Source organism: Acutalibacter sp. JLR.KK004, assembly GCF_036941085.1.
GTDB lineage: Bacteria > Bacillota > Clostridia > Oscillospirales > Acutalibacteraceae > Acutalibacter.
The window spans coordinates 1,066,290-1,181,632 of sequence record NZ_JAYMNQ010000001.1 but is presented as its reverse complement, the minus strand read 5'-3'; the positions used below and the strand labels follow the sequence as shown (position 1 = coordinate 1,181,632).

At 56.6% G+C, this 115,343-nt stretch carries 98 protein-coding genes, 3 tRNA genes, 4 pseudogenes and 1 riboswitch (2 of these 106 cut by a window edge); of the genes and pseudogenes, 37 read left to right on the top strand and 68 right to left on the bottom strand.

Annotated features, from left to right (window positions below; translation table 11 throughout):
• A protein-coding gene (gene gdhA / locus VSQ30_RS06520) for an NADP-specific glutamate dehydrogenase (RefSeq protein WP_334462892.1) crosses the window boundary here: on the top strand, positions 1–1,213 show its 3' portion. 119 nt of this gene lie to the left of the window's left edge; only the last 1,213 of its 1,332 coding nucleotides appear in the window; the start codon falls outside the window, past its left edge; its stop codon occupies positions 1,211–1,213.
• 222 nt (positions 1,214–1,435) lie between these two features.
• Here gdhA and VSQ30_RS06515 read toward each other — a convergent pair whose 3' ends face one another.
• The 3 genes from VSQ30_RS06515 to VSQ30_RS06505 all read right to left on the bottom strand — a co-directional run bounded on the left by VSQ30_RS06515 (position 1,436) and on the right by VSQ30_RS06505 (position 4,554).
• Positions 1,436–1,693, bottom strand: a complete 258-nt coding sequence (locus VSQ30_RS06515) for a hypothetical protein (protein ID WP_160642926.1) — start codon at positions 1,691–1,693, stop codon at positions 1,436–1,438.
• A gap of 36 nt (positions 1,694–1,729) precedes the next feature.
• Positions 1,730–2,569, bottom strand: a complete 840-nt coding sequence (locus tag VSQ30_RS06510) for a protein kinase family protein (RefSeq protein WP_334462890.1) — start codon at positions 2,567–2,569, stop codon at positions 1,730–1,732.
• A gap of 131 nt (positions 2,570–2,700) precedes the next feature.
• Entirely contained in the window at positions 2,701–4,554 is a 1,854-nt protein-coding gene (locus VSQ30_RS06505) for a DUF2238 domain-containing protein (protein WP_334462888.1), read from the bottom strand.
• A gap of 467 nt (positions 4,555–5,021) precedes the next feature.
• Here VSQ30_RS06505 and VSQ30_RS06500 point away from each other — a divergent pair, with 467 nt between their 5' ends.
• The 6 genes from VSQ30_RS06500 (at position 5,022) to VSQ30_RS06475 (ending at position 8,441) form a co-directional block, all read left to right on the top strand.
• The gene (locus tag VSQ30_RS06500) at positions 5,022–5,375 is read left to right on the top strand and encodes a winged helix-turn-helix domain-containing protein (RefSeq protein ID WP_160642929.1); all 354 of its coding nucleotides are present in this window, start codon (positions 5,022–5,024) and stop codon (positions 5,373–5,375) included.
• Between the two features lie 157 nt (positions 5,376–5,532).
• Positions 5,533–6,372, top strand: a complete 840-nt coding sequence (locus VSQ30_RS06495) for an NYN domain-containing protein (RefSeq protein ID WP_334462887.1) — start codon at positions 5,533–5,535, stop codon at positions 6,370–6,372.
• A 147-nt stretch (positions 6,373–6,519) separates the two neighbouring features.
• The gene (locus tag VSQ30_RS06490) at positions 6,520–6,969 is read left to right on the top strand and encodes a hypothetical protein (protein WP_334462885.1); all 450 of its coding nucleotides are present in this window, start codon (positions 6,520–6,522) and stop codon (positions 6,967–6,969) included.
• Positions 6,970–6,981: 12 nt separating this feature from the next.
• Positions 6,982–7,464, top strand: a complete 483-nt coding sequence (locus tag VSQ30_RS06485) for an RNA polymerase sigma factor (protein WP_334462884.1) — start codon at positions 6,982–6,984, stop codon at positions 7,462–7,464.
• A complete protein-coding gene (locus VSQ30_RS06480) occupies positions 7,457–8,182 on the top strand; it encodes an anti-sigma-I factor RsgI family protein (protein WP_334462883.1) in 726 nt (241 codons plus the stop codon). The genes VSQ30_RS06485 and VSQ30_RS06480 overlap by 8 nt, the downstream gene beginning before the upstream one ends.
• Before the next feature lie 182 nt (positions 8,183–8,364).
• Positions 8,365–8,441: transfer RNA gene (locus VSQ30_RS06475), tRNA-Arg, on the top strand.
• A gap of 147 nt (positions 8,442–8,588) precedes the next feature.
• On the opposite strand, the gene VSQ30_RS06470 is transcribed toward VSQ30_RS06475, so the two are convergent.
• The 5 genes from VSQ30_RS06470 to VSQ30_RS06450 form a co-directional block, all read right to left on the bottom strand.
• The gene (locus tag VSQ30_RS06470) at positions 8,589–9,122 is read right to left on the bottom strand and encodes an AAA family ATPase (RefSeq protein ID WP_305117601.1); all 534 of its coding nucleotides are present in this window, start codon (positions 9,120–9,122) and stop codon (positions 8,589–8,591) included.
• Positions 9,123–9,129: 7 nt separating this feature from the next.
• Positions 9,130–10,305 (bottom strand): methionine adenosyltransferase, encoded by a 1,176-nt coding sequence (gene metK, locus VSQ30_RS06465; protein ID WP_502876206.1) that lies wholly within the window; start codon positions 10,303–10,305, stop codon positions 9,130–9,132.
• 88 nt (positions 10,306–10,393) lie between these two features.
• Positions 10,394–10,495, bottom strand: a riboswitch (SAM riboswitch).
• Positions 10,496–10,569: 74 nt separating this feature from the next.
• On the bottom strand, positions 10,570–11,355 hold the full coding sequence (locus VSQ30_RS06460; protein ID WP_334462881.1) for an inositol monophosphatase family protein: 786 nt from the start codon (positions 11,353–11,355) through the stop codon (positions 10,570–10,572).
• Positions 11,355–12,701, bottom strand: coding sequence for a replication-associated recombination protein A (locus VSQ30_RS06455; protein ID WP_502876205.1), 1,347 nt, complete (start codon positions 12,699–12,701; stop codon positions 11,355–11,357). Before VSQ30_RS06455 ends, VSQ30_RS06460 begins: the two co-directional genes overlap by 1 nt.
• On the bottom strand, positions 12,698–13,390 hold the full coding sequence (locus VSQ30_RS06450; RefSeq protein ID WP_334462880.1) for an HAD family hydrolase: 693 nt from the start codon (positions 13,388–13,390) through the stop codon (positions 12,698–12,700). Before VSQ30_RS06450 ends, VSQ30_RS06455 begins: the two co-directional genes overlap by 4 nt.
• A gap of 197 nt (positions 13,391–13,587) precedes the next feature.
• On the opposite strand from VSQ30_RS06450, the gene VSQ30_RS06445 reads away from it, so the two are divergent.
• Positions 13,588–14,082: an SEC-C metal-binding domain-containing protein gene (locus VSQ30_RS06445; RefSeq protein ID WP_502876204.1), complete on the top strand. Its 495-nt coding sequence runs from the start codon at positions 13,588–13,590 to the stop codon at positions 14,080–14,082.
• A 114-nt stretch (positions 14,083–14,196) separates the two neighbouring features.
• Positions 14,197–15,315: a THUMP domain-containing class I SAM-dependent RNA methyltransferase gene (locus tag VSQ30_RS06440; RefSeq protein WP_334462878.1), complete on the top strand. Its 1,119-nt coding sequence runs from the start codon at positions 14,197–14,199 to the stop codon at positions 15,313–15,315.
• 79 nt (positions 15,316–15,394) lie between these two features.
• On the opposite strand, the gene VSQ30_RS06435 is transcribed toward VSQ30_RS06440, so the two are convergent.
• The gene (locus VSQ30_RS06435; protein ID WP_334462877.1) at positions 15,395–16,684 is read right to left on the bottom strand and encodes a peptidoglycan-binding protein; all 1,290 of its coding nucleotides are present in this window, start codon (positions 16,682–16,684) and stop codon (positions 15,395–15,397) included.
• Positions 16,685–17,309: 625 nt separating this feature from the next.
• Here VSQ30_RS06435 and VSQ30_RS06430 point away from each other — a divergent pair.
• Both VSQ30_RS06430 and VSQ30_RS06425 read left to right on the top strand, forming a co-directional pair.
• A tRNA-Ser gene (locus VSQ30_RS06430) sits at positions 17,310–17,398 on the top strand.
• Between the two features lie 153 nt (positions 17,399–17,551).
• Positions 17,552–20,785 (top strand): annotated as a pseudogene (locus VSQ30_RS06425) (GmrSD restriction endonuclease domain-containing protein); the annotation flags it as partial.
• A gap of 51 nt (positions 20,786–20,836) precedes the next feature.
• On the opposite strand, the pseudogene VSQ30_RS06420 reads toward VSQ30_RS06425, so the two are convergent.
• The 3 genes and pseudogenes from VSQ30_RS06420 to VSQ30_RS06410 all read right to left on the bottom strand — a co-directional run.
• Positions 20,837–21,256, bottom strand: a pseudogene (locus tag VSQ30_RS06420) (Y-family DNA polymerase); the annotation flags it as partial.
• Between the two features lie 23 nt (positions 21,257–21,279).
• Complete coding sequence (locus tag VSQ30_RS06415) at positions 21,280–21,804, bottom strand: ImmA/IrrE family metallo-endopeptidase (RefSeq protein WP_334462874.1); 525 nt, start codon at positions 21,802–21,804, stop codon at positions 21,280–21,282.
• Between the two features lie 62 nt (positions 21,805–21,866).
• Positions 21,867–22,283 carry a helix-turn-helix domain-containing protein gene (locus tag VSQ30_RS06410; RefSeq protein ID WP_334462872.1) on the bottom strand — a complete coding sequence of 139 codons (417 nt, stop codon included), beginning with the start codon at positions 22,281–22,283 and terminating at the stop codon, positions 21,867–21,869.
• Positions 22,284–22,476: 193 nt separating this feature from the next.
• Between VSQ30_RS06410 and VSQ30_RS06405 the strand changes: the two genes are divergently transcribed.
• Together VSQ30_RS06405 and VSQ30_RS06400 are read left to right on the top strand one after the other, a co-directional pair.
• Positions 22,477–22,722: a hypothetical protein gene (locus tag VSQ30_RS06405; RefSeq protein ID WP_334462871.1), complete on the top strand. Its 246-nt coding sequence runs from the start codon at positions 22,477–22,479 to the stop codon at positions 22,720–22,722.
• An 11-nt stretch (positions 22,723–22,733) separates the two neighbouring features.
• Complete coding sequence (locus VSQ30_RS06400) at positions 22,734–23,348, top strand: ImmA/IrrE family metallo-endopeptidase (RefSeq protein WP_334462869.1); 615 nt, start codon at positions 22,734–22,736, stop codon at positions 23,346–23,348.
• 103 nt (positions 23,349–23,451) lie between these two features.
• Here the strand turns inward: VSQ30_RS06400 and VSQ30_RS06395 are convergent.
• From VSQ30_RS06395 to greA, 3 genes and pseudogenes are all read right to left on the bottom strand, one after another.
• A pseudogene (locus VSQ30_RS06395) lies at positions 23,452–23,604 on the bottom strand (ParA family protein); the annotation flags it as partial.
• Positions 23,605–24,317: 713 nt separating this feature from the next.
• Positions 24,318–25,823, bottom strand: a complete 1,506-nt coding sequence (gene lysS, locus VSQ30_RS06390; protein ID WP_160641620.1) for a lysine--tRNA ligase — start codon at positions 25,821–25,823, stop codon at positions 24,318–24,320.
• A gap of 28 nt (positions 25,824–25,851) precedes the next feature.
• Complete coding sequence (greA, locus tag VSQ30_RS06385; protein ID WP_160641624.1) at positions 25,852–26,334, bottom strand: transcription elongation factor GreA; 483 nt, start codon at positions 26,332–26,334, stop codon at positions 25,852–25,854.
• Positions 26,335–26,626: 292 nt separating this feature from the next.
• Here greA and VSQ30_RS06380 point away from each other — a divergent pair, with 292 nt between their 5' ends.
• A complete protein-coding gene (locus tag VSQ30_RS06380) occupies positions 26,627–27,730 on the top strand; it encodes an ISAs1 family transposase (RefSeq protein ID WP_334462467.1) in 1,104 nt (367 codons plus the stop codon).
• A gap of 339 nt (positions 27,731–28,069) precedes the next feature.
• On the opposite strand, the gene VSQ30_RS06375 is transcribed toward VSQ30_RS06380, so the two are convergent.
• The 11 genes from VSQ30_RS06375 to aroE form a co-directional block, all read right to left on the bottom strand.
• Complete coding sequence (locus VSQ30_RS06375; RefSeq protein ID WP_334462867.1) at positions 28,070–28,756, bottom strand: cell wall hydrolase; 687 nt, start codon at positions 28,754–28,756, stop codon at positions 28,070–28,072.
• A 269-nt stretch (positions 28,757–29,025) separates the two neighbouring features.
• The gene (locus tag VSQ30_RS06370; protein ID WP_334464807.1) at positions 29,026–29,523 is read right to left on the bottom strand and encodes a GNAT family N-acetyltransferase; all 498 of its coding nucleotides are present in this window, start codon (positions 29,521–29,523) and stop codon (positions 29,026–29,028) included.
• A 140-nt stretch (positions 29,524–29,663) separates the two neighbouring features.
• Positions 29,664–30,851, bottom strand: coding sequence for a bifunctional chorismate mutase/prephenate dehydratase (locus VSQ30_RS06365; RefSeq protein ID WP_334462865.1), 1,188 nt, complete (start codon positions 30,849–30,851; stop codon positions 29,664–29,666).
• A gap of 165 nt (positions 30,852–31,016) precedes the next feature.
• Complete coding sequence (aroC, locus tag VSQ30_RS06360) at positions 31,017–32,108, bottom strand: chorismate synthase (RefSeq protein ID WP_334462863.1); 1,092 nt, start codon at positions 32,106–32,108, stop codon at positions 31,017–31,019.
• Positions 32,089–33,411 carry a 3-phosphoshikimate 1-carboxyvinyltransferase gene (gene aroA / locus VSQ30_RS06355; protein WP_334462861.1) on the bottom strand — a complete coding sequence of 441 codons (1,323 nt, stop codon included), beginning with the start codon at positions 33,409–33,411 and terminating at the stop codon, positions 32,089–32,091. The genes aroC and aroA overlap by 20 nt, the downstream gene beginning before the upstream one ends.
• Positions 33,408–34,454 carry a 3-dehydroquinate synthase gene (aroB, locus tag VSQ30_RS06350; protein WP_334462860.1) on the bottom strand — a complete coding sequence of 349 codons (1,047 nt, stop codon included), beginning with the start codon at positions 34,452–34,454 and terminating at the stop codon, positions 33,408–33,410. Before aroB ends, aroA begins: the two co-directional genes overlap by 4 nt.
• A 144-nt stretch (positions 34,455–34,598) precedes the next feature.
• Positions 34,599–35,438, bottom strand: coding sequence for a prephenate dehydrogenase (locus tag VSQ30_RS06345; protein ID WP_334462859.1), 840 nt, complete (start codon positions 35,436–35,438; stop codon positions 34,599–34,601).
• On the bottom strand, positions 35,435–36,448 hold the full coding sequence (gene aroF, locus VSQ30_RS06340) for a 3-deoxy-7-phosphoheptulonate synthase (RefSeq protein WP_334462857.1): 1,014 nt from the start codon (positions 36,446–36,448) through the stop codon (positions 35,435–35,437). The genes VSQ30_RS06345 and aroF overlap by 4 nt, the downstream gene beginning before the upstream one ends.
• Positions 36,449–36,850: 402 nt before the next feature.
• Positions 36,851–37,681: a hypothetical protein gene (locus VSQ30_RS06335; RefSeq protein WP_334462856.1), complete on the bottom strand. Its 831-nt coding sequence runs from the start codon at positions 37,679–37,681 to the stop codon at positions 36,851–36,853.
• Between the two features lie 22 nt (positions 37,682–37,703).
• A complete protein-coding gene (locus VSQ30_RS06330; protein ID WP_334462855.1) occupies positions 37,704–38,210 on the bottom strand; it encodes a shikimate kinase in 507 nt (168 codons plus the stop codon).
• Positions 38,207–39,091, bottom strand: coding sequence for a shikimate dehydrogenase (aroE, locus tag VSQ30_RS06325; RefSeq protein WP_160641610.1), 885 nt, complete (start codon positions 39,089–39,091; stop codon positions 38,207–38,209). The genes VSQ30_RS06330 and aroE overlap by 4 nt, the downstream gene beginning before the upstream one ends.
• Positions 39,092–39,188: 97 nt before the next feature.
• On the opposite strand from aroE, the gene acpP reads away from it, so the two are divergent.
• The 3 genes from acpP (at position 39,189) to VSQ30_RS06310 (ending at position 41,945) form a co-directional block, all read left to right on the top strand.
• Positions 39,189–39,536: an acyl carrier protein gene (acpP, locus tag VSQ30_RS06320; protein WP_371721870.1), complete on the top strand. Its 348-nt coding sequence runs from the start codon at positions 39,189–39,191 to the stop codon at positions 39,534–39,536.
• Between the two features lie 471 nt (positions 39,537–40,007).
• On the top strand, positions 40,008–41,444 hold the full coding sequence (gene proS / locus VSQ30_RS06315) for a proline--tRNA ligase (protein WP_334462852.1): 1,437 nt from the start codon (positions 40,008–40,010) through the stop codon (positions 41,442–41,444).
• Positions 41,445–41,534: 90 nt separating this feature from the next.
• The gene (locus VSQ30_RS06310) at positions 41,535–41,945 is read left to right on the top strand and encodes a VOC family protein (protein ID WP_334462850.1); all 411 of its coding nucleotides are present in this window, start codon (positions 41,535–41,537) and stop codon (positions 41,943–41,945) included.
• A gap of 333 nt (positions 41,946–42,278) precedes the next feature.
• Here VSQ30_RS06310 and VSQ30_RS06305 read toward each other — a convergent pair whose 3' ends face one another.
• The 5 genes from VSQ30_RS06305 to VSQ30_RS06285 all read right to left on the bottom strand — a co-directional run bounded on the left by VSQ30_RS06305 (position 42,279) and on the right by VSQ30_RS06285 (position 47,438).
• The gene (locus VSQ30_RS06305; protein WP_334462847.1) at positions 42,279–43,613 is read right to left on the bottom strand and encodes an MATE family efflux transporter; all 1,335 of its coding nucleotides are present in this window, start codon (positions 43,611–43,613) and stop codon (positions 42,279–42,281) included.
• A 3-nt stretch (positions 43,614–43,616) separates the two neighbouring features.
• A complete protein-coding gene (locus VSQ30_RS06300) occupies positions 43,617–44,363 on the bottom strand; it encodes a TrmH family RNA methyltransferase (protein ID WP_334462845.1) in 747 nt (248 codons plus the stop codon).
• 196 nt (positions 44,364–44,559) lie between these two features.
• A complete protein-coding gene (locus VSQ30_RS06295) occupies positions 44,560–45,375 on the bottom strand; it encodes a S24 family peptidase (protein ID WP_334462842.1) in 816 nt (271 codons plus the stop codon).
• 2 nt (positions 45,376–45,377) lie between these two features.
• Positions 45,378–46,703: a GNAT family N-acetyltransferase gene (locus VSQ30_RS06290; protein WP_334462840.1), complete on the bottom strand. Its 1,326-nt coding sequence runs from the start codon at positions 46,701–46,703 to the stop codon at positions 45,378–45,380.
• A 99-nt stretch (positions 46,704–46,802) separates the two neighbouring features.
• Positions 46,803–47,438 (bottom strand): HD domain-containing protein, encoded by a 636-nt coding sequence (locus VSQ30_RS06285; RefSeq protein ID WP_334462839.1) that lies wholly within the window; start codon positions 47,436–47,438, stop codon positions 46,803–46,805.
• Between the two features lie 194 nt (positions 47,439–47,632).
• Between VSQ30_RS06285 and VSQ30_RS06280 the strand changes: the two genes are divergently transcribed.
• Positions 47,633–48,496: a TolB family protein gene (locus VSQ30_RS06280; RefSeq protein WP_334462838.1), complete on the top strand. Its 864-nt coding sequence runs from the start codon at positions 47,633–47,635 to the stop codon at positions 48,494–48,496.
• Between the two features lie 152 nt (positions 48,497–48,648).
• Here the strand turns inward: VSQ30_RS06280 and VSQ30_RS06275 are convergent, their stop codons facing one another.
• The 7 genes from VSQ30_RS06275 to VSQ30_RS06245 all read right to left on the bottom strand — a co-directional run bounded on the left by VSQ30_RS06275 (position 48,649) and on the right by VSQ30_RS06245 (position 55,850).
• Positions 48,649–49,197, bottom strand: a complete 549-nt coding sequence (locus VSQ30_RS06275) for an HD domain-containing protein (protein WP_334462837.1) — start codon at positions 49,195–49,197, stop codon at positions 48,649–48,651.
• Between the two features lie 110 nt (positions 49,198–49,307).
• Positions 49,308–50,018 carry an ABC transporter ATP-binding protein gene (locus VSQ30_RS06270; RefSeq protein WP_334462835.1) on the bottom strand — a complete coding sequence of 237 codons (711 nt, stop codon included), beginning with the start codon at positions 50,016–50,018 and terminating at the stop codon, positions 49,308–49,310.
• On the bottom strand, positions 50,019–50,840 hold the full coding sequence (locus VSQ30_RS06265; RefSeq protein WP_237076152.1) for an ABC transporter ATP-binding protein: 822 nt from the start codon (positions 50,838–50,840) through the stop codon (positions 50,019–50,021). It lies immediately after the preceding gene.
• A 22-nt stretch (positions 50,841–50,862) separates the two neighbouring features.
• Complete coding sequence (locus tag VSQ30_RS06260; protein ID WP_160641598.1) at positions 50,863–51,930, bottom strand: branched-chain amino acid ABC transporter permease; 1,068 nt, start codon at positions 51,928–51,930, stop codon at positions 50,863–50,865.
• Positions 51,931–51,937: 7 nt separating this feature from the next.
• Positions 51,938–52,816, bottom strand: coding sequence for a branched-chain amino acid ABC transporter permease (locus VSQ30_RS06255; protein WP_160641597.1), 879 nt, complete (start codon positions 52,814–52,816; stop codon positions 51,938–51,940).
• 306 nt (positions 52,817–53,122) lie between these two features.
• On the bottom strand, positions 53,123–54,358 hold the full coding sequence (locus VSQ30_RS06250; RefSeq protein ID WP_160641593.1) for an ABC transporter substrate-binding protein: 1,236 nt from the start codon (positions 54,356–54,358) through the stop codon (positions 53,123–53,125).
• Between the two features lie 622 nt (positions 54,359–54,980).
• Entirely contained in the window at positions 54,981–55,850 is an 870-nt protein-coding gene (locus VSQ30_RS06245; RefSeq protein ID WP_334462830.1) for a DUF362 domain-containing protein, read from the bottom strand.
• A 332-nt stretch (positions 55,851–56,182) separates the two neighbouring features.
• On the opposite strand from VSQ30_RS06245, the gene VSQ30_RS06240 reads away from it, so the two are divergent.
• Positions 56,183–61,147 carry a M60 family metallopeptidase gene (locus VSQ30_RS06240; protein ID WP_334462827.1) on the top strand — a complete coding sequence of 1,655 codons (4,965 nt, stop codon included), beginning with the start codon at positions 56,183–56,185 and terminating at the stop codon, positions 61,145–61,147.
• Between the two features lie 59 nt (positions 61,148–61,206).
• Positions 61,207–62,520: an S-layer homology domain-containing protein gene (locus tag VSQ30_RS06235; protein ID WP_334462825.1), complete on the top strand. Its 1,314-nt coding sequence runs from the start codon at positions 61,207–61,209 to the stop codon at positions 62,518–62,520.
• A gap of 209 nt (positions 62,521–62,729) precedes the next feature.
• Here the strand turns inward: VSQ30_RS06235 and VSQ30_RS06230 are convergent, their stop codons facing one another.
• From VSQ30_RS06230 to VSQ30_RS06165, 14 genes are all read right to left on the bottom strand, one after another.
• Entirely contained in the window at positions 62,730–63,392 is a 663-nt protein-coding gene (locus VSQ30_RS06230) for a V-type ATP synthase subunit D (protein WP_160641589.1), read from the bottom strand.
• A 6-nt stretch (positions 63,393–63,398) separates the two neighbouring features.
• Positions 63,399–64,772 carry a V-type ATP synthase subunit B gene (locus VSQ30_RS06225; RefSeq protein WP_160641588.1) on the bottom strand — a complete coding sequence of 458 codons (1,374 nt, stop codon included), beginning with the start codon at positions 64,770–64,772 and terminating at the stop codon, positions 63,399–63,401.
• Positions 64,772–66,544 carry a V-type ATP synthase subunit A gene (locus VSQ30_RS06220; RefSeq protein WP_334462823.1) on the bottom strand — a complete coding sequence of 591 codons (1,773 nt, stop codon included), beginning with the start codon at positions 66,542–66,544 and terminating at the stop codon, positions 64,772–64,774. The genes VSQ30_RS06225 and VSQ30_RS06220 overlap by 1 nt, the downstream gene beginning before the upstream one ends.
• 41 nt (positions 66,545–66,585) lie before the next feature.
• Positions 66,586–66,906 carry a V-type ATP synthase subunit F gene (locus tag VSQ30_RS06215; protein ID WP_160641586.1) on the bottom strand — a complete coding sequence of 107 codons (321 nt, stop codon included), beginning with the start codon at positions 66,904–66,906 and terminating at the stop codon, positions 66,586–66,588.
• Entirely contained in the window at positions 66,899–67,858 is a 960-nt protein-coding gene (locus tag VSQ30_RS06210; RefSeq protein WP_334462822.1) for a V-type ATPase subunit, read from the bottom strand. The genes VSQ30_RS06215 and VSQ30_RS06210 overlap by 8 nt, the downstream gene beginning before the upstream one ends.
• Before the next feature lie 28 nt (positions 67,859–67,886).
• A complete protein-coding gene (locus VSQ30_RS06205; RefSeq protein WP_334462819.1) occupies positions 67,887–68,477 on the bottom strand; it encodes a V-type ATP synthase subunit E in 591 nt (196 codons plus the stop codon).
• A 37-nt stretch (positions 68,478–68,514) separates the two neighbouring features.
• Positions 68,515–69,024 carry a V-type ATP synthase subunit K gene (locus VSQ30_RS06200; protein WP_160641583.1) on the bottom strand — a complete coding sequence of 170 codons (510 nt, stop codon included), beginning with the start codon at positions 69,022–69,024 and terminating at the stop codon, positions 68,515–68,517.
• A 1-nt stretch (position 69,025) separates the two neighbouring features.
• On the bottom strand, positions 69,026–71,068 hold the full coding sequence (locus tag VSQ30_RS06195) for a V-type ATP synthase subunit I (protein WP_334462816.1): 2,043 nt from the start codon (positions 71,066–71,068) through the stop codon (positions 69,026–69,028).
• A 15-nt stretch (positions 71,069–71,083) separates the two neighbouring features.
• Positions 71,084–71,401, bottom strand: coding sequence for an SPFH domain-containing protein (locus VSQ30_RS06190; RefSeq protein WP_334462814.1), 318 nt, complete (start codon positions 71,399–71,401; stop codon positions 71,084–71,086).
• Positions 71,402–71,750: 349 nt separating this feature from the next.
• A complete protein-coding gene (locus tag VSQ30_RS06185) occupies positions 71,751–72,869 on the bottom strand; it encodes a peptidylprolyl isomerase (RefSeq protein ID WP_334462812.1) in 1,119 nt (372 codons plus the stop codon).
• Between the two features lie 97 nt (positions 72,870–72,966).
• Positions 72,967–73,521, bottom strand: a complete 555-nt coding sequence (locus VSQ30_RS06180) for a GNAT family N-acetyltransferase (RefSeq protein WP_334462810.1) — start codon at positions 73,519–73,521, stop codon at positions 72,967–72,969.
• Between the two features lie 127 nt (positions 73,522–73,648).
• Positions 73,649–77,140 (bottom strand): transcription-repair coupling factor, encoded by a 3,492-nt coding sequence (gene mfd, locus VSQ30_RS06175; protein WP_334462807.1) that lies wholly within the window; start codon positions 77,138–77,140, stop codon positions 73,649–73,651.
• A gap of 96 nt (positions 77,141–77,236) precedes the next feature.
• Complete coding sequence (pth, locus tag VSQ30_RS06170) at positions 77,237–77,836, bottom strand: aminoacyl-tRNA hydrolase (protein WP_334462804.1); 600 nt, start codon at positions 77,834–77,836, stop codon at positions 77,237–77,239.
• Between the two features lie 135 nt (positions 77,837–77,971).
• A tRNA-Leu gene (locus VSQ30_RS06165) sits at positions 77,972–78,055 on the bottom strand.
• Between the two features lie 307 nt (positions 78,056–78,362).
• Between VSQ30_RS06165 and VSQ30_RS06160 the strand changes: the two genes are divergently transcribed.
• The 11 genes and pseudogenes from VSQ30_RS06160 (at position 78,363) to VSQ30_RS06110 (ending at position 91,286) form a co-directional block, all read left to right on the top strand.
• Positions 78,363–78,557 (top strand): DUF951 domain-containing protein, encoded by a 195-nt coding sequence (locus VSQ30_RS06160; protein ID WP_334462803.1) that lies wholly within the window; start codon positions 78,363–78,365, stop codon positions 78,555–78,557.
• Between the two features lie 169 nt (positions 78,558–78,726).
• Positions 78,727–79,785: a peptide chain release factor 1 gene (prfA, locus tag VSQ30_RS06155; protein ID WP_160642317.1), complete on the top strand. Its 1,059-nt coding sequence runs from the start codon at positions 78,727–78,729 to the stop codon at positions 79,783–79,785.
• A 195-nt stretch (positions 79,786–79,980) separates the two neighbouring features.
• Complete coding sequence (locus tag VSQ30_RS06150; protein ID WP_334462802.1) at positions 79,981–81,603, top strand: L-threonylcarbamoyladenylate synthase; 1,623 nt, start codon at positions 79,981–79,983, stop codon at positions 81,601–81,603.
• Entirely contained in the window at positions 81,600–82,169 is a 570-nt protein-coding gene (locus tag VSQ30_RS06145) for a lytic transglycosylase domain-containing protein (RefSeq protein ID WP_160642319.1), read from the top strand. The genes VSQ30_RS06150 and VSQ30_RS06145 overlap by 4 nt, the downstream gene beginning before the upstream one ends.
• A gap of 169 nt (positions 82,170–82,338) precedes the next feature.
• Positions 82,339–82,728 carry a hypothetical protein gene (locus tag VSQ30_RS06140; RefSeq protein WP_334462800.1) on the top strand — a complete coding sequence of 130 codons (390 nt, stop codon included), beginning with the start codon at positions 82,339–82,341 and terminating at the stop codon, positions 82,726–82,728.
• A 52-nt stretch (positions 82,729–82,780) separates the two neighbouring features.
• On the top strand, positions 82,781–84,193 hold the full coding sequence (locus VSQ30_RS06135) for an aminopeptidase (protein ID WP_334462797.1): 1,413 nt from the start codon (positions 82,781–82,783) through the stop codon (positions 84,191–84,193).
• Between the two features lie 62 nt (positions 84,194–84,255).
• A complete protein-coding gene (locus tag VSQ30_RS06130) occupies positions 84,256–84,555 on the top strand; it encodes a hypothetical protein (protein ID WP_160642322.1) in 300 nt (99 codons plus the stop codon).
• Positions 84,556–84,824: 269 nt separating this feature from the next.
• The gene (locus VSQ30_RS06125) at positions 84,825–86,060 is read left to right on the top strand and encodes a Gfo/Idh/MocA family protein (protein ID WP_160642324.1); all 1,236 of its coding nucleotides are present in this window, start codon (positions 84,825–84,827) and stop codon (positions 86,058–86,060) included.
• 254 nt (positions 86,061–86,314) lie between these two features.
• Positions 86,315–87,874, top strand: a pseudogene (gene malQ / locus VSQ30_RS06120) (4-alpha-glucanotransferase).
• Entirely contained in the window at positions 87,871–90,138 is a 2,268-nt protein-coding gene (locus tag VSQ30_RS06115; protein WP_334462795.1) for a glycogen/starch/alpha-glucan phosphorylase, read from the top strand. The pseudogene malQ and the gene VSQ30_RS06115 overlap by 4 nt, the downstream one beginning before the upstream one ends.
• A gap of 578 nt (positions 90,139–90,716) precedes the next feature.
• Positions 90,717–91,286, top strand: coding sequence for a manganese efflux pump MntP (locus VSQ30_RS06110; RefSeq protein ID WP_502876270.1), 570 nt, complete (start codon positions 90,717–90,719; stop codon positions 91,284–91,286).
• A 163-nt stretch (positions 91,287–91,449) separates the two neighbouring features.
• On the opposite strand, the gene VSQ30_RS06105 is transcribed toward VSQ30_RS06110, so the two are convergent.
• The 9 genes from VSQ30_RS06105 to VSQ30_RS06065 all read right to left on the bottom strand — a co-directional run bounded on the left by VSQ30_RS06105 (position 91,450) and on the right by VSQ30_RS06065 (position 103,808).
• A complete protein-coding gene (locus tag VSQ30_RS06105) occupies positions 91,450–92,229 on the bottom strand; it encodes an ABC transporter permease (RefSeq protein ID WP_334462792.1) in 780 nt (259 codons plus the stop codon).
• 5 nt (positions 92,230–92,234) lie between these two features.
• Positions 92,235–93,038 (bottom strand): ABC transporter permease, encoded by an 804-nt coding sequence (locus VSQ30_RS06100; protein ID WP_334462791.1) that lies wholly within the window; start codon positions 93,036–93,038, stop codon positions 92,235–92,237.
• 10 nt (positions 93,039–93,048) lie between these two features.
• Complete coding sequence (locus VSQ30_RS06095) at positions 93,049–93,837, bottom strand: ABC transporter ATP-binding protein (protein WP_334462790.1); 789 nt, start codon at positions 93,835–93,837, stop codon at positions 93,049–93,051.
• Between the two features lie 239 nt (positions 93,838–94,076).
• On the bottom strand, positions 94,077–98,129 hold the full coding sequence (locus VSQ30_RS06090; RefSeq protein ID WP_334462788.1) for an efflux RND transporter permease subunit: 4,053 nt from the start codon (positions 98,127–98,129) through the stop codon (positions 94,077–94,079).
• Between the two features lie 185 nt (positions 98,130–98,314).
• Complete coding sequence (locus VSQ30_RS06085) at positions 98,315–99,247, bottom strand: nucleotidyltransferase family protein (protein WP_334462785.1); 933 nt, start codon at positions 99,245–99,247, stop codon at positions 98,315–98,317.
• 111 nt (positions 99,248–99,358) lie between these two features.
• Positions 99,359–100,561 carry an LCP family protein gene (locus VSQ30_RS06080; RefSeq protein WP_334462783.1) on the bottom strand — a complete coding sequence of 401 codons (1,203 nt, stop codon included), beginning with the start codon at positions 100,559–100,561 and terminating at the stop codon, positions 99,359–99,361.
• A gap of 75 nt (positions 100,562–100,636) precedes the next feature.
• Positions 100,637–101,884: an LCP family protein gene (locus VSQ30_RS06075; RefSeq protein WP_160642333.1), complete on the bottom strand. Its 1,248-nt coding sequence runs from the start codon at positions 101,882–101,884 to the stop codon at positions 100,637–100,639.
• A 24-nt stretch (positions 101,885–101,908) separates the two neighbouring features.
• Positions 101,909–102,289, bottom strand: coding sequence for a GtrA family protein (locus VSQ30_RS06070; RefSeq protein WP_334462781.1), 381 nt, complete (start codon positions 102,287–102,289; stop codon positions 101,909–101,911).
• Between the two features lie 163 nt (positions 102,290–102,452).
• The gene (locus tag VSQ30_RS06065; protein WP_334462778.1) at positions 102,453–103,808 is read right to left on the bottom strand and encodes an MFS transporter; all 1,356 of its coding nucleotides are present in this window, start codon (positions 103,806–103,808) and stop codon (positions 102,453–102,455) included.
• 790 nt (positions 103,809–104,598) lie between these two features.
• Between VSQ30_RS06065 and ftsZ the strand changes: the two genes are divergently transcribed.
• The 6 genes from ftsZ (at position 104,599) to VSQ30_RS06035 (ending at position 109,237) form a co-directional block, all read left to right on the top strand.
• On the top strand, positions 104,599–105,771 hold the full coding sequence (gene ftsZ / locus VSQ30_RS06060; RefSeq protein ID WP_160642336.1) for a cell division protein FtsZ: 1,173 nt from the start codon (positions 104,599–104,601) through the stop codon (positions 105,769–105,771).
• Positions 105,772–105,862: 91 nt separating this feature from the next.
• A complete protein-coding gene (locus tag VSQ30_RS06055; RefSeq protein ID WP_334462776.1) occupies positions 105,863–106,249 on the top strand; it encodes a VOC family protein in 387 nt (128 codons plus the stop codon).
• Between the two features lie 76 nt (positions 106,250–106,325).
• Positions 106,326–106,931, top strand: coding sequence for an RpiB/LacA/LacB family sugar-phosphate isomerase (locus tag VSQ30_RS06050; protein WP_334462773.1), 606 nt, complete (start codon positions 106,326–106,328; stop codon positions 106,929–106,931).
• A gap of 148 nt (positions 106,932–107,079) precedes the next feature.
• Entirely contained in the window at positions 107,080–107,496 is a 417-nt protein-coding gene (locus tag VSQ30_RS06045) for a YjdF family protein (RefSeq protein WP_334462771.1), read from the top strand.
• Between the two features lie 3 nt (positions 107,497–107,499).
• The gene (locus VSQ30_RS06040; RefSeq protein ID WP_334462769.1) at positions 107,500–108,027 is read left to right on the top strand and encodes a FumA C-terminus/TtdB family hydratase beta subunit; all 528 of its coding nucleotides are present in this window, start codon (positions 107,500–107,502) and stop codon (positions 108,025–108,027) included.
• Between the two features lie 46 nt (positions 108,028–108,073).
• On the top strand, positions 108,074–109,237 hold the full coding sequence (locus VSQ30_RS06035) for a cation diffusion facilitator family transporter (RefSeq protein ID WP_160642340.1): 1,164 nt from the start codon (positions 108,074–108,076) through the stop codon (positions 109,235–109,237).
• Positions 109,238–109,304: 67 nt separating this feature from the next.
• On the opposite strand, the gene VSQ30_RS06030 is transcribed toward VSQ30_RS06035, so the two are convergent.
• The 7 genes from VSQ30_RS06030 to VSQ30_RS06000 form a co-directional block, all read right to left on the bottom strand.
• Complete coding sequence (locus VSQ30_RS06030) at positions 109,305–111,659, bottom strand: endonuclease MutS2 (RefSeq protein ID WP_334462768.1); 2,355 nt, start codon at positions 111,657–111,659, stop codon at positions 109,305–109,307.
• A 24-nt stretch (positions 111,660–111,683) separates the two neighbouring features.
• A complete protein-coding gene (locus VSQ30_RS06025; RefSeq protein ID WP_334462765.1) occupies positions 111,684–112,280 on the bottom strand; it encodes a GNAT family N-acetyltransferase in 597 nt (198 codons plus the stop codon).
• Between the two features lie 157 nt (positions 112,281–112,437).
• On the bottom strand, positions 112,438–113,226 hold the full coding sequence (gene recO, locus VSQ30_RS06020; protein WP_334462763.1) for a DNA repair protein RecO: 789 nt from the start codon (positions 113,224–113,226) through the stop codon (positions 112,438–112,440).
• A 255-nt stretch (positions 113,227–113,481) separates the two neighbouring features.
• Entirely contained in the window at positions 113,482–114,411 is a 930-nt protein-coding gene (gene era / locus VSQ30_RS06015) for a GTPase Era (RefSeq protein ID WP_334462760.1), read from the bottom strand.
• Positions 114,412–114,431: 20 nt separating this feature from the next.
• Entirely contained in the window at positions 114,432–114,818 is a 387-nt protein-coding gene (locus VSQ30_RS06010) for a diacylglycerol kinase family protein (protein WP_334462758.1), read from the bottom strand.
• On the bottom strand, positions 114,811–115,308 hold the full coding sequence (gene ybeY / locus VSQ30_RS06005; RefSeq protein WP_160642345.1) for an rRNA maturation RNase YbeY: 498 nt from the start codon (positions 115,306–115,308) through the stop codon (positions 114,811–114,813). Before ybeY ends, VSQ30_RS06010 begins: the two co-directional genes overlap by 8 nt.
• 18 nt (positions 115,309–115,326) lie before the next feature.
• Positions 115,327–115,343 carry the final stretch of a PhoH family protein gene (locus VSQ30_RS06000; RefSeq protein ID WP_334462755.1) on the bottom strand. 943 nt of this gene lie beyond the right edge of the window, so 17 of the gene's 960 nt are visible here — the last part of the coding sequence; its start codon lies beyond the right edge, outside the window — the gene reads right to left on this strand; it ends in the stop codon at positions 115,327–115,329.

The following is a 115,343-nucleotide window of genomic DNA, read 5'->3' as shown; positions in this document are numbered from 1 at the left end:
GCAGTATGAAGCTGCCGGCATTTTAGAGCGCATCACAGAGCCGGAGCGGCAGATCATGTTCCGGGTGCCCTGGGTGGACGATAACGGCAAGGTGCAAATAAACCGCGGCTTCCGTGTACAGTTTAATTCTGCCATTGGCCCCTACAAGGGCGGCCTTCGGCTGCACCCCTCCGTAAACCTGGGCATTATCAAATTCCTGGGCTTCGAGCAGATTTTCAAAAACTCCCTCACCGGCCTGCCCATTGGCGGCGGCAAGGGCGGCTCTGATTTCGACCCCAAGGGCAAGTCCGACCGGGAAATTATGGCTTTCTGCCAGAGCTTTATGACAGAGCTGTTCCGCCACATTGGCCCTGACACCGATGTGCCTGCCGGGGATATCGGCACAGGTGCCCGGGAAATCGGCTTCATGTTTGGACAGTACAAGCGCCTGAAAAATGCCTTTGAAGGCGTTCTTACTGGCAAGGGCCTGACTTATGGCGGCTCTCTGGCCCGCACCCAGGCTACAGGCTATGGCCTGCTGTATTTCACAAACGCCATGCTGAAAAAGAACGGCCATGATATCGAAGGCAAGACAGTCGCCATTTCCGGCGCTGGCAACGTGGCAATTTATGCCTGCGAGAAGGCCATGGAGCTGGGCGCAAAGGTTGTCACCATGTCTGATTCCACCGGCTGGATTTACGATGCCGAGGGCATTGATCTTGCGGCTATCAAGGAAATCAAGGAAGTAAAACGCCAGCGTCTCACCGAATATAAAAACTACCGCCCGGGTTCCGAATACCATGAAGGCCGGGGTGTGTGGAGCGTAAAGTGCGATATCGCCCTGCCCTGCGCTACCCAAAACGAGCTGCTGGAGGAGGACGCCAAAACCTTGGCAGCAAACGGCTGCATCGCTGTAGCAGAGGGCGCCAACATGCCCACCACCATGGAGGCCACAGAAATCTTGCAGAAGGCAGGCATACTGTTTGCCCCTGGCAAGGCCGCAAACGCAGGCGGCGTGGCTACATCCGCATTGGAGATGAGCCAGAACAGCCAGCGCCTTTCCTGGACTTTCGAGGAAGTGGACGCAAAGCTTAAGGGCATTATGGAGAACATTTTCGCAAATGCCGACGCAGCCGCCGAGAAATATGGCCATCCCAAGAACTATGTGGTGGGCGCCAACATCGCGGGCTTTGTGAAGGTTGCCGACGCCATGCTGGCCCAGGGCGTTATCTGATACCCCCTTCCCCTCTGGGGGATTAAGACCGTGGGACTTTGTCCCACACCCTACGGCCCTTTTTGGAAAAAGGGCCGGCCCAAAAACTGCTGTACCCCGCCTCATGGCCTATAAGGCCATGAGGCGGGGTACAATGGTTTTTTCGTCCACCTTTTTTCTCAAAAAAGGTGGCAGGGTTTGGGGCAGCGCCCCAAGATTTACCCCCAGAGGGGAAGGGGCGGATCAGAGCGCGTCAAACAGGCCCTGCAGCCAGGCGTCTGCCTCTTCCAAGCCCTGCTGGGTCATGGGAAACTCCCGTTCCTCCTTCTCCCCTGCCCGCTCGAAGCACAAATCCTTCCGCCAGGCATATGCTTTTAACTGTTCGTTTTCCTTGTCCGGCTCCACCAGATAGCGCAGCAGCAGGCCCGCCGCCAGATCCTTTGAGGCGCTTCCGGTAAAGGTGTTGCCCTCCGTAAAAAAAGTAAGCTTTTGCAAATCCATATGTTTCCTCCAAAGCAGGGCTTTCCCTGCTTTTTCTCACGTTCCCTGCCGAACCGCCTCTTCCCACCCGGCGGAAAAGGCCGCAATGGAGACAAAGCGCTTTTCGTCATAGCAGCGCTGCCTTTCAGCAGGGGTAAAATTCCCGAAAAAGCTGAAAAGCAATGCTCCCAGGGTGAAAACATTAGTGCGCTCGTCCACTGCCGCACCCAGGATATATTCCTCCGGGGCCTTAAAGCGTTCTGAACCGTAATACCCCTCCCCCGCCGTATTCACCAGCGGGGTCTTCCGGAACAGATCGATGTCGCAGATGGTTGTCCTGCCCCGCTTAAAGTCGTACAGAATGCTGGCGTCATACAAATCCACCGCCACGTATCCCGCCCGGGCCGTCTCCTCCAAAAAGGAAAACAGCGTCCGGCAGGCATCCAGCCGCTTTTCCACAGGCAGTTCCTTAAAGCGCCGGGCAGGCGGAACCACCTCCGGTTGGGCCTCATAATAGTCAAAATTCCAGTGGTCGTGGAGACAGTCCCCTTCCGCCCAGCCGAATTCCGCCACATACAGATTTCCCACTGGATAGTGCCTGCGCAGGCGGATAAGGGCCGGGTGGCGGATGTCCTCATAAACTTCCATAGCAGCTTTCAGGTTTTCCACCGCCTCCTGGGGTGTGCAGACGCTTTCCAGTGTCTCCAGCCCTGCTGCCTTAATGAACAGCTTTTCTTTTCCTGTGTCCACCCCAAAGCTGATGTTCCCGGAGTCGTTCTGGGAAAACGCCTGGAACACCCGGCCTATAGAGCTAAGCCAGGAAAAATCTGCAGGCCGCTTCAGGGAAAAGGCTGCATCGTCCAATTGTACAGTTACGCTTGCTTTGTTCTTGTTCATTTGTACCTCCCGGGTATGGCGGGAGGGCTATGCTTCTTCCCTCCCTGGTGCGTTGGCGGATGACGTTTTCATAGCTGCTATCCCCTTTCTTCCATAAATTTTGGCGTATCCAAATGATTGCTTGTTGTCTTTCATTTTTCCTCCCCTATCATAGTCAGCTTCTTCTGCATGGCTGCCAGATCTGTTTTATGGCTTCCCAGGCTGGGCCAGGTGTTCAGGCCGTCGCCCTTTTTCCGGGGAAGTATGTGGAAATGCAGGTGGGGCACGCTCTGCTGGGCGGCAGTGCCGCTGGCGTTTAAGATGTTCACACCGTCATAGCCGCAGTCCTCCACATAGTGGCGGGAAATCAGGCGCACCGCCTCTATCAGACGGGCAGATGTTTCCGGGCCGCTGGCGAAAAGCTCTCCCTGGTGTTCTTTGGGAATCACCAGTGTATGCCCGGGGGCATCCATGGCAATATCCAGGAAGGCAAGAACAGATTCATCCTCGTAAATTTTATAGCAAGGGGCCTCCCCTGCCACGATTTTACAGAAAACGCAGTCCTCTTTTGCCTGGGGAGAGGAATCCCCGGCGCTTTCCCCAATGCAGGATTCCATATATTGGGACACTATATATTTGTATTCCACAGGGCGGTCAGGCAGTTTCTCTATAAATTGCAGCATCTCTGCTTTTGACAGCCATTTTATCTCCGAAACTTCTTCCTTTTGCAGGGAAATTTCACCGCTGTCCGGCTCTATCCGGGCGAAAAACACATCCGTAAACATCTGCGGCCCTTTTTCCAGCCAGCGATATGCCTTCACCAGGTTTTCCAGGACCAGTTCAAGGCCCAGTTCCTCCCGCACTTCTCGCAAGACGCATTCAATGGCACTTTCCCCAGCCGTCGCATGGCCCATGGTAATATCCCACTGGCCAGGACGGGAACGCTTCGTCTCTGCCCGCTTTTGCACCAGAAACCGTCCCTGAGCGTCATAGAGGAACACATGCACCCCCAGCCGGAAATCGTCCTTATCCAGAGCGGCGCCCCGGGGCGCTGTCCGCCCTGTGGGCCTGCCGTCCCGGGTGTAGATGTCAAAGAGTTCCTGGTTTTCCGCGTCCTCCGGCCCCTCTAAGGGAATAGGCGTAAGCAGGTTAGGCTCCTCCTCTGCCTTAGGAACAGGCAGCTCGTGTTCCTTCAGGCGCGGGATGAAGTTGGGCGCAAACTTTCCCCGGCCCCGGCCCATAATATACAGCATGCCAATGAAGGAAAACACCACCGCGCCGATAAAGTTTACCAGCAGATCCTTCATGGTGTCGTGCAGGCCAATATCAATATAGCCGGGCCAGACTTCCCCATTTATGAGGATGCTTTCCACCGGCACTGTAACAGCGGCGTTACGCCCGTCGGGGTTTAACAGCACTGAGGTGACGGCTGGAATATAAGTATCCTTCTGCATGTCCATGCGGAAGAACACGTCCATGCCATACTCGAAAAATTCCCACAACACGCCGATGGTCATGGAAAAGCAGAAGGCCACCACCGCCACGAACACCGGGGACAGCCGGATGCGGAATTTCCGGGAGCGGTTTAAAATATCCACCATGGCAAGGCCGATAGCCGCCATCAAAAAGCCGTTTAAAGTATGGAGGGCTGTGTCCCAGAAGGGGAAGCGCAGGTAATATTCCGATATTTCCCCTAGGATTTCCGCCGAAAAGATAAACAGCAGGATAATAACCTCCAGGACGTTGGGCACGTCAATGTGCAGGCGGCGCTCCACAAAGCTGGGGATTAAAAACAGGAACAGGGTAAGGCCGCAAAGGAACACGTCATACCATTCCCGGTTAAAGATTTGCAGAACCATCACAGCGATTACCAGCATCCGCAGCACTATATAGGTACCAGCCAGCACCGGATGCTCTTTTACCTCCTGCTTTAACCTGGCGCGCTCCTTTGCAGCCTGCATCTGCCTTTCTTCTTTTGTAAGCTTCAGTTTTTTCTTCTTTGCCATAATGCCATCTCCCCTTTTCCCTTTCATGCCTTATTTTAACACAAACCATAGAAAGTTAAAAGCGGAAAAAGAAATTATTTCCTTTCTGCTGGACTAGGGCTTGTTTGAAAATAGAGAAAGTGCCGAATTTTTGAGACAAAACGGGGTGGTTTCAAGGCGGAAACCGCAAGACAGGCTGTCGCCTGTCGAGGATTTCCAACACAGAAAACGCACGTTTTGGACAAAAAAACGGTGTTTGCGATTTTTCAAACAAGCCCTATTCTAATATGACAAATTATTTCAGCCTTTTTTCTGAATTTTTTATAAATATACTTGACATAAAGCAGACTTTAAGGTTTAGAATTATAATTGTATCTACCATGGGGATGGCGTTTTGGTAAAGCGTAAAAGTGCCGGCATCCCCGCGTTTCTGCGTTCTTATGGCTGCAAAGAAGTAAGAATCCGCATGTTTTGAGGGAGGGGAACATATGCAATCTGTTTGGCTGGAGGGGCTGGAACTCCTCTGTTCTAAAGACCGGGCCACCTTGGGCGGGCGGCAGTTGGAGCTTTCCCATATGGAGCGGCAGCTTCTGCTGTTTTTAGCCCAAAACCCCGGCGAGACGCTGACCCGGGAGCGCCTGCTCCGGGAGGTGTGGGGCTATGCCGCTATGGGCGCTACCCGCACCATAGATTCCCACATAAAAAAGCTTCGCGCCCACATGGGCAGCCAGGGGAAGTACATTGTCACCGTCCGGGGCCAGGGATACCGGCTGGATCCGCCTGCCGGGCAGGTGCTCACCTGCGAGTGCAGCCAGTGCGACGACTGCTGCGCCGCTTCTTGAAAATTGCGTCTTACTTGAAGGAAGGCCGGCTGTCTGCCGGCCTTTTGCTTTTGCCCCTCCCCCATTTTACGCGCTTTGCAGGCACGCGCAAGCTTGCTTTTTCCAACGGGATGGCTTATACTTATATTTAAGAACAATAGAGCGAGGAGATGCTTTCATGCCCCATGACAGCAGGGTAGCCGTGCTGATAGACGCGGACAATGTTTCATCCAAGTACATCAAAATTATTTTAGACGAGATTTCCAAAGAAGATGGCGTTGCCACCTACAAACGCATTTATGGCGACTGGACGAATCCGGCGCTGGTTTCCTGGAAAAACGTGCTGCTTGACAATTCTGTGCTGCCTGTGCAGCAGTACAGCTATACCACCGGGAAAAACTCCACAGATTCCGCCATGATTATTGACGCCATGGACATTCTCTATTCCGGGAAGGTGGACGGCTTCTGCCTGGTTTCCTCTGACAGCGACTTCACCCGGCTGGCTGCCCGGCTGCGGGAGTCTGGCATGACGGTGCTGGGCATGGGGGAAAGCAAAACGCCCAGTTCCTTTATCTCTGCCTGCAACCAGTTCAAATATCTGGACATTTTAGCCGCTAACGAAGAGGAGGAAGGCGAGGAGCCTGTCAAAGCCTCAGAGCCGCCTAAGAAGCAGCCTGCCAAGCGCACTGCGAAAAAAGCGCCCCAGAAATACCGGACTGCTAAAGAGGAGAAAGCACCGGAAAAAGGAGAACCCAAGAGCCCTGAGGAGCCGCGCACCAGCCTGCGCACCCTGCGCCGGGCCTTGCGCACGATTGTCCGGGAAAACTCCGATGAGGACAACTGGATTTTCATCGGAAAGGTGGGCAATATCCTGGGCAAACGCTATCCCGACTTTGACGTGCGGAACTTTGGCTTTTCCAAGCTTACCCCCTTCCTGGACTCCCTGGATATGTTTGAGATAAAGTCGGAGCGCAAGGACAGCAACAGTTCCCCTCAGATGTATATTAAATTGAAATAAGAATCTGTAAGTCCGGGCTTCCCATGCCTCTAAGAAAATAAAAATTTCAAAAAAATTTTTCTGGGATGCATGGATTTCCCTTTTCCAAACGTATTAGAGATGAAACCGCTAAACGGCTAAACGGCAAAAAAGACTGGAGGAATGAACATGAAAAAACTTTTAACAGGATTTGCCGCAGCAGCGCTGGTGCTTACGTTTACCGCCACCAGTGCTCTGGCAGCGTCCCATCACGGCAGGGCTGTGGGCCGGGTATGCAACGGCCTTCAAACGGGGTGGACACGCCCCATCTGCTCCTTTGTGGACAGCAACGGAGACGGTATCTGCGACAACTACGGCAATGGCAACTGCCACCACGAGGGCTGTTTTGTAGACAACAACGGGGATGGCATCTGCGACAACTATGGCGGCGGCAACTGCCACCATGAAGGCAATTTCGTGGACAGCAACGGCGACGGCGTCTGCGATAACTATGGCGGCGGCAACTGCCACCATCAGGGCCAGGGCTGGGGCAACGGAAATGGGAACGGCAGCGGAAACGGCAACGGCTGGGGCGGCGGCCACCATGGCCAGGGACACGGCGGCCATCATCGCTGGTAAGTTCTTCCCTGTATGCGCAGCGAGCAGGAGGCGGCACGGGCAATAGACCTGTATGCCGATATGGTACGCAGGCTTTGCCTGATACATTTGAAAAACCAGGCCGACTCGGAGGATATATTTCAAAATGTGTTTATGAAGTATGTCCTCAGCACTGCTGCGTTTGAAAATGAGGAACATGAAAAGGCATGGTTCATCCGGGTAACCTTAAACGCTTGCAGGGATCTGCTCCGCAGCTTTTTCCGTACACACACAGTACCCTTGGAGGAATTGGTGGATCTGCCTGCCCAAGCCCCGCCAGACACCCGCTGGGTGCTGGAAGCTGTGCTGGGCTTGCCGGAAAAATACCGGGATGTGTTGTACCTGCATTACTTTGAAGGCTATACAGCCCCGGAAATGGGGAAAATTCTACATAAAAACACCAATACAGTGTATTCACTGCTGACCCGCGCTAAAAACCTGCTGCGGGAAAAGCTGGGAGGTGACGGAAATGGTTGACAGGCTGCAAAACGCTTTCGCTGCTGTGAAGGCCGAGGAGTCGCTGAAGGAAAAAACTCTTGCCGCTGTTTCCCGCAGGGCCGGGAAGCGCCGGGCCGCCCCCCTCCTCTGGGCAGCGGCTTGCCTGGCAGTTTTTCTGGGGCTGGGCGGCGGCCTGTTCTTTACGCCGGTTTCCGCCATCAGTGTGGATATAAACCCCTCTCTGGAGCTTTCCATCAACCGTTTTGACAGAGTGATTGGCGTGGAAGGCTACAACGAATATGGGAAGAAAGTGGCCCAAAGCGTCAGTTTGCTTTTTGCCGATTATTCCCAAGCCCTAGACACTTTGCTTGCCAGTGAAGGCATCCGGGACTGCTTGGAGCGCGGAGAGGCTTTGTCCATTTTTGTGGCCTGCGACGATCCCAAACGCAGCGGTGAAATGCTGAAAAAGGTGGAAACCTCTGCTGGCAGCGGGCGCGGTGTCCACTGCCAAACTGGAAACATGGCCGACTCCGCCGCTGCCCACGAAGCCGGGCTTTCCTGCGGCAAATATCTGGCTTTCTTGGAACTGCAGTCCCTGGATTCCTCTGTCACGCCGGAGGACGTGCAAGGACTGACCATGCGGGAAATCCGTCAATGGATAGCAGAGCTTTCCGGCGAACCTGTCTCTGAGCAGGATTATGAAACAGGCCATGGACATGGAAAGGGCTGCCGCCATCACCATGGGCAGGACACGTAATGGGGTTTATCCGCATATTATTGGGAAAAGGAAAGATACCCCCTGTTTCTTGGGTTCTTTCCTTTTTTCTGCGGCAACTTGCGGAATATTACAATCTCAGAAAAAGTGCTTGACAAAGTTCTTTCATTGTCGTATAATATATTACGGTGATTGGAGCGAAATGCTTCTGTCAAAAGTTATATGCGCCAGTAGCTCAGCCGGATAGAGTGTTTGGCTACGAACCAAAAGGTCGGGGGTTCGAATCCCTTCTGGCGTGCCAGGAAAACCTAGGAAACTATTTGTTTCTTAGGTTTTTCTTTTTGTTTCAGCGCAAAGCGATTTCTCCAGTCTAAAACAATATAACGAGGAGCCAGCGCAGCTTTACTGCCACGCCGACCCCTCGTTAAAATGCTTTCTTACGTATCCCCTATTTGAGATACCCTTCTCTAAAAAGTTCTAAGGGTAAATGATACTCCCCTTCTATCAGGGTATAAGGCAGGCCACAAGCCTTGCACCCAGCCTGCCATGCGGCATTCCCCTGGATAGCTGTCTCTATGGAAAAACCTCCGTCCTCCAGACGCTGTTCCACGTCATTTGCGTGGGCCTGCATGGCGGAGAAATTTTTCCGGATAAAACCTTCGCTGAGCACCAGACAGCAAAAACGGATGTGCCGCAGGTATTCTATCGTAAAGCTTTCCTGCCAGTTGAAAGGGATATAACAGCCCTCCACAATCAGGTGCTGTCCGTTTTCTATGGCTGTCTTGACCATTTCCGCCGCTATAGGCCAGAGGTACGCGGTAAGCTTATCATCGTCCTCCGGCGTAAGGCTGGTCTGCCCACTGCGGATAAGCCCCATTTTCAGGAGGTCTAAAGATAAACAGCTATACCCATATTTTTCCACAAGCTTTTGGGCCAACACGGTTTTTCCCGTATGGGAGGCTCCCGCAATTAAAACCACCATAGGATTCTTACTTGACAGCCTCCAGCAAGGCGTCGATGCGGTCGGTGCGCTCCCAGGCCACACCCAAGTCTTCCCGGCCCATATGCCCGTAAGCGGCAAGCTGGCGGTAGATGGGTTTGCGGAGATCCAGCTCCTTGATAATGGCAGTGGGCCGCAGGTCAAACACCTTGCGCACCGCCTCGCTGAGCTTTTCATCGCAGACAGTGCCTGTGCCGAAGGTATCCACCATAATGGAAACCGGGCGGGCCACGCCGATGGCATAGGCCAGCTCTACCTCGCACTTTTTGGCAAGGCCGGCAGCCACAATATTTTTAGCTACCCAGCGGGCTGCGTAAGCAGCAGAGCGATCCACCTTGGTGGGATCCTTGCCGGAGAAAGCGCCGCCGCCATGGCGCCCATAGCCGCCATAGGTATCCACGATAATCTTCCGGCCTGTCAGGCCGCTGTCCCCTACGGGGCCGCCGATAACGAAACGCCCGGTGGGATTAATATAGATGCGGGTCTGCTGATCTACCAGCCCGGCGGGCACGATGGGCTTAATCACATGCTTTATCATGTCTTTTTTCAGTTTCTCCAGCTTCACGTCCGCGTCATGCTGGGTGGAAATGACAATGGCCTCCACCCGCTTGACCTCGTCCCCCTTATATTCCACTGTCACCTGGGTTTTCCCATCAGGCCGGAGATACTTGAGGGTGCCGTCCTTGCGCACCGCCGCCAACTGCTTTGCCAGCTTGTGGGAAAGGGAAATGGCCAAAGGCATATACTCTGGCGTTTCATCGCAGGCATAGCCAAACATCATGCCCTGATCCCCTGCGCCAATAAGGCTGTTCTCATCGGTTTCCCCGTTCTTCGCTTCCAAAGACTCATTAACGCCCATGGCAATGTCCGGAGACTGTGCGTCGATGGAGGTCATCACGCCGCAGGTGTTGCCGTCAAAGCCGCAGGCCGGATCGTCATAGCCGATATCCTTCACCACTTCCCGCACCACAGCGGGGATATCCACATAACAGGAGGTGGCAATCTCCCCCATCACATGGATCATGCCGGTAGTGGCAGTGGTTTCGCAGGCCACATGGGCCTCCGGGTCTTTCTCCATAATGGCGTCCAGCACCGCGTCGGAAATCTGGTCGCACACCTTGTCGGGATGTCCCTCGGTTACAGATTCGGAAGTAAACAGCTTCATGAAAATCATCCTTTCGTTATAATAATCCAAGCCTCAGTAAACCCCGAATCAAGAAAAGGGCACCTCGAAAAACGAGGGCCCTTTTACCGCCTCATCTTTCGGTTTACACCGCAGGAATTGGCACCTTGCAGCTTGCGCCACAGGTTGCCGGGCATCACAGGGCCTGTCCCTCCGCCTCTCTTGATAAGGATTTATTCAGCTTTTATCTTATTATAGCACCCCATATGCCTCTTGTCAATGGAATACAGGGAAATTTGTTGAATCTCACAGTCTGGCAAAATGCCGCCGGGCAATTTCCGCCAGAGTGCCATAAACCGCCGGGCTGCCAGCTATCACCGCCATGCCCTTTTCGTAACCCAGCGGCCCTTCTAAAGAGCCTGCCCTGGCCCCTGCCTCCTCCAGGATGACGGAAGCGGCGCAAAAATCCCAGGGGGACAGGATGGCTTCAAAGAAGCCGTCGCTGCGGCCTGCCGCCACATAGCACAGATCCAGGGCGGCAGAACCGGATCGGCGCACATCCCCGCAGAGGAGAAACACCTCCTGCACCGCCGCAAAGGTCACTTCTGCCCGTTCCCGGTAATAGGGAGAGGATCCAAAAGCGATTAAGGCATTTTCCAGGGGCACTTCCCCGCAGCGGATGGGCTGTCCGTCGCAGAAGGCGCCGCCGCCCTTTACAGCGGAAAACAGCTCTCCTGCCCACAGGTCATACACAAGTCCCATCACCCCTGTGCCGTTCTGCACCAGGCCCACGGAAATGGCGCAGGGCCTGTATCCCCGCATGAAATTGGTGGTGCCGTCGATGGGATCGATAATCCAGTTCAACCCCGGCTCCAGCTTGTTTTGGGCCTGCTCCTCGGCAAAGAAATGGGCCTCTGGCAAAAGCTCCCCCAGCTTTTCCAGCAGAAATTTCTGGGAGGCAATGTCAGCCTCTGTCACAAAATTGGCGTGGCCTTCCTTGGTGTATACCTGCGGGTGCCGCAGGGAACGCACCAAAGCCCCTGCCTCCCTTACAATCCCTGCCGCTTCCTGCATAAGCCTTTGCAAATCCATCAAGTTTTCTCCTCTTTGTGTATTTTTTGCTGTCTTTCCATCTTCCAGGCCCGGATTTTTTCCAGGCGCTCCTTCACCCTGCCCTCCAAGCCCTGGGCGGTAGGCTCATAATACTGCCGGCCCAAAAGGGAATCCGGCAGGCACTGCATGTCCGTCAGCTTTTCCTCTGTGTCATGGGCATATTGATACCCTTCCCCATAGTGCAGCTCTTTCATCAGGCGGGTGGGGGCGTTGCGGATAACCAGGGGCACCGGCTCTGCCAGCATGTGCAAAGCATCCTTTTTGGCGGATTCATAGGCCCTATAGAGGGCGTTGGACTTAGGGGCAACGGAAAGGTACACTACAGCCTGTGTGAGATTTACCGTACACTCCGGCATGCCGATAAAATGGCTGGCCTGATAGGCGGCAGTACACAGTTCTAAGGCCCGGGGATCGGCAAGGCCCACATCCTCGCTGGCAAAGCGGATAAGCCGCCGGGCCACATAGAGAGGGTCTTCCCCCGCCTCCAGCATACGGGCCAGCCAGTACACCGCCGCGTCCGGGTCGCTGTTGCGCATGGATTTGTGCAGGGCGGAAATCAGGTTATAATGCTCCTCCCCGTTTTTGTCATAGAGCAGGGATTTCCGGTTCACGCACTGCTCCAGTATCTCCCGGGTTACCGTCACCCTGTCCCCTTCCCTGCGGGCATTTAATACCACCATCTCCAGGGTGCCCAGGGCTGTGCGGGCGTCGCCATTTGCAAAATTTGCAACGATTTCCAGCATGCCCTCCCCCATTTCCACCTGCTCCCCTCCAAAGCCCCGGGGATCCTCCAAGGCCCTTTTCAGCAGGGAAACCAGATCTTCCGCAGAGAGGGCCTGAAGCACGAACACCCGGCACCGGGACAGCAGAGCGGCGTTTACCTCAAAGGAAGGGTTTTCCGTAGTGGCCCCAATGAGCACAATGCTGCCCCGCTCTACAAAGGGCAGGAAAGCGTCCTGCTGGGCCTTGTTGAAGCGGTGTATCTCATCTACAAAAAGCAAGGTGCGCTCCCCTAATAGGCGGCTGCGCTCCGCGTTTGCCATCACTTCCTTTATCTCCTTGATGCCGCTGGTGACGGCGCTGAAGTTGATAAAATTCGACTGGGTGCGCCCGGCAATGATACGGGCCAGGGTGGTTTTGCCCACCCCTGGAGGCCCCCAGAAAATCATGGAGGACGCCTTATCCTCCTCTATAAGCTGGCGCAGGATTTTCCCTTCCCCTAAAAGGTGCTGCTGGCCGCTGAATTCCGAAAGGGTTTGAGGGCGCATACGGGTGGCTAAAGGCGCGTCCAGCGGGCCGGGCTGGAAAAAGCTTTGCTGTGTCACAGGCTCTCCCCTCCCAAAAGGCTTTCCGCAATGGGCAGAAGCCCAGTTAAATCGGAAACCGTATAGCGCGGAGCAAAAGCACCTGGATGTTCCCCCTTACGGTTCACCCAGCAGGCCGGAATGCCTGCCGCCTGCGGCCCTGCTACGTCATTTGTAAGGGAATCCCCCACAAAAAGGACTTCCAGGGGCCTCAAGCCCAACTGCCGCAGAATCTCTGTATAGAAGCGGGGATCCGGCTTATAGCAGCGAAGGCTTTCCGAGGTGAAAAGCTTTTTCATGGGCAGGCCGCCCCGGCGCAGATCCTGCTGCAAGGGCGCTGTATCCGTAATGGAGCCAATGCACAGCGGCACCTGCTTTTCCAGCGCCTCCAGCACAGCCTTTGCCTCTGGATAAGGCCTGCGGCAGCCTAAAATCCCAAGCATAATTTCCACGTCCTGGTCCGGCTCCCCCTCTATGCCATATTCTTTATAAAGCGCCCGCAAATCTAAATGGTAGATGGCCTCTTCTGTGAGGAAAGGCCCCCCGCTGTCCATGTGCCGCTGGTGCAACTGCTTCCAGCGGGCATAAAAACCAGACGGAGAAATATCCTGCCGCCCGTTTTTTGCCAGTATTTCCCCGGCAGCGTCTACAGAGCCTGTACCCGTACACAGCAGCGTCCCATAGGCGTCAAAAATAATGGCTTTCAGCATCGCAGCCCCTCCCCTGTCGCTTTTTTCCATTATACGCCCAACCTGCCAAAAAAGCAAACGCGGAAAACTGTTTGATAAAATCAATGGAACAGACATCTCTCGACAGGGAAGGAATTGACAGAAAGGAAAAAAGGTGCTAAGATTTCCAGTAAGGATATAAAATCCATTTGAAAAGATGAAGATTAGGAGTGATGAATGTGGCTTTGCTGGCACAATGGCAGCAGTATGCCGAAGAAAAGCAGCAGGAGCAGGGTGCAAAATTCTGGCAGGAGTATTTTAAGCTGGAAACAGAATTTTACAAACGGATCCTGGAAAGCAAACCCCGGCGCAATACGGTGGAGGGGTATGCGAAGAAATACAGCGTGGATTTAATGTCCATGATGGGCTTTCTGGACGGCATCAACGACAGCCTGAAGGAGAAAAACAATTTGGAGGCCCTGGAGGCAGATTCGGAAGTCAATCTGAACTATGACAAGGAACAGCTTTATAAAAACATGGTGGAAGCGAAGGCAGACTGGCTGTATACCCTTCCCCAGTGGGACAAGCACCTGACCGAGGAGCGCCGCCAGGAGCTGTACAAAGAGCAGAAGCGCTCCAAAACCGTGGTGAAAGGCCAAAAGGTGGGCCGCAATGATCCCTGCCCCTGCGGCAGCGGGAAAAAATATAAGAAGTGCTGCGGCCGGGATGCATAAAGCCATACATAAAATTTGGCAGTGCCCGGCTGAAACGGAAAAAGTGCGTTCCTTTGCGGGATAAGCGGGGGAACGCACCTATATTATACAGCATTTTGGTGAAAGGGGAATTGCATGGAAAAAATGAGGCTTTGTGCCCCCTGCTTGTTGGGGCTGGAGGGCTTGGTTGCCCAGGAGCTGCGGGAAATGGGCTGCGAGGACGTGCAGGCGGAAAACGGGCGGGTGCTTTTCTCCGGCGGCTGGAATATTCTTGCTAGGGCAAACCTGCGCCTGCGCTGTGCGGAACGAGTTCTGGTGCTGCTGGGAGAATTTGAAGCCCGCAGTTTTGAGGAGCTTTTCCAAGGCGTGCAGGTGCTTCCCTGGGAGAAGCTTCTGCCTGCAGACGGGGAGTTCCCTGTAACCGGAGCCAGCTTGAACAGCCAGCTCCACAGCGTGCCCGACTGCCAGTCCATCATCAAAAAAGCCATTGTCCGGCGCCTGACTGACGCCTACCATATCTCCTGGTTTGAGGAGACAGGGCCTCTGTACCGGGTGCGGTTCCGCATTTTAAAGGACAAAGTAAGCCTTATGGTGGATACCTCTGGGGCAGGCCTCCACAAGCGGGGATACCGCCCGGCTTCCACCCAGGCCCCTATAAAAGAAACCCTGGCGGCGGCTTTGGTAAAGCTTGTCCGGCTGCGGCCCGACGGCCATTTTCTCGATCCCTTCTGCGGATCCGGCACCCTGCTGATAGAGGCCGCTATGGCAGCCCGCCGTATGGCCCCCGGGCTTGGCAGGCGGTTTATCGCGGAAACCTGGACAGGGGCAGACAAGGCCATCTGGAAAGAGGAGCGGAGCCTTGCAAGGGAAATGGCCCTGCCCAGGGAAGGCTTTTTGGCGGAAGGATTTGATATCGACCCGGAAGCAGTGTCCCTCACCCTGGAAAACGCCCAGCGGGCAGGGGTGGGAAAACATATCAAGGCCCAGATACGGGATATAAAGGACTTTGCCTGCGCCGATCCGTACGGCTGTGTGGTGTGCAATCCGCCTTATGGAGAGCGGCTGCTGGACGTTTCCGCGGCCCGGGATCTGTGCAAAACCATGGGTCGGGTGTTCACCCAACAGCGGGGCTGGAGTTATGGCATTATCACCCCGGAGGAGGACTTTGAAGATCTTTTCGGGCGGAAAGCAGACAAGCGGCGGAAATTATACAACGGCATGATCAAGTGCCAGTTTTACCAGTATTTTAAATGAGCGCTGCGCAAAATGAGACAGGATATAAATATCCCCGCCTCACCCGGCGGGGATATTTTCATACAGTAAAGCAGCGGGCCTAACTTTCTTCCGGGGCCTGGGAGGTTTCCACAGGCGGCTCTGAAGATACAGCGCTGTCTGCCTCCTCCCCCTTCCCCTTTGCGGTGCGGGAGAAAAGCCTCCGCTGGGTGTCGGCATCGGCAACGCCGGTTTCCTCCAGGCCGTTGGCTTTCTGGAATTCAGAGACGCACCGGGCCGTATATTCCCCGAAATGCCCGTCATATTCCCTGTCCAGATATCCAAGCTCTTCTAAACGGGCCTGCAGCTTCTGCACTTCCTCCCCCTGATCCCCCTGGGCCAGGGTTTCATACTTGGTATTATCTTCTGCCTCGGCCTCGCTGGCTAAAGCCGAGCCTACAGCAGAATCTATTTCCTCTGTAGGATCCGTCACCTGCATGGAATTTTCCTCCAGCAGTTCTGGAAACACCAAGGAGCTTATCTCGTAAGCAGTTTCAATAACAGTGCGGCCCTGCCAGGCCATCAGGCTGGGATCCATTTCAAAAACCTTGTTATCCTTCACTGCCTGGGAATCCTGAAAACGGCTGTCCCCTAGAATCTGCTCCTTCAAGCCTGGCGGGCAGAAAATGGCGTTGGGATTGGAGATGCGCAGGGTGTCAAAATCGTACATGCCCCCCTGCAGGCTTTTGAAAACATTGGTCACGCCGGAATACGTCATGATGGTGCTGCCAAACATGTCTCCTGTTACAGCGCTGCTGTCCAGGTCATACAGGTAACAGGCGGTGGTGACCCTGTCGCTGGGCACAATGCGGTTAATAGCGTCCAGCGTGAGAAAAATATCTTGTGCCACCCGGATTCCCTCGTCATGGCCCGCGCCGCCGCCAGCCAAGGCGGAGGACACCTCGGAGTAAAGGCGCTCGAAATCCTCGCGGTCTGTAGCGGGGGCAATGGAAAGCACCGTAATGCCTGCCTCCTCCAGAGCGGAAGCGGAGGCGCCGCTCTCCGCGTCCAGCAGCACCAGATCCGGGCCGGCGTCTATGATAGCCTGGGCATCGTCCCGGGAAAGCTTGTTTAAATCCCGCAGGCTTTCCTGGGTACACTCCTGGGCGCCGGCAGTCAACTGGGTTTCATAGCCTAAAGCCAGCACCACATCAGCCAGACTGGGAGAAAGCACCACCACTTTCTGGGGCCGGGCAGATATGGTTACGCCAGCCACCTCTACCGGGAATTCACCAGCAACGGCCACGCCGGAAACCATGTTCCGCACATCGGAACAGCCTGCCAGCATCCCGCAAATTAACGCAAAGCAGAGCAGCAGGGCCCCGCCTCGTCTGCTGAATCTTTTTATCATATACACTTATCCAACTCGCTTTCTACAAGCAGAATAGACCGGCAGCAGTGAGCCTCCCGGCGCTTAACATGGCACCTTTTTCACAGAAAGCCCCATGTCTTGTGTCTATTCTACAACTTTTTCCCCTCCCCTGTCAACCTTCCACCAAAAATACTTGACTTTTTAAAAATAAAAAGCTAAAATAAGAAAGATTGTTGAGGCCAGTTTGAATGTAGGCTATAGATTTTATGTGAAGGTCTTAAACAAGGTTAACTGCCTATAGGGAGACGTATCGAAGTGGTCATAACGAGCCTGACTCGAAATTCTGTGGGGTGAGTGGAACGGGAGAGGCCGGAAAGCCTTGAAAGCACTGGGAATTTTGGAGTTGGGAGGACAGAGATTTAGCCGAGTTCTAACGAGAATTCTAAGATAATAAACGACACAATTTTATATACGGAGATGTACCCAAGTGGTTGAAGGGTCCGCACTCGAAATTCTGTGGGGTGAGTGGAACGGGAGAGGCCGGAAAGCCTTGAAAGCACTGGGAATTTTGGAGTTGGGTGGACAGAGATTTGACCGAGTTCTAATAGAAATTCTAAGAATAATCAAATAGCTGTTGACCTGTGATATTCAGGTTAATATATTTGGAGACGTATCGAAGTGGTCATAACGGGACTGACTCGAAATCAGTTGTACCTCACGGTACCGTGGGTTCGAATCCCACCGTCTCCGCCAAGGCGGTTCGTACCGCGCAAGAGAGCTGCAAGGGAAACTTTGCGGCTCTTTTCCATAAAGGCCGGAGATGGGGAACGAGTTTGTCTTTTGCACGACAAAAACGTAGAAGGAGGAGTCATTGTGAGAGGTTCAGAGTCCAGGCTGATAGAATATATGGAAGGGGCTAAAAAGCGCTTTGTCATCCCGGTCTACCAGCGGAACTATAACTGGAAAACGGAAAACTGCAAACAGCTTTTTGACGATCTGCTGAAAATAATCCGGAATGGGAGAAAAAGCCACTTCTTTGGAAGCATCGTGTCGGTCTTTAACCCGGATGGCCGCTATACCGAGTTTCTTGTGATCGATGGACAGCAGCGGCTTACTACCGTGTCCCTCCTGCTCCTTGCCATATACAACTTAACAAAGGAAGGCGTGATCATTCCGGCCACACCCTCTTTGACCCAAGAAATCTATGAGGGGTACCTTGTGGACAAGTTCCAGCCGGAGGAGACGCGCATCAAGCTCAAGCCTGTCAAGAATGACCAGCGCGCGCTGGGAAAGCTGTTTGAGGACAAAAAGGAGCACATAAAGGATTCCAACCTGACAGCAAACTACAGCTATTTCTATGACCGCATCCAGAAACAGGAGATTACCATCGATGAGCTTTTTGACGCAATTTGCAGGCTGGAGGTCATTGATATCCGGCTGAACAACGAGGATAACCCCCAGCTCATTTTTGAAAGCCTCAACTCTACTGGCCTTGATTTAAGCGAGGGCGACAAGATTCGCAACTTTGTCCTGATGGGTCTACCTTCAAAGGAACAGGAAGTCTATTATGAAAAGTATTGGAACCGCATTGAGGAGTGCACAGGCTATGATGCCAGCTCTTTCATTCGAGACTATCTCAGCTTAAAGCAGCAGTCCATTCCCTCACAGAAGCGCGTCTATGTGAATTTCAAAGAGTATGTGGAGCTGGGTAAAATGGAAACAGAACCTTTACTCAGAGAGCTCCTCGGGTATGCCCAGCGGTATCAGGTCTTGCTGAAAGGCGGCACCGCAAGCAAGGCTTTGAATGCTTGCATCATCCGTCTGAATCGTTTGGAAACAACGGTCACCCGGCCGTTTTTCTTGGAAGTCCTGCGTCTGCACGATGAGGGTACTCTGAGTATTTCAGAAGTCACGGAGATTTTTCTGATTGCCGAAAATTACCTGTTCCGCCGGAACATCTGCGATTTGCCCACCAACGCCCTGAACAAGATTTTCCTTATGCTGCACCGGGAGATCACCCGCTATGACGGCACGGAAAAGGATTATGTGGATAAATTCAAATACGCGCTTCTCTCAAAAAAGGAAAGGGCGCGTTTCCCGGATGACGAAGAATTCGGCGCAAGCTTTACGGAGCGCCAGGTCTACCAGATGACCAACAAAAACAAGGTTTACATTCTGGAGCGCCTGGAAAACTATGGCACGCTGGAAGACAAGGACATTTATGCCCACTGCGACGATGGAACGTATTCCATCGAACACATCATGCCCCAACATCTCACACCCGCGTGGATCAGGGAGCTTGGCGAGGACTATGAACAGATACACGAGCAGTGGCTGCATAGAATCGCCAACTTGACGCTGACCGCCTATAACTCTGCCTACAGCAACAGCTCCTTCCTTGAAAAGAAGAGCATGAAGAATGGTTTTGATGACAGCGGCCTTCGGATGAATACATATATCAGCAAAAAAGAGAAATGGACCCTGACAGAGTTAGAGGACCGCAGTCAGTATCTGCGCGGGCGGGCCATTGAGATCTGGGCGGCGCCTGTTACCACTTTCAAGCCGCAGGAAAAGCAAATGGACACCTATACTTTGGATGATGACGAGAATTTGAGCGGCCGGACGATTATCCGGTTCCGCTACAAGAACGCCGAACAGCCGGTGACCAGTTGGGTGGAGATGTTCCAGAAGGTGTTTCAGATCTTGTATGCAGAGGACAAGTCCGTCATAACACGGCTGGCAGTATCCTCCGATGAAAACATCGGCTACCACTTTTCCATAGGCCCCCATGAACTGCTTAAATCGGTGGAGATCGGCGATGGGATTTATGTGTTGACAAATACAAGCACACAAAGCAAGCTTTCTGTCCTGAACCGTGTATTCAAGTTATATGACGCCGACCCTTCAGACCTTGTGTTCTATCTCCGGGATGAAAGCGAGGCCCTGGAGGATGAGAATGGCCCACGTTATGCTCTGAGGAGGCAGTATTGGGCATACGCGCTGCCGATTATTAAAGAGGCCCACGGAGAAAACGGCCCTTTCAGCAATGTCAATCTAAATGAGTTGTCCACAGCAACCAGAGAAAATCTTAGATCTCTGGGTTACGGGGATCGGACAATCTACATGGTAAACAGCATTTGGAGAGATTTGGAACAATTTCTTGGAAACAGGAGCAACTCGCCTTTTCTCCCCATATATGGGCTGGAATATCTGCATGAACGAATCGGATACCCGGAATGCTTACAACGGAAACTTACGCCAGATGAGCGCGACTATATCCGGGCAGTTCGGATGCTGACATCATTCCAGGAATCTGGTGAAGTGCCATGTGTACTGAAACGAAACAGAAACGAGTGGTACGAGCCAGTCAAAGATGTCCGCAATCATTACATTCAGCACTGTGAGGAAATATACAAAACTCACGCGACACAGCGGAGCAGGATTGCGGCCGCAGACCGTTTTATGCGAATCGTGATAGTAAACAAGCGGACTGCATGGGAAGATATTTCAGCTAAGACTATTTCTGAATATGCAGCAGGTTTGGCAGAATACGCAAAAGCCACAGTAGAGGTGCATTTAAGAGGGCTGAGATTTTTTCTGCGGTTTCTTTATGAGAAAGGGATTGTTCAGCAGGATCATACGGCCTCAGTCCCCAAAATGTGCTGCAGCACAGGCGAACGGATTCCTCATATGCTATCTGCCGAACAAGTAAACACACTGTTGAACTCTATTGACCGGGGAAATCCCATTGGAAAACGCAACTACGCAATTATCGTGATGGCTGCTTGCCTTGGGATGAGAGACAGCGATATCAGTAATTTGCAATTTGAGAATATTAACTGGGATAGAAGCACGGTTTCATTCTTTCAAAAGAAAACCAACCGATTTCTTGCGCTGCCGCTGCTTCCAGTGGTGGGAGAAGCCATAATAGACTATCTGAAAAATGGCCGTCCCCAAACTGACAGCAAATATGTTTTCGTAAAGCACCGTCCGCCATTCCGCCAGACGGTATCATTTTATTCAGTTATGAGAGCTGTGCTGGAGAACTCAGGCGTAAAATTGACGGGGAATTCTACGAAAGGACTTCACATTTTACGTCACAGTTTAGCGAGCGAACTGATCCGTCAAGGGGAATCGTACAATACGGTATCCACGATTTTAGGCCATGCCAGTATCGGCTCCACAAACGCATATAGAGTAGACCAAGATATCATCGAAGGAGACATAGCGCATATAGATTTCAACTATGCTTTTGCTGTAGTCCATGTAATAAGCCACTCGTGGCGGCGCAATAACAAGGTCAAGTTCCAGCGTCGGGTCTTTTGCCAGCTCCGAGCCATAGATTGATTTGCCCCTGAACCGGTGTTCGGGGGCTTTTCTTTGCCTTTCCCTGTTTACTTCCTTGATACGCTGCTTGGCTTCAAAGAGCCTTGCTCGACCGGATATGCCATGCGCTTTCAGGGCGGGAGAGACGGCAAGGCAGATGGTTTTGTCTGTTCTGCTTTCGTCCGCAACAACAAGGTTGGCGTCAAGGGGATCGAGACCTCTTTCGGCGCACTCCACCGAAGCGTAAAACGATTTTAAGTCGATAGCTATATACTGCTTCTGCATACGCTTCGTTGTCCTCCCATGTTTTATTTATCGAACCGTAAAAAGTCGTTCCGATGTTCCTGCGGTCTGAGCCTGTACCCCTGTGAGATAAGAGTGTCTGCCTTTAGAGCGACAAGGTTCACATCGGAGTGTAAGGCAGCGGCTATCTGCTGCACATCGTAGCCTTGCTCTGCCAAGTCCAAAAAGTCGTCGTCTGGGAGTGCAATCTGCGTGGCAAAGATATTAGCTTCATATTCCATTCTACTGTCCCGAATATCAAAGATATTAAACTCCTCAAAGCCGCCAACTTGGGTGGCTTCCTCTCGGTGCAGAGTGTCATGCCCCAGCTCATGGAGAAGCACAATGTTCTCCATAATAGGGTGCAAATCCTCTTTCACGAACATAAAACGGTTTCGCATGATGACCTTGTAGGCACCACGCTGAGCCTTAAAAGGACAATAGAGAACCTCAATACCGAGTTCGTCTGCTATCTTGTGGGGGTCACGAGTCCCACATTGTCGTACAATATGGTTGGCCTTGCGAACGATCTCGGAAGTGGAGGCATACATTGACCCTCACCTCTTTCCACACTGTGTAAAGTATAAACTGGTCTGTGTACCATAAACGGGACTTAGCCCTGAGTTGTGTCCTGCTCCTTATAACGCTTAGGAGCATACTTCTTGTTCTTCTCCTTGGCAATCCAGTATGCGTCTGTGATGGCTTTCATCATCACATCCATATCCTCCTCAGCCATTTCTCCGCCGGCAAACAGGCCGGTAACCTCTGCCATGAGTTGTTCAGCCTGTTTTGCGCCCCTTGCACCATACCTTTCTCCTGCTTCAGCTATAAGTGTTCCGCTCTCGCCAAGAATATCATAAACCGAGACTTCCAGTGCAGTTGCCAGCTTTTTAGCGTTGTCAAACTGCGGACGGCTATTCTTTTCATAGTTTTGAATCATACGGGTAGAAAGCCCCGAGAGCTTGGCAAGCTGCTCCTGTGTTAATCCCTTTTTTTCTCTGATTTCTTTGAGCCGCTCATTGAATGTCATAATGATTCTCCTTCAACTATGTATGTGTCTATCCAAGGATACGAAACTGGCTTCGTAAAAAAACTATTGACACGAAATCGGCTTCGTGATGTAATCTGCTCAAAACACGAAATCAGATTCGTGAATATATCTTACATCACGAATAGGTTTTCGTCAAGCCTTTTTTATGTTTTCTGCGAAATGAGGTGTTGAGATGGGTAGAAGAAAGGTCTATGTGACTGTAAATGCCGAACATAAACCGGATGGTTCGTGCTGTCCGAAGACTATAAAGATGGCTGATGAGGCTGAGTATGAGATAGACAGAGTTCTTCAGGTATGTCGTGCAGCCTCTATGGTCGGAGGTCGTGGCGTTAGATATACCATCAGGATAGGACATAGCGAGACCCATCTTTTCGACGAGCAGAATGGACGCTGGTTTGTAGAGGCAAAGTTTAACTAAGGAGGACGACATTGAAGCGTTTATCTCGGAATGACCTTGAAGCAATCGGTGAATGGGTGATTCGAGTGTACATGAAGCTGCCAGAGGTTAAGGGACAGCCGGTATATCGGATTTATCCTGAAATCCTTGTCAAGAGCCTGCTGGGTCTGCAAATTGATTATCAGCATCTCTCGATAGATGGGACAATCCTTGGACTGACATCTTTTGAAAGTATAGGTGTTGAACTGCCGGGGAATGAGGAAACTGGAGAGGTCTACTTTTTGGATGGAAAGACGATTCTGATTGAAAGCGATTTGAGAGACGATGTAGAGCAAACAGGGCGGAGGAACTTCACAATAACCCACGAAGCAAGCCACCAAGTCCTGAAAATGCTCTACCCATCAGATTACGGGGTGAAGTCCCATGAAGAACCAATCCATTTTTGCAAGGCGAATACAATGCGGAGAAAACCTATATCAGATTGGGAAGAATGGCAGAGTAATGCCCTGAGTTCGGCCATGCTTCTTCCAAGACATCTCGTTGAACAGGCTATGGGCTTATTCGGCGTACAAGGGAAAATTCGCATACTGAACAAAATCTTCGCCCGAGAAGAGTATGAGTATTTGGAGAAGGCATATTCTATATGAAAGTGCAAGGGTGCGATTTCCACAATCGCATCTTTGCCTTTCAGCAGTGATAAGGTGTATCTTGGTGGCACATCAAAGAACAGGAGGGTGTTATCAAGATGGCAAGGCAGGTGGTAAGATCGCCCTGCGGGTCTGCGTCAACGAGCAATACCTTCTTGCCGTTCATGGCAAGCCCGATGCCCAAGTTGACCGCCGTAGTGGTCTTTCCCACGCCGCCCTTCTGGTTGCAGATGGCGATGGTTTTGCAGTCGCTCATTCGGCTTACCTCCTTTCTCTTAGATACATAGCCGCCCGCTGCGGCTATGTAATGTGCTTTATTTGTCCACGACACCCCAAGCACAATGGGAAGTCATCAGGCGCTCGGCTGCTAACCAAGTCCATAGGAATCTCACCTCTGCCGGGTTCTCCGCCAGCCCCGTAGGGAAGTATCATTAACCCTGATGCGTTTCATCGCCTTATCCGTAGCAATCGGATATTTCAGAATAGTTCGGCATCGCTCTCCCTCCTTGCTTTCCGTCATTACCCTTTCGGGCAGGAGGATCATGGCGCACTTTCATACGGCTGAGGGTTTCCCCTCCGCTCAGGAACGACCTGATGAATGTGTATTCAGTTTTCAAGGAACTCGTGGGGCGTTTTTGCCTCACACCCCTCAACAGCACAAAAAGAGGGTCGAATCTTAACCCCCTTCTCAAAAAAATTTTTGAAATCCTTTTTAGTGCTTTTTTTTGCAACAAAAAAGCGCCTGCCCCACTTGTTTTGAAGTAGGACAGGCGCAAAAGAAAAAAAACCACTGAGTTCGCACTCAGTGGGGTAAATAAGAATTCCTATGAAGTGGCGTGAACTTGCGGGAAATCGCATAAGTTCCGAACACATTTTGGCGTAAGTCCGGCGTGAATCGGCGTAAACTATTGGCGTATGACCTCACGCCTGCTCTTACCTGTTCACGCATACAGACTTATAAAGACTTATTTAATCCAACGGCTTCATGGTCGGGAACAGCAGCACGTCCCTGATAGACTGCGCGCCGGTCAACAGCATCACCAGGCGGTCGATGCCCATGCCCATGCCCCCTGTGGGCGGCATACCATATTCCAGCGCCGTCAGGAAATCCTCGTCCACGTCGCAGGCCTCGTCATCCCCGGCAGCCTTCTGGGCGGCCTGGGCCTCAAAGCGCTCCCGCTGGTCAATGGGATCGTTAAGCTCGCTGAAAGCGTTGGCGTATTCGCCGCCGCAGATGAACAGTTCGAACCGCTGGGTATATTCCGGGTTCTCCGGATCCTTCTTGGCCAAAGGCGAAATATCTACCGGATGGCCAGTCAGGAAGGTGGGCTGCACCAGCTTTTCCTCACAGTATTCCTCAAAGAACAGGTTCAGAATGTCCCCCTTGCGGTGCCGCTGCTCAAAGGCAATGTGGTGCTCTTTTGCAAGCTCCCTTGCCTGCTCCAGGGTTTCCACCTGGGCAAAGTCCACCCCAGCATACTGCTTCACCGCCTCCACCATGCTGATGCGGGTAAAGGGCTTGTCCAGGTCAATTTCCACCCCGTCCCGCTCCACCTTGCCGGTGCCCAGCACTTTGTGGGCCACAGTGCGGATGAGATCCTCCGTAATGTCCATCATGCCGTTAAAGTCGGTGTATGCCTGATACAGCTCCAGCATGGTGAACTCCGGATTGTGCCGGGTGTCCATGCCTTCGTTGCGGAAGTTCCGCCCAATTTCATACACCCTCTCAAAGCCCCCTACAATCAGCCGCTTCAGATGCAGCTCCAGGGCAATGCGCAGATACATGTCCAAGTCTAAGGTATTGTGGTGGGTGATAAAGGGCCTTGCAGCGGCCCCGCCTGCCTGGGTGTGGAGCACAGGGGTTTCCACCTCCAAAAAGGCTTTGCCATCCAGATACTCCCGCACAGCGCTTATAATTTTCGAGCGCTTGGTAAATACATCCCGCACCTCAGGGTTCATAATGAGATCCAAATACCGCTGGCGGTATCTGGCGTCTGTATCCCGCAGGCCGTGATACTTCTCCGGCAAAGGCAGCAGCGCCTTGGAAAGGATGGTAATGCTGTCCGCCTTCACAGAAATCTCCCCGCGCTTGGTGCGGAAAGCCTCTCCCTCCACGCCTACAATGTCTCCGATATCTAGGGAGGCCATAAAGGTTTTGTAAGGCTCCTCCCCCATCACGTCAATTTTCGCGTAAATCTGCACCTGCCCGGACACGTCCCGCAAGTCCATAAAGGAAGCCTTGCCCATGCCCCGGCGGCTCATAATCCGCCCGGCCACAGACACCTTTTTCCCTTCCAGCTCCTCAAAGTTCTCCGCAATCTCCCGGGCCTTCTGCCCCGCGTCAAAGGTGACGTTCTGATAAGGATCCCGGCCCTGCTCCTGCATGGCGAAAAGCTTGTTCCTGCGTATCTGCAAAATTTCCTTTAAGTCCTGGCCGCCCTCTGCCTGCGGCGCCTGGGTGTTCTGTTCTGCCACTCCCTGCACTTCCTTTCCTGTTTTCTGCTCAAGAAATCGTTACCACCGTATAGGTGGAGAAGCCTGCCGGCGTTTCCACCTCCACCGTCTGGCCCACTGCCGCCCCCAGCAAAGCCTTGCCCACAGCGGATTCATCGGAAATCTTGCCGCCCCTGGGATCGGCCTCGTTAGAGCCTACAATTTTATACTCCTTGGTGGCCTTCTTGCCGGTGGCTGTCACCACAGCCACCTCTATTTTAGAGCCGATATGCACTGTCTCGTTGCTCAGCTCGCTTTCGTCAATGACCACCGCGTTTTTCAGCATAACCTCCACGTCGGCAATGCGGGCTTCCATAATGGCCTGGTCATTTTTAGCCTCGTCATATTCGCTGTTTTCCGAAAGGTCGCCAAAGGAAAGGGCCACCTTTATTTTTTCAGCCACTTCCCTGCGCCGCACAGTCTTTAAATATTCCAGCTCTTTTTCCAGGGCCGCCAGGCCCTCCTCTGTCACAAAAAACTGCTTCTCTGCCATGTCAACCGCCACACGGTGCAGAACGCCCGCAAAAAGGGAAACCCGCTTTCTGCGCCCGGCACCGTTCCTTTCTTCATATTTTTCACACTGGCCTGCTTTCCAGCATAGAAACTGCACCGGGTTTTCCGTATATTTTTTCCTCCCCCAGGCGGGGGAGGAAAAAAGCGGGGCCTGCGGTACATCACAATGGTCTATATTATACTGCATTTGGGCCGCCTTTGTCAATGGAAAATGCCCTTCTTGGCAGGGCGACAGCATTTAACTTTTTGTCGGAACATGGTAAAATAGAGGAATGGAAATAGAAAGATTAAAAACAGCACTGGAAAAGGTAGAGGACCCGAGAAGAACGGACCGAGGCCATGTACTGCACAAATTGGAGGACATTTTAATAATCGGATTGTGTACTCTGGTATGCAACGGCAGTGATTTTTCGGATATGGAGGATTTCGGAAGGGAACGGGAGGAATGGCTAAGGAACTTCCTGGAACTGCCAAATGGGATACCAGACAGTGACACATTCCGGCGAATTTTCGAGCGATTGAACCCTAAAATGCTGGCCGAAAGTCTGTATGACTGGCTGGCCAACAACCGAAAAGAAGGCAGTGTAATTGCAGTAGATGGTAAAACGATTTGTGGAAGCGGAAACCATAATCACAAGGCATATCATGTAGTAAGTGCTTTCGTGGCGGAAAATCAGGTCACTTTGGGAGAGATCGTTACCGAAGAAAAGTCCAATGAAATCACTGCTGTACCGGAACTTCTGGAGCTGTTGGAGATAAAAAACAATATCGTGACAGCGGATGCCATGAGTTGCCAGAAGGAGATCGTAAGAACAATTACCAGTAAAAAAGCTGACTATGTGATTGCCCTGAAAAGGAACCAGCCTGGACTACTGGAGAATGTTGTTCTGTATTTTGACAGCTTTCGGGAAGAAATCCCTCTGTTCAGCACAGATGAAAAAGACCATGGCCGAATAGAAAAACGGGAATACCGTTTATTAACAGACCTGTCCTGGCTGCCGGAACAGAAAGACTGGAGTGGCCTAAAGTCAGTGGGAGAGGTTCGCACAACTGTTACAAGGAATAGGGAAACTTCTACTGATACTCGGTATTTCATCTCCTCGCTAACCGAACTGCCACGTTTTGCCCATGCGGTACGATGCCATTGGTCTATTGAAAACCAGCTGCATTGGTGTCTGGATGTTATTTTTGACGAGGATAGCTCCAGAGCAAGGAAAGATATGTCACCGCTCAACCTGAATGTCCTTCGCAAGGTTGCTCTGTCTCTCTGTAAAAATTGTCAGAACCCTAATCTCCGTAAATCAAGCCTACAGAAACGCCGCTTCCGCGCTTCCCTTAATCCTGATACCTTCCTCTCCATTTTGTTGGGAACTTAAATGCTGTCGCCCTGCCCTTCTTGGAGCGCCGAAATCGCGCTTTTTATGCCTCCGGCCTAAAGCCTTGGGGCTTTGCCCCCAACCCCTTAAAAAGGGAACCGCTCCCTGCGGGAAAGGCTGGCCCTAATTTTATTAAATTTTTTTGTACTTTATTGCTTTACGTCCTCCGGTGAAATGCACAATCAAAATTTTTCAATTCACAAAAACTTGGTTTTTAGATCAAACCTTTTTTCAAAAAGGTTTGCAGGGTGTGGGACAGCGTCCCACGGCCTTGCGCCGGAGGCAAAGCCGCTCCAGGCAAAAAGCGCCCCTGCCACAGGGGCATGGGGCGCCGGGAAATCACGTATAACAGAAATAGATGGTGGTGCCTAAAATGCTGTCGTAATAGCTTTTATACACCCCGCCGCCGGTAATGACGCCGTTTTGGCCTGTCACGTTTGCCGGGGTTATGCTGCCGTTCTCCAGCAGGTATTTGGCGTTTGCAATGGTGCGGGCGTCAGGCTTGCGGTTTATCATGCCGTTATAAGCAGGAGGATACTGCCCTGGCTGATAGATAACCCCCCGGATGGTGTTGGGGAAAAGGGGGCTTTTCACCCGGTTAAGCACCACACTGCCTACGCACCTCTGCACCCAGTCGGGAATCCAGGTGCAGCCTGCCTCGGCATTGATAATCCGGGCCAGCAGATCCAAGTCCTCTTCCGTATACTTAGGCTTGCTGTCCGCCTCAATAGCCGCCAGGATTTCCGCCGCTGTGGTGTAGGTGGAGAAATAGCTGGTCTGCTTCTGGGGCAGCTTCAGGCTGGAAATCTTCAGGTTCCGCTGCTGTTCATAGATGGCCCCCACCTGCATGGCATATGTCCCGCCGTCCTTTAAGGCCCGGTTTATAGCCGCCAGGTAGTCCACATTGGGGTCATAGCTTTTCACCGTAATGTGGTCGGTAAGCCCCGCGGCAGAGGCGTGCAGGCCGCCTCCCAGGGGCCAGAGGATCAAGGCCGCCAGCAAAAGGGAAGGAAATAGCTTCTTCAAACGATCGAACCTCCTTTTGGAAAAGTTTGCCCGACCTGGGTATTGGCAGATTCTGCCAGTTCTATACAGCCCCGCCAAATTTTTTTGGCGCGCCGCCCGGCCGGGTCTACCCGCCATTATACCGAAGCGCCGCCCCAAAAAATGTCAAATGTGTAATCTTAAAAGCTATTTCCCGGCCTTTTGCCGTTTATTTCCCGGCAGGAACCGCCCTCCTCCCCTTTCTTCCCGCTGGTTCGCCCAGCAAGCGCCAGCTTTTCCCCAAGCGCCTGCTACAGCGTCTTTACCATGATGAAATCGTCCATCACATAGCCGCCGCCAATGTCTGTTTCCACCTTGTCCACCACCTGGAAGCCGTAGTGGCGGTATACCTCAAAGGCATGGGTATTCTCTTTGTTTACTGTAAGGCGGATAGCGGGCAGCCCTTCCTTCCGGGCCTGCTCCTCCACAAAGGCCAGGGCCTTGCCCACAGCCCCCTGGCCCCGGTATTCCGGCAGCAGGTATACCTTGCTTAAAAACATCTCCTCCCGCCCTTCATACCGGGGGGCAAAGCCGACAAACCCGGCGCTTTCGCCATTGCAGCACATCAGGTAATACTGGTAATTTTGGTGCGCCATCTGCTCCTTCACCGCATGGTCAGACTGGAACTTGTCCAGCATGTAATCCACCTGGCCCTGGGGCAGCAGGGCGTCATAGGTCAGGCGCCACACCCTGTCCGCTATCCGGCACAGGGTATCAATCTGCTCCTGGCTTTCCACTTTTTGCAGCACAATGCTCAAATAAACCATCCCTTTTCATAGTGTGTATGTGCAAATTTTTATGAACAAACTGTGAATACAGGTAAAATTCGGCGAAAAAGCGGGAATTTCTGCCGTTTTCTAACCGTTTTGTTACCACTGAAATATTCCTGTCATGCCTCTCCTGCTGCCTGCCGCTCGTCATAGTTTCCCAGGAAGGAAAACCGGGGCAGCTCGTCGTGCAGGGCGCAGATGAGGGCGAGGGTCTGGGGGTGGTGGAGGCAGCCGGTGAAGTCCAGATAAAAATCATACTCAAAGGCAGAGCCGGGAATGGGCCGGGACTCTATCTTCGTCAGGTTCAGGCCGCACACCGCAAAGCGCTCCAGCACATTGTACAAAGATCCTGTGGTGTGGGGCAGGGAAAAGCACAGGCTGATTTTCGTGGCATCCTCGGGAAGCAGGGGTTCCTTGGAGATGACCACAAAGCGGGTGGTATTGTTTTTCTCGTTCTGGATGCCCCGCTCCAGGATTTTCAGGCCGTATTTCTCCGCCGCTTCCTCCGAGCAGATGGCGGCAGTGCCGGCAGGGCACTCCCGGGCCACAAACTGGGCCGCTGCGGCTGTGTTGGAATATTCCACCGTCTCCAGGCCGTGAGCCTTGATATACTCCCCGCACTGGGAAAGCCCCTGGGGGTGTGACACCACCCGGCGGACAGGGCCTTCCCCGGCGGCGGCCAGGCAGTGCTCCACCTTCACATCCACAGCGCCTACAATATAAAAGCGGTACTGCAAAATCAGGTCGTAGACAGCGGTGACGCTGCCCGCGGCAGAGTTCTCCACCGGCAGCACCCCCAGGGACTCCGGCTCTTCCTCCACCGCCGCGAACACCTGCCGGAAGTCCGGCACAAAGGCGATGGGCGCCTGGGGATACAGCATGTTTGCCGCCTTGTGGGAATAGGCCCCTTCCACCCCCTGGCACACCACCCGGCTGGGAGCGGGCAGGGTGCGGCGGGCTGTTTTCTCCAGCTTGCGCAGTTCCTCCCCGCCTTCCAGAAGCTGGTGCTGCCTGGCGCGGCTGACTGCCATCATGGCGCTGTACAGTGCCTTGGCGCTAGGCCCGTATGCCCCGGCCCTTTCCGCCACCCGGTCTAAAATTTCCTGCTCCCGCTTAGGGGCATATACGGGGATGCCTGCCCCCCGCTTAATTTCCGCCACCCGCTCGGAGCAGTTCATCCGCTGCAAAAACAGGGGGAGGAGTTTTTCGTCTATGGCGTCTATTTCCCCCCGGATTTCTAAAAGCTTTTCCTGATATCCGTCTTTTTCCATATGTATCGTTACGCGGTATAGGCCTGTGACCTGCACCGCTCCTTTCTTTGTGTTTTTAAGAGTTTCCCGCCGGGGCGCAGGATCTTTCCGCCGGGGCGCATCACTTCCCGCCGGGGCGGGGCCTTTCTTCCCGGGAAGAAAGGCCCACGTCCCGAAGGGCGCGAAGCAGCTATGCTGCTTCGGCCCCGGCGGGAGCGCTGGCTACAGCAGGCCGCTTTGGGCTAAAAGCTCCAGGGAGGCAAGGCAGGCCGCCGCTTCCACCACAGGGGCGGCCCGGGGCACAATGCAGGGATCGTGCCGCCCGGTGACCGCCAGCTTTTCGTTTTCGTGGGTTTGCAGGTTTACGGTGTCCTGCTCCTGGGCGATAGAGGGGGTGGGCTTGAAGGCCGCCCGGAAGATGAGGGGCATACCTGTGGTGATGCCGCCTAAAATCCCGCCGGCATTGTTTTGGCTGGTTCTCACCCTGCCGTAGCTGTCATAATAAAAGGGATCGTTATTTTCGCTGCCCCGCAGGGACGCGGCGGAGAAGCCCGCCCCAAACTCCACCCCTTTTACGGCCGGGATGCCGAACAGAATGGAGGAAAACAGGTTTTCCGCCCCGCCGAACATGGGGTTCCCCGCCCCGGCAGGCAGGCCTGTGACGGCGCACTCCACCACGCCCCCCACGCTGTCCTGGCTTAAACGGGCTTCCTCAATTTTTGCCCGCATGGCTTCTTTGGCGGCGGCATCAATGACCGGGAAATAATCCCCATTTAAGCGCTTTAAAAGCTTTCCCGGCACCTCCACCGGGTCAAAGGGCGTGTCCGTAACCCCGGCTATCATCTGCACATGGGAGCCTGCCAGAATGCCCCGCCGGGCCAGAATCTGCCGGGCCACAGCCCCTGCCAGCACCAGGGGCGCTGTGAGCCTGCCGGAAAAATGCCCGCCGCCCCGGATATCGTGAAAGCCCTTATAGCGCACAGAGGCGGTGAAATCCGCGTGGCCGGGACGGGGGCGCAGGCGGAGGTTTTCGTAGTCTTTAGACCGCTGGCTGGTGTTTTGGATGACGGCGCACAGGGGCGCCCCTGTGGTTACGCCGTTTAAGAGGCCGCAGAGGATTTCCGGGGCATCCGGCTCCTTGCGGGTGGTGGCGGTGGGATCCTGCCCCGGCGCCCGGCGGGCCATCTGGGCCAGCAGCCCCTCCAGGCTGATCTCCTCCCCGGCGGGCAGGCCGTCCATATTCACCCCAATGGCCTGGGTATGGCTGCCGCCGAAAATGCTGATTCTGATTCTTTCACCCCAACTGGACGACATGGGCGCTCCCTCCCAATTTTCTGAAATCTTCGTAAAAGTCCGGGTAGGTTTTCCGGACGGCCCAGGCGTCTGTCACCTGCACAGGGGCGCTGCTGCGAAGGCCCGCCCCGGCCAGGGCCATCAGCACCCGGTGGTCGTTATGGCCCTGGGCTATGCCACCTGCAAGGCGCTGGACCCCCTGGATGATAAGCGCGTCCTCCTCTGCCTTGGCGCGGCCCCCCAGGGCGCTGACAGCCTCCTCCATGGCGGCAAGGCGGTCGCTTTCCTTCAGGCGCAGGCGGCCCGCGTTTACCAGCCGGGTTTCCCCGCCGCTTAAGGCGGCGCAGACGGACAGGGCCGGGGCCATGTCTGTAATCTGGGCCATGTCTACCGTTTGGCCTGTAAGGCCCCCGAAGGGCTTTTCCGGGTGGAGGTTCTGGGCAATGAGCCAGCCCTCCTCCCAATGGGTGTGCAGGCCAAAGGATCCAAACACTTCCACGCAGGCCATATCCCCCTGGAGGGAATGGGGGGAAAGGCCCCCTATGCGCACCTGGGCGCCCTGGGGGGACAGGGCCGCCATATTGAGGAAGAAGGCGGCCTGGGACCAGTCCCCCTCCACATGGTAGTCCCGGGGGAGGTATTGCTGCCTGCCGGGGACGCGCCAGCCCTGGGCTGTTTTCTCGGTTTTCACCCCGAAGTCCTGGAGCACTGCCAGGGTCATGTCTACATAGCCTACAGACTCCAGGGGGGAGGTGAGGCGGATTTCGCTGTCCCCGGGAAGCAGGGGCAGGGCAAAGAGCAGGCCTGTGACAAACTGGGAGCTGATATCCCCGGGCAGCTCAAAAAGGCCGGGGGCAAGCTGCCCCTCTATTTCCAGAGGCAGGCCACCCTCTGTGACAAAAGACACCCCGTGGGCGGGGAGCAAATCCCCATATACCCCCAAGGGCCGCTGGGGAAGCCTTCCGCTGCCTGTAAAGCGCCAGCGGCCCCCCAGGGCGGCGGCGATGGGGATGATAAACCGCAAAAGGCCGCCGGACTCCCGGCAATGGATTTCCCCTTCCTTAGGGCAGGGGGATGTTTTTTCCACCAACATGGTTTTTGCGGAAGGGTTGTGCCCTACGGCGCAGCCCAGGGCCTTTAAGGCCTCCATGGTGGCGGCGATATCCTCGCTGACCGCCATATTGGAAAGCAGGCACCGTCCTCCGGAAAGCCCGGCACAGAGCAGCGCCCTGTGGGCAGCGCTCTTGCTGGGGGGCATCACCACGCTGCCCCCGGAAAACCCGGGGCCGTATACAACCTGGTACATGGCTTTTCCCCCTTTCATACCAGCGCCTCCAAAAGCGCCTTGCGGGTGATGGGATAGATGACGCTTTCCCCTATTTCCGTAAGCAGGATGAGCCGCAGGGTGTCCCCGTCGCTTTTTTTGTCCAGGGCTGTGGCCTCCACCACCTGCTCCGCTGTGAAGGCATCCTCAGTGGGCAGGCCATACTGGGCAAGGACTGCCCGCACCTGTTCCGCTGTGCCCGGCTGTGTGACGCCCAGGCTTTCCCCGGCCCGGCAGGCCATCACCATGCCGACACCCACTGCTTCCCCATGGGCCAGGCCTTTAAAGCTGTGGAGCTTTTCCAGGGCGTGGCCGAAGGTGTGGCCGAAATTTAAAATCATGCGCCGGCCTGTGTCCCGGGTGTCGGCCTCCACAAAATCCCGCTTGATGGCAACGGAACGGCCGATAACCTCCTCTAGGCTGTGAAGGGCCGCGCCTGCCTGCAAATCCGCAAAAAGCTGTTTATCCGCAATGCAGCCGTGCTTGATAAGCTCTCCCATGCCGTCCCGGAAAAAATAGTCCGGCAGGGTGCGCAGGGCTTCTGTATCTGCCGCCACAGCCATGGGCTGGTGGAAGGCCCCCACCAGGTTTTTGCCGAAGGGCAGGTCTACCCCGGTTTTGCCCCCCACGCTTGCATCCACCATGGACAAAAGGGAGGTGGGCGCCTGGAAAAAGTCTATGCCCCGCAGGAAGGTGGCGGCGGCAAAGCCGCCCATATCCCCTGTGACGCCGCCGCCCAGGGTAACGATGAAGTCTGTGCGGGTGAAGCCTGCCTCGGACAGGGCCTTGTACATGTCACAGATGGTGCTTATCTGCTTGTGCTCCTCCCCGGCGGGGAACACGAAAGCAGACACCTGAAAGCCCGCCTGCTCCAGGGAGGCCTTCGCCCGCTCCCCGTACAGGGGGAACACGTTTGTTTCGCTGACGATCATGGCCTTTGTACCGGGCTTTTTGTGCCGGGCGGCAATTTCCCCAATCCGGCCCAGGACTCCCGGCTCTATGGTGACCCGGTAGGGCCTGTCTGTCCGCACGTCTATAGTCATGTGGCTTTTCACTCCTTTTGGATTTGTCTCTGGGCAGTTGCCTCACCTTTGCCCGGACGGCAAAACCGGCGCGGCCGGTTTTAGGGGGCTTGCCCCCGCGCTTCTTGCCCCGCAGGGGGAGGAAGCGCGCCGTCCGGGGGACGGTCAGCCGTTCTCCCGCTTTGCGTCCCCGGCTTTGCGCAGGAGGGCCTGCAGAGGCTCCTCCTCCCCTGCCGCGATGGCCTGCCGGAAGCGGCTTAGGTCGCCTATAAGCTGGTCAAGCTCTTCTGTGAGGGGTTCCCGGTTGTCCAGGAAAAGCCTTGCCCACAGGGCGTGGTTAATATCTGCCACCCGGGAAACGTCCCGGTAGCTGCCGGCGGAAAAGCCCCTGTGATCTTTGCACCGGGGGCTGAGCACATAGGCGCAGGCCAGCACGTGGGGCACCTGGGAGGTGTAGGCTATCATCCTGTCGTGGTGCTCCGGGGTGGTGCGGACAATCTGCCCGAAGCCCATGGAGAGGGCTAAAGCCTCCACCTCCCCCACCGCCCATTCCGGGGCGGCGCAGGGGGCGATGAGATAGGAAGCGCCCATAAAGATGCTGGGATCGCTTGCGGCAAAGCCGCTTTTCTCCTTCCCCGCCATGGGGTGCCCGGCTACGAAAACGTATCTGCCCTTATGGGCCAGCTTCTCCATGCCCGCGCACACCGCGGCTTTTATGCCGCAGGCGTCTGTGACAATGCAGTTTTCCTTCAGGGCGCTTCCATGGGCCTCCATAAAGGCCAAGGCCCCCTGGGGGTATACGCACAGGTACACCACATCTGCCCGGGCAAGCTCCGCAGGCCCTGCTTTGCCGTCTATGGCCCCGCAGGAGCAGGCGTCCAGCAAAGCGCCTTCATCCCTGTCTATGCCGTAAACCCGGTGGCTGGTGCGCTGCTTCAGGGCTTTGGCAATGGATCCGCCGATAAGCCCCAGGCCCACCACTACAATGTCCTTGCCAGCGCTCATAAGGTTTCCACCATCTGGGAAACTTTTGTCACCTTCCGGGCAAGCTTTTCAAACTGGGCCGGGGTGATGGACTGGGCGCCGTCGCACAGGGCATGGCTGGGGTCGTTATGCACCTCGATAATCAGGCCGTCGGCCCCGATGGCGGCGGCTGCCACAGCCAAAGGCTCGATGAGCCAGTTAAGCCCTGAGGCATGGCTGGGATCTACCACCACAGGCAGATGGGACAGCCGCTTTAAGACAGGCACGGCGGAGATGTCCAGGGTGTTGCGGGTAATGGTCTCATAGGTGCGGATGCCCCGCTCGCACAGAATGACCTGCTCGTTGCCTTCTGCCATAATGTATTCCGCGCTCATTAAAAGCTCCTCAATGGTGTTTGCAAGGCCCCGCTTCAGGAGGATGGGCTTGTGGAGCTTTCCAAGCTGCTTTAAAAGCTCGAAATTCTGCATGTTCCGCGCCCCCACCTGGATGACGTCCACATCCTCAAACAGGGGCAGGTGCTCGATGCTCATAATCTCTGTGACAATGGGCAGGCCCGTTTCCTTTTTGGCTTCCCGCAGAAGCTCCAGGCCCTGGGCTTTCATGCCCTGGAAAGCATAGGGGCTGGTGCGGGGCTTGAAGGCGCCGCCCCGCAAAAACTGCGCCCCGGACTGCCCCACGCTTTTCGCCACGCTGATAATCTGCTCCCGGCTCTCCACAGAGCAGGGGCCTGCGATAAGCGCCAGGCCGCCCCCGCCGATTTTCCGGCCCCCGGGCAGGGTGACTGCCGTATCGCCCGGGTGGAACTTCCGGTTTGCCTTTTTATAAGGCTCCTGCACCCGGCGGACAGCCTCCACCACGTCCTGGGCGGCGATATATTCGTCGTCAATGGCGGTGGTGTCGCCGATAAGGCCCAGCACAGTGCTGTGGGTGCCCACCCAGGTGTTCACCTGCACGTCATAGTTTTGGGTGAGGCGGCGGATGAAGGACTCCACCAGCTCCTGCCCCTGGTTTGGTTTTAATACGATAATCATGTCATTTTCCCCTTCCTAAGTTTGCAGGCCAAAGCGCGCCGCAAACAAAAAAGCAGGGCCGCTTTGGGCCCTGCCGTAAAATTTCCGCTGTATTCCCCGCGCCGGATTCCTTCCCAGGCCCCGGCAAGTGAAGCCCGGGATTTTTAAGCGCAGGGCGGAAAGCAGCCGCCCAGCTTTGCACACGCGCGAAAAGCCCGCGCGGTAAATCGCAGGCTGTAAGCATAGAGGCTAAATCGTTTTGTGAGCATGGGCTTCATAGCGGTTTTCCTTCCGTTTATAGCGTTTGTTGCTCTTAAATTTTACTACTGCAAAGCGCTGTTGTCAAGAATTTTTTGCAGGGGGCTGTATGGGCAGCGCGGTTCAAAAGAATGAAAAGCGGTACATGCTGATTTTCAAGGGCGTTTAGGGCAGCCTGGAAAGGGCCATGCCAAGGCCGCAGGAAAGGAGGTTTGCCACAAGGGCATACCGGCAGGCCCGGCCAGGGGGCTGGCGCTCCCTGCTGCACCTGCCGATAAGGAGGGAATATACCGCAGCCTCCAGGATGAACACGGCCAGCTCCAGCACCGCGAACCAGAACCAGAAGGCCCAGGGGCCTTTCCAGTAAGTGATGAGGTACAGGGAAATGTACAGCAGCCCCTGGGTGATGAGGTTTGTGCCGGCAAAGAGGAGAAGCTGCTTTTTTTCCCGGTATCCGAACAAGAGGGCCAGCCCCGCTTCCAGCAGGATGGTGAGGGCCGCCCGCAGGGCCGCCCGGGACAGGCCCCGGCTGTAATCGTAGGAAGCCCGCACCTGCATCCCGCCGCCGGAAACAGCGCAGTGGAAATAGCTTTCAAAGGCATAGCGCTCTAAAACGCCGCTTGTGAGGAAGGCACCTGTTTCCGGGAAATAAAGCAATATTTTGAAGACATCCGGGGGATGGTACCCCCAGGTGAAGCCCTGGGCGTCTGTGCAGTACCAGTATTCCTGCAGGAAATAAAAGCCGTCCGGATCTTCATAGCGGGCGAATTTCTGCCAGATTTCATACTCCTCCTCTGTAAGGCGCTCGTTCCTGCTGTACCCGTCCCAGGCCTGGTAAGGCCCCCAGGGGCTTTCGCCGGAGAGCAGGGTGGCATATGCCTTTTCCCCGGAAATGCCGCTGATGGTGACAGTGGTGCTGGGCTTGGGGCCAATGTCCGCCCGGGCGGGAAGGGGCAGGAGCATGGCGAGCAGCAGGCAGCACAGAAAGGCCGGCATCCATTTTTTCCTCATACGCGCTTCACAGCCCCAGGTTTACAATGCGCCTTGCCACCACCACAGGGGGCGCGCCCGCGTCTACGGTAACGTCCGCCGCTGCCCGGTACAAAGGGGCGCGCTGGTAGAAAAGCTCCTCAATGACCTGCCGGCGGTTGGGCTTTTGCAGCAGGGGCCGCCTTTTGTCATTTTTCAGCCGCTCCTGCAGGGCAGGCAGGGGCACGTCTAAAAAGAGGATGACAGCCCCGTTCTGGTGGAAAAGCTCTACATTATGGGGGAACAGCACAGTGCCCCCGCCGCTTGCCACCACCAGCCCCGCCTGCCGGGACACCTCCTCTACGGCCCGGGCCTCCCGCTGCCGGAAGCCCTGCTCTCCGAAACGGGCAAAAATTTCTGTGATGGACATGCCTTCCCGCTGCTCGATGTATTTGTCCAGGTCGCACAGCTCCCGGCCCAGAAGCTTTGCCGCCCGCCTGCCCACGCTGGTTTTGCCGCAGCCCATAAAGCCGCAGAGCACGATGTTGCCGGTCATGCTTCATTCCTCCCAAAGGTTTTTTCCATTTCCGCTGCAGCGTCCCGGCACAAGGCCTCTATATCCTCCGGGCAAAACCGGGTTCCATACCAGATTTCATGGGCCTGCACCGCCTGGTATACCAGCATTTCCATGCCGCCCACAGCCTTGGCCCCCGCCTTTTCCGCAAACCGCAGAAGCTGGGTGCGCCCGGGGTTATACACCGCGTCGAACACAGCCCTGCACCGGGCCGCCACCCCTTCCGGCACAGGGCTTTCCCCGGCGCGGGGAACCATGCCTACGCTGGTGCAGTTTATGAGAAGGTCGAAGCTTTGGGAGGCGTCCAGCCTAAGCTCCTCATAGGTTTCTGTTCTGACAAGGAAGCCTTTATCCCCCCGCCTGCGGGCAAAAGCGGCAAGCTCCCGGGCCAGGGCGTCCGCTTTCTCCCGGGCAGCGGGGCGGTGGGCGATGGTGATAGCAAAATCCTGCACGCTTTGGGCCGCTTCAAAGGCAATGGCCCGAGCCGCGCCCCCGTTTCCCAGCAGCAGCAGGCTGCCGGAAAAGGACAGGCCATGGTTTTCCAGGGCCTTCCGGCACCCGGCCCCGTCGGTAGTGTACCCTATCAGTTTTCCGTCCCTGACCTGCACCGTATTCACAGAGCCAAAGGCTTTGGCTGCCGGATCCACCTCATCCAAAAAAGGCAGGATGGCGCTTTTGTGGGGGATGGTGATATTAAAGCAGTGGAGGCCCCGAAGCCGCGGCAGGGCTTCCGCCAAATCCGGCACGTCCAGCACCTGGTATTCCAGGGGGATGCCCGACAGGGCAAACAGGCGCTTATGGATAAAGGGGGACATGGTATGGCCGATGGGGTGGCCGATGACGGCCGCTTTTTGTACATCCATGGATTTTTCCTCTTTTCTGGGAAATTTTTTTATGGAAAGGCAAAAAATTTTCTCTGTAAGGTTGACAAAGCGGGGCGCAGTCAATACAATGTAGGAGATGGATGCGTGCCCGCGCGTATGGATTGTATCATATTCGGGCCGGTTTTGTCCATATCTGCCGGGCACCCGGCCGGAAACAAATTTTTGTATATCATCAATTTTTCAGGAGGTAAACAGTATGGTACTGGAAAAAATCAAGACGATTCTCAGCGAGCAGTTTGACGTGGAAGAGGACAACATCACCACGGAAACCACTTTGCAGGACGACCTGGGAGCCGATTCCCTGGACGTGGTGGATTTGCTCATGTCCATTGAGGACGAGTTTGAGGTGGAAATCCCGGACGGCGAGGTGGAAAACATCAAGACTGTAGGCAGCCTGGTGGAGTACATCGAGTCCCATTCCTAAAAATACGCATAACCTGCAGCCCGGGCCAGAGCCTGGGCTTTTTTGCATAAGGCTTGCAATACCGCTGTGCCTGTGCTATAATGATTACGGATGAAATCAATATGAGGCATGGCCCTCAAAAAAGAAACCCCGGAGATGGCACTCTCCGGGGTTCTTTTGTGCTCTGTGCTTACTTGCCTTTGCGTTTCCCATCAAGCCACTTGCAGAGGCAGCAGTATATGTAATTTGCTGCTACGCTCGCTGCGATGGAAAGGATGAAATCAATACAAACTGACACGGCCCTCACCCCCTCTCCTTGCCAGTGTGGGGGTAGGCAAGCACCTGTATTATACCATACTTCTGGCGGGGATGGAAGAAAAAGGCCGAAAAATGGCAGGCAGGCGGCCAGGGCGGGGCAAAAACACTTGCAAAACCGCGGCTGTGCCTTTATAATATTTCCTATATGCTGTCAGCGAAAGGATTGTTAAGTTTATGGCGCAGAAAAAAATGGTCAACGACATCACTTCTATGGACGTGGATTTTGCCCAGTGGTATACGGACATTGTGAAGAAGGCCCAGCTTGCCGACTATTCCGGCGTGAAGGGCTGCATTGTATACCAGCCCTACGGCTATGCCATCTGGGAGAACATCCAGCAGGATATGGACAGGCGCTTTAAGGAGGCCGGGGTGCAGAACGTATATATGCCCATGCTTATCCCGGAAAGCCTGCTGCAAAAGGAAAAGGATCACATTGACGGCTTTGCCCCCGAGTGCGCGGCCGTAACCCAGGGGGGCGGGGAAAAGCTTTCCGAGACGCTTTATGTGCGCCCCACCAGCGAGGTGCTTTTCTGCGAGCACTATCAGAAAATCATCCACTCCTACCGGGACTTGCCCAAGCTTTACAACCAGTGGTGCTCTGTTATGCGCTGGGAAAAAACCACCCGGCCTTTCCTGCGGGGCATGGAGTTTTTGTGGCAGGAGGGCCACACCATGCACGAAACCGCCGAGGAGGCACAGGCGTTCACCTTGAAGATGCTGAAAATTTATGAGGACGTGTACCGGGAAACCCTGGCTATCCCGCCGGTGGTGGGCAGAAAAACAGAAAAGGAAAAATTCGCTGGGGCCGAGGCCAGTTATACCCTGGAGCCTATGATGCATAACGGCGTGGCCCTCCAGGGCGGCACCACCCACTATTTCGGGGACGGCTTTGCAAAGGCCTTTGGCATCCAGTTTACCGGCCGGGACAACTCCCTGCAGGCCCCTTACCAGACCTCCTGGGGCATGAGCACCCGCTTAATCGGCGCGGTGATTATGGTGCATGGCGACGACAACGGCCTGGTGCTGCCCCCCAGGGTGGCCCCGGTGCAGGTGGTTATCGTGCCCATTGCCCAGCACAAGCCCGGCGTGCTGGAGAAGGCAAAGGAAATCTGCGACGGGCTGAGCCGGACGTTCCGGGTGAAGCTGGACGACAGCGACAACTCCCCGGGGTGGAAGTTTGCCCAGTATGAGATGCAGGGGGTGCCCCTGCGGCTGGAAATCGGGCCGAAGGATATGGAAAACGACCAGTGCGTGCTGGTGCGCAGGGATACCGGGGAAAAGCAGTTCACATCCCTGGAGGGCCTGGAGGACGTTATAAAGGCCCTGTTGGACACCATCCACGGGGATATGCTGGTTCGCGCCCAGAAAAACATGGAGGAAAAAACCTTCACAGCCCACAACCACGAGGAATTTTTGGATATTGCCCAGAACAAGCCCGGGTTTATCAAGGCCATGTGGTGCGGGGATTCCGCCTGCGAGGACAAGCTGAAGGAGGAGACAGGCGGGGTGAAGTCCCGCTGCATCCCCTTTGAGGAGGAGCATATCTCCGACGTGTGCGCCTGCTGCGGCAAGCCCGCAAAGCACATGGTGTATTGGGGAAGGCAGTATTAGTGAAAATATAGAGGAAAGGGACGGTACCGGGCGCAAAAAGCCGTCGTTTTATAGCTTTTTGTGCGTATCCTGTATCGCATGGCGACTTTTATGTCAACCGCCTATTTTGGCATCGGCATTTATGTGAAGGGCAGCGTGGAAGCGGCAAAGCTTTACTGCGAGGCCTTTGGGCTGGAGCTGGGCTATCACGTTTTGAACGAGGATGGCAGCTACTTCCATTCGGAACTGGTGAAGAATGGCGAGCCTGCCCTTTCTGTGGTGGAGGCCCCGGCTGCCCCTGGGGGGAACCCTGTTGAACTGGGCTATACCTTTAGCTGCCGGGAAGATCTGGAGCGGGCCTTTGCCCTTTTGAAGGCGGGCGGCAAGGTGAAGCTGGAGCCGGGGGAACTGCCCTGGTCCCCCCTGGCGGCTACGGTTACCGACCGCTTTGGCGTGAACTGGTTCCTAAGCCTGCCCCAGCACCTGCCGCCGGAGGATTTTAAGCCTGCGGGCTTCCAGTGACCCTACAGGCCAGTCTGGCCTACGCATCCAAACGCAAAACACAGAATAGGCTTTTACTATAAAGCACCCTGGAGGAAAGCAAATCCCTCCAGGGTGCTTTTGCACGCGTGTTCAGGTTTAGGCTGGCTCTCCCAACAGCAGGCGGCGCTTTTTAGAACCTGTATTCATAATCGAAATTGCCAGATGAGCGAGAATTTTTGAAGCCAATCAAGGCAAATATTTCGCAAACGCATGTATGCGTTCGGCAGGCAAACGTTAGCCGGAGGCTAACGTTTGCGCCTCTGCAAGAAAATTTAACACAGAGTGGCTTCAAAAAGGCCGCTCAGATGGTGGTTACAGGTTGTGAACACAGGTTCTTTGGTACAGGAGCAGGCCGGCGGCATCTGCCAAGGCCCAGCCGATGGGGATTGACCACCAGATGCCTATGACGCCTAAAGCGGGGATGGCGGAAAGGACATAGGAGAGGGCCACCCGGGTGCCCAGGGAGATAATTGTGAGCACCACAGAGACGGCGGGTCGGCCCAAGGCCCGGTACAGCCCATAGAGCAGGAACAGGCAGCCAATGCCGCAATAAAACGGCCCGATAATGCGGAGGTACTGGACACCCTGGGCGATGATGGCGGTTTGGGAGGCGTCCACGAAAATGAGCATCAGGGGCTTTGCCAGGAACCACAGGGCCAGGGAAACCAGCAGGCAATAGGACACAGAGGTGAGCACGCCCCAGCGCACCCCTTTTTTGATGCGCCCTGTCTCCCCTGCCCCCCGGTTTTGGGCGATGAAGGTGGAAAAGGCGTTGCCAAATTCCTGGGCGGGCATGTAGGCAAAGGAATCTATCTTCACCCCGGCGGCAAAGGCCGCCATCACGGTGGTGCCGAAGCTGTTCACCAGCCCCTGCACCATGAGGATGCCCAGGTTCATGACCGACTGCTGCAGGCAGGTGAGGAAGGAATACCGGACGATTTCCCCCAGCCCCGCTTTTTCCACCCGGAAGCTTTTGAAAGCTTGGCGCAGGGGCTGGTTTTTCCAGAGGGTATACAGGGCGATGCCTATGCCGGAGATGTATTGGGCTATTACTGTGGCTGCCGCCGCCCCTGCGGCCCCCTGCCTCCACACAGCCACCAGCAGGATGTCCAGGCCGATATTCAGAGCGGTGGACAGGCCCAGGAACAGCAGGGGCACCACAGAATCCCCCAGGGCTTTCAGGTAGGCTCCGAAGAAGTTATACAGGGCTATGGCGGGGATGCCCCAGAACACCAGGATCAGGTATTCCCGGGCCATGGCGGCAATTTCCCCGGGAATATTCATCCAGCGGATAATCCCATCCACCCCCAGCAGGGCGCAGGCTGTGAGCAGGCCCCCCAGGGCTGCTGTGAGGGCAAAGGCGCTGGCTATGCTGCTTTGGAGCCGCTGGGGGTTCCGGCTGCCAAAGCACAGGGAAAACACCACCCCGCTGCCCATGCACAGCCCCAGCAGGACAGAGGTGAGGAAGGTCATCAGCGCAAAGGCGGATCCCACTGCCGCCAAGGCCCCGGGGCCTACAAAGCGGCCCACCACCCAGGTGTCCACCAGGTTATAGCCCTGCTGCAAAAGGTTTCCCAGAATCATGGGCAGAGCAAAGGCACACATGGTTTGAAACACAGGGCCTTTTGTCAGATCTTTTTGAAACATGGTTCATTTCTCCATTCCAGCCGGGTTTTTCTGTGTGAACAAAAATGTGCCTATGGCCACGGAAACCGCCAGGTTCAGGGAATCTACCGCGCTGCTTTGGGGAATGAACAGGCTTTGCCCATAGGTCTGGTACACGGGAGGCAGGCCGGCAGCCTCGTTGCCGAAAACAAGGGTGTAGCAGGGGGACTGGGGGCAGCTTTCCGGGGTGAGCACCCTGCCCCCGTCCAGCATGAAGGGGAAGATCTCCCGGCCCTGGCCATGGGCCTGGAGATAGGCGGGGAAATCATCAAAGCGCTCTGTTTCCAACTGGAAGCAGGCCCCCATGCTGGCCCGCACCACCTTGGGGTGCCACTGATCCGCCCCGCCGCCGATAAGGGCCAGGTTCCGGACGCCAAAGCCCAGCAGGGTGCGCATGATGGTGCCCAGGTTCCCCATATCGCTTGGCTCCACCAGGGCCGCGTGGGGCGCTCCCGGCTGCAGGGCGCCGGGGTATTTCAGGAACTCCCCGGCGGCATAGCACGCTTCCTTCTGGGCAATGCGCTCCAAGGCCCTGGGCCACAGCAGGCAGGGCACGCCCAGTTTTTCGCAGCGGCTGAGGAGCTTCTCCCGCTCCCGGAAATCTTCCCGGAAGTATACTGCCCGGACGGCTTTTGGCCTGTGTGACAGCAGCTCGAAGGTGGGGAAAGGGCCGAGGGCATAGGAATGGGGAAAATCCTTCTTATATTTTTTCGGCAGCTCCCGCTGTTCCATGGACGGGCCTCCTTTCTGAAAATGGGATGAGGGCTTGCCTGGAAAAACAGCAAAGAAACCCTCAGCGGCAGCGCCGCCCCAGCGGCGGGCGCCGGGAGGCGCGCGCCCCCCGGCGAAGCCGGGGCAGCCGGGGGCACAAGGCCCCTGGCTGGCTGGGGCGGGCAGGCAGGAATTTTTGCCGGGTTTTATGATGGCCTCAGTGCCGGGGCTTATAATGCCCGCCGCCTCTGCGGGGGGAAACGCTCTCCCGGCGCTGGGAAGCGCCTTCCTGCCTGGAGGGCCGAGGCTTTGCAGGCGGCTCGGCTGGGCTTTCCTCCAGCATGGCGATGAGGGGCTTCTCCTGGGCAGTGCTTTCTTGACGGGGCGGAATGCCTTCCCGCCGTGGCGGAATGCCTTCCCGCCTGGGCGGAGGGGCTTCCTCCTCGTCCTCCGCAAAACGGGCCTGTTCCCTGGAACCGCGGGAGACAGGGGCCTCATAGGGGTCTTCCCCGCCGTAATCTACCAGGGGGCCTTCCAGCCGGGCTGTGCCTCGGGAAAGCAGGATGGGCACCAGCAGCAGGGCCAGCCCCAGCACTACTAAAACAGCCAGCCCTGCCGGGGAATATAAAAACGCGGCCAAAGCCCCGCAGCCCGGCAGGAAGGTTGTACACACCGCCACCACCCGGGCGGGATCCAGCAGGTTTACGTCAGGCTGGCCGAAGGCCTCCTGCTGGGTGATATACATGCCCTCGCTGGTGCCTACAATCCGGCGCAGCAGCAGTTCCCCATCCTGCTGGAAAGCCACAATGTCTCCGGGCTGGCACTGGCTTCCCATGCGCAGGATTGCCAAATCCCCAGGGTAAAGGGAAGGCGTCATTTCCCCGTTTGCCACGGTAAAGGGCGCATAGCCCAAAAGGGTGGGGGGCGACTCCTGCTTCACGCTGGAGCTGTAGAGCAGGGCGCCGCCTGCTACAAGCAGCACCAGCAGCACCAGCGCCAGAAGAATCCGTACAATCCAGATAAAAGCCTTCATACCTATTTCAGCCCCTTTTCCATCACTGTATTTTCAAGCTCTACCATCTGCCCCGTTTCCGGGTGCGGGCGCTTTACCCGCTGGTCTTTCACGGCCCTGTATCCCAGCTTTTCAAAAAAGCCCCGGGCCGACCTGGAAGCATGGACAGTTATCCGGGCCTGCCCCTGCCGTCCGGCTTCTTCCTCCAAGGCGGAAGCCAGGGCTTTGGCAGCGCCCCGGCCCTGGAAGTCCCGGTGGACATAGAGCCTGTCTACATATCCGCCATCTAAGTCTGCAAAGCCTATAATCCGGCCTGTTTCATCCTCTGCCACCAGGGTGAAGTGGCACAAAAGGGAGGAGCGCCACGCCTCTCTGTCCCACTTTTCCACAGGAAGCGCCCAGGCTTCCACCTGCTCCCGGGTGTATTCCATTTGGCAGACGGTGTGTACTGTGTCCCTAAACAGGCGGTAGACCTCTTCCAGATCGCTTTCCCTGAACCTCCGCAGGGAAAACTTCTTTTGGGGAGGCTTTGGCAGGTTCACATTCCGAAGCAGCCATTTTGCCACCCCGTCCTCCTCGTTGCTGCCGATAATTTCTGTGGCCGCCCCTTGCAGCTTTGGCACCGCGTTTGCCACAGCGCACTTCACGTCTGCGGCCTCAAATAAGGGCAGGTCGTTTATGGCGTCTCCAAAGGCTACCATCCTGTCGCAGCCCAGCAGCTCTTTCAGCTTCCTGGCGGCATTGGCCTTGGTGGCTTCCTTTGGCATCAGCTCCAGCCAGTATTCCTCCCGGTACAGTTCCTGCTGGAAGGTGGCTGTAAGCCAGGGCTGTGCCGCCGCCTGCTGATACAGGGGCAGAAGGGCCTCCCGCTCCCCTATAAAGGTGAAGTAAAAAGCCTCCCCCTGGTACAGCGCTTCCTGGGAGGATACCCCCCGCAGGCGCTTGTCCCATTCCCGGTTTTGCAGGTAATAGGCCTGGCCCGGCGTTTCCTTCCCCTGCACCCAGGAAAGCCGCTCCACGCCCTCCACAAAGGCGTACACCACAGGCCACAGGGAAAGCGCCTCCGCCTGCTTTTCCACCCAGGCGGCCTGCTCCGGCGTGAAGCCTGCCCGGAACAGGGGCTTCCCTTCCGGGCCTTCCAGGATGAAGGCCCCGTTATAGACGATGACCGGCAGGTTCCGGGTGAGGCCCTGGGTTACCCGCACTGCCGAATGGTTGGATCGGGCTGTAGCAAAGGTGAAATGCATCCCCCGCTCTATGAGATGGTTCAGCGCCCACACCGTAAATTCCGAAAGGCGCTCGTTTCGTTGCAGCAGCGTCCCGTCCAAATCGCTTACATATAATGTCATGCCCATCGCCATACGATACAGAATTCGCACAGAAAGCCATGAAAAAACAGCCTTTTATGCCCGGTATCGTTCCTTTCTGTAAGATTTTTCGTAACACTTCTAAATCTTGAGATGTTTCCTGCACAACTCATAAATCTCCCCTGTGCAAAGCCATTTCCGCAGGGTGGCAAGTCCCTGCTCGTTTTGGGGGCAGGGCAGATACCGCCGCATATAGCCCCCTTCCCCATATTTCTCCCGGATGTGCTCCACTGCCCGGCGCACCTGGGCTTCCGCTGAAAGCTCCGGCTTTGTGGCGAGGCCGTATTCCATCACCCGCCGGACAATGCGCTGGGGGTCAATATCCCGGTCGGCCTCGCTGACAATGCGTCCATACACAGAGCGGGGCTCTTTCCCGGAGGAGGCCCTGTGATCTTCCACAGCCTCCCCCATGGTTTTTATCTGCCCGGGAGAAAACCACTGGGAAAGATTCTTGTCTGCCAGCAGGTAAGCCCCGGAGGTTTTCTCATGGTTTTCCCTGCCAAACTGCAGGCCTGTGTCATGGTAGGCGGCAATGGCGTAGACCATGCCTGCGTCCACCTCTCCGAAAAGCTCCCGGGCGGCGGGGATAAGGGCCAGGCTGTTTTCCAGCACCTGCCGCACATGGGCCGGCCCGTGGGCCGCGTCAAAGCCCTGGTACAGGGGCAGGATGTTTGTTTCTATGTACACTTTCAGTTCCTGGTTGATTTGTTCCATCATCTGCACACTCCCATTCATTCTTTTCGTTTCGTGCGCAGCAGCCGCAGTTTTAAGTATACCATATCCTGTGCGCGATTTCCACGCGCTGGAAGAATTTTTTAGCCCCTTGACAAAATCTTGCACCCATGGTAATATGGTAACGTCACCACATGGAAACGATACCATGCACAAAAATCTGGAGAGGAAGGTTTCATATGCCGGAAAAGAATCCATATGACAGGGACTGCTATTCCATTTTGGAAACGCTGGACGTGGCTACAGGGGAGCGCACTGTCCTGCGTGAATTTGACTATGTGATTGAGGCCCCAAACTGGCTGCCTGACGGCAGGCGCCTGCTCTATAATTCCCATGGCTCTTTGTGGCTGTTCGATTTGGAGACAAAGGAGAGCAAAAAAATTGACACAGGAGACTGCAACCGCTGCAACAACGATCACGTCCTCTCCCCGGACGGAGATTATGTGGGCTTTAGCTGCGGCGGGATGGACTCCCAGGTATACATTGTGCCCATAACAGGGGGCAAGCCCCGGGCCGTCACCCCCAACAGCCCCAGCTTCCTCCATGGCTGGTCCCCGGACGGCAAAACCCTGGCCTACTGCGCTTTCCGGGAGGGCGGCAAGGACGTGTATGCCATTTCCGCAGAGGGCGGGGAGGAAACCCGGCTGACCTCGGCCCCCGGCCTGAACGACGGCCCGGAGTATTCCCCGGACGGCAGGCACATCTGGTTTAACTCGGAGCGCTCTGGCCTGATGCAGATTTGGCGCATGGACGCGGACGGGCGGAACCAGATCCAGATGACCACAGACGAGGACAGCAACAGTTGGTTTGCCCACCTCTCCCCGGATGGCAGCCAGGCGGTGTATATCGCCTACAAAAAGGGCGACGTGGCCCCTGGGGATCACCCGGCCAACAAAAACGTGGAGCTGCGGCTGATGAGCGCCCAGGGCGGAGACTACCGGGTACTGTGCAGGCTGTTCGGCGGGCAGGGCACCCTGAACGTTAATAGCTGGTCCCCCTGCGGGAAGAAGATTGCCTTTGTCAGCTACCGGATGAAGGGGTAAAACGCCTTGCTTTAAGGCTTATTTGCAAAAAGCATCTCCTATAATAACAAAAAATCCCCTGGCAGGAGCCTGGGGATTTTTTGTTATTATTCCACATTATCCGCAGGAAGCGCATGGCTTTGTGTAAAGCTGCCCTGCCTGGAAAAAGGCTTTCAGGCCTCTGTGGCCTGGGGGCAGAGGACAGGATGCACCGGCAGGCCCGCAAGGACGCTGCGCAGGCTGCGGTATGGATCCTTCCGGCGGAAAAACTCGTATACCGAGCAGGCCTTATCCATCAGGGACACCAGGGCTGACTCCCGGAAATGAGGGGGGCGCAGGGTCAGGGGGAACATATGGCTGCGGATGATGTCTGTCTCGATGCCTGTGAGCAGCAGCTCCTTTTGTGCGTTTTCCAGGGCGATGGCAGGGTGGCGTGTCCAGTGGCCCTTGTGGGCGGGATCGCCGTCCTGGGCATCGTAAAAGAAATAGTCGTGGAACAGCGCCCCCCGCACCATCTCGTGCATGTGGAAAGTGGCAGGGGCGGCGGCAGCCAGCCGGTAGCTGTAATAGGCCACAGCCACGCTGTGGAGCAGCCGGGAGGTATTCCCATGCTGGGGGTATTGGGCAATCTGGGTCAGTCCGGAGCAGCGGGAAAGCTGTTCGTAATACTGGCAGAAAAGGGTGGCGTCAAAGCGCTGGCAGGAGGTTTTTGTCTTTCTCAAAGGGGCAGCTTCCTTTCTTCCGGTGGTTTCGTTTTTACAGTTTTATGAAACTATATGCATATAGTATACCACGTTTGCGGCCCGGGCGCAAGACGGGAAAAGCTGGGAACTTAGCCCCCCAGGTATGCCTTGCGGATTTCCTCGCTGGCGGCAAGCTCTGCCCCGGTGCCTGTCATAACCACTCGGCCCGACTCCAGCACATAGGCCCTGTCCGCGATTTGCAGGGCCATTTCCGCGTTCTGCTCTACCAGCAGGATGGTGGTGCCGGACTTGTGCAGCTCGGCGATGATGTCGAAAATCTGCTCCACCAGAATGGGAGACAGGCCCATGGACGGCTCGTCCAGCATGAGGAGTTTGGGGTGGCTCATCAATGCCCGGCCCATGGCAAGCATTTGCTGCTCGCCGCCGGACAAGGTGCCTGCCACCTGCTTTTTCCGCTCCTCCAGCCGGGGGAACCGGGCGAACACGTTATCCAAGTCCTCTTTCGATACCTTCCCCTTGCTGAAAGCCCCCATCTCCAGGTTTTCCAGCACTGTCATTTGCAGGAAAATCCGGCGGCCCTCCGGCACATGGGCCAGGCCCTTGGACACCAGCTTGTGAGGGGGCATTTTCGTCAGATCCAGGGAAGCGCCCTTCTCGGTGTAGGTGATGGAGCCGCTTTCCGGGCGGATAAGCCCTGTGATGGTGTGCAGGGTGGTAGTTTTGCCCGCGCCGTTTGCGCCGATAAGGGCCACCACCTCCCCAGGGTTCACCTCAAAGGATACGTCCTTGATGGCGTGAATCTTCTCATAATATACGTTTATTTTGTCCACTTGCAGCATTTATTCTGCCCCCCTCTTGCCCAGGTAGGCTTCAATTACAGTGGGATTTGAACGGATGTCCTCCGCCGTACCCTTGGCGATAACCTCGCCGAAGTTTAAAACGCAGATGCCCTCGCAGATGCCCATGACCAGCTTCATGTCGTGCTCAATAAGCAGCACCGCAATTTGGAACTTGTCCCGGATTTTCACAATATTTTCCATCAGCTCTGCCGTTTCCGCCGGGTTCATGCCTGCGGCAGGCTCGTCCAGAAGCAGCAGGCAGGGATCTGTGGCCAAGGCCCGGACAATTTCCAGCCGGCGCTGGGCGCCATATGGGAGGTTCCCTGCCCGCCAGTTTGCCATATACTCCATGTTGAAGATGGACAAAAGCTCCATGGCCCGTTCGTGGGCTTCCTTCTCCTTTTTCCAGTAGGAGGGCAGGCGCAGGACGCCTTCGATGGCGCTGTATTTTTTCTGGTTGTGCAGGCCGATTTTCACGTTGTCCTCTACGGAGAGGTTTGAAAACAGCCGGATGTTCTGGAAGGTGCGGGCAATGCCCATTTTGTTTATCTGGACGGTGGTTTTGCCGTGGGTGTCCATGCCGTTTAAGAGGATGGTGCCCCGGGTGGGGGTGTACACCTTTGTCAGCAGGTTAAAGACTGTGGTTTTCCCGGCGCCGTTAGGGCCGATAAGCCCGGCGATTTCCGTTTTCCCGATGGTAAAATTAAAATCGTTTACAGCCCGCAGGCCGCCGAAGTCCACCCCCAGGTGGCTGCATTCCAGCACAGGGGCGTGGCCCAGATCCCGTTCGGGGATAATAGAGTGGCTGGGCACCGGCACCATTTTCCCTTTTTCAAATTTCAGTTCAGGCATCCGCCGCGCCCTCCTTTCCTGAGGCTTTTTTGCGGGGCAGAAGCTTCCCGATGAGCGTGCGCACCTTCTGGCTGTTGGTGACAAGCATCATAAGGATAAGCACCACCGCGTAAATGAGCATACGGTAATCGGAGAACTGCCGCAACCAGGTTTCCGGCAGGATGTAGAGCACAGTTGCCGCCACAATGCTGCCCAGCATGTTGCCCAGGCCGCCCAGCACCACAAACACCAGAATCAGGATGGAGGTGTTGAAGTCGAACTTGTTGGCGGTGACGGTATTCTGGCTTAAAGCGTACAGGGCGCCCGCGGCCCCTGCCATGGCAGCGGAGATGACGAAGGCCATCAGCTTATATTTTGTGGCGTTGATGCCCACGCTCTCAGCGGCAATGCGGTTATCCCGCAGGGCCATAATGGCGCGGCCCGTGCGGCTGTCCACCAGGTTGAAAATGATGATGAGGCAGATAATGATAATCACAAAGCCTGAGGTGAGGGTGGAGATTTTCTGGATGCCGGAGATGCCGTTGGGTCCGTTCACCAGCATCATGCCCCCTTTGCCCAGGCCGATGTCCGGATTTAAAAAGCCGAAGCGCAGGCCCGAGGGGTTTTTCCCGATATAAAGGTTTGTTACTACAGTTTTAATAATCTCCCCAAAGGCCAGGGTGACAATGGCCAGGTAGTCTCCCTGGAGGCGCAGCACAGGCACGCCTACAATGACCCCTGCCGCCGCGGCCAGGACAGCGCCCACGATAAGCGCCAGAATCATGCGGCCCCAGGAGGGAAGGCCGGAATCTGCCAGGGCCATGGCGGCTGTGGCCCCGGAGAAGGCCCCCACGCTCATAAAGCCCGCGTGGCCCAGGGAAAGCTCGCCTAAAACGCCTACGGTCAGGTTCAGGGACAGGGCGGCGACAATATAGGCGCACATGGGCACCAGCAGGCCCTGGAGGGCTGAGGGCATGGATCCTGCCCCTATCACTGCCATGAGGACAATATAGGAAAGGATGACCACCCCATAGGTGATGAAATTCTTCCTTGCTTTTTTACGGATAATCAAACGTTTCATAGGCACCTCACACCTTCTCGCTGACTTTTTTGCCCAAAAGCCCGGTGGGCTTTACCAGCAGGATGACAATCAGCACCAGGAACACAATGGCGTTTGCCAGCTCTGTGGAAAGGTAGGCGCTGGAGAAAATCTCAATAACCCCCAGCAGGATCCCCCCCAGGAAGGCCCCGGGGATGGAACCGATGCCGCCGAACACAGCGGCTGTGAAGGCCTTGATGCCGGGCATGGATCCGGTGGTGGGGATAAGCTTGGGATAGGCCGAGCAGAGCAGCACCCCGGCAATGGCGGCAAGGGCCGAGCCAATGGCAAAGGTGAGGGAAATGGTGGCGTTTACGTTGATGCCCATAAGCTGGGCCGCGTCCTTATCTTCACTGCAGGCCCGCATGGCCTTGCCTGTGCGGGTTTTCCCGGTGAAGAGGATAAGGCCCGCCATAATAACCAGGCAGGCGGCAATGGTTACCAGGGTCTTGTAAGGCACGAGGAGATCCCCCCCTAGCTGGATGCCGCCGTTTCCGAAGATGGCGGGGAAAATGCGGGGGTTGGAGCTCCACATAAGCTGGGCGGCGTTCTGCAGGAAATAGCTTACGCCGATGGCTGTGATAAGCACCGCAAGGCTTGTCACCTGCCGAAGGGGCTTATAGGCAAACTGCTCGATGAGGATGCCCAGCAGGGTGCATACCAGCACCGCCGCCAGAATGCCCAGGATGGGGGACATGCCAAAGCCTGAGCAGATGAAGAAGCAGATATACGCGCCCACCATGATGATGTCGCCATGGGCGAAGTTCAGCATTTTGGCAATGCCATAAACCATGGTGTATCCCAAGGCGATGATGGCGTACACGCTGCCTAAGCTGATGCCATTGATAAGATTGTTGACGAAAGACAAGAATACCACCTCAAGTTTAAGGTCGCCTCCGACGGCTCAAGGCGCTGCCGGAGAATACAAAATTTTGACAGATATAGCAAGAAGAGGGCCGCCGAACCGGGGCCAGCCCTCTTTGCTTGCTGCTTTGGAAAGTAGTTTACAGATTAGGGCTTGTTTGAAAATAGAGAAAGTGCCGAATTTTTGAGACAAAACGGAGCGGTTTCAAGGCGGAAACCGCAAGACAGGCTGTCGCCTGTCGAGGATTTCCAACACAGAAAACGCACGTTTTGGACAAAAAGACGGTGTTTGCGATTTTTCAAACAAGCCCTAGTCCAGGCCCACGTAAACGCCGTCCTGGATTACCATGCCCTTGGGGGACTTGCTGACAGCGCCTGTCTCATCCCAGGTCATGTTCTCGCCGGTAAGGCCGTTATAGGAGAAATCTGCGCTTGTGAACTTGGCAATCAGCTTGTCGCACAGGTCGGAGGCGGAAATATCAGCGGCAATCTCCTCGTCCTTGATAGCGTTATAGATAGACCACACGCAGTCGTAGGCGTCGGCGGCAAACTGGTTGGGCACATCGCCAAACTGCTCCTTGTAGGTGGAGACAAACTTGCTGGTGGCCTCGTCGTCAGAGTCGGCGTTAAAGGGGGTCAGCAGCATAACGCCTTCCGCCAGGGAGGTGTCGAAGCCGTCCAGGGTGAGGATGCCGTCCATGCCGTCCACGCCGAACCACTGGGGCTTGTACCCCACAGAATCGGCCTGGATGAGGATCATGGAAGCTGCCTCATAGTACATGGGCAGGAACACCAGGTCTGCGCCATTATCCTTGGCGTCGGCAATCTGCACAGAGAAGTCTGTGGAGGTGTCGTCGGTGAAGGTGGTGGCGGACACCACCTGAATGCCCAGCTCCTGGGCCTTGCTGGCAAAGGAATTATAGATGCCGGTGGAGTATACGTCATCGTTCTTATAGATAACAGCTACCTTCTCCCCCAGCTTCTGGTCGTAAATATACTGGGCAGAGGCGGAACCCTGGTTGGGATCCACAAAGCACATCTGGAAGATGTTGTCCTTGCGGGGGATTTCCACTGTTTCTGTCAGGGGGTTCTCCACGCCGCCCAGCACGTCTGTGGAGGAGGCGGAGGGGGTCAGGAAGAAAATGTGGTCGTTATTGGCCTCGGTGGAGGTGGCCACGGCAGGCTTGGAGGTAACGGAACCCAGGAATGCCTGCATGCCCCAGTCCTTCAGGGTGTTGTAGGCGGTAACAGCCTTTTCGGGGTCGTGTACGTCGTCCTCATAGCGCAGCTCGAACTGCAGGCCCCCCAGGGCGTTGATTTCGTCCACCGCAATCTGGGCGCCGTTTTTGGCGGCATTGCCGTAAATCGCCGCGCCGCCGGTAAGGGGCCCGGTGCCGCCGATTTTAATAGCCGCGCCGGTGCTTTCAGGGGAAGAACCTGTGCTGGCAGGCTGGTCTGCTTGAGAGGAGCTGCTGTCGCCGCAGGCGGCAAGGCAGGCCGCAACCATGAGCAGCGCAAGCCCCAATGCGAATAATCTCTTCTTCATTTCCTATCACCTTTCCTTTTCGGGGGCCGTTTCTTCAATTTTTGGCCCCCTTTCTCAAAAGAATGTCCCCGGGACAGCCGCCCCGGAGCGGGAAGCCGGGAAATGCAAGTTCCAGGATGGGAAATTGCATTTCTCTTTTTCCGTGTACATTATTATACTGAGATTTCGCCCGGCTTTCAATAGGAAATTTGCACAAATGTCTTGGTGCCGCTGGAGTTTCGGGCATACATTCTACCAAGCCCCCTATCTCCTGTTTTGCAGCTTTTATGGGTCTGACATTCAAAAAGTTTCTGTTTTGTAACCCTTTTCCCCTGTTTTCAAAAGGTTTTCTCCCCTTTGTACAGTATTTTTCACCTGCGCCCGCCTATTCTAGGGCTTGTTTGAAAAATCGCAAATACCGTCTTTTTGCCTAAATCCGGGCGCTTTCTGTGTTGGAAATCCTCGAAAGGCGACAGCCTTTCTTGCGGTTCCCGCCTTAAAAGCACCTCGCCCTAGGCAAAAATCCGGCACTTTCTCTATTTTCAAACAAGCCCTAGACAGATATGCAAAGGCCCCCATCCCGCCAAAAGCTAAGGATGGGGGCCTTCGTGTTTTTCCCGAAACGCACAAAAGGCAGCGGGAATTACTCCACTTCTACCAGCTCATACTCCCGGGTGCCGTAGCCCAATTTGGCGGCGGCTTCGATGGTCAAAACGCCGTTGCGGCTTTCAATGCGCTCCAGCAGGTGGGCCTGGCCGGGATCGTCCTTGGCGGCATACACCAAATCCAGGCAGGCCTGGTCGATGGCGATGGGATCCAGGGAAGCCAGGATGCCGATATCCTTCATGCAGGGATCCTCTGCCACAGCGCAGCAGTCGCAGTCTACAGACATATTCTTCATTACGTTGATATAGGCGGCGTTGCCATGGAAGAACTCCACCACAGAGGCAGCCGCGTCTGCCATGGAACGCAGGAAGGAATCGTGGTCGGCAGTCCAGATTTCGTCGGGATTGCCGGCGCCATGGATATACGCCTTGCCAAAGGAGGAGGCCACGCCGATGGAAAGCTGCTTGATAGCCCCGCCGTATCCGCCCATGGGATGGCCCTTGAAATGGGACAGCACCAAGAGGGAGTCGTACTTCTTCAGGTTTTTGCCCACATAGTTCTTCTTGATTTGCAGGCCGTCCGGAATGTCCAGCTCCAGATCCGGGCCTTCCGCATCCAGCAGGTCAAAGTCGAAATATTCATCCCAGCCATGAAGGGAGATGGCCTTGAGGTGCTTTTCCGTAGTGTTGCGCTCTCCGTCATAGGCGGTGTTGCACTCGGTGACAGTGCCGCCTACAAAGTCCACTACAGGCTTCCAGAAATCGGGGCGCAGGAAATTCTGGTTGCCCACCTCGCCGGAATGCACCTTAATGGCGGTTTTGCCGGGCAGATCCTTTTGCAGAAGCTTGAAAAGCTCCAGCACCTTTTCGGGGGTGATGGTTTTGGAAAAATAGACCTTGGAACTCATACTGCTGACACTTCCTTTTATTATAATGGTATTTCTTTTCGGGCTCTCCATCCGGGCCGCGTCCCTTTTCCTGTATTCTAGCATGGCGGGCCTGTAAAAGCAAGGCATAGGAGAAGAATTTACATAAGGGTTTTCCCGGCGCGCTTTTCCGTCTGGGGGATTTCCGGAGAAAAAGACAGATTTTCTGTAGAATTTGGGAAAAACAGCTTGCCTTTATCTGGGGGGATTTGCTATAATATTCCATACAGAACAGGTGTTCCGCCGTCTCCCGCAGGGACGGCATGATTCTTTGTCACTTTACATAATCCCTGTTTGGAAAAGGAGCTGAACCTATGAAATTTTCCGCGCGCATTCTTTCCCTGGTGCTGGCACTGGCCCTTGCCCTTTCCTGTGCCTGCCCTGCCCTGGCCCTGGAAAGCCAGGAGGAAATCGAAACAAAGCCTTTGACAGAGGCTGTCCCCGCTTTGGGGAAAATCCAGGCCACCCTGCGCCTGGACTATGCCCAAAAGCGCTCTGCCCTGCAAAACCATGACGTGAAGGCTGTCCTGCTTCAAAACGGCAGGCAGCTTGGTACCCTGCCCCTGTGGGAAACAAACAGCTTTTCTGTGGGAGGGTATCCGGCACAGGTGGAGCTGAAAAACGCTGACGGCGGCCCGGACGGCACAGGCTGGCCCCGGTATGCCACGCTGTCTGTCAGCGGCCTGCCCCAGGGCAGCTATACCTTAGCCTTTTCGGGCCTGGGGTATAAGAGCTATTCCCACAACATCGTGCTGCAAAACTACTCCCAGCACCTGATTCTCGGCACTGGGGACACCACCTTCACCCTGGGGGACTTTAATCGGGACGGGCGGGTGAATGAAATTGACCGGGACCTGCTTTCCCAGCGGCTTGCCTCCACGGATCCCAGCCAGTATCCCACCTATGATTTGGACGGGGACGGCGCTGTGGGGCTGGCAGATTTGGCCTATGTCACCCGGAACATCAAGGCAACAGGCGCTGCGGAGGTGAAGAACACAGCCTTGCTGTCTCCCCCTGTGAACATGGCCGCCCTCACCTCCCTGGGGGCCTCCGCCTCCAGCGGGAGCCTGTCCGACCTTTTCACAGACAACGGCCGCAGCGTCAGCCTGACGTCTGCCGGGAACACCCTGGATTTGCCCATTGACTTTGGCGGCAGCCCGGTGGAAATGTCCCAAATCACCATTGACGCGCCGGAAAACGGCGGCCTGGAAACAGGCACCGCCACGGTGGAATATACAGACGGCTCCAGCGAGCCGCTGTCCTTTAACGCCGCCCTGCCCGCCGGGGTTTATGCCATAGGCCGCGGCGACGGCCTGCGCACCATCACCCTGGAATTGGGCAAGCGGGTGCCTGTAAAGAAAGTTACCATCTCTGTCAGCAAAACCCCGGACGGCTATGTGACTGTGGAAACCATCCGGTTTTTAAAGGACATTGTGCCGGAAAACCCTGTGGCCCCTAACCGGCAGGTTACAGGGCTGACAGCGGCGGCGGGCCACGAGAAGGTCACCCTGAAATGGCGGGAGCTGCCCAATGTTACCGGATACCGGGTGGACTTCTGGCCTGTGGGGAAGGAAAGCAGCCGCAGGAGCGTGCAGGCTTCTGTTCCCTATGCGGAGGTGACGGGCCTTGACAACCTGCAGGCCTATAAGTTCCAGGTGACCCCCACCGCCGAAGGCTGGACCGGGGATCCCTCCGACACAGTGGAGGCCACGCCCCAGCCCAGCAAAAAGCCGGACGCGCCGGACATGGTGCAGGTTACCGAGCTGGAGGGGGCTTTGGGCATTTCCTGGAAAGCTTCAAAAGCCGCCACCTTCTATGAGGTATATTACAAGGAGAAGAACGCCTCCGCCGCTTACCAGCAGGTGGGCGGCAGCCTGCGCGCCACCAGCGCCACCATCTCCAGCCTGAAAAACGGCACCCCTTACCAGCTTTATGTGGTGGCGGGCAACGAGGTTGGGAAAAGCGGGGCTTCCCGCATTTCAGAGGGCACCCCCAAGGCCGTTGTGTACGACCGCCCCGAGGGCCTTCCCTCTTCCGGGCTGCTGGATGCCGGGAAGATAGCCGGCATCAAGCTGGGGGCGCCGGGAAACTATGCCGGCAAGGAATATACGGCGGACAAGCCCTTTAAACCTGAGAACATGATTGACGGGGACTACCGCACCCACTGGACAGCCGCCAACTGGTATGGCAACGAGCATGTTATCACCACCTTTAAGGAGCCTGTGGATCTGCAGGCTGTGCTCTGGTCCCCACGGCTGGACGGCAGCTATCCCCGGTTCCTGCGGGCTTACAGCGTCCAGGTCTGGTATGAAGGGGAAAACGTGAATGGCCCGGGGCACCTGCTGGTGCCGGATCCCGCAAAGGGCGGCCAGGACAGCAATGGCGGCACTGCCGGCGGGGATGTTTTCACCTGGCCCACCATTCCCAACAAGAGCGCCATCCCCACCTCGAAATTTGCCATCCTGCCCTTTGGGCCTGCCAAAAAGGTTATCCAAATCAGCGTGGCGGTGGAGCAGGACGGGTATAATATTGTAAGCTGCTCTGAGCTGCTGTTTATGGAATATGATCCCGGGCACTGCCTGCCGGACGAGATAAGCGCCCTGTTCGCAAACGAGCTGCGCACCCGGCTGCGCTCCGGGGTGACCCTGCAGCAGATAAACAGCCTGCGCACCCGGTTAAACAGCGACGAGCGCTTCTATTACCTGGACACCGCCACCCTGAAGGATGAGCTGGATCTGGCCCAGGAGCTGCTTTCCGGGCAAAGCACCGGCGTGGTGGTGGAAGGGATACAGTCCCGCAGCGCCAGCGCGGACAGCCAGAAGCACAAGCAGTCTGGCAGCGAGCTGCAGCCTTTAGGCGTGGCTGCCAAGGCAAACCAGGAAATTACCATCTATGCCTCCGGCATCCCCAGCGGGGAGAAGGTTTCCGTATATGCCACCCAGTTTAACGCCGAGGCTTCCACCTGGCGCGCCCTGGCAGGCACTTTGGAAAACGGGCGCAACACCCTTACGGTTCCGAAAATCGGCAGCCAGAGCACAGAGCGGGGCGGCAGCCTGTATATAAGCTATGGAGGCGCCAGTCCCCACCTGATAAACCTCCATGTGCGCAGGGCCACAGACATCCCTGTGCTGGAGCTTTCCGGCTGGTATGCCATGACGGAACCTGCCCGGAAGCAGGTTATCAGCGACTATGTGGCGGAGCTGAACAGCTATATAGGCAAAGCCGGGGTGACGGAAAGCAACAAGACCACGAAATGCTTGAATGTGACGGAAATTTCCACCCCCACCATGCTTTTGTCCCTGCCTGCCCTGGCTGTGAAAAACAGCGCCCCTGTAAGCGGCCTGGCAGAGGCCCTTTATAACTCCGTCCTGGCCTGGGAGGACGTGATGTACATCTGCAACACCACCCAGGGCATTGACGGCGCATACAGCGGCAACACCATGCAGACGCGGCAGAACATCCGGTGCATGCAGATGTTCTCCGGAGCCTTCATGTATGCGGCCGGCAGCCACATCGGCGTGGGATACGGCTCCTCTGCCGGGCTTTGCGGCGGCGCCCCCATTGCGAGCCTGCCTTCCGGCGCTGCTGCCAACAGCCTGTTCGGATGGGGCATTGCCCACGAAATCGGCCACAACATGGACAAGCTGGGCAAAGCGGAAATTACCAACAACCTGTATTCCTTAATGGTGCAGACCTATGACGGGAAGCAGGGCACCCTGCGCTCCCGCCTGGAGGCCAGCGGGAAATACCAGGGCATCTTCAACAAGACAGCCCAGGGCCTGCCCGGCGCTTCCAACGACGTGTTCGTGCAGCTTGGCATGTACTGGCAGCTTCATCTGGCCTATGACAACCAGTCCCCCACAGACTTCTACAACAGGTTCTTCAAGGCCTGGAAGGCCGGCACCTATACAGACGGCGTTGCCTCCCCCACCTATGATGAAAAGCTGGCCCTCACCGCTTCCGGGGTGGCAAATCGAAACCTGACGGCGTTCTTCACCCGCTGGGGCCTGGATTTAAGCGGCGCTGTGAAGGAAAAGCTTTCAGATTATCCGGCGGAAACCCGGGCTGTCTGGTACCTAAACGACCAGAGCCGCCGGGACAGGTTAAACAAGGTTTCCAGTTCTACAGCCAGCTTCTCTGCCTCTGCCGCTAAACGGGCGGGCAGCGACACGGAAATCCAAATTGTCATCACGCCTCCCAATGTCCAGAACCTGCAGGGCTATGAGATACAGCGGGACGGCAAGGCCATTGCCTTTGTGCCCAGCACCGGGGGCAGCGCCGTATACACAGACGTGATTGGCTCTGGAAACCATCTGGCCTTTACCTATACGGTAACAGCATACAACACCCTTGGCAATGAAATCGGCAGGGCAAATGCCGGGCAGGTGCGCATTGCTTACGACAAAACCGTACCTGCGTCTGATTACACAGTTGTGCGCAGCGGCAGCACTGCCACCTTTACCCTTCGCAGCGAGACAAGCGTTTCCGGCATCAAGCTTACCGGCAGCAGCCGTCCCGCTTCCGGCAGCTATACGGTGACGGTCACCCAGGCCGGGGGCAAGTCTGTGAAAGCCCGGGAGGGGAACTTCTCCACCGGCAACCAGGCTGTGGACGACAGGAACAGCTATCTCACCTATTTCAACAAGCCCGGCACCTCCAGCACAGACACCCGGGTGTGGACTTATGACGCAAAGACTGTTACAATTACCGGCATTCCCGCTGCCATGGCCTCGTCCGACATCCAGCTTATCAGCTATGCCGGGGACGACGTGTCCTTCCTGGAGGACGAGGGAGGCTTTATGGGCAAGCTGGAATCTGATTACCGCTATGGGGACGGCACAGGCGACGTTATCCCTGCCGGGACTTTAATTATCGCCGGCACCTACCGGGGGGATCCCGTATACAACACCCTGCGGCTGAAGGGGAAATTTACCAAAACCCAGGCCGTTACCAATGCCAGCGGCAGTGAGCAGGTGGTGGTGTCGGAGGAAATCCGGGACATGGACGGCTATGCCCTGCTGTTTGCGGAGATTCCGGAGGACAAGCAGGTAAGCGATATCAGCGACGGGCTGTTCATCTTCGTGCCCAACGTCCAGAAAGAGGCGGAGCTGCAGGGGGCCACCCACTGCGACGGGGTGAACCTGCTGCCCAGCCAGATTATGGTGGAGATGGTGCGCAAGGATAACCCGGACGGAGCCGGGGGCCAGCGCACCACCGCCCAGACACTCTGGGCGCAAAGCCCTGGCGGCGATACCCTGCCTGTCATCCGGCTGGCGTAAGGCGAGCCTTATTTCCCGCAAGAGTACTTTACTTATATGAGAAAGGATAGGACATATCCATGAAAAAATGCAAGAAGCTGGGGGCGCTTTTGCTCTGCTGGGCCTGCCTGCTCAGCGTCCTGCCCCTGCCCGCCTCAGCCGCCGGCCTTTCCCTCACCTACCGCCAGACAGCCCAGGGCGCTGTGGTGCTGGGACTTAGCGGCCTGGAAAGCGGCAAAACCATTTACGGCGTACAACTGGAGGTCACCCTGGCAGGCTCTTATGAAGCCTCCCAGGTATCCCTCACCCCCGCCGACCCCCTGGCCTACAGCCCAGGGCACGCCGCGGCGGTTACCCACAGCCAGGGACAAACCACCCTTACCGTATATCTGGCCTCCCCTCTGGCCCTGAACAGCGGCTCTGCCCTTACGCTGGGGGGCTTGTCTGCAAACGGCATGGGGGTGATACCGGAGCGGGCCAAAGTGGCCCTGCTGGACTCCCAGGATATAGCGGGGGGCGTGGAGAACCTTTCCCCGGCAGAAGTGCCGGTGGTGCAGTCTACAGACAGCGAATCCCCTGACCTGCCCTTTGGAGAGAGCCACCCCATCACAGCCCCCCAGGCCCCCCATGGCTCCTACCAGGTGCTTCCGGCGGCCCGGGAGAACCAGGTGGTCACAGTGTACGTCCAGCCGGAAGCCGGATATAAGCTAGGCTCCCTGCTGGTGACAGACAGCAAGGGCCAGCCGGTTGCCATTCTGGACATGGGCAGCGGGCAGTACACTTTCCGGATGCCTGGCAACGCTGTGAAGCTGGAGGCCATATTTGTCACAGCGGGGAACGTATACCTGCCCTTCACGGATGTAAAGGAAAAGGACTGGTTTTATGCCTCTGTCCAATATGTATACGACCGGGGCATGATGCAGGGAATGGATGAAACCCACTTTTCCCCTGGGGTTGCCACCAGCCGGGCCATGATTGTCACCATCCTGCACAGGCTGGAAGGCTCTCCGGCGGCAGATTCCAGCAAGTTTACAGACGTGCCTGCCGGGCAGTGGTATACACAGCCTGTGGCCTGGGCCGCCGCCAACAAGCTGGTGGAGGGCTATGGGGACGGGCGCTTCGGCCCCACCCACATTATTACCCGGGAACAGTTTGTCACCATCCTGCACCGTTATGCTGTGATGAAGGGCTATGACGTTTCCGACTGGGCTGATCTTTCCCGGTTCCCGGACATCCAGAAGCTGGCCTCCTTTGCGGAATCCCCCATGCACTGGGCTGTGGGCTGCGGGCTGATTAACGGCATGGACGACGGCACCCTGGCCCCCAAGGGCAGCGCCACCCGCGCCCAGGCCGCGGCTATCCTCACCCGGTTCTGCGAAAGGAACGGTATGTAGTTTTATAATGGCAGACGAATAAGTCAGGCTGTCAAGCTGGCGGCTGGTATAGGCAGTTCCACCGCTCAGAGTGCGTTTACTATATTGCCTGCAGAAAGCCCCCCGGATTCCGGGGGGCTTTCTCATGGGCAAATCCCTCTTCACTGCACAAAAAAGCCGGGCGAAAGGCGGTTTCTGCCTTTGCCCGGTTCTTTGTACAGCTTATACTTTTAGTTCAGAGGGTCATCATAGCCATGGGCTTCCTTGAGCATCATGTCCTTGACCTTCATCAGGCGGATCTGGGTAGAGCGCTCGTTTTCGTCCAGCTTCATGGAGATGTATTTGATGTTTGCCTGCAGTTCAGGAATCATCACATGCTCCAGGGCGTTTACCCGGCGGCGGGTTTTTTCAATCTCCACCGCCATAAGCTGGCAGCCCTTCTCGCACTCGGCCAGGGCCAGCATGTCGGGGAACACGTCTGCCAAAGACTGCACCGCACCGTCCAGATCGCTGGAGGTGAAGGCGAAGCCATAGGAAAAGATGTCGTTCTGATCCGGCGTGCGGGTCTTAAACGTGAACTTGGGGATTTCCACGCTCATCACGTTTTCGGCCTCGCTCTCCAGAGAGACACGCTGCTTGGGGGCAAGCAGAGCGGTGTTTAAAACCTGATCCTGCATCCCAGCCCGGGCCAGAAGGAAATTCTTATTGGCGGCCCCTATGCCCTCTTCCACACGTTCCCGCAGGCGCTTGTTTTCCCGCACCTTGTCCAGGAATTGGCGCATCAGCTCGTCGCGCTTATCCTTCAAAAGCTTGTGGCCCCGGGTAGCGGTTGCCAGCTTCTTTTTCAGGCGCGTCAGCTCCATGCGGGTGGGATTCACTTGTGTGCCGGCCAAGGGTCATCACACCTTTCCGTAATACTGGTCGAGGAACTTGTCATTGATACGCTTCAGCTCGCCTCTGGGCAGGATGGACAGAAGCTTCCAGCCCAAGTCCAGGGTTTCCTCAATGTCCCGGTTGGATTCATAGCCCTGGGAGACATATTCTGTCTCAAAGGCGTCTGCAAACTTGGCGTACAGCTTGTCAATTTCCGTCAAGGCAGCTTCGCCCAGCACCACCATCAGTTCCTTCGCTTCCTTGCCTCGGGCATAGGCGGCGAAGAGCTGGTTCATAGTGGCGGCGTGGTCGGCCCGGGTGCGGCCCTCGCCAATGCCCTTGTCCTTCAGACGGGACAGGGAGGGCAGCACGTCGATGGGCGGGGAAATATTCTTGCGGTACAGCTCGCGGCTCAGGATAATCTGGCCCTCGGTGATGTACCCGGTCAGGTCGGGGATGGGATGGGTTTTGTCGTCTTCCGGCATGGACAGAATGGGAATCATAGTGATGGAGCCATTCTTGCCCTTCTGGCGCCCGGCGCGTTCGTACATCTGGGCCAAGTCCGTATACATGTAGCCAGGATAGCCCCGGCGGCCCGGCACTTCCTTACGGGCAGCGGAAACCTCGCGCAGGGCGTCGGCATAGTTTGTAATGTCGGTGAGGATAACCAGCACGTGGTAATTCTTCTCAAAGGCCAGGTACTCCGCGGCGGTTAAGGCCATGCGGGGGGTGGCGATACGCTCAACAGCAGGGTCGTTTGCCAGGTTCACAAACATAACGGTGCGGTCGATAGCCCCTGTCTCCTTAAAGCTTTCCACGAAGAAGTTGGATTCCTCGAAGGTGATGCCCATGGCGGCAAACACAACCACAAAGGGGTCGTTGGTGCCGCGCACCTTGGCCTGCCTTGCAATCTGGGCGGCAAGCTGGGCATGGGGCAGGCCGGAGGCTGAGAAGATGGGCAGCTTCTGGCCGCGCACCAGGGTGTTCAGGCCGTCGATGGCGGAAACACCGGTCTGGATAAACTCCTGGGGATAGTTGCGGGCGGCGGGGTTCATGGGCAGGCCGTTGATGTCTGCCCGGCGGTCGGGCAGGATGTCCGGGCCGCCGTCAATAGGCCGGCCCAGGCCGTCGAATACGCGGCCCAGCATGTCCTCGCTGACCCCTAATTCCATGCTGCGGCCTAAAAAGCGCACCTTGGAGTTAGAGAGGTTGATGCCGGTGGAGTTTTCAAAGAGCTGCACCAGGGCGTTGCCCTCGTTAATCTCCAGCACCTTGCAGCGGCGCTTCTCGCCGTTAAACAGCTCGATTTCCGCCAGCTCGTCATAGGCCACGTTTTCCACGTCGCGCACCAGCATCAGGGGGCCGGCAACCTCTTGGATCGTCCTATATTCCTTGGGCATCAGAATTCCTCCTTTGCCTGTTTGGCGTCATAAAGTTCCTGCTCCAACTGCTTGGAAACCTCATCAAAGGCTTCCTTCACCTTCTCAGGCTCTGTGTACTTGAAGCGGCCAATCTGTTCCCGCACAGGCAGGTCTATCAGGGTGTTGATATCGGCGCCCTCGCTTAAAGCCTCGGCGGCCTTCTCGTAGTAGGCAATGATAAGCTGCATCATGTCATGCTGCTTCTCCAGGGAGGTGTAGGTGTCGATATCGTCGAAGGCGTTCTGATGGAGGAAGTCCTCGCGGATAGACCGGGCGGCTTCCAGCTTCAGGCGGTCAGGGGCGGAGAGGGCGTCCATGCCAACAAGCTGCACAATTTCTTCCAGCTCGGACTCGTCCTGCAGAAGGCGCATCAGCTTGTTGCGCAGCTCGATCCAGTCCTCCCCGGCGTTCTGGTTGAACCAGTCCTGCATGGTGTCCATGTAGTTGGAATAGCTTGTAAGCCAGTTGATGGCAGGGAAGTGCCGCTTGTAGGCCAGGGAAGAATCCAGGCTCCAGAACACCTTGACAATGCGCAGGGTGGCCTGGGAGACAGGCTCGGAAATGTCGCCGCCGGGAGGGGATACAGCGCCGATAACAGACAGGGCGCCTTCCCGGTCGCCGGAGCACAAGGTCATCACGCGGCCCGCGCGCTCGTAGAACTGAGCCAGGCGGCTGCCCAGATAGGCCGGGTAGCCTTCTTCGCCGGGCATTTCTTCCAGACGGCCGGACATCTCGCGGAGGGCCTCGGCCCAGCGGGAGGTGGAGTCGGCCATGAGGGCTACGGAATAGCCCATGTCGCGGAAATATTCGGCGATGGTAATGCCGGTGTAGATGGAGGCCTCCCGGGCCGCCACAGGCATGTCGGAGGTGTTGGCAATCAGCACCGTGCGCTTCATCAGGGACTGGCCTGTTTTCGGGTCAACCAGCTCGGGGAACTCGTTGAGCACGTCGGTCATCTCGTTGCCGCGCTCGCCGCAGCCGATGTAAACCACGATGTCGGCCTCGGCCCACTTGGCAAGCTGGTGCTGCACAACGGTTTTACCGCTGCCGAAGGGGCCGGGCACAGCCGCCACGCCGCCTTTTGCAATGGGGAACAGGGTGTCCACCACGCGCTGGCCTGTAATCAGGGGCATGTCAGGGGACAGCTTCTGCTTGTAGGGACGGCCGCGGCGCACAGGCCACTTCTGCATCAGGGTTACCGGCACGTCCTTACCGTCTTTGGTGGTGACGGTGCAGACGGTGTCTGTAACCACATAGCTGCCGCCTTTTATCTCCTTGATGGTGCCTGTAATGCCAGGGGGAACCATAATCTTGTGGGAGACAATTTCAGACTCCTGCACAGTGCCGATGATGTCGCCGCCGGAAACCTCGTCGCCGGCCTTCATGGCGGGCACAAACTCCCACTTTGCGTCCCGCTTTAGGGAGGGGACTTCCACGCCTCTGGACAGGTTGTTGCCCGCAACCTTCATAATATCGTCCAGGGGGCGCTGGATGCCGTCATAGATACTGCTGATAAGGCCAGGCCCCAGCTCCACGCTCATAGGCTCGCCGGTGGATTCCACAGGCGCCCCGGGGGCAAGGCCGGAAGTCTCCTCGTAAACCTGGATGGAGGCTTCGTCGCCATGGATCTCGATGATCTCGCCAATCAGGCGCCTGTCGCTGACGCGCACCACGTCGAACATGTTGGCGTCGCGCATGCCCTTGGCGATGACGAGAGGTCCGGCCACTTTTTTGATAGTGCCTTTACTCATGTTTCTCGATCACCCGTTTCTCGATGATTTTATTGTACAGCTTATTTTTGGTTAAAGATAATATCAGAGCCTACGGCCTGCTCTACCGAGCGCTTCACCATATTGATGCCAAGCCCTGTGTTGCCATGCACCCCGGGGATGGGGATAACGGCGGGCAGCAGGTTTTCCCGGCAGCGCTCCAGCTCGGGAGCCAGCTCTTCTGCCATGGCCTCGGTGATATACACAATGCCATAGTTTTGATCGCACAGGTTCCGCAAGGCCCTGGCCCCGTCCTCAGGGGTGGACACTGGGAACACTTCCAGGCCCAGGGCGGCAAAGCCGTAAATGCTGTCCCGGTCGCCTAATACGCCAATCTTATACATACATATCCCTCAGCCTTTCCCGGATAACCCCGTCGTCCAGCTCGTTAAGCTTGCCGGACAGGATAATCCGCACAGTGTTCACCTCATTCTGCCGCGCCAATACATAGGCGAACAGAGGGCCTACTGTGAAGGGGTTGCGCTTTTGCTCTTTAATCAGATCCATTACCTGATCGTCGCACCACTTTTCAAAGGCCGAATAGGATTCCTTCAGCTTTTCAGCGGCCCCGCTGTAGGGCGTGGCGGCAAGATACCCGTAGATATCTTCCACGCTTTTGCAGGCAGCGGCGGAAAGGGAAGACACGTCCAGGGTGCCGCAGGGGGCCAGGGTCTGGTCGATAAAGGCTTTGGACTTGCCTGTTTTGCAGGCGCGCACCGCAGTCTTAATGTTGGAGACAGCCACCCGCAACTGGGCATACTGCTCCAAAAGCTCGTTTTTGCTGTCCTTGCCGCACTGGAGGATGCCTGTCAGGCAGGCCCTGTCCAGGATTACGTCGCACAACTGCCCGTCGCCAGTCTGCAGCAGCACATGGTATGCCTCGTCCGCTGCCTCCGCCATTTGGGGGGGCAGGGATGTGAAGTCGTTATCCTTCACACAGCGCACCATCGCCTGGGGGTCAATGGAACCCCCGCTCAGGAACACGTTCTGGGGCTGGGTGTCTGTTACCACGCACTTGACCGCAGCCTTGAGGTTGTTGTAGTCGATAGGGTACAGCAGCACGGAGAAGGGCGCCAGGTCATCCGTCAATTCCCGGATGAAAGCCCAGGTCTTTTCCTCCTCTGCCGCAAGCAGCGCTTCGGCAGAACTGCCGCCGCTCCAGCCCTTGTCGTTCAGCACCCGCAGGCACTCGTCGAACCCCCTGCAGGCCATGAGCTGGTCGATGTCCTGACGGCCCAGCAGGGCAAGCTCTCTCGAGCGTACCCGCGCCACCGCATAGATAAAATCGTCACTCATAGATGGGAATTCCTTTCTTTAGGGGGATTTATGCCGGGAACAGCAGCCTGCCGGCAGCGTCCCGCAGTGCGTCTGCGGCATCTTCAAAAACCGCCCGGAAGGTGCAGTTGATATCCATGCCCCCATACACCAAAAGGAACCCGCTTTCTATATCGGCAGGCGCAGGGGAAATGTGCATGTCGGCTTCCGGAACAGCCTGCTTCAAACGGGCGAGAAAATCGCCGGGCAGGCGCTTTAAATCCTTCTGGTTCAGCCGCAGCTCTCCCTGGCCCTTTTGGGCGAAGCGCTTGTAAAGCTGCAGGAGCGTGTCGAAATACTCCTTATCCGGAGCCTCCTCCAAGGAAGCCCTGGTTCCTTCAATGGCCTCCCCAATGAGGCTCTGCTTAAAGGAAAGCATCTGATTGCGTTTTTCAAGTTCCGCGGCAGACTGCGCCCGTTCCCGGATGTCCTTTGCGTCCTGCTCGCCCTTTTGCAAAATAGCGTCAGCCTGGCGCTTTGCCTCCTCCTGGGCCTCTTTAGCAGCCTTTTCAGCCCGCTCTTTTGCCCCGGCGAGGATTTCGGAAGCCTCCTGCTGGGCGTCTCCCGCGATTTGGTTGATGATCGATTCCAGTCCGGTCATCCCTGTCCCTCCTCTCTCTCAGGTTTCAGCGGGTTCCTCATACGGACAGGCCGCCGATGCTGGTGATGGAGAGGATGGAGATGAGCAGGGCCAGAACCGCGTAGGTTTCCACCATGGCGGGGAAGATCATGGACTTACCAAACTGGTCGGGGCGCTTTGCCACCAGGGAGATGGAGGACACAGCAGCCTTTGCCTGCCATTTGGCGGACACCAGGCCTACAATTGCCATGGGCAGGCAGGCGGCCAGGTACAGCAGGCCCTTAGCCAGGGTCAGGTCGGCGCTGCCGCCCAGGATGCCGATTTGGGTCAGGGTGACGAAGCCGATGAGCAGGCCGTAAATGCCCTGGGTGCCGGGCAGGAGCTGGAGAATCAGAACCTTGCCGAACTGGGAGGGGTCTTCTGTTACAACGCCCGCGGCGGCCTGGCCGGTCATGCCAACGCCGATGGCGGAGCCGATGCCGCCCATGAGTGCAGCCAGCACAGCGCCGGCCAGCGCGAACACAATGCCTAACTGATCCCAATTGAATACTAAGCTAGAGATGTCCATTTTACTTTTCCTCCGTAATCTTAAAGTATTTTGTCTTAGCGGCAAAAGGCTCGAACTTCCGCCCGCCGCCCTCATAGAATTTGCCGAAGAACTCCACATACTGCAAACGGTTGGTATGTACGTATGCGCCCAGCAAATTGATGAGCAGGTTGAGAACGTGGCCTATGATAAAGACCAGGATGAACAGGATGGCTCCTACAACGCCGCCCCCTGCCATGGTGCCCAGCATGTTGAACACGTTGGCAATAACGCCGGTGGCAAGGCCTAAAGCCAGCAGGCGGGAATAGGACAGGATGTCGGAAAGCCAGCTTGAAACACCGTAAAGCCCGTAAAGGCCCTTTAAGAGGCGCTTTACGCCTTTGCTCTCCCGGCCGCTGGTGGCAACGATGCCCACCGCGCCAATAGCTGCCAGTACAACGGCGATGGTGCTGACGATGGAAGGGATGGCTAAATCCAGGCTCATCATATCCTGGAACATGTCGCTGCCCACCAGGGCAATGATAAGGCCTCCCACCAGCATATACCAGAAGCCCGAATCATACAGGGCGTCGGCATATTTCCCGCGCTTTGCATACTGGTAAATCTGCATGGCCAAGCCGGCGAACAAATGGATGATGCCCAACAGGAAGCTGAACAGCATCAGCCGCATGGGGTCGCTTAACGGGGCGAACCACAGGGGCGGTGTTAAAGACGGGATGTTGTCTACAGAGGGGATGTTCGAATAGTATCCGAAGAAGGTGTGGGCGATGGTATCCACCGCGTTGCCAAAATAGCTGCCGAACATGACGCCCCAGAACATTGTGGACACGCCGCAGAAGAAGAACATGCGCATGGTCTTGCGCAGGCCCGCTTCTATGTTTTTAAACTTTAAGAGCACGATGGCTGTGCCCAGGGCAATGAGGAAGCCATACCCTGCGTCTGACAGCATCATGCCGAAGAGCACGTAATAAAACACGCACATAACCTTGGAGGGGTCAACCTCCCATTTGCCGGGCAGGCTGTAGCCATCAATGACGCTTTCCACAGCAGAAGCAAAGAAGCCGTTTTGCAGCTTCACCGGCAAGTCCTCGTCCTCAGAGGGGGTCTCCAGCTCTACAAAAGCTTTATACTCCTCCTCAAGCTGCTTTTGCAGCAGGGGGGCTATGCGGGCGGGCACAAAGCCCGTCAGGTAGAACACATGGGGGCTTTGCCACAATTCCCCCAGCACCTGGTATTTATCCCGGCGCATGGTGAAATAATCCGCTGTAAAGAGCAGGGCCTCCCGGTCGCCGGCAAAAGAGCGGATTTCCGCTTCTGCCTTTTCGATCTCCTTCCGGGCATTCCCAATGCGGCCCTTCAGCTCCTCCACGCGCTCTGCGGGAGCTTTTTTGGAGGGGGCCGCCGGGTACGTAAAGCCCATGCCCCGCAAAGCGCCCTCCACCTCGTTTGCGTGGCTGCTGTGGCACATCACGAAAACGCAGGTTTGCTGCGCCTGGGCGCTTACCACCTCCACCGTAACGGAGGAAACCTTTGGCAGCGCCTGGGCCAGCTTGTTCTTTAAATCTGCTTCCGCCACTTCCTCCGGGAAAGAGCCGATAAACACGGCTGTGGATCCTGTGCCCTTTGTGCGCATGGAAATGTCCAGTCCCAGCCAGGGGGTGAGGCTCTCAATTTGCGCTTCCAGCCGCAGGATTTCCGCCTGTTCGTCTGCAACCTTCTTGCCCAGCGCCCCAATGCGGGAAGCCTTTTTCGTCACTTCCGGGGCCTCTTTGGCGGTCTGATCATACTGCTTGGCGCTGATGGCTGTGCGCCCCTCCAGCATGGAGAGCATCCCCTTCTGGGGCGGGGCGTAGCTGTCCAGCACCGTCACAGCGTTGGTAATAAGCTGTACGTTCTTTTCAAATGTCTGCTTTGCGGAGGCAGTGTCCGTTTTGGAGAAAAGCTCCTCGGCGGTGTCCGGGGAGTTTACCTCCACGGCGCCTTTGCGCTGCAGCATTTCCAGGATTTTTTTGCGGTTGTTTTTCAGCGCATATATATGTATACGCTTCATTTCCACTACCGCCATCTGCATCGACCTCCTTTAGGGCTGCCCCAAAACGATTTTCCGGATCTCCCCCGCCACCTTCTCGCGGGCCTTTCCGGCACTGGCTTGCAGGTCTGCCTGGGTATCCGCAAGCGCCTGCGCAGACTGGGCGTGCAGCTTTTCCGCGTCTGCGCGGGCTACGCCCCGCAGCACCTCGGCCTTTTTCCTGGCCTCCTTCACCGCGCCCGCAATGGCTTCCTTGCCCTGCTCCGCGGCTTTTGCCACTAGCTGTTCGCCTTCCTCTTTGGCACGCAGCACCGTCTGGCGGGCATCCTGCTCCGCCTGGTTTACGGCCTGCATGGTGTCTTTTGCCAAAACTTCTCACCTCCTGCAAAAGAATGCTTATGCCGCCTTCCCGGGAAAAAGACGCTCGGAAAGGCTGCCTAAAAAAAACGGAATATTTTAGGCGCGCATTACTTTATCATTATACACTCCGCCTATGAAAAAGTAAAGGGCAATACTGGGTAGAATCCTGAAAAATGTCAATTTAAAAAAATGCCTACAGCCGCGCGAAAGCTGGGTTTCCCGGCGGCCGAATGAGCCTCCTGCACAAAACGCCTAAAATCCGCCTTTGTTTTTCGGCGTTTTTCCCAGAGGCTTTTGGATGGAACAAAAAGCGCCCCCGGCCCTATGCCGGAGGCGCTGCCCGCTTTGCGGGTTATTTTTACTCAGTCTCTGAACTTTCAGCGGCAGAACTTTCCCCGTCCCCACTGGAAGAGGGGGCTACGGAAGCGCCGGTCTGGTTCTTATCTGTCACCACATCGTCTACCTTGACGCGGCCGATGGCCTTTTCATTGACCTCCACGCCGTCAAGGGCCTTGCCCTGCTCCAGCGCATACTCGTTGAACTCGTCGCCCTTCATTTCCACCAGCAGGTCTTCCTTCTGGGTGGCATCCTCCATAACTTCCTTGAAGCGATCCTCCAGGGAAAGCTTTTGCAGCAGGTAGATGCCCATATCCACCTCAAGCACTTTGGCTTCATTGTCCTTCATGTCGGGCAGCGCGCCGGAGATGTTGGGGTGCATTTCGCTCTTTTTGGCGGCGCCAGGCGTTTCATGCTGGGGCGTGGTCTGGGTTTCATAGGAATAATCCGTGTACGCTTCCGAGAAGGTGGTTTCCCCGCTGTTGATCTTGTCGGCATACTCGTTTATGCTGTCCAGCATATCCTGCTTTTCCTGGTCTGTAAGGGCCACGCTGTTGCCATCTTCGTCCATTTTGCTCTTGGACACGTACATATACTCATAGCTGTCATAATTCTCTTTGTAGTAGTCCAGCATTTCGCTTTCAGAAAGCTCTTTCTCGCCGCCCTCGCCATACATGGCCAGCATGACCAGCCGGGCGCGCACGTTGTGCTCGGCATAAGCCTTTTTAAAGGACTCTTCGGAAACGCCCATGGCCTCCAGCCTGCTCTTAAAATAGGGCCAGTAGGTGGAAGCGCCGGTTTCAATGGCGGTCAGGTCGCTGGTCTGCATCTCCAGGCCCAGCTCCTCAAACTTGTCGCAGATAAAATAGTATGCGCCCACATAGGCCAAAGCCCTGTCCTTCATCCAGTCTTTAGACTTCTGCCCGCCAATTTCCCCTTCCAGGATCTTGTCGGTTGCCGCCACCCGGTTGCCGGCCTCGGTGTAAGCGCTGCTGAGGTAATAGATGTACGCGCCAATGGGCATCACGTCATCGCCGTGTTTCGCGGCCCAGGTATCGTCCTCGCTGTAGCAGGCCCCACAGCTTACCGCCAGGCACAGAGCCAGGCACAGGCAGAGGGCTTTTTTCAAAACGTTTCTCATGGGTATCATGCCTTTCACAGTATTATAGGTTTTAAAATTCCGTATTCTGGCAAAACATGCCGTACCCGCTTATTATACAGCAAAATGCCCTGGTTGTCTACTGTTTATTTCGCTTTTCGCTTTCCCGGCTGTCCAGCAGCCCGTACACATAGGTGTCTTTCCAGAGGGGCCGCCCGTTTTCGTCCTTCCAAAAATAGACATTCTGCCGCAGGCATCCCTCCCGGGCAAAGCCCAGGGCTTCCAGCAGCCGCCAGGAGGCCCTGTTCCGGGGGTCGCATTCGGCAAAGACGCGGTGCGCCCCCTGCTCAAACGCCCGCCCTATAAGCGCCCGGCAGCTTTCAGCGGCAAAGCCCTGGCCCCAGTACCGGCGGTTAAACACATAGCCCATTTCCAGGCTTTCAAAGTCCCGCCTGCCCAGGTACACGTTGCCAATCAGCTTTCCTTCCGCTTTCAGCTCTACTGCCGTCATCTCCTCTGTGGAGACGCGCCAGGCTAAGTCCTCCCGGGTTTCCTCCAGGGTTTTGGGCTTATACGGCTCAAAGCGCACCACCTCCGGGTCGGAGAGGTACTCGAACAGATCCTGCAGGTCGCCTTCCCGGTACCGGCGCAAAATCAGCCGTTCTGTTTCCAGAATCGTATCGTTATGGTCCATGATGCATCCTCCTAAAATTCAAGATGGTTCTCCCGATTCAGTATGGAGCTGAATCCCACAAGTTTGCGCATAGCTAAGATGTTGATACTTTTTCCTCCCATTTCACAAAAGTCTGGCAAAGAGTATATCATTTCCCCTCTGCCCTGTCAACAGGGCCGCCTGCCTCTTCCATGGCGGAGAGGACTTCCGAAAGCGCCTCCAAGGGTTCCCTGCCCTGAAGCTTTACGCTGAGGTACGGCCTGCTGCCCGCGCTTAACAGCACCCGGCCCTGCATCAGCTTTATCAGGGCGCCCACCTGGCCCATGTCAAGCTGCGCCACATACAGCAAAAGGGCCTCCCCCTGCTGCTTCACCTCTGTTATCCCCAGCCGGGAGGCGGTGTTCCGCAGCAGGGCAATGTCGATAAGCCCCTGGACAGCCGGGGGCGGGTCGCCAAAGCGGTCGATAAGCTCGTCTGTCACATCCATGGCGTCGGACTCTGTCTCCACCTCGGCAATGCGCCTGTACACGTCCAGCCGCAGGTTCAGGCTTTCGATATAGCTTTCCGGGATGTGGGCCTGCACCTGCATATCCACCAGGCAACCTTCGTCCACCGGGCGCTTTGGCTCTTCCCCCTTCATCAGGCCCACAGCCTCGCTTAACAGCCGGATATACATGTCGTACCCTACGGTTTCCATGTGCCCGTGCTGCTCGCCGCCTAAAATGTTCCCGGCCCCCCGGATTTCCAAATCCCGCATGGCGATTTTAAAGCCGGAGCCAAATTCTGTAAACTCCCGGATGGCGGAAAGCCGCTTCTGGGCAATTTCCGTCAGGGCCTTGTTGGGGGCATAGGTGAGGTAGGCATAGGCCCTGCGGTTGCTGCGACCCACCCGGCCCCTGAGCTGGTGAAGCTGGGAAAGGCCCATGCGGTCGGCGTTGTCGATGATGAGGGTATTGGCAGTGGGCACGTCTACCCCTGTTTCAATAATGGTGGTACACACCAGGATGTCGATTTCGTGGTCTAAAAGCTGCCGCCACACCTCGGAAAGCTCCTCCTCGTTCATCTTGCCATGGCCGATGCCGATTCTGGCCTGGGGCACGTTCTGCTGGATGCGGGCCGCCACACGCTCTATGGAGGCCACGTCGTTATGGAGGAAATACACCTGCCCGCCCCTTCTCAGCTCCCGGAAGATGGCGTCATTTATCACGCCCTGGTCGTATTCCAGCACATAGGTCTGCACCGGGTGCCGGTCGTGAGGGGCTTCTTCAATTACCGACATGTCCCGTATGCCGGAAAGGGCCATGTTCAGGGTGCGGGGGATGGGCGTGGCGGAAAGGGTGAGCACGTCGGCAGACTTGCACAGGGTTTTCAGCTTTTCCTTCTGGGCCACCCCAAAGCGCTGTTCCTCGTCGATGATGACAAGGCCCAGGTCTTTAAAGCCCACATCCTTGCTCACCAGGCGGTGGGTGCCCACAACCACGTCCACGCTGCCCCTTTTCACCCGGCGCAGGATTTCCTCCTGCTGCTTCGGCGTGCGGAAGCGGGACAGCAGCTCCACGTCTACAGGGAAGCCCTCCATGCGCCTTAAAATGGTCTGGTAATGCTGCCAGGCCAGGATGGTGGTGGGCACCAGGATGGCGCACTGCTTCCCGGCAGTGATGCATTTGAAGGCAGCCCGCAAGGCCACCTCTGTTTTGCCGAAGCCCACGTCCCCGCATAAAAGCCTATCCATAGGGGATTCCTTTTCCATATCGTCCTTGATTTCCCCCACGCATCGGAGCTGATCCTCTGTTTCGTCAAAGGCAAAGCGGTTTTCAAAGTCCCGCTGCCACTCCCCGTCCGGCGGGAAGGCATAGCCTTTTTCCTGCATCCGCTGGGCATAAAGCTGTATCAGCTCCCTGGCGATGTCCTTCACCGCCGCCCGCACCCGTGCCTTCTGCTTCTGCCACTCCTGGCCGCCCAGCCTGTGCAGCTTCACCCCCGCGTCCTCCCGGGGGCCGATATACTTGCTCACCATGTCAAGCTGGGTGACAGGCACATAGAGGGTGTCGCTTTTGGCATAGCGCACCTTGATATAATCCTTTAAAATGCCGTTCATCTCCAGCTTGTGGATGCCCTCAAAGATGCCGATGCCATGGGCGGCGTGGACTACATAATCCCCGGGGGAAAGCTCGGAAAGGGAGGAAATTTCTTTGCTGTTTTTATCCCGCTTCTTTTTTTTCTGCTTCACAGCCCCCAGCCGCCCATGGGTTAGAAGGGAAAACTGGGCGTTTGGCAGGTCGAACCCGGCGGAGAGGGTGCCCTCCGTCACTGTGACCGTGCCCTTCTGGCAGGTGGAGGGGGATTCCACATAGGCCGCGGGCAGACCCGCCTGCTTTAAATCCTGGGCCAGGGCCTCCCCTGCCCGCCTGGTGCCGGAAAGCACCACGCAGGCCCGTTTTTCCCGCAGCAGGGCGGACAAATCCTCCATAAGCAGCTCCACGCCCCCGCCCCACACCGGAAACTGCCGCACCGTCATGTTTACAAGGGTGCGGGTGGGCACCTCATAGCTGCCCCGGGCGAACACGTCCAGAAACAGGGCCGGGGCGCGCTCTGCCTGGGAAAGGGCATATTCCCAGGTTTCTGAGAACATGTCAAGGCCCTTGCACAAAAGCCCTTCCTCCAGATAAGCTTTTACGTCCTCCCCCCACTGCCACAGGGTGGTGCGCATACGCTCCTTCAGCTTATTCCCTTCGGAGAAGAAAAGCAGGCTGGTTTCAGCAGGGAAATAGTCAAAGAGGGTGGCAGGCTTTTCATACACCAGGGAGATGAATTTATCCATAGAACCAAGGTGCAGCCCGTCTTTTAGCTTTTGGGCCTCCCCCTCCAGCACTTCCCGGGCCTTGGGCGCCCGCTTCCCCCGCAGGGAGGCTGCAAGCTTTTCTATCTTTTTGATAAGCGCCCCGGTGTTTTTCGGCAGCACCTCCACGCAGGGGGCTAAGTCCACCCTGCCCGCAGGCTCTGTGCGCCGCTGGCTCTGGGGATCGAAAAAGGAGATGGAATCAATTTCATCCCCCCAGAACTCCACCCGCACAGGCTCCCGGGCGCTGGGGGAGAAAAAGTCCACAATGCCGCCCCTGTGGGAAAACTGCCCGGCGCCCTCAATCTGATCCTCCCGGGTATACCCGCAGCTTACCAACGCTCCCAGCAACTCCTCCGGGGAAAGGCGCGCCCCGGCTTCCAGGCCAAACAGCCGGGAGGAAAGCTCTTCCGGACCCAGGGTGTATTGCAGGGCCGCGTCCATGCAGGCCACCACGCAGTCGCACAGGCCGCTTTGCAGGCTGGAAAGGGCTTCTATCCGAAGCTGCTCATATTCATGGGAGGCTCCCGCTGTGTCCCGGAAGTTAAAGTCCCGCAAAGGATACTGGGCCACCCGCAGCCCCAGGGCCGTTAAGTCCTGGGAAAACCGCTGGCCCTCCCCCTCGTCCGCCGCAATGACCAGGGCCTTGCGCCCGGTTTCCCGGCACAGGGAGGCTATTACCAGGCATTTGTGTATCCCGGAAAGCCCTGTTACAGCCCCGGGCAGGGCGCCCGCCTGCACCGCCCGGCTGAGATTCATATATTCCGGGGAGTGTTTCAGCGCGTTAAAAAGAAATTTCATGGCTCCTCCTTGGTTGGGGCAAAGCCCCGGCTCCCGCATAAGAAGCCTTTTTCCTGAAAAGGGCTTCCTTATGCCTCCTCCAAAAACCTTTGTGCTTCAGCTATTATACAGATTCATGGCCCTGTCCAGCTCTCCCTTGGCGATAAGCTCGCAGGCGGCGCAGGCGTTTTCCAGGGCTGTGCCCAGGGCTTCCCGCTCCTTGTCTGTAAATTTGGACAGTACCCAGTCCGCCAGGTTATAGTCGGGATGGGGCTTCTGGCCCACCCCGATTTTTATCCGGGGAAACTGATCCGACCCGGAGAGATAGATGATATTCTTCATGCCGTTGTGGCCGCCGGCGCTGCCCTTGCGGCGGATGCGCAGGCGCCCCGGGGGCAGGCTGATATCGTCAAACAGGATGAGCACCCGCTCCGGGGGCAGCTTGTAAAAGGCCATGGCCTCCTGCACAGCCTGCCCGCTCAGGTTCATAAAGGTGCCGGGCTTTAAAAGCAGGGCGCGCCTGCCGCCCAGGGTACACTCCCCCACTGTGCCTTTAAATTTTATCCGTTTTATCTCCCCATGATGCTTTTCCGCCAGCAAATCCAGGGCCATAAAGCCCGCGTTGTGCCGGGTGTTTTCATATTCCCTGCCGGGGTTTCCCAGCCCCACCGCCAGAAAATCCACCGGGCCTGCCGCCGGTTTCTTCCAAAAGGGCATAAAAGCCCTCCTTTCCGCCATATGCAACGCCTGACGGCGGATAGGGACTGCACCCCACCCGCCTGCGTTGTTCCTCTTTACTTTCCGCGCCCTTAAAAAAGTCCGCGCCCCCATTTTCATGGGAGCGCGGAACGTTGGTGCGCGAGACGGGACTTGAACCCGTACGTCGAAGACACACGCACCTCAAACGTGCCTGTCTGCCAGTTCCAGCACTCGCGCAAATTACGTGTTGTATTATACCATCCAAATCCGCTCTTGTCAAGCGGTATTTCCTTTTTTTACACGTCCGCCTTTTCTTTTTTTGCACGCCCGTCTTCTATGTTTCATTTTCGCATCCTGCCTTGATTTTCCCGCCTGTTTATGGTAGAAAAGCAAATACACTCGGTCGGCTTCGTGCCCTTCGCAATTTAAATTTAATATTATAACTTAAAGTGCAACGGCCCGCATGCGAAAAACCTTTGCAAAATGCCGGGGGACAGTGTATAATAAGGTTTGTTATGTCTGGAAAAGAAAGGAGGGCGGCAAAATGGACGTGCGCGTTGGGGACATTCTGCACATGAAAAAGCCCCACCCCTGCGGGAGCACAGCCTTTACCGTATTGCGGGCAGGGATGGATTTTAAAATCCGCTGCCGCGGCTGCGGGCGGGAGGTTATGCTGCCCCGCCTGAAATGCGAGAAGAACATCAAGCGCATTGAGCGCCAAACGCCTCCGGAGCCTTAGCGGCGCGGTTCAGCCTATTTTATTGCCTTTGCATTTAGCAGCAGGAAACGGGGTGTATTCCCCCGCCCTACAGGCGGGGGAATACACGGAAAATTTTCCCTGTTATTTCCCGCAGAAATATTATTTAGGAACGCGAAACGCTAAGACTACTATTTTGGAGGAAATGGATATGTTTGAGAATTTACAGGTTTTTGAAAACCGCTATGAAGAACTGAATATGAAGCTGTACGACCCCGCAAGCGCTGCTGACAGGGAGGTGTATGCCGCCCTGATGAAGGAGCACAAGGAGCTGGAGCCTATTGTGCTGGCCTACAGGGAATATGTCCGGTGCGGGGAGGCGCTGCAAGGGGCCAGGGAGCTTTTGGAGGATCCGGAGCTGAAAGAGATGGCCCAGGAGGAAATGAAGGAAAACCAGCAGAAGCTTGCGGCGCTGGAGGAGGAAATCAAGATATTGCTGCTGCCGAAAGACCCTAACGACGAAAAGAACGTGGTGATGGAAATCCGGGGCGGCACCGGAGGCGAGGAGGCCGCGCTTTTTGCCTATGATCTGTACCGCATGTACACAGCCTACGCGGAAAAGCAGGGCTGGCGCACAGAAATCGTGGGCCTGAACGAGACAGAGCTGGGAGGCTTCAAGGAGGTCAGCTTCCTCATTGACGGCCAGGGGGCCTATTCCCGGTTAAAATTTGAAAGCGGCGCCCACCGGGTGCAGCGGGTGCCGGAGACGGAAACCCAGGGGCGCATCCACACCTCCGCCGCCACTGTGGCGGTGATGCCGGAAGCCGAGGACGTGGAGATTGACATTGACCCCAAGGATTTGCAGATTGACACCTTCCGTTCCAGCGGCGCGGGGGGCCAGCACATCAACAAGACAAGCTCGGCTATCCGCATTACCCACCTGCCTACGGGCATGGTGGTGGAGTGCCAAGACGAACGCAGCCAGTATAAAAACAAGGACAAGGCCATGAAGGTGCTGCGGGCAAGGCTTTTGCAGCAGGAGCAGGACAAGGTGAGCGCCCAGACGGCAGAGGCCCGGCGCTCTTTGGTGGGCAGCGGCGACCGCAGCGAGCGGATACGCACCTATAATTTCCCCCAGTCCCGGGTGACGGATCACCGCATCGGGCTGACCCTTTACAAGCTGGAGGAAATCCTGGGGGGCAGTCTGGATGAAATCCTGGACGCGCTGATTGCCGCAGACAGGGCCAGCCAGTTGGAACAGGCAACGTAAACAACGTGGCGGAACGCTATCGCGCAGCGATTGCGTTTTTGTATCTCTGTGACGCGGGGACGTGTAAGGGAATATTTCGCCGCGCGGAGAGTCCGCGCGCTTAAAGGGATGCCGCGCCGGCAGGCGGGACTCAAAGCCCCTAAACCGCCGGAGGCATGGGCAGGAAAATAAAAGGCAGGCACATGGGGAAAGCTTATGGAGACATTGTTTTTAAAAGCGCATAATACACATGATGTAGAGCGGGCCGGGGAAATCCTGCGGGCCGGGGGCCTGGTGGCCATCCCTACGGAGACGGTGTACGGCCTGGCGGCGGACGCCCTCAACGGGAATGCTGTGAAAAAGATTTTCGCCGCCAAGGGCCGGCCCTCGGATAACCCCCTGATTGTGCATATCAGCGGGTTTTCCCAGCTTGCCCCCCTGGTGAAGGAGGTGCCGGAGGCCGCGAAGCGCCTGGCCCAGGCTTTCTGGCCCGGGCCGCTGACCATTATCCTGGAAAAGTCGGCGCTGGTTCCCATGGAAACCAGCGGGGGCCTTGACACAGTGGCGGTGCGTATGCCCCGGCACCCAGCGGCCCGGGCGGTGATTGAGGCGGCTGGCGTGCCTTTGGCGGCCCCCTCCGCCAACCTTTCCGGCAGGCCCAGCCCCACTTCCTTTGCCCATGTGCGGGAAGATTTGACCGGGCGGGTGGACGCTCTTTTGGACGGCGGGCCTTGCGACGTGGGGGTGGAATCTACCGTGATTACCCTTGCGGGGGACGTTCCCCGGGTGCTGCGGCCCGGCGGCGTGACCCTTGCGCAGCTTCAGGCTGTTTTGGGGCAGGTGGAGCTTGACCCCGCTGTGCTGCACAGCCTGCGGGAAGGGGCAAAGGCCTCTTCCCCGGGCATGAAATATAAGCACTATGCCCCTAAGGCGGAGGTGACTTTGGTGGACGCTTCCCCGGAGGAATTTGCCGCCTATGTAAACGAGAGGAAGGGCGGCTGGGCGCTGTGCTTTCAGGAGGATTTGCCTTTTGTAGAGGGGCCTGCCATCAGCCTTGGCTCCCGGTATGACGGGGGCGGGCAGGCCAGGAGGCTTTTCGGGGCGCTGCTGGAACTGGACAAAAAAGGCGCCCAGACCGCCTTTGCCCACTGCCCCAGCCGCGCTGGCGTGGGCCTTGCGGTGTATAACCGGCTGCTGCGGGCGGCGGGGTTCCGGGTGGCGCATCCGGAGGGGACGCTGGTGGTAGGGCTGGCAGGGCCTAGCGGCGCGGGGAAATCTACTGTGGGGGATTTCCTGAAGCAAGGAGGCTGTTCTGTTTTGAACTGCGACAGCCTGACCAGAAGCCCCCAGGTATACAGCCCGGACTGCATAGAGGAGCTGCGGGCCGCCTTCGGGGAGGATGTTGCCCCGGGGGGAAAGCTGCATCGGAAAGAGCTTGCCCGCAGGGCCTTTGCCACACAGGAGGGGCGCAGGCGGCTGGGGGAAATTACCTTTCCCCGGATTTTAAAGCAGGTGCGCCAGGTGGCGGAATCGGCCCGGGAAGCGGGGACGCCCATTCTCGTGCTGGACGCGCCCACCCTGTTTGAGTCGGGGCTGGACAGCATCTGCGCCCGGATTGTTGTGGTGACGGCGGCCCGGGAAGAAAGGCTTTCGCGGGTGATGGCCCGGGACAATCTAAGCCGGGAACAGGCGGAAATCCGTTTTTCCGCCCAGCAGGATGAGGATTTTTATGAAAGCCGGGCAGACTATGTGATTGAAAACAGCCGGGAGCCTGGGCGCCGGCTGGCTGCGGAGGCTGTTTTAGCAGATCTGAAAGGAGAAGCGGCAAAGCGCCTATGAAAAAAGGTCGAGTTATCCTTGTGGTTTTCATAGCCCTTATCATAGCCTGGATTGCGGCGGGGGATTCCCTTGCAGGCTGGGTGATGCACCGGCTTTACCCCCGTCCCTATGGGGAGCTGGTGCGGCGGGAGGCGGCAGAATTCTCCCTGGACGAAAACCTGCTTTACGCGGTGATGAAGGCGGAAAGCGGCTTTGACGAAAAGGCCCAGTCCCGGGCCGGGGCCTGCGGCCTGATGCAGCTTACCCCCGCCACCTTCCAGTGGATAGCGGAGCAGTATCCCCCGGAAAACGGGGGCGGGGACATTTTCGACCCCAGCGACAACCTGCACTGCGCCGGCGCCCTGCTGCGAAAGCTGCTGGATCATTACGGCACCCTGGAGGTGGCCCTTGCCGCCTACAACGCGGGCATGGGCAATGTGAGCGGCTGGCTTTCAGAGGAGGATTACTCCGCAGACGGCAAGAACCTGCACACCATCCCCTACCCGGAGACAGACTCGTATGTGAAGAAGGTTACGAAGTATTACGGGACGTATAAAAGGCTGTATGAGGGCGGGGAAAGCGGCTGAAGGGAAAATGCAAAAACTTGGTTTTTCGATCAAACCTTTTTTCTAAAAAGGTTTGCAGGGTTCTTAGGGACAGAGTCCCTAAGCCGCCGGGGCATATGCGGCGGGGCGGTTGCATTTTGTGAAGTGATGTGGTAAAATCTGGTAGACGCATACAGGAGGAGGTTACTCTATGAAGCTGTGGAAAAAAGCGGTCATTGCCATAGGAGCGGCGGCCCTGCTGTGCGGGGCGTTCCTGCTGGGGCGGGGCAGCGCGGGCTGGCTGGGAGAGAAGGCTCCCCGGTGGGACGAAGTTGTTCTCATGCATGCGGAAATCGTGGACAGGGACGGCACGTTTTTCCATGTGCGGGGCCTTCCCTGCAACGACGTGAACGGCCAGGGGGAATGCACCTTCAGCGCGACAGAGGACACAGTGCTGGAATGGCGGTATACCCCCATCACCCTGGAGGACTTTAAGGCGGGAGACAAGGTGTCGGTTACCTATACAGGGCCTGTGATGCTTTCCGAGCCTGCCCAGCTTACGCAGGTGCTGCGGATACAACTGCTGGAGGACGAAAAATAGACTATAAACACTTATCTTATTATTATAAAAAGCTTTAAGGAGGTACATTCCAATGGAAAACAAAACGGAAAAGGTTGACGCAAAGGCACTTGCCAAGGAGCTGCTGGTGGATCGCACCCACGGTTCCACACGGGTGTGCCAGGAGGAAATGAAGAAGTCCCAGCGCTTCTGCGAGGGTTATAAAGAATTCCTCAACGCCGCCAAGACAGAACGGGAGTCTGTTGCCTTTGCGGTGGAGGCCGCGGAGAAGGCGGGCTTTGTGCCTTTTGATCCGGCGGCGAAATATGCCCCTGGGGACAAGGTGTATTATAACAACCGGGGCAAGTCCATCTGCCTGGCGGTTATCGGCAAAAAGGGCACCAAGGAGGGCGTGCGCATTGTGGCGGCCCACATTGACAACCCCCGGGTGGACTTAAAGCCCCTGCCCCTGTATGAGGCAAACGAGCTGGCGCTTTTGAAAACCCACTACTATGGCGGCATTAAGAAATACCAGTGGACTGCCATCCCCCTGTCCATGCGGGGCAAGGTGGTGCGCAAGGACGGCACTGAGGTGACTTTGAACGTAGGGGAAAACCCCGGGGATCCCCAGTTTACCATTACGGACATCCTGCCCCATCTGGGCAAGGATCAGATTCAGAAGAAGCTGGGCGAGGCCTTTACCGGGGAGGATTTGAATATCCTCATAGGCAGCATGCCCCTGGAGAACGCGGAGGGGGAAAACCTTTACAAGCTCAACGTGATGAAGATTTTAAACGAGAAATACGGCATTACCGAAGGGGATTTGATTTCCGCGGAAATTGAGTTTGTGCCCGCGTTCCCGGCAGTGGACATTGGCTTTGACCACAGCATGGTAGGCGCTTACGGCCATGACGATCGGGTGTGCGCCTATCCTGCCCTGGAGGCTGTGCTGCGGTGCAAGGATCCGGAATATACCGCCATTACGGTGCTGGCGGACAAGGAGGAGATCGGCAGCGTGGGCAACACTGGCCTTGCCTCTGAATTCCTCAACTATTTCGTGGCGGATTTGGCCGCACAGGACGGCGCGGAGGCACGCCATGTGTGGACAAAGTCCAACTGCCTCTCCGCAGACGTGACGGCGGCTTTTGATCCCAACTATGCTTCCGCCTATGAAGCGGGCAACTCCTGCTTCCTGAACCGGGGCGTTGGCTTTGCCAAGTATACCGGATCCCGGGGCAAAAGCGGCAGCAACGACGCTTCCGCCGAGTTTTTGGGCTGGGTGCGCCGGGTGATGGACGAAGGGGACGTGCTGTGGCAGATTGGCGAGCTGGGCAAGGTGGATCAGGGCGGCGGCGGCACTGTGGCCCTGGATATCTCCCGGCTGAATGCCGACGTTATCGACGTGGGCGTGCCGGTGCTCTCCATGCACGCGCCCTTTGAGGTGGTTTCCAAGCTGGACGTATACATGGCCTATAAGGCTTTTAAGACCTACTTTATGGCGGAATAAGAGGAAATTTTGAAAGGCCGGCGTTTTATTGACGCCGGCTTTTTCCAAAGGAGGAAAACAGGATGGCAAAAACAGCGTGGATTTTTTCTTACAAGCTGCGGAAAAATGTGGAGCCGCAGCAGTTTATGGACTGCACCCAAAGGCTCCACGATCAGGTGGTTTCCAAGGCAAAGGGCTTCATCTCCTGGGATCATTACCGGCAGGAAGACACCTGGACAGACTTTGTGCTGTGGGAAACAGAGGAGGACGCCCAAAACGCCATGACCGCAGGCCAGGGGCAGGAAGCGGCGGAGGAATTTTATGCCTGCATCCGGATGCAGACCTGTCGGGCGCTGGTTTCCCAGTTTGTGAAGCGGTATTAAAGGCCTGTTTTGAAAACAGGCTTTGGGATGGCAGCCGACCGGCGGGAGGGAGTGTCCAGACAGCGCGTTTTATGCCTCCGGCGGTTTAGGGGCTTCGCCCCTAAATACCCCACCACCTTTGAAAAGGTGGACGAAACTTTTGTGTTTCTTCATTCTTTTAGAATACTCGCTTTGGACACTCCTCCCGCAGGATCCCCTCTTGCGGAATGCACAAAAACATGGTAAAATATGGGAAATAATGATTTACAACGCCCAAGGAGGATGTTTTCATGAAAGAACTGCGCATTGGCATTATCGGGACAGGCATGATTTCCAACCGGCACATGACGGTGTGGTCGAACATTCCCGGCGCCAGGGTGGTGGCAGGGTGCGACATTGACGAAGCCAAGGTGAAGGCCTGGGGGGAACAGTATGGCATACCGGAGGAGAACCTGTATGTGGACTTCCGGGAAATGCTGAAGCGGGACGATTTGGACGCCATTGACGTGTGCGTACACAACAACCTGCACACCCCGGTTTCTGTGGCTGTGATGAAGGCGGGATATCCCTGCTACTGCGAAAAGCCCATGGCGGCAAGCTACGCCGACGCGAAAATCATTTACGACTGCGCCAAGGCCACAGGACAGAAGCTGGCTGTGCAGATAAGCTCCCTTTACAATTTGCAGACCCGGTATGCCAAAAAGCTGATTGAGGAAGGGAAGCTGGGGAAAATCTACCACGCTCGCAGCGTTGGCCACCGCCGGGAGGGCCGCCCTGGCTTTGACATGCCCATGTTCTCCCGGGACTTTATCAAGGGGGATATCGGCGTGCATGGGCCTTTGTGCGATTTGGGCATTTACCATCTGGCCCAGATGCTCTACATTATGGGTATGCCAGAGCTGGATACGGTATATGGCCTGTCCTCCGCCGACTATTATCAGGATCCCCGGCTGCTGCCGGAGGGCCTGACCTATGACGTGGAGGATTTGAGCGTGGGCATTGCCAAGTTTAAAAACGGCGTTTCCCTGGACATTTACGAGGACTGGGCCATGCACATGGACGTGGTGGGCACCAGCTTTGTGGCAGGCTCTATGGGCGGCATCAAGCTGATTGACGTGGACACCACCGGCGGCGAGCTGGCTGTGCCCAAGGGCGGCAGGATTATGGGCGGCGGCCGGGTGCAGCAGCCCACCCTGGAATTCTTCGGCTATGAGGACGGCATGAAAACCTCCAAGATTATCAACTGCCAGGAGAACGGCCGGAAGGAAGCCCAGGTGGAGCCGCGCATGGCCCTGTATAACGACAACCAGGTACACTGGAAGGCGTATCTGGAGGGCGAGCTGGACGACAGCACCCGCATTGACTCCCCCTATATCGCCATGGAGACGGCTTTGCTGTCCGACGCCATTTTCGTCTCCCAGGCTTTAAACCGCAGCGTGACGGCGGACGAGGTGCGGGAGATGTCCAAGTCTATTGCGCTGCATAAGCAGGAAACGCCTTGGGGCGTGATTGAGTACGATTTCTAAGCTTTTGCATAACGGGAGAAGCGCCTGCCGGGAATCCGGGGGCGCTTTTCCTGTTCCGGAACAGGAGGAGCTAGTTCTGGCTCCTTTGACAAAACACATAAAGGAAAACCGGGAATCAGGGAAAGTTACTGGATAATTTTTCCAAATATTTCTTGCACATACCAGCTTCCATGTGTTATACTAAGCTATAGTATACTCTGCTTATAACCCTATGGAAAGAAGGTTTTCAGCCTATGGCAAATCAATCGACTTGGATGACACGCAGCGCCGGCGTGCTGATGCCAGTGAGCAGCCTGCCCTCCAAATACGGCATTGGCACCTTTGGCAAGGCCGCCCGGGAGTGGATAGACTTTCTCTGCGCTGCCCACCAGCGCTTCTGGCAGGTGCTGCCTTTAGGGCCTACCAGCTTTGGCAACAGCCCTTACCAGAGCTATTCCGCCTTTGCCGGGGAGCCGCTGTACATTGATCTGGAACTGCTGTGCCAGGACGGCCTTTTGAAAGAAAAGCGCTGCAAACGGGCAAACTGGGGCAGCAACCCGGAAAAGGCAGACTATGAGGCTTTGCGGAACGAACGGGCGCAGGTGCTGCAAAAGGCCTTTGAAAACTTTAAAAAACCCAAGGCCCTCTCCCGCTTCCGCAAAAAGAACGCCGCCTGAGTGGAAGATTACGCCCTGTTCATGGCCCTGAAAAACCTCCATAACGGCAGGCCCTGGTATGAATGGGAGGAGGACATCAAGCTGCGCCGCCCTGCCGCTTTGAAGGAGTGGACCAAGAAGTGCGAAAAGGAAATTGACTATCACGTTTTCACCCAGTATCTGTTCTTCGAGCAGTGGAAGGACATTAAGAAATATGCCAACAAAAAGGGTATCCTGATTATCGGGGACGCGCCGATTTACGTTTCCGGGGACAGCTCTGACGTGTGGGCGCACCCCTGGTTGTTCCAACTGGACGAGGACAACAACCCCACCGAGGTGGCGGGGTGCCCGCCGGACGCCTTCTCCGCAGACGGGCAGCTTTGGGGCAATCCCCTGTACCGCTGGGACGATATGGAAAAGGACGGCTTTGCCTGGTGGATGGAGCGGCTCCAGGCAAACCTGACCATGTTCGACGTGCTGCGGATTGACCACTTCCGGGGCCTTGAAAGCTATTACGCTATCCCCTATGGGGACAAAACGGCCCGGAACGGTCGCTGGCGTAAGGGGCCTGGGATGAAGTTTGTGGATGCCATCAACAAGGCCATGCCCGGGGCCGCCATTATCGCGGAGGATCTGGGGTATCTGACCCCGGCGGTGAGAAGGCTTTTAAAGCGCAGCGGGTTCCCAGGGATGAAGGTTTTGCAGTTTGCCTTTGACTCCAGGGAAGAAAGCGACTATATGCCCCACAACTACCAGAACCACTGCGTGGTGTATACCGGCACCCACGATAACGATTCCACCAGAAGCTGGTTTACCTCTGCCCCGCCTGCAGACGTGGCGGTGGCCCTGGAATATATGGGCCTGAAGGACGACACAGACGGCACCTGGAGCTTTATCCGCATGGCTTTAAACAGCGTGGCGGATCTGGCGGTTATCCCCATGCCGGACTATCTGGATCTGGGGGCCAAGGCCCGGATTAACACGCCCTCCACAGTGAACTCTGAAAACTGGAGCTGGCGCATGAAGCCCGGCGCCTGCACCAAGGAGCTGGCCCAGAAAATGGCCCGGATGGCCGATCTTTCCGGGCGGGCCAGGGATCTGCCCAAAGCGCCGGAGAAAAAGGCCAAGGCGAAAAAGAAGAATAAAAAAGGGGAAGGAAAGGACGCTGATACCCAATGAGCATACAGATTGAACTGGAAAACAAACTAGGCAGCAAGCCCCTGTATCAGGCAGGGAACGAGGAAATTTACCACGCCCTCACCGCCATGGTGCAGGAGCGTCTGGCGGCTACCCCCCGCATCCAGGGGGACAGGAAGCTTTACTATGTTTCCGCAGAATTTTTAATGGGCAAGCTGCTCTCCAACAACCTGATTAACCTGGGGATGTATGACGAGGTGCGCAAAACCCTGGCTGCCGCCGGGAAGAACCTCTCCGACATTGAGGAGATTGAGCCGGAGCCTGCCTTGGGCAATGGCGGCCTGGGGCGCTTAGCCGCCTGCTATCTGGACTCTGCCGCCACTTTGGGCCTGCCTGCCGACGGCGTGGGGCTTCTCTACCACTTCGGGCTGTTCCGGCAGGAGTTCTGGGATCATAAGCAATGGGAAAAGCCGGAATACTGGCTCTCCCCCACCTGCTGGGCCAAAAAGACTGACACCCGGTTCTGGGTGCCCTTCCCCCAGGGGGAACTGCAGGCGGTGATGTATGACATCCAGGTGGCAGGCTATGAAAACGGCGTGAATTGCCTGCACCTGTTTGACATGGAGACAGCGGACGAATCTATTGTCACCAGGGACATTGACTTTGACAAGCATGACATTTCCCGGAACCTGACCCTGTTCCTGTATCCCGACGACAGCGACCGGGCCGGCAGGCTTCTGCGAGTGTACCAGCAGTATTTCATGGTGAGCGCCAGCGCACAGCTTATTATCAAGGAGCTTTCCCAGAAGGGCTATGCCCTGCGGGATTTGCACAAGCACGCGGTTATCCAGATTAACGACACCCATCCTTCCATGATTATCCCGGAGCTTATCCGCCTCATGCAGAAGGACGGCATCCACATGGACGAGGCCATTTCCATTGTGTCCCAAACCTGCGCCTATACCAACCACACCATTCTGGCGGAGGCTTTGGAAAAGTGGCCCATGGACTACCTGGAGGAGGCCGTGCCCGGCCTTGTGCCCATTATCCGGGAGCTGGACAGGCGGGTGCGTGAGAAGTTCCCCCAGAACGAAAAGCTGTGGATTATCGACCAGGGCGGCCTCGTCCACATGGCAAACATGGACATCCATTACGGCTTCTCCGTGAATGGCGTGGCGGCCCTGCACACAGACATCCTGCGGGAAGCAGAGCTGAAGCATTTTGCGGAGGTTTACCCGGAGAAGTTCAACAACAAGACAAACGGCGTTACCTTCCGGCGGTGGCTGATGCACTGTAACCCCCAGCTTTCTGATTTCCTGACGGAGAAGATTGGGGCGGGGTGGAAAAAGGACGCCAATGGCCTGGAAAAGCTGCTGGAGTTCCAGGATGACCAGGAGGTTTTAGGGAAGCTGCTGGAGATTAAGCAGGCAAACAAGCGGGAGCTTTGCCGGGTGATGAAGGAAAAGAGCGGCGTGGAGCTTGACCCGGATTCTGTATTTGACATCCAGATTAAGCGCCTGCACGAGTATAAGCGCCAGCAGATGAACGCCCTGTATATCATCTGGAAATATAAGCAGATTAAGGCGGGGCACCGCCCCAAGCGGCCCATTACCCTGCTGTTTGGCGCAAAGGCCGCCCCTGCCTATATTATCGCTAAGGACATTATCCACCTGATTCTCACTTTGCAGGAGCTCATCGCAAAGGATCCGGATGTCAGCCCCTGGCTGAAGGTGGTGATGGTGGAAAATTACAACGTGACCTGGGCGGAAAAGCTGATTCCCGCCTGCGACATTTCCGAGCAGATCTCTCTGGCCTCCAAGGAAGCCAGCGGCACAGGCAACATGAAGTTTATGCTCAACGGCGCTGTCACCCTGGGCACCATGGACGGGGCCAACGTGGAAATATGCGACCTGGTGGGGAAGGAGAATATCTGCATTTTCGGCAAGGGCAGTGAGGAAGTCATCAAGCTTTACGAGGAAGGGCCTGGGCGGTATACCACCAAGGACTACTATCCCAAGGACAAGGAAATTGCAGAGCTTTTAGACTTTATCATCAGCCCTGCGGTTATGCGCCTGGGGGATCCGGAAAACCTGGGCAGGCTTTACAAGGACATGAGCCGGAAAGACTGGTTCATGGCGCTTCTGGACGTGAAGGAATATATCGCTGCAAAGGAAAAGCTGCTGGAGCAGTATGAGGACAGGGACGCTTGGGCCAAGATGATGCTTATAAATATCGCCAAGGCCGGGTTCTTCTCTTCCGACCGTTCCATCGCCCAGTATAACGAGGACATCTGGCACCTGAAGTGATTTGCGCTGCCCCTGCACCTTGCAACCCTTTTTACAAAAAGGGTTGATCGAAAAATTAAGGACTTCCCTGGAAACTTGCCCTTGACGCTGGCATATTCTTCCGCTATACTATATATATTGTAGCGTGTATGGGGGAGTAGTTTGCGCGGGAGGCTTTGCCGGGATTCCGGACGGCCTGCTGTGCGGCAATGTCAACAAAATGGCTTATTATAGTTAACGCAGTTCAAAAGAGGTCGAATACCTCTTTTGAACCAGGTGGCGTAGCCACCCGGCTTGAAAATCGTATATACCGATTTTCAAGTGCCTTTACTATAAGCCTGGTGTTGCCTGAAAAAACGAGACTCATAGAAAGCTGCCCCTTTGGGGTGTGTTTTCTATGAGTCCTTTTCGTGTGAAAAAGCAGGAAGGAACTGCACTGGGCGCAAAAGGCTGTTTTTCATGGCTCTTTGGTAGAATCCCGCCCCCATGGCGGCAAACGGAAGGATGGAGATCCTGGGAAAAATTCAAAGAAAGGAGCGATACGGGCACAAAAGGCGGCTGTTTTACCTCTTTTTGTGCGAATCCCGTATCGCGCGGCGATTCACATGGGAATTGTAGAATTGTTCATACTGGCGGTGGGACTTTCCATGGACGCCTTTGCGGTGGCTGTGTGTAAGGGCCTTGCCATGCGGGAGGCCAAACCCAAAAGCATGGCTGTGGTGGGGCTGTGGTTTGGAGGATTCCAGGCGCTGATGCCCCTGATAGGCTATGCTGTGGGGATGCAGTTTTCTGGGGCCATCGAAGCTTTTGATCACTGGCTGGCCTTCCTGCTGCTGGGGGCCATTGGGGGGAACATGATTAAGGAGGCCCTCTCTCCGGAGGAGGAACCGGGAGACGCTTCCCTGAACCCGAAAGCCATGGTGCTGCTGGCCCTGGCCACCAGCATTGACGCCCTGGCTGTGGGGGTAAGCTTTGCCTTTTTGCGGGTGGATATCCTGTCTGCTGTGGCCTTTATCGGCGTGGTCACCTTTATCCTTTCCGCTGTTGGCGTGAAGGCGGGCAGCATTTTCGGCAGCAAATATCAGAGCAGGGCCGAGCTGTTTGGCGGGTGCATCCTGGTGCTTTTAGGGGTGAAGATTCTGCTGGAGCACCTGGGAGTGCTGGGATAAACAACATAACAAAGGGCGCAAACGTTTGCAGCAGAAACGTTTGCGCCCTTTTGCTTTAGGGAAGCCCGCCCCTGCATCCCGGCCCGGGCCGGGATGGCCCCCGGAGGGGGGGCTGCAAAACCGGAGGTTTTGCACAGGGGCGGGCGGCGCTGGGGAAAGGCTTTTAGGAGCCAGTGGATTTATACCTGTGTACCCCTAAGCGCCACACCAGCCAGCAGGGGACAACGAACCAGCAGGAGATAAGGGGCAGGAACATGAACCACAGGTTATCACTGCGGCCTAAAAGGAACAGCAGGGGGTAATATTGGAACAAGGCATAGGGCACCACAAAGGTGCAGAAGGTGAGCATCCCCTTGCCATAAATGCTGACGGGATACTTGCCATGCTCCGAGGCCCCATAGCTGAACACATTCATAAACTCCAGGCCCTCCAGGGTGAAGAAGGCAAAGGCGCCGTCTAAAAGGAAGATGGCGGAAAACACCACGCTGCCGCCAATCACCATGAAAATAAGGGTGAGCACCCGCAGGGGCGTCCAGTCCACCCCGGCCTGGGAGATGCCGTAGACGAACATGACAACACCCTGGAACATGCCGCCCAGGCGCACAAAGTCGATGCGGCTGGCAAGCACCTGGAAGATTTCATTGCAGGGGCGGGTTAAAATGCGGTCGAACTGCCCGTCTGCTATCATGGTGTCGAACACCTTAAAGCCGGAGGCAAACATCTGGCTTATCTGGAAGCCTAAAAGCAGAATGCCATAGCAGAGAACCACCTCGCTGAACTGGAAATCCTTTACCCTGTGGAAGCGCTGGAACATGAACACCACTCCCAGGAACACGGTGAAGGATGTGATGAAATTGCCAATGAGCGTGATGAAAAAGGACACTTTATACTGCATCACGCTTTTCAAGTGGATGGAAAAATATTTTTTGTAAAGCCTTAGCATGATTCTCAACCTCCCTGCACCACAACACGTTTAAGGGCCTTTTGCTCTAAAACCTTGCCGATGAGCACCAGGGCGAATACCCAGAAAATTTGCAGCAGGATGGCCCGGGCCATTTCAGGGCCATCCAAGTCCCCGCTGTACACCCGCAGGGGCACGTTCTCCATGCAGGAAAAGGGAAGAAGCTCCGCAAACTGGCGGAAGCCCTCGGGGAAAAAGGGCAGGGGCACAATGCCGCCCATTAAAAAGTCGCTGAGGGAGACAGCCACCATGCGCACGCCCCGGTAAGAGATGGTGTAGAAGGTTAAAATATACACCACCATGCAGAAGGAGGTTGTCACCAGCAGGGCCAGGCACAGGGCCACTAAAAACAGCAGGAAGGCCATAAGGCTGGGCGGGGCCATAAGCCCAAAGGGCTTTGGCAGAAACGCCGCTATAATCAGGGGCGGAACGCACCGCAGCAAAGCCCTGGCAATGCGGGTGGCAGCGCTGTGGGAAAACCACATGGCGTAAAGGTCAACGGGGCGGCAGACTTCATACACCACGTCCCCGGTCTGGATGGTATTGAAGATGGAGTTGTCCATGGCGCCTACAGAAAGAAGGCCCAAAAACGCCTGCTGCATCCAGATATAGCTGGCGGTGGCCTGGAAGTCCATGGGGAAAGAGGCGGGGTCTGTTTCATAAAAGGCATAGAAAGCTAAAATCGCCATGCCGCCCCAGGCAAACTGGCAGACAATGCCTGCCAGGGCCGCCACCCGGTACTGCAAATTCATGGCAAAGCGAAGCCGGAAAAAGGATATGTATTTTTTCATGTGCGCGCCCTCATATGTCGTACTTCTTGTACAGATGGGCGATAGTCTCGTCAATCTGCTCCCCGCCCCGGCGGATGTCGTCCAGGGTGCCGTCTAAGAGGATTTTCCCTTTGCCGATTAAAATGACCCGGCTGGCTAAAGCCTCAATGTCCTGCATGTCGTGGGTGGTGAGGATGACAGTGGTTTTGTGCTCTTTGTTCAGGCGCTTGACAAAGTCCCGCACCGCCAGCTTGGACACAGCGTCCAGGCCGATGGTAGGCTCGTCCAGAAACAGGATTTTCGGGCTGTGGAGCAGGGAGGCCGCTATCTCGCAGCGCATACGCTGGCCCAGGGAAAGCTGGCGGGTGGGGGTGCGCAGAAGCTGGGACAAGTCCAGAAGCTCTGTGAGATCGCCTACATTTTTGCGGTAGAGGGCATCGGGGATTTTATAGATGTCCTTTAAAAGCTCGAAGGAATCTATCACAGGCACATCCCACCAAAGCTGGCTGCGCTGCCCGAACACCACGCCGATTTGGGCCACGTGCTTTACGCGCTGCTTCCAGGGAACCCGGCCGTCCACCCGGCACTCTCCCCCGTCCGGGGTGAGCACGCCGCTTAAAACCTTGATGGTGCTGCTTTTTCCCGCGCCGTTAGGGCCTATGTAGCCCACCATCTCCCCTTCCCCGATGGAAAAGGAAATGTCATTTAAGGCGTGGATTTCCTCGTACTCCCGGCGAAACAGGGCTTTTACGGCATTTTGAAAGCCTTTGTCCCGGCGGGCTACCCGGAAGGTTTTGCGCAGATGGGACACTTCAATCATGGTAAACACTCCTCTCTTGCTGCGGAACCGGTTTGAAAAGGCCGGGGCAGCGCCGGTCTGCAGCCGAGACACAAAGCCGCAGCCATGCCTGCCTTCTTTCTTTTCACCTGGCCCCCTTGGACTAAAAAACATGAAACCCACCAAAAAACGCGGTGGGTTTCCTATTATATTCCTCTATTTTGCCCATGTCAAGGCGTGCTTTCATTTTCGGCCTTCGAGCCGGGTGTTTCCAGGAGCGTTCATTCGCCCAGGTCAATGTGGCGCATTTCCCGGCGGCTTAACAACTCGTACATGGCGGGCACCACAAAGAGGGTCATAAGGGTGGCGTACAGAAGGCCGCCGATGCAGACAATGGCCACAGGCTGCATCATCTCCGCCCCGGTGCCGCTGCCCGCCGCCATAAAGACAAGGCCCAGAACAGTGGTGAGGACGGTCATCAGGATGGGGCGCAGGCGGGTGCGGCCCGCCTGTATAATGGCGTCCCGGCGGGGCACCCCGGCAGAGCGGAGCTGGTTGATATAGTCGATAAGTACAATGCCATTATTGACAATGATGCCGGAAAGCATGATAAAGCCTATCATGGACACCACGCTGACCTCCATGCCGCAGAGGTACAGGGCCAGAAAGCCGCCTGTGAAAGCCAGAGGGATGGTGAACATGACGATGAAGGGCAGCAGCAGGGACTGGAACTGGATAACCATAATCAGGTAGATGATGAGGATAGCCAGGGCCGCCATGTATACAAGCTGCTCCATGGCCTCCATGATGGTTTCATTTTCCCCGGTGATTTCCAGGGAAATGCCCTCTGGAGGCGTGTAGCCCTTTAAAAGGCGCTCCACGTCCCGGGCCACCAGGGAGACGTTGTGGCCCTCTGCCACTTGGGCGGTGAGGGTGAGCACCCGCTTCTGGTTTTCCCGGTGGATGGAGGAAAGGCTTTGGCGGTCTTCAAAGGAGGCCACCTGGATAAGGGGCACCTGCCGGGTTTCCCCGGTTTTACGGTCTGTGGCGGTGAGGGTGAGGCCCTTCACATAGGAGGAATGCATCTCCCCCTCCTTGGGGTGGACAACCAGCACGTCCTCAGAAATGCCGCCGATATCCATAGAGGCGGCTGTGGCGGATTCCGTAATGGCGGCCCGCACGCTCTGGTACACCTGGGCCACTGTAAGGCCCTCCGCCATGGCCTTGTTTTTGTCCACCACAACGCGCAGCTCCGGCGCGGCTTCCTCCAGGCCTGTTTCAGCGGCCTGCACCCCTTCCAGGGCAGAGAGATCTGCCGCAAGCTCTTCCGCTGTTTCCATCAGGCTGTCCATATCCTCGCCGTAAAGCTTAATCTCTACCCCGGAGCCGCTTAAAGAGGACATGGCAGAGGACATATCCATGGAGCCTTGGGCGGAAACCTCACAGTCCAGGTCTTTGCAGGCTTCCTCTATCTGCTTTGCAAGCTCCTTGTCCTTTACGCCGGCATCTTCATCCAGCAGGGCATACATGGAGATGTCGCTGCCCCCTCCCCCCATCATGCCGAGCAGCCCGCCCCCGTCGCTGCCGGAGGAAAGGGCGCCCACTGTTTTTATGCCTGCAAGGCCGGTAATGCGCTCTGCCACCGCGTCGTACAGGGCGGTTTTATCCTGGAAAGAGGCTTCCTCATCCGCGGGGGTGACGGTGACGCTGAGCTGGGTGCCGCTCATGGAGGGCATGAACAGGAAGCCCCGGCTTAAAGCCAGCCACACGCTGGAACCCAGCAGCACCACGGACAGGGTGAGGACAATCCACTTGTGGTTCAGGGAGGCGGCGGCAAGCCTGCCATAGCCCCGGAGAAGGCCGTCGAACAGCCGGCTTTCCCGGATTTTCCCCTTTTTCAGGGTGGCGGAGGTGAGGGCTGGCACCAGGGTGATGGCTACAAAGAGGCTGGCGAGAAGGGAATAGCCAATGGTGAGGGCCATGTCGGTGAAAAGCTGGCGGGTAACACCCTCTACAAAGACGATGGGCAAAAACACACAGATGGTGGTGAGGGTGGAGGCGATGATGGCCCCTGTCACCTGCACAGCCCCCTGGACAGAGGCTTTTGCCGCAGGCACCCCCTCTGTGCGCAGGCGGAAGATGTTTTCAATGACCACCACAGAGTTGTCCACCAGCATACCCACCCCTACTGCCAGGCCGGACAGGGAGATGACGTTTAAGGTGACGCCGGAGAAATACATGAGCACAATGGCCACCAGCAGGGAGATAGGGATGGAGCAGGCCACTGCCAGGGTGGGGCGCAGATCCTTTAAAAAGAGGAGCAGGATGAGCACAGCCAGGGCCGCCCCCAGCACCAGGTTTTGCAGGACAGTGTCTACCACAATGTAGATGTAATCCCCCTGGTCGGAAAGCATGGTGAAGGAGAGGCCCTCATACTTTCCGGAAAGCTCTGAAAAGCGCTTCTGGATGTTTTTCGACACCTGGGCAGTAGAAGTTGCCGACTGCTTTGTAAAGGACAGGGCCAAAGCGTCCTGCCCGTTCACCTTGGCATACACCTCCCCGGCGTTGTTCTGAAGGCTCACCTCCGCCACGTCCGACAGGGTGACAGGGCCGATGGCGTCCTCCCCGGTGTCAAAGAGCACCAGGGCTTTCAGCTCATCCATGTCCGAAAGCTTATTGCCCACCCGCACCAGGCATTGCTCTCCCTCTGTTTCAATATACCCGGCGGGCATGGAAAAGTGCTGGGCGCTGAGGATTTGGGACACCATGTCCATGGTAAGCTCTATTTTGGCGCTTTCAAAGGCTGCTTTCTTCTGGGCCTCAAAGTCCTCAGTGGCAGACTGTATCTGTTCTTTTGCAGCGTCTAACTGGCTTTGGGCGGAGGTGATGGCAGACTTTCCCGCCATAATTTGGGAAAGCCCGGCACTTATCTGCATAATGCCGCTGGTCTGTTGGCGGGAAAGCTCTGAAAGGGCCTGATCCACTGTGATGCTTCCGGCGTTTAGCTGGGAGAGGGTTTGCTCCATAGCTGCCTTTCCCGACTGCACCTTCGAGAGGTTTGCCTTCACCTCCTCCAGGGAAGCGCCAATGGAGTCGGGGTTTACCCCGGTGGCGGCAATGGAGGCCCGGGCATCCTCCAGGGCTTTGGCGGCGGCCTCCCGGGCGCTTTGCAGCTCCGCGATTTTGGCAGGGGCGCCCTCTATGGTTGTCCCGAAACCGGAAAGGGTAGCGTCCAGCGCCCCAAGCTGGGACTCTATCTGGGCGATTTGCCCCTGCAGCTCCTCTGCCTCCGGGCTTCCCGGCACAGCCGCCGCAAGCTGGGACTCCAGGGCCGCCTTTTGCTCTGTTAAAACGGCATAGGCCGCCGCGGCCTGCTGCAAGCCGGCTACAGCCTCGTCCAGGGCCTGCACCTGCTGGGTAAGCCCCTGGAGGGTGTCCCACAGGCCCTGCAGTTGGGACTGGGTTTCCAGCAGCGTTTTTTCCGAGTCTGCCAGCGTGGCAAGCTGGGCCTGCAACTGGGCCTTGGCTGTTTCAATTTCCACCTTTTTAGAGATAAGCTGGCCCTGGGCCTGGGCGCCCTGCTGGGTAAGTTGGTTCTGGCCCTGCTGAAGCTGGGCCTGCTGGCGGTCAAGCTCCGCGGCCTGCTCCCGGCTTTCCTCCAGGCCCTTTTCCACCTCATCGCTTTTCTCTGTCAGCTCGGCTTCCGCGTCTGCAAAGGTGCCCTCCAGCTTCTCCCGGATTCGGCGGTTTACCTCGTCAATCTTATCCTGCCGCAGCCTTACCTCCACGCTTTCCTGCACGTTGCCGCTGACGCTGACGCTGGCCACGCCCTCAATGCCCTCCAGCTTCACCAGCAGCTCTGTGTCCAGCAGGTTTGTCAGGGCCATGTTGTCCATGCCCTCCATCTCCACTGCGGCTACAGCCACAGGCAGCATGTTGGGATTGATTTTCATGATGTAGGGGGTGCCCACTGTGTCGGCCCAGCCGCCGGAAACGCCGTTTAGCTTCTCCCGGATTTCCGAGGTGAGGGTGTCCATGTTAGCGTCATCGGTGAGGGCCAGCATCACCTGGGAGGCATTTTCCCGGGAAACAGAGGTGACGCTGTCCAGGTGATCCAGCGTGGCCATGGCCTGCTCAATGGGCTTTGTCACCTCCTGCTCCACCTCCTCCGGGGAGGCCCCGGGATAGGCGGTGATGATGACCGCATAGGGCATGTTGATGTTGGGCAGCAGGTCGGGGGTCATGCGGGAAAAGGCCACAGCCCCCAGCACAATGGCGATGATAACCCCCACCACCACAGTGAGGGGCTTTTTCACGCTGAATCTGGAAAACAATGCTATCTCTCCTCTTTCGGGAAACTCTTGAAAAGTCCACAATGAATCAAGTATAAACTTACTTGGCTGTGAATTTTTGAATATTCTGTAAACGGTTTCTAAATAAATTTCGCAAAAAGAAAAAGCCCCGGGCAGTGCCCGAAGCCTTTCAAAAACAGCCTTTTGTGCCTGGCGTTATTTCTTTCTCATTGTTCACAGGCTCCCTGCCACAAGGGGGAGGGATACTGCCCCTGGGCGGTCATGGCGGCAAGGGCTTCCACCACGGTTTGGCGATCCTCCTTATAGGTCACGCCATACCATTTGTCCTGGGAGGACAGCACACGCACCTGGGCGCGGCCTGCTTCCAGCAGGGAGTTTACCACAAAGGGCAAATAGATTTCCGCCTTCTCCGGATTTCCCGGCACGTCCTCCCGGAAAAAGCGCTTGAAGTCCTCCTCCAGCGCCGGGGTGAAGCCAGGGGTGAAGCCCCACACGTTCATGGAAACCACCGCGTCCGGGGACAAGCTGTGCCAGGTTTCCCCATCCTCTGTGAAGGCAATGCCCTCCGGGCGCTTTTCAATATGGGTGCGCTCCACAATGTTTTGTAGCAGGCCGTTTTCCGTTTCGCACACCCCCCGGGACACGTAGCCGTTGTCCGTTACAGTGTTGCCCAAGCGGTAGCCCACCATGGCGAAATCCAGCTTTTCCCCGTCCTTGGCGGTTTTCAGGAAGCTGTATATTTTCCCAAAGGCTTCCTGACCGTAAAAATCGTCGGCATTGATGACGGCATAGGGTGCGTCCCCCAGCACCCGGGCGGCGGCGAGGGCCGCGTGGCCTGTGCCCCAGGGCTTTACCCGGCCTTTGGGGACAGAGAAGCCTTCCGGAATGTCCTCCTGCTTCTGGAACACCACCTGGATGTCCATATAGTTCCGCATTTTCTGGAAAACAGCTTCCTCGAAATCCTGCCGCAGTTCCTCCTTGATAATGAAAACCGCTTTCTTAAATCCAGCCCGGCGGGCGTCGAAAATGGAGTAGTCAATAATCTTCTCCCCGCAGGCCCCCACAGGCTCAATCTGCTTCAGGCCGCCGTACCGGCTGCCCATGCCCGCGGCCATCACTACTAATACTGGTTCGCTCATAATAATCGCCATGCGATACAGAATTCGCACAAAAGCCCTTGAAAACCTGGCTTTTTGTGCACGGTATCGTTCCTTTCTTTCGTATTTTTCACACTATCCGCTTCCTTTCCGTCATTCATAGATAAACCGGCTGATATGCGCCGCGGCGGCTTCTATATCATATAGATATACCCAGGCGCCGTTTTCGTTAAAGTCCCCATAGGCGTTTTCTTCCTGGCCGGGGACGGTGAGGGTTTCCATGGTGAAGTCTGTCAAAAGGAAGGGCGCAAGGCCCATCATGTCCAGGTATCCTAAGGAGGTTTCGCACATGGGCACCACATTGTGCACCAGCGCAGGATAGGCCAGCTTGCTTTTGCCCTTAAGCTGCTGGATGAGGGCCTGCAGCACAATCTGCTGCCGTCCGGCCCGCATGTCGTCGCCCCCTTCCAGGTGGCGGATGCGGGCATAGGACACAGCCTGCTTGCCGTTTAGCAGCAGTTCGCCGGTTTCGTTTAAATAGTCGCTGTTCTGGATATCCGCGTCTGCTGATTCTACAGAAAGATAGTATAAGTTGTTGTTAATTTCCACCCGTTCGGCCTCGCTGACAGTCAGCCGCACCCCGCCGAACGCGTCCACAATTTTCGCCATCTCCACAAAGTTTACCGTCACATAATTTTCGATGTCCAGGTGGTAGTTCTGGTTCAGGGTGCGCACAGCCAGCTCCGGGCCACCGTAGGCATAGGCATGGGTAATTTTGTCATAGCCATAGCCGTCGATATACACCTGGGAATCCCGCAGGATGGAGGTAAGCTTCAGCTTGTGGTGCTTGCTGTCTACAGAGAGCACCATCAAAGCGTCTGAGCGGCCCACGTTTTCGTCCTCCCTGGCGTCCAGGCCGAACAAGGCAATATTTTTAATGGAGGAATCTGTAAAGGTGCCCGGGGCTATGCCCAAAGCGTCCTTGTCCTTTGTGAGGCTGGTCATGGTCAGGCCGCTGAGCATGTAGCCAAAGACGTACAGGCCCCCTGCCAGAACCAGCAGGGCAAAGAGCAGCAGCACCGTTTTAAAGGCGCGCTTTCCCCCTCCCGGCTTCCTTCTGGGCCGGCGGGCCGCAAGCTGGTCTGCCCGCCGCCTGCCAGGGGAGGAATAGCTGGAGATGTCCTCAAAGCTTTGAGGCGCGGCCCGCCCGCCCCGGCTGCGGGGCGGCTCCTCGTAATAGTAATTGTCCCGCAAAGGCTCCCGCCTGCGCTGGGGAGGCCTGCTGCCCCGGGATCCTGTCCGCCGGGGCGGGCCATGCCTTCCGGCAGGGGCGCGCCCTGTGTTCCTTTCACTCATGGCATTCCCTGGACGGGGGCGAATCCCCCGCCTTCCCTTTCTTTTCACGTTCCCGCGTTCCGCTTCCGGCGTCCTTTATTGCTGGGAGGCCTTCTCCCCCACCTCGCTGTCGGCGGTACTGCCATACTCGTCCCAATAGGGGGAGCCTTCCTCGTAAATGAAGGCGCTGACCCGCTGGGCCGCATTTGTCACGTCATAAATCAGGTAATATACCTGCTCCCCGCCTTCCTCCACAGGCCCGTCGTAAAGGTCGGTTTCATATTCCACATCAGGCACAGTGATGGACTGGACGTCAAAAGAGCTTGTGAGAATGGGGGCCATGCCTATAATGTCGTCCAAAGAGAGGTTTGTCTCGCAATAGGGCATCATCTGCTTGATAAGGCCGGGATATTCGGTGAAACTGATATTTTTCAGCCGCTGGACAAGGGCCGCGAACACCTTCTGCTGCCGGGCCACCCGGACATAGTCGGAACCGAGGTTGCGGATGCGCCCATAGGCCACAGCCTGGTTGCCGTTTAAGAGATATTTCCCGCCCTGGAAGCTGGTACTGTTAAAATCGGGGCTGCCGTAGGCGTCTTTGAAATAGTCCTCTTTGGTGATTTCCGGATAATACAGATCATTATACATCCCTGCCGCCAGATCCCGCTCCTGCTGCACCTGCACCTCCAGGGTGAGGTTTGTCAGGTTCAGGTTCACCTGGGCCATTTCCTCCCCGGTCACCTCCAGCTCCACCCCGCCGAACGCGTCCACAATGGCGGCCATGTTCACAAAGTTGATGGTGACATAATCCTCTATATCCAGGCCAAAATGCTGGTTCAGGGTGCGGATGGCAAGCTCCGGCCCGCCGTAAGCATAGGCGGCGTTTATCTTGGTGTCCCAGCCGTCAATATACTGCTCAAAGCCCTGGCCCTCAATGGGCACCCGGGTGTCCCGCATGATGGAGGTCATCTTGATGGAGTGGTGGCGGTTGTCCACCGTCAAAATCATAATAACGTCCGACTGGCCTTTAAACTCGCTGGTGCGGGAATCCAGCCCGAACAGGGCGATATTCTTAATGCTGTTGTCCAGGATGGCGCTTTCCTGTATGCCCAGGGCGTCCTTGTCCTTGGTGATGGTGGTAGTGGTCAAGTCCCCGATAAGCTCTGTGGAAATGTACATGGAGCCTGTGCCCAGAAGGATCATCAGCACGCACAGCACCCCGAAAAGGCTTTTTGCCACTGTGCGGCCCCGCCGGTTTTTCCGCCGCTTTTTATATTCTTTCGAGGAAGAATAGCTGGACATATCCTCAAATGCCTGATCCTTGCTTTTTACCTGTTTCGCCATAGGGCCTCCTTCCGCATAACCCGGTTACGCTTTGCCCGCCCCCTGCCGGCGGCGGAACACAAAGAGTTTGCTGAACACATAGTTTACAATAACAATGATAACATTGGAAAGCAGCTTCATAAATTTGTCGTTTATGCGCAGGAGATCCACCCCCGCGTACATGCAGCCCACATCCAGGAAAAAGGACAAAGCCCTGGCCCCGAAAAACCGGAGCATCTCCCCCAGTATCCCCTTAAAGCCCCGGGCCTGGCTTTCAAAAACCCATTTTCGGTTTGTCACGTAGGCAAAAAGGATGGAAAGCCCCTGGGCTATGACGGTTGCCCACAGGTAGCCGGCATGGAGGATATCCGCCAAAAACCAGTAAGACACCCAGTTTACCACAGTGGTGAGGCCCCCGAAGAACACATAGAGGATGACCTCCCGGTATTTTTGTAAAAGAGCGGCCAGAACAAATCCCGCCTTTCTGTAATTGAGGTGTTGACCTATAGTATACTGCAAAAGGGCGGCAAATTCAAGAAAAAAGTGTGTGAAAGGAGAAACCCCCGCCGGGATGGGCGGGGGGGCGCTGTTACGCCTGCCGGTGCTTCTCCCGCAGGGCGGCGTTGATGGCGGGATATTCGTCGTCCAGACGGTAGAAAAGATAGAGGGCCACGCAGGCAAGGGCAGCAATGCAGGGCAGGAAAATAAAGTTTATTTTGATGGCCAGCAGGGCCGGGCCTGTCTGGGCCATATCCGGGACATAGCCGCCTGCGTCCAGGATAAAGGCGGAAACCACGCTGGAAAGCACCACCCCGATTTTCACCATGAACATGGACATGGAGGTGAGCAGCCCCTGCTGGCGGGTTCCGGTAACATATTCAGAATGGTCGATGGCCTCCCCCAGGATGAGGAAGGACACGCCGTTGGACATGCTGGCCCCCAGGTTTGCCAGGATATTGCACAGGAACACAGCGGTAAGGTTCCCCCCGGCCAGGTACACCAGCAGGCTTCCCGCCACGAAAAGGCCATAGCCGCAAAGGGTAAAGGTGCGCTTTTTCATCCGGGCTGTGGCAGCCGGCACCAGGAAGCAGACGGCAAAGGTGGTGAAAGAGCCTACCGCCAGCAGGAGGCTTGCAAAGGAAGCGTCTCCCAGGCAGTATTTCGCGTAATAGAGGGCGGTGGAATTGCGGGTGACAGTGGCAAGATAGAAGAAAAGCTGGGCACAGCAGCAAATAACGGCAGGGCGGCTTTTCTTCACCGTCTCCCCCAGGATGCCAAGGGAAAAGGCCACAGGCGGAGGCTGCACCCGCTCCCGGGTGTTGAAAAAGCACACCAGCACCAGGACGATGATAATGGCGGAGAACAAAAGGGAAATGCCCACAAAGCCCCGGCGCTCGTCCCCCCTGCCGAAAAGATCGATGAGGGGCAGGGCAAGGCCCATAGACAGGAAGGTGCCCGCGGAGATGCAGACGAACTTTGACAGGTTCAGCCGCGCCCGCTGGGCCGGGTCTTCGGAAAGGTTGGGCATCATGGCGGTGTAGGGCACGTTGCACACCGTATACATCAGGCAGAAGAAGGTGTATGTAAGAAGGGCAAATATCCCCTTGCCAGACCCCGGCACCCAGGAGCAGAGGAACATCAGCAGCACGGAAATGGCCAGGGGCATGGCGGAAAACAGCAGGTAGGGCCGCAGCTTCCCCCATTTGGTGTGGGTTTTGTCGCTAAGCACCCCCACCACTGGGTTTGCAAAGGCGTCTATCAGCCGGGCGGCGCTCATGGCGGTCCCAGCCGCCGCCACCCCCACCCCGGCCACGTCTGTGTAAAAATACAGCAGGTAAGAGGCCATGAAGTTAAACACCATGCTGCAGGCCAAGTCTCCCAGCCCGTAGGAAACTGTTTCCCGCAGGGAAAGCTTTTCCCCCAAGGCCTGGTTTTTCTCTTTCAAAAAAATCATCCCCCATTTTCTCCGGCACCGAACAGCACCGGCTTTCAAACAGGAAAAGTGTATCATTTGCAGGAGGCTCTGTCAAGGGGATCCGGCAGAGGGAGTGCCCGGACGCCGGGAAAGGGCCAGGGGGCAAAAGGAAATCCTGAAACTTTTTGGCAAAATGGCCTTCGTCCCTTGCAGGACAGGGAGATTCATGGTATAATGTGTTCTGACGAACACTTGGGAGTATCCCTCTCGCGCACAGCGCTCGCCCCCTGCTTCGCAGGGGTATCGGGAACTCCGGATAAGGTTATGGTATAATAGCCACAGGCTATTATACTTGATTGAAATTGCCCCGCCCGGTTCTTCCCTCCGGTCAGACGGGCGATGGGCAAATACCAACGCGCTTTGCGCTTATGGTATAATAGCCACAGGCTATTATACTTGATTGAAATTGCCCCGCCCAGTTCTTCCCTCCAGTCAGACGGGCGATGGGCAAATACCAACGCGCTTTGCGCTTATGGTATAATAGCTCCAAGCTATTATATTTGATTGAAAACTGCCCCTGCGGCGCTTTTTTCCTTGTTGTGAAAAATAATACGCCACTACATATTGTGCTGATTTTGAATTTTCCTAAAGGGCCGGGGGCTTTTTTGCAGAATTTCCTTGAAATTTCGCCATGAAAGTGATAGATTATACCAAGAGAACTGGGTAAATGGCTTTTGTGTTAAGGCGGACAGCCTGCATTTGTATAACGCACCCGGGTGCGAATGGTATGTTTTTGAGAAAAAGCCGAGGAGGAAATGAAATGCCTTTTGAAGTTGACAACCTGTTGGACGAAACCCCTCAGACCATAAAAGTTGTAGGTGTGGGCGGCGGCGGCGGCAATGCCGTCAACCGCATTGCAAGCGCCGGGGTGCGCAGCGTGGAACTGGTGTGCATGAATACGGACAAGCAGGCCCTGCAGCGCTCCCAGGCCTCTGTGAAGGTGCAGCTTGGCGAGAAGCTTACAAGCGGCAGGGGCGCAGGCTCCAAGCCGGAAATTGGCGAGAAGGCTGCCGAGGAGAGCCGGGAACTGATTACAAACGTTTTAAAAGACGCGGATATGGTGTTCATCACGGCAGGCATGGGCGGCGGCACCGGCACAGGCGCGGCTCCCATTGTGGCCCGCATTGCCCGGGAGCTGGGAGCGCTGACGGTAGGCATTGTCACAAAGCCCTTTGCCTTTGAGGGCCGCAGGCGCATGGAGCAGGCCGAGCAGGGCATTGCCGCTTTGCGGGAGCATGTAGACTCCCTGGTGGTTATCCCCAACGAGCGCCTGAAGCTTGTAAGCGAGGAGCGCATTACCCTGGCAAACGCCTTTATTATTGCCGATGATGTGCTGCGCCAGGGCGTGCAGAGCATTTCCGATCTGATACAGCTTCCCGGCATTGTAAACCTGGACTTCGAGGACGTGAAGTCTGTTATGCAGAACGCAGGCTATGCCCACATGGGCACAGGCCATGCCGGCGGCAAGGACAAGGCCGCCCAGGCTGCCATGGCCGCCATCTCCAGCCCCCTTCTGGAAACAAAGATTTCCGGGGCCAAGGGTGTTATCATCAACATTACCTCCTCCCCCGACATTGCTTTGGACGAAATCGATACCGCTTCCCAGATTGTCACCGAGCGCGCCCACGAAAGCGCCAATATTATCTGGGGCGCTACCTTTGACGAGAGCATGGACGACGAGATGAACGTCACTGTTATTGCCACAGGCTTTGACGGCATGAACGGCGAACGTCCCAAGCCCGCTTTGGACTTGGATTTGGACGAGGATTTCCTGGGGGGCAACCCTGCGGCGGCTCCTGCCCCGGCCCCTGTCTCCTCTTCCCCCACCCGCACAGTGCCCATGCGCTCCGCAGCAGAGCCTCGGGTGGATCCGGCCGTGATTGACGATGACGATACCTTTACGGACATTATGTCCATTTTCAACCGGAAATAAGCCCTATGTAAAAACCTGATAGGAAGGGATCGCCGCGTGCGATCCCTTTGTTATAACAAGTTTCACGATTCTGTTTTGGGAGGAATTTTTCATGAGCATGTTAAACGGCGTACACCACATCGCGGTGAAACCTACAGAGGAGCAGTATCAGAAAACTGTGGAGCTGTACACTGGCCTGCTGGGCATGGAGGTCAAAATGAAATGGGGCGACGAGGCCCGGCCCTGCCTGATGGTTTCCTGCGGGGACAATACCTGCATGGAGATTTTAAGCGGCGAAAGCGAAACCCCTGCCGGAGGGCCTTTGGCCCACATCGCCTTTGCCACCGACAAAGTGGACGAGATTATTGCAAAGGTGCGGGAACAGGGCTATAAAGTCACCAAGGAGCCGGCGGATCTGGAGTTGGGCGGCAAGCCCATCCGCATTGCCTTCTTTATGGGTCCTGTGAATGAGGAAATCGAACTGTTCTGGGAAAAGTAAACGGCAGAAACACAGTATACATAGGCGGCCCCGCAGCCGAACAGGCGGGGCCGCCGCTTTTTCCGGAGGCAAGCATATGAAAGTTGGCGTGATACAGGCAAGCTCTCAAAAGGAGAAAAACAGGCTTCTTGAAGCCTGCACCCGGCAGGCGGCAGAAAAGCGGGGCCATGAGGTGGTAAACTTTGGGATATTCCCAGAGGAGGACGAGACATATTCCTATGTGGAAACAGGGGTGCTGATAAGCTTGCTTCTGTGCTCTGGGGCAGTGGACTTTGTGGTGACTGGGTGCTCCTCCGGCCAGGGAATGATGCTCTGTTGCAACAGCCTGCCCGGTGTGCTGTGCGGTTACGTGCCCACACCCCAGGACGCGTTCCTTTTCGGGCGGATTAACGGAGGGAATGCCGCCTCCCTGCCCCTGGGGCTGGGCTTTGGCTGGCTGGGGGAATTGAACCTGGAACTTACCCTGGAGAAGCTGTTTGACGAGGCCTTTGGCTGCGGGTATCCGCCGGAGGATGCACAGCGGAAGCAGAGGGACACAGTCCTGCTGCAAAAACTTAATGCCATTACGAAGCGGGGGCCGGATTGCTTTGCCGAATATCCTGCCGGGCTGATGGAAAAAGTCAAGCAGAGGAAAAATGTGATGGACTTTATCCGGCGGCATGGCTGCGGGCTGGAAATCTAAAAGAATCAAAAGCAAAGATAAAAACGCAACGGGCGGGTTTCCGCTCCAGAGCCGGTAGGTAGCCCGGCCGTCCCGCTTCTGCGGGGTAAGTAACCTGCCCCTCCGGGTTGTCCGTTCTTTGTTCATATTGGCTTTAGGAGGGTCAGTTATGGACAAGGTAACTGGAAAATTGACGGTATTTTTTGAAAACCCCTTCTGGGTGGGGATTTTTGAACGGATGGAGGACGGCAAACTGTCCGCCTGCCGGGTGGTGTTCGGCGGGGAGCCAAAGGACGGGGAAGTGTGGGCGTTTGTCCTGCAAAACTATAGCGGGCTGCGGTTCAGCCCCTCTGTGGAGGCCCCGGCAAAGGCGGAAGCCCGCAATCCCAAACGGGCACAGCGGGAGGCCAGGAAGCTGACGCTGGAAAAGGGCGCGGGGACAAAATCCCAGCAGGCACTGGGACTGCAGCGGGAAGAACGGAAAATCCGGTGGAAAGAGGAAAGCCGGGAGCAGAAGCTTCTGGAGCGGGAGCGGATTTTTGCCCTGAAACAGCAGAAAAAGAAAGACAGGCACAGGGGGAGATAACCTATGGAAGATATCAGGCTTGACACAAAAGATCTGCCGGAAAAGGCCCGCGCCCTGCGGGCAGGCCAGCGGGTGCTGCTCTCCGGGGTGGCCTACACCAGCCGGGACGCGGCCCACAAGCGTATCTGCGAAATGCTGGACAAAGAGGAAAAGCCGCCCTATCCCATTAAGGGCGCCGCCATCTATTATGCCGGGCCAACCCCCGCCCCGGAGGGCCTTCCCATTGGCTCCTGCGGGCCAACCACCAGCGGCCGGATGGATCCCTACACCCCCCGGCTGCTGGATTTGGGCCTTGCCTGCATGATTGGCAAGGGCAAGCGCAGCGAAGAGGTCTGCCGGGCTATAGAGCGAAACGGCGCGGTATACCTGTGCGCTATTGGCGGGGCCGGAGCCTTGGCGGCCCGGTGCATTGAAAGCGCGGAAGTGATTGCCTTTGAGGATTTGGGCTGTGAGTCTGTAAAACGGCTGGTGTTAAAGGATTTCCCCCTGCTGGTGGCTATCGACTGCGCTGGAGGGAATATTTTGGTATAAAGCGCATAGGATGTCAGCAGGCGCTTTTTGGAAAAGGAGACAGGGTATGGACAGCTTTATGGGATTTTTGGTGAGAGGCTATGGGCAGTTTGACAACCCCCAGGTGCGGCAGGACGCAGGAAAGGCAGCCGGGGCTGTGGGGGTTGCCACCAACCTGCTTTTATTCGCGGTGAAGCTGCTGGCTGGGCTTTTGTCCCATAGCGTAGGCGTGCTGGCAGACGCTGTGAACAACCTGACCGACTCCGGCTCCTCCATCATCATGCTGGTGGGCTTCCGGCTGGCGGGAAAGCCTGCGGATGAAAAGCATCCCTTTGGCCATGCCCGGATGGAATACCTCTGCGGGGTAACCGTGTCCTTTATCGTGTTGTTTTTAGGCCTGCAGCTTGGGTTCACCTCTATCGGCAAAATCCGGGAACCGGAGGGCACCACGTTTACGCCCCTCACCCTGGGCATCCTGGTTTTCTCCGTCCTCTTGAAATTGTGGCAGTGCCTTTTCTACAAAACTGTGGGGAAAAAGCTCCGCAGCGAGGCCCTGTGCGCCACAGGAGACGACAGCCGCAACGATGTGATTTCCACCCTGGCAGTGCTGCTGGGGGCGGTCATCACCCAGGTGAGCGGCTATAACCTGGACGGCTTTTTGGGGCTGCTGGTGGCGGTGTTCATTACAGTTTCCGGCGTGCGGCTGATTCTGGAAACCGGGAACCCCCTGCTAGGCATGGCCCCGGATCCGGAACTGGTGAAGTCTATTTACACCCGTATCCTGTCCTATGAAGGGGTTATCGGGCTGCATGATTTGACCGTACACAACTATGGGGCAGGCCAATGCTTCGCTTCTGTCCACTGCGAGGTGCCGGCGGAAACAGACATCCTTATCAGCCACGACATTATCGACAACATCGAGCGGGATTTTCTGAAGCAGGAGGGAATCCACCTGGTTATCCATCTGGATCCTGTGGTGACAGGGGATCCCCGCACCAACGGCTTAAAGGAGCAGGTGCGGGAGGTGGTGGCCCTGGCCTGCCCGGAGGCTTCCATCCATGACTTCCGGGTGGTGTGGGGCGTCACCCACTCCAACATCGTCTTTGACGCGGCAGTGCCCTTTTCCCTGGAAAAGCCGGACGGAGAAATCAGGAAAGCCATCTGCGGGGCTGTGGAAGGCCTTGACCCCTCCTACCGGGTGGTGGTGAACATGGACAGGGAGAGCCGGTAACGGCTTTCCCGCAGCAAAAAAGCACGCCTTATGAAAAGGCGTGCTTTTTGTATGGGATAGCGGCTGCTTATTTCATTTCCACCACGGTTACGCCGCTTTCGCCCTCGCCAAAGGCGCCCAGCCGGAAGCTTTTCACCTGGGAGCAGCGGCGCAAATGCTGCTGCACAGCGGCCCGAAGCACTCCGGTGCCCTTGCCGTGTATGATGGTCACCTGGGGCACATGGGAGCGGGCCGCCCTGTCCAGGAAGGCGTCCACCTCCATCAGGCCCTCCTCCACATTCATGCCACGCAAATCCAGGCTGGTGGCAATTTCCGGCGCGGAGACATTTTTTGTAACAGAGCGCCCCGGCTTTGCCTTGGCCTTCTGGCCCTCCCCGGAAAGCCGCAGGTTTTCCACCTGCACCCGGGTTTTGATAATGCCCGCCTGCACCAGCACCTGCCCGTCCTTGGGGGCCTCCAGCACAGTGGCGGCCTTGTCGATATCGAAAATCACCACGCTGTCCCCAGGCCGCAGTTCCCTGGGAAGCTGGTAGCCATCCCCGCGCCGCTTGCGCACCGGATCCGCAGAGGATTCCAGATCCCGCAGGCCAGAGCGCAGCCTTGCCTTCTGCTCTGCGGAAAGGGCCTTGTTCTGCTGGCGGCGCAGCTCGTCCAGCTCGTTTAGGAGGGCGTCGGCCTGCTGGCGCGTTTTTTGCACAATCCGGGAAGCCTCTTCCCGGGCCTGGTCGATTTCCCGCTTGGCCCGCTGGCCTGCCTCCGCCTGCCGGGCCTCGCTTTGGCGCATGGTTTCCCGGGCCTGCCGGGCCGCCTTCCGGGCGGCCTCCAGTTCGTTTTCCATTTCCCGGCGGCGCTCCTCCAGCCGCTCTATCACCTGCTCGAAGGAGCTGTTTTCCTCGTTCACCAGCTCTCCGGCCCGGTCTACAATGCGCCCCTCCAGCCCCAGGCGGCGGGAGATGGCAAAGGCGTTGGATTTCCCCGGCACGCCGATAAGCAGCCTGTAGGTGGGCCGCAGGCTTTCCACGTCAAACTCGCAGCAGGCATTTTCCACGCCGTCCGTCTGCAGGGCATAGCTTTTCAGCTCTGCGTAATGGGTGGTGCAGGCCAGGCGCACGCCTTTGCGCCGCAGTTCCTCAATGATGGCGGTAGCCAGGGCCGCCCCCTCCACCGGATCCGTACCCGCCCCCAGCTCGTCCAAAAGCACCAGGCTTTCCCCGTCTGCCACGTCCAGAATGCGGATGATATTCACCATGTGGGCGGAAAAGGTGGAAAGGCTCTGCTCAATGCTCTGCTCGTCCCCGATATCCGCCAGAATGTGCCTGTACACAGGCAGGCGGCTGCCCTCCCCGGCGGGGATCATCAGCCCGCACATGGCCATCAGGGTTAAAAGCCCCAGGGTTTTCAGGGCCACGGTTTTGCCGCCTGTGTTGGGTCCTGTGATAATCAGGGCGTCGAAATCCTGCCCCAGGGTGATGTCTGTGGGCACCACCTTCTCCTTAGCTATCAAGGGATGGCGGGCGCTGTGCAGCTCTGTCCGGCCCTTTTCGTCGATTTCCGGCACCACAGCCTTCATGCGGTAGGCAAGCTGTGCCTTGGCGAAAATCACGTTTAACTGCACAGCAAACTGGTAGCTTTCAATGAGGGAGTCGGCAAAGTCCCCGGCCTCCCCAGAAAGCTCCAGCAGGATGCGGCTGATTTCCTCCTGCTCGTCAGACCGCAGCACCCGGATTTCATTGTTCAGCTCCACCACGCTCATAGGCTCCACAAACACAGTCTGCCCGCTGGCAGAGGTGTCGTGGACAAGGCCCGGCACCTCCCCTCTGAACTCCGCCTTTACAGGCACCACGTACCGCCCACTCCGCTGGGTGACGATGGCCTCCTGCAAATGCTTCTGGTGGGTTTGGGAGTGGATAAGCTTGTCAAGCTGCTCCCGCACCCGCACAGCCGCACCCCGTATCTTCCGGCGGATGGCGGCAAGGGCCGGGGAAGCGGCGTCCGCCACCTCTTCCTCGCTTTGGATGCAGGTAAAAATCTTTTCCTCCAGGCACTTGTTGGGCGCTAAAATGTCAAACCGGGGAGAAAGCACTGTGTGCATTCCGGCGTTTTTGCTGTGCCACTGCTGCAAAGAGCGGATGGCCCGCAAGGTGCCGCCGATGTCCAGCAACTCCCGAAGCCCCAGCCCGCCCCCGGCCTGTGCCCGGCGCAGGGCGTTGGCCACATTCTTCATGCCGTAAAAGGAGGGCGCGCCGAACTTTGCCATAAGCACAAAGGCCGCGTCCGTCTCCTCTAAAAGCCGCCGGGCTTCCGCCGGGGTGTGTACCGGCTCTATGGAGCGGACCAGGGCCGCGCCGTCCTCACAGGTGGTTTCCTTAGCCACCATTTCTAAAATTTTATCAAGCTCTAAGGCCCGGTAATTTTTGTCCATGATTGTCCTTTCTTTGCGGGGGTGCTATAGCTTCACCGCCCCAAGCAAATCCTTATAGGCATATCCTTCCCGCAGCATGCTGCTGTATGTGCTCACCCAGCAGGGCATCAGCCCACAGCGATGGGCCACAGCCTGGGATCCTACATTTGTAACGGAGGCACTATAAAATGGGGCAATTCCCTTTTCCATGATCTTTTCCGCCAGACAGCTTACCAGAGCAGAGGCCAAGCCCTTGTTTTGATGGGCAGGCAGTACGTCCACGCCCATTTCCCACAGGCCCTCCGCTTCCTGGCCCGCACCCGCCAGGCCGATAATCCTGCCGGCCTCCATGGCATAAAACACGATGCGCGCGCCTGTGTTCCCGTCCCTGTCAAAAACCAGGGAATTGGGAAACCCTTTCAGCCCAGCCAACCGCTTTATGTCCTGCCCTTCCAGCAGATCATATGTATAGGTGCCTGACAAGGGCTTTGGGCCGAACGTCTTTAAGTCCGGCACAAAGTGGATTGTCTGCCCAAACACCAGCGGGAATTCAAAAACCTCATCCCGGCTTTTTCCCTGGGTCCATTTCCGCACCTTTGGCAGCAACTCAGGTGAGGCGGATACCACCACGCTTTTGCCCATGGCAGCCAGCTTTATGAAAGGGGGCTTTTCATTCCCGTTTGCAACAAAAAAAACACCTTCTTGCGTAAAAACATTTGCTTTACATCCCAGCTGCCCTGCCAAATATTCTTGGGCGGCAGCAAAAATCTTCTTTGTATCCATATCCTTTTTCCAATCCTTATACCAAATTATTATAAAAATCCAAGGTCTGGGGCCTTTTTTGCAGCACCTGCACGGTATAGGCCTCCACAGTCTCCCCAAGCTCCTTTGCCGCCCCCTCTGAGAGGGTGAAGGAAAAAAGCTTTTCAAAATCCGTGTAGATGATGTGCCGCATGGCGGTCAGCGCCGCCGGGGAGAGCAGGTACCCTTCCCCCCCGCAGGCTTTGCAGCGGATGTTCCCCTCCTGCACCTGGAAGGCCATAGGGTCGGCCTCATAGGCCCCGCAGCGGGAGCATCCCACCAGATCCGGCATAAACCCCGCCACAGAGAGCATCCGCAGCTCCACAATGGGCTTTAAAAGAATCTGGGGCTTTGTGCCCTCGCACAAAAAATGCAGGGCATTGAGCACCAGCCGCAGATAATCCCCGCTCTCCACCCCTTCAGGCACCAGCTCCGCTGCCAGGGAGCAAAAATACTGCCCCAGGGCCAGGGCGGTGATGTCCTTCCGCAGGCCGAAAAACACCTCGATGGGGAAGGCGTCGTTGATTATGTATTTTTCCCGCCCCTTATACAGGTTCAGGCGGGAATAGCACAAAAGGCCTGTAGCGGCATTTTTGCTGTCTTTCAGGCTTTTGGCCCGCCGGGCAAAGGCCCGCACCACGCCTTCGTCCTTTGTAAGCACGGTAACCAGCCGGTCACTCTCCCCCACCGGCTGTTCCCGGATGATAAGCCCCTGGGTTTTTACCTGCACGCTGTCCCTCCTGTGCCATGCACTGTCCTTCTCCTGCCCGGTTCTTAAGCTGTGCATACCGGATGTAATCCTCTATCTTCCCCGAATGGGCAAAGCATACCCATGCCTGTTTTTCGTCCACAAAGGCTTCCTCCTTCCGGCGCAGGTTTCTGCGCAGGATGTGTTCCTATAAGTTGGGCTTTATAGGAACACACCCAAATTGCTTTGCACAAAAAGTATTTGCAGCTTTGCGCCCGCTATGAAAGGAAAAAATATCTTTGTTCGACAGGCTCCGGCAGAATCCGCGCCCGGTTTGTGCTTAGGACTCCGTTCTTATAGTTCCAGATTCTGCTGGGAGAAGCCCAAGCTTTGGAGGGTTTGGGGCCGCTGCCGCCAGTCCTCCTTCACCTTCACCCAAAGCTGCAAATTCACCTTGCAGCCGAAAAATTTTTCCAAGTCTCCCCGGGCCATGGTACCGATTTTCTTCAGCATCTGCCCGCCCTTGCCAATAAGCATTCCCTTATGGCTCTGCTTCTCGCAAAAAATCGTCACGTGGAGGGTGAGCAAGTCCCCTTCCTCCTCCATGTGTTCCGTAACGGCAGCCACCCCATGGGGCACCTCCTGCTCAAAAAGCCGCAGCACTTTTTCCCGCACCAGCTCTGCCGCAATCACCTGCTCCGGCTGGTCGGTGAGGGTGTCCTCGGAAAAGAGCCAGCCCCCAGGGGCTGCAAGGCCCCGCAGCTCGGAAAGCAGGGCCTCCATGCCGCTGCCGTCCCGGGCGGAAACAGGCACTACGGCCCGGAAATTATAAAGCTGGCTATAGCCGGCAATCTGGGCCATCAGCCGGGTCTTGTCCTCCAAAAGGTCGATTTTGTTGATTGCCAGCACAGCGGGCACCCCGGCTGCGCGAAAGCGCTTTATCAGCTCCTCGTCCGCCTTGGACACTGGCGCCCCTGCCTCTGTCACCAGCAGGCAGGCGTCCACCCCGTCCACTGTGCTGGTGACAGATTTCACCATAAAATCCCCCAGGGAGTTCCGGGGCTTTAAGAGGCCCGGGGTGTCCATAAACACCAGTTGATCCCCCTCCACTGTCAGCACGCCCATAATGCGGGTGCGGGTGGTTTGGGGCTTGGGGGAGACAATGGCGATTTTCTCCCCGATAAGCCGGTTGAGAAGGGAGGACTTGCCCACATTGGGCCGCCCTACAATGGCGATAAGGGCAGAACTGCCCTCTGCCCCCCTTGAATCGAATTCATATTCCATTTTTAAACCATCCTTATACATTATATATACCGCTGCAGCATCTCAATGCAGCCCAAAAGCCGCGGCAGGAAAACCACTGCGCCCACTGCCGCCGCGAAAACCGCCGCCAGCAGCACAGCCCCTGCCGCTATATCCTTGATTTTTCCAATCTGGGCGTTATGCCCTTCCTCTATAAAGTCGCACAGCCCCTCTATAGCTGTGTTCACAGCTTCGGCTGCCGTCACCATGCCCATGGCAAGCAGCAGGCAGGCCCATTCCGCCCGGCCCACGCCCAGCCATGCCGCCAGAAGCACCACCAGCACACAGGCCCCCAGGTGTACCCGCATGTTCCTCTCTGTCCGCAGGCAGCTTCCTATCCCCCGCCCTGCGTCCCTAAAGCTGTGGAAAAACCGCCGCTGCTTACGCATCGGTGTAGCTGCTGCTGGCGGGCAGGCCTAACTGGCTCATCACCAGCTCTTCCTTTTCCCGCATCCGCACCCGGGCAAGGCCCCCGTCCTCGTGGTCATAGCCCAAAAGATGCAGCATGGAGTGGGCCGTAAGATACCCAATTTCCCGCTCTAACGAGTGCCCGTAAAGATTGGCCTGCTCCATGGCCTTGGGCACAGAGAGCACAATGTCCCCCAAAATTTTTGCCCCGGTTTCATGGTTGACATCATAGTGCCCATCCTCCCCCATGGGAAAGGACAGCACGTCGGTTACGGCGTCCTTGCCCCGGTATTGGCTGTTCATCTCCCGGATCTGCTCGTTATCCACAAAGGAGACGCTGATTTCAGCGGAGTCTGGAAAGTGCTCCAGCAGCAGCACCGCATGGCAGCACCGGCGGATGAGCATCCGCACCCCGGTGGGGATCTTCACTTGCTTCTGGCGGTTGGAAATGATGACCTTTAGCTTCTCCATATGGGTTCTCCCTTTCACTTATTTATTGGCGCGCC

Bases quoted from the DNA above. Each gene is read 5' to 3' on its own strand.
- VSQ30_RS06515 (WP_160642926.1), bottom strand. From the start codon at position 1,693: ATGGATTTGCAAAAGCTTACTTTTTTTACGGAGGGCAACACCTTTACC.
- VSQ30_RS06510 (WP_334462890.1), bottom strand. From the start codon at position 2,569: ATGAACAAGAACAAAGCAAGCGTAACTGTACAATTGGACGATGCAGCC.
- VSQ30_RS06505 (WP_334462888.1), bottom strand. From the start codon at position 4,554: ATGGCAAAGAAGAAAAAACTGAAGCTTACAAAAGAAGAAAGGCAGATG.
- VSQ30_RS06500 (WP_160642929.1), top strand. From the start codon at position 5,022: ATGCAATCTGTTTGGCTGGAGGGGCTGGAACTCCTCTGTTCTAAAGAC.
- VSQ30_RS06495 (WP_334462887.1), top strand. From the start codon at position 5,533: ATGCCCCATGACAGCAGGGTAGCCGTGCTGATAGACGCGGACAATGTT.
- VSQ30_RS06490 (WP_334462885.1), top strand. From the start codon at position 6,520: ATGAAAAAACTTTTAACAGGATTTGCCGCAGCAGCGCTGGTGCTTACG.
- VSQ30_RS06485 (WP_334462884.1), top strand. From the start codon at position 6,982: ATGCGCAGCGAGCAGGAGGCGGCACGGGCAATAGACCTGTATGCCGAT.
- VSQ30_RS06480 (WP_334462883.1), top strand. From the start codon at position 7,457: ATGGTTGACAGGCTGCAAAACGCTTTCGCTGCTGTGAAGGCCGAGGAG.
- VSQ30_RS06470 (WP_305117601.1), bottom strand. From the start codon at position 9,122: ATGGTGGTTTTAATTGCGGGAGCCTCCCATACGGGAAAAACCGTGTTG.
- metK (WP_502876206.1), bottom strand. From the start codon at position 10,305: ATGAAGCTGTTTACTTCCGAATCTGTAACCGAGGGACATCCCGACAAG.
- VSQ30_RS06460 (WP_334462881.1), bottom strand. From the start codon at position 11,355: ATGGATTTGCAAAGGCTTATGCAGGAAGCGGCAGGGATTGTAAGGGAG.
- VSQ30_RS06450 (WP_334462880.1), bottom strand. From the start codon at position 13,390: ATGCTGAAAGCCATTATTTTTGACGCCTATGGGACGCTGCTGTGTACG.
- VSQ30_RS06440 (WP_334462878.1), top strand. From the start codon at position 14,197: ATGGAAAAAATGAGGCTTTGTGCCCCCTGCTTGTTGGGGCTGGAGGGC.
- VSQ30_RS06435 (WP_334462877.1), bottom strand. From the start codon at position 16,684: ATGATAAAAAGATTCAGCAGACGAGGCGGGGCCCTGCTGCTCTGCTTT.
- VSQ30_RS06415 (WP_334462874.1), bottom strand. From the start codon at position 21,804: ATGTATGCCTCCACTTCCGAGATCGTTCGCAAGGCCAACCATATTGTA.
- VSQ30_RS06410 (WP_334462872.1), bottom strand. From the start codon at position 22,283: ATGACATTCAATGAGCGGCTCAAAGAAATCAGAGAAAAAAAGGGATTA.
- VSQ30_RS06405 (WP_334462871.1), top strand. From the start codon at position 22,477: ATGGGTAGAAGAAAGGTCTATGTGACTGTAAATGCCGAACATAAACCG.
- greA (WP_160641624.1), bottom strand. From the start codon at position 26,334: ATGGCAGAGAAGCAGTTTTTTGTGACAGAGGAGGGCCTGGCGGCCCTG.
- VSQ30_RS06380 (WP_334462467.1), top strand. From the start codon at position 26,627: ATGGAAATAGAAAGATTAAAAACAGCACTGGAAAAGGTAGAGGACCCG.
- aroC (WP_334462863.1), bottom strand. From the start codon at position 32,108: ATGTCGTCCAGTTGGGGTGAAAGAATCAGAATCAGCATTTTCGGCGGC.
- aroA (WP_334462861.1), bottom strand. From the start codon at position 33,411: ATGAAAGGGGGAAAAGCCATGTACCAGGTTGTATACGGCCCCGGGTTT.
- aroB (WP_334462860.1), bottom strand. From the start codon at position 34,454: ATGACTATAGACGTGCGGACAGACAGGCCCTACCGGGTCACCATAGAG.
- VSQ30_RS06345 (WP_334462859.1), bottom strand. From the start codon at position 35,438: ATGAGCGCTGGCAAGGACATTGTAGTGGTGGGCCTGGGGCTTATCGGC.
- aroF (WP_334462857.1), bottom strand. From the start codon at position 36,448: ATGATTATCGTATTAAAACCAAACCAGGGGCAGGAGCTGGTGGAGTCC.
- VSQ30_RS06335 (WP_334462856.1), bottom strand. From the start codon at position 37,681: ATGCCGGCCTTTCTGTGCTGCCTGCTGCTCGCCATGCTCCTGCCCCTT.
- VSQ30_RS06330 (WP_334462855.1), bottom strand. From the start codon at position 38,210: ATGACCGGCAACATCGTGCTCTGCGGCTTTATGGGCTGCGGCAAAACC.
- aroE (WP_160641610.1), bottom strand. From the start codon at position 39,091: ATGGATGTACAAAAAGCGGCCGTCATCGGCCACCCCATCGGCCATACC.
- acpP (WP_371721870.1), top strand. From the start codon at position 39,189: ATGGATGCGTGCCCGCGCGTATGGATTGTATCATATTCGGGCCGGTTT.
- proS (WP_334462852.1), top strand. From the start codon at position 40,008: ATGGCGCAGAAAAAAATGGTCAACGACATCACTTCTATGGACGTGGAT.
- VSQ30_RS06310 (WP_334462850.1), top strand. From the start codon at position 41,535: ATGTCAACCGCCTATTTTGGCATCGGCATTTATGTGAAGGGCAGCGTG.
- VSQ30_RS06305 (WP_334462847.1), bottom strand. From the start codon at position 43,613: ATGTTTCAAAAAGATCTGACAAAAGGCCCTGTGTTTCAAACCATGTGT.
- VSQ30_RS06300 (WP_334462845.1), bottom strand. From the start codon at position 44,363: ATGGAACAGCGGGAGCTGCCGAAAAAATATAAGAAGGATTTTCCCCAT.
- VSQ30_RS06295 (WP_334462842.1), bottom strand. From the start codon at position 45,375: ATGAAGGCTTTTATCTGGATTGTACGGATTCTTCTGGCGCTGGTGCTG.
- VSQ30_RS06290 (WP_334462840.1), bottom strand. From the start codon at position 46,703: ATGACATTATATGTAAGCGATTTGGACGGGACGCTGCTGCAACGAAAC.
- VSQ30_RS06285 (WP_334462839.1), bottom strand. From the start codon at position 47,438: ATGATGGAACAAATCAACCAGGAACTGAAAGTGTACATAGAAACAAAC.
- VSQ30_RS06280 (WP_334462838.1), top strand. From the start codon at position 47,633: ATGCCGGAAAAGAATCCATATGACAGGGACTGCTATTCCATTTTGGAA.
- VSQ30_RS06270 (WP_334462835.1), bottom strand. From the start codon at position 50,018: ATGCTGCAAGTGGACAAAATAAACGTATATTATGAGAAGATTCACGCC.
- VSQ30_RS06265 (WP_237076152.1), bottom strand. From the start codon at position 50,840: ATGGTGCCGGTGCCCAGCCACTCTATTATCCCCGAACGGGATCTGGGC.
- VSQ30_RS06260 (WP_160641598.1), bottom strand. From the start codon at position 51,930: ATGAAACGTTTGATTATCCGTAAAAAAGCAAGGAAGAATTTCATCACC.
- VSQ30_RS06250 (WP_160641593.1), bottom strand. From the start codon at position 54,358: ATGAAGAAGAGATTATTCGCATTGGGGCTTGCGCTGCTCATGGTTGCG.
- VSQ30_RS06245 (WP_334462830.1), bottom strand. From the start codon at position 55,850: ATGAGTTCCAAGGTCTATTTTTCCAAAACCATCACCCCCGAAAAGGTG.
- VSQ30_RS06240 (WP_334462827.1), top strand. From the start codon at position 56,183: ATGAAATTTTCCGCGCGCATTCTTTCCCTGGTGCTGGCACTGGCCCTT.
- VSQ30_RS06235 (WP_334462825.1), top strand. From the start codon at position 61,207: ATGAAAAAATGCAAGAAGCTGGGGGCGCTTTTGCTCTGCTGGGCCTGC.
- VSQ30_RS06225 (WP_160641588.1), bottom strand. From the start codon at position 64,772: ATGCCCAAGGAATATAGGACGATCCAAGAGGTTGCCGGCCCCCTGATG.
- VSQ30_RS06220 (WP_334462823.1), bottom strand. From the start codon at position 66,544: ATGAGTAAAGGCACTATCAAAAAAGTGGCCGGACCTCTCGTCATCGCC.
- VSQ30_RS06215 (WP_160641586.1), bottom strand. From the start codon at position 66,906: ATGTATAAGATTGGCGTATTAGGCGACCGGGACAGCATTTACGGCTTT.
- VSQ30_RS06210 (WP_334462822.1), bottom strand. From the start codon at position 67,858: ATGAGTGACGATTTTATCTATGCGGTGGCGCGGGTACGCTCGAGAGAG.
- VSQ30_RS06205 (WP_334462819.1), bottom strand. From the start codon at position 68,477: ATGACCGGACTGGAATCGATCATCAACCAAATCGCGGGAGACGCCCAG.
- VSQ30_RS06200 (WP_160641583.1), bottom strand. From the start codon at position 69,024: ATGGACATCTCTAGCTTAGTATTCAATTGGGATCAGTTAGGCATTGTG.
- VSQ30_RS06195 (WP_334462816.1), bottom strand. From the start codon at position 71,068: ATGGCGGTAGTGGAAATGAAGCGTATACATATATATGCGCTGAAAAAC.
- VSQ30_RS06185 (WP_334462812.1), bottom strand. From the start codon at position 72,869: ATGAGAAACGTTTTGAAAAAAGCCCTCTGCCTGTGCCTGGCTCTGTGC.
- VSQ30_RS06180 (WP_334462810.1), bottom strand. From the start codon at position 73,521: ATGGACCATAACGATACGATTCTGGAAACAGAACGGCTGATTTTGCGC.
- mfd (WP_334462807.1), bottom strand. From the start codon at position 77,140: ATGAAATTTCTTTTTAACGCGCTGAAACACTCCCCGGAATATATGAAT.
- pth (WP_334462804.1), bottom strand. From the start codon at position 77,836: ATGCCCTTTTGGAAGAAACCGGCGGCAGGCCCGGTGGATTTTCTGGCG.
- VSQ30_RS06160 (WP_334462803.1), top strand. From the start codon at position 78,363: ATGGACGTGCGCGTTGGGGACATTCTGCACATGAAAAAGCCCCACCCC.
- prfA (WP_160642317.1), top strand. From the start codon at position 78,727: ATGTTTGAGAATTTACAGGTTTTTGAAAACCGCTATGAAGAACTGAAT.
- VSQ30_RS06150 (WP_334462802.1), top strand. From the start codon at position 79,981: ATGGAGACATTGTTTTTAAAAGCGCATAATACACATGATGTAGAGCGG.
- VSQ30_RS06145 (WP_160642319.1), top strand. From the start codon at position 81,600: ATGAAAAAAGGTCGAGTTATCCTTGTGGTTTTCATAGCCCTTATCATA.
- VSQ30_RS06140 (WP_334462800.1), top strand. From the start codon at position 82,339: ATGAAGCTGTGGAAAAAAGCGGTCATTGCCATAGGAGCGGCGGCCCTG.
- VSQ30_RS06135 (WP_334462797.1), top strand. From the start codon at position 82,781: ATGGAAAACAAAACGGAAAAGGTTGACGCAAAGGCACTTGCCAAGGAG.
- VSQ30_RS06130 (WP_160642322.1), top strand. From the start codon at position 84,256: ATGGCAAAAACAGCGTGGATTTTTTCTTACAAGCTGCGGAAAAATGTG.
- VSQ30_RS06125 (WP_160642324.1), top strand. From the start codon at position 84,825: ATGAAAGAACTGCGCATTGGCATTATCGGGACAGGCATGATTTCCAAC.
- VSQ30_RS06115 (WP_334462795.1), top strand. From the start codon at position 87,871: ATGAGCATACAGATTGAACTGGAAAACAAACTAGGCAGCAAGCCCCTG.
- VSQ30_RS06105 (WP_334462792.1), bottom strand. From the start codon at position 92,229: ATGCTAAGGCTTTACAAAAAATATTTTTCCATCCACTTGAAAAGCGTG.
- VSQ30_RS06100 (WP_334462791.1), bottom strand. From the start codon at position 93,038: ATGAAAAAATACATATCCTTTTTCCGGCTTCGCTTTGCCATGAATTTG.
- VSQ30_RS06095 (WP_334462790.1), bottom strand. From the start codon at position 93,837: ATGATTGAAGTGTCCCATCTGCGCAAAACCTTCCGGGTAGCCCGCCGG.
- VSQ30_RS06085 (WP_334462785.1), bottom strand. From the start codon at position 99,247: ATGAGCGAACCAGTATTAGTAGTGATGGCCGCGGGCATGGGCAGCCGG.
- VSQ30_RS06080 (WP_334462783.1), bottom strand. From the start codon at position 100,561: ATGAGTGAAAGGAACACAGGGCGCGCCCCTGCCGGAAGGCATGGCCCG.
- VSQ30_RS06075 (WP_160642333.1), bottom strand. From the start codon at position 101,884: ATGGCGAAACAGGTAAAAAGCAAGGATCAGGCATTTGAGGATATGTCC.
- ftsZ (WP_160642336.1), top strand. From the start codon at position 104,599: ATGCCTTTTGAAGTTGACAACCTGTTGGACGAAACCCCTCAGACCATA.
- VSQ30_RS06055 (WP_334462776.1), top strand. From the start codon at position 105,863: ATGAGCATGTTAAACGGCGTACACCACATCGCGGTGAAACCTACAGAG.
- VSQ30_RS06050 (WP_334462773.1), top strand. From the start codon at position 106,326: ATGAAAGTTGGCGTGATACAGGCAAGCTCTCAAAAGGAGAAAAACAGG.
- VSQ30_RS06045 (WP_334462771.1), top strand. From the start codon at position 107,080: ATGGACAAGGTAACTGGAAAATTGACGGTATTTTTTGAAAACCCCTTC.
- VSQ30_RS06040 (WP_334462769.1), top strand. From the start codon at position 107,500: ATGGAAGATATCAGGCTTGACACAAAAGATCTGCCGGAAAAGGCCCGC.
- VSQ30_RS06035 (WP_160642340.1), top strand. From the start codon at position 108,074: ATGGACAGCTTTATGGGATTTTTGGTGAGAGGCTATGGGCAGTTTGAC.
- VSQ30_RS06030 (WP_334462768.1), bottom strand. From the start codon at position 111,659: ATGGACAAAAATTACCGGGCCTTAGAGCTTGATAAAATTTTAGAAATG.
- VSQ30_RS06025 (WP_334462765.1), bottom strand. From the start codon at position 112,280: ATGGGCAAAAGCGTGGTGGTATCCGCCTCACCTGAGTTGCTGCCAAAG.
- recO (WP_334462763.1), bottom strand. From the start codon at position 113,226: ATGCACAGCTTAAGAACCGGGCAGGAGAAGGACAGTGCATGGCACAGG.
- era (WP_334462760.1), bottom strand. From the start codon at position 114,411: ATGGAATATGAATTCGATTCAAGGGGGGCAGAGGGCAGTTCTGCCCTT.
- VSQ30_RS06010 (WP_334462758.1), bottom strand. From the start codon at position 114,818: ATGCGTAAGCAGCGGCGGTTTTTCCACAGCTTTAGGGACGCAGGGCGG.
- ybeY (WP_160642345.1), bottom strand. From the start codon at position 115,308: ATGGAGAAGCTAAAGGTCATCATTTCCAACCGCCAGAAGCAAGTGAAG.